At 45.7% G+C, this 115,343-nt stretch carries 100 protein-coding genes and 2 pseudogenes (2 of these 102 cut by a window edge); 63 read left to right on the forward strand and 39 right to left on the reverse strand.

Annotation, left to right across the window (positions count from 1 at the left end; all coding sequences use genetic code 11):
• On the reverse strand, nt 1-389 hold the beginning of the coding sequence (locus AC2204_RS02960; protein ID WP_318924000.1) for an alkaline phosphatase. 1,180 nt of this gene lie to the left of the window's left edge; only the first 389 of its 1,569 coding nucleotides appear in the window; the start codon lies at nt 387-389; its stop codon lies beyond the left edge, outside the window.
• A gap of 451 nt (nt 390-840) precedes the next feature.
• Between AC2204_RS02960 and AC2204_RS02965 the strand changes: the two genes are divergently transcribed.
• Nucleotides 841-1,014 (forward strand): hypothetical protein, encoded by a 174-nt coding sequence (locus tag AC2204_RS02965; protein ID WP_170107701.1) that lies wholly within the window; start codon nt 841-843, stop codon nt 1,012-1,014.
• A gap of 232 nt (nt 1,015-1,246) precedes the next feature.
• On the opposite strand, the gene AC2204_RS02970 is transcribed toward AC2204_RS02965, so the two are convergent.
• The 3 genes from AC2204_RS02970 to AC2204_RS02980 all read right to left on the reverse strand — a co-directional run bounded on the left by AC2204_RS02970 (nt 1,247) and on the right by AC2204_RS02980 (nt 4,708).
• Nucleotides 1,247-3,229 (reverse strand): flavohemoglobin expression-modulating QEGLA motif protein, encoded by a 1,983-nt coding sequence (locus tag AC2204_RS02970; protein ID WP_318924001.1) that lies wholly within the window; start codon nt 3,227-3,229, stop codon nt 1,247-1,249.
• Nucleotides 3,213-4,247, reverse strand: a complete 1,035-nt coding sequence (gene gshB / locus AC2204_RS02975; RefSeq protein WP_318924002.1) for a glutathione synthase — start codon at nt 4,245-4,247, stop codon at nt 3,213-3,215. Before gshB ends, AC2204_RS02970 begins: the two co-directional genes overlap by 17 nt.
• 125 nt (nt 4,248-4,372) lie before the next feature.
• Nucleotides 4,373-4,708 (reverse strand): MaoP family protein, encoded by a 336-nt coding sequence (locus AC2204_RS02980; RefSeq protein WP_318924003.1) that lies wholly within the window; start codon nt 4,706-4,708, stop codon nt 4,373-4,375.
• A 162-nt stretch (nt 4,709-4,870) separates the two neighbouring features.
• Here AC2204_RS02980 and hdfR point away from each other — a divergent pair, with 162 nt between their 5' ends.
• Nucleotides 4,871-5,731 (forward strand): HTH-type transcriptional regulator HdfR, encoded by an 861-nt coding sequence (gene hdfR, locus AC2204_RS02985; protein WP_318924004.1) that lies wholly within the window; start codon nt 4,871-4,873, stop codon nt 5,729-5,731.
• 10 nt (nt 5,732-5,741) lie between these two features.
• Here hdfR and AC2204_RS02990 read toward each other — a convergent pair whose 3' ends face one another.
• The gene (locus tag AC2204_RS02990; protein WP_318924005.1) at nt 5,742-6,695 is read right to left on the reverse strand and encodes a TDT family transporter; all 954 of its coding nucleotides are present in this window, start codon (nt 6,693-6,695) and stop codon (nt 5,742-5,744) included.
• A gap of 1,535 nt (nt 6,696-8,230) precedes the next feature.
• Between AC2204_RS02990 and AC2204_RS02995 the strand changes: the two genes are divergently transcribed.
• Nucleotides 8,231-8,890: a hypothetical protein gene (locus tag AC2204_RS02995; RefSeq protein WP_318924006.1), complete on the forward strand. Its 660-nt coding sequence runs from the start codon at nt 8,231-8,233 to the stop codon at nt 8,888-8,890.
• A gap of 16 nt (nt 8,891-8,906) precedes the next feature.
• Here AC2204_RS02995 and AC2204_RS03000 read toward each other — a convergent pair whose 3' ends face one another.
• A complete protein-coding gene (locus AC2204_RS03000; RefSeq protein ID WP_318924007.1) occupies nt 8,907-9,395 on the reverse strand; it encodes an ion channel in 489 nt (162 codons plus the stop codon).
• 442 nt (nt 9,396-9,837) lie between these two features.
• Here AC2204_RS03000 and AC2204_RS03005 point away from each other — a divergent pair, with 442 nt between their 5' ends.
• Genes AC2204_RS03005 through AC2204_RS03015 form a run of 3 tightly spaced genes read left to right on the forward strand, consistent with a single transcriptional unit; the run spans nt 9,838 to nt 12,403 of the window.
• Nucleotides 9,838-9,990 (forward strand): hypothetical protein, encoded by a 153-nt coding sequence (locus AC2204_RS03005; protein WP_318924008.1) that lies wholly within the window; start codon nt 9,838-9,840, stop codon nt 9,988-9,990.
• Nucleotides 9,987-10,928 (forward strand): DMT family transporter, encoded by a 942-nt coding sequence (locus AC2204_RS03010; protein WP_318924009.1) that lies wholly within the window; start codon nt 9,987-9,989, stop codon nt 10,926-10,928. The genes AC2204_RS03005 and AC2204_RS03010 overlap by 4 nt, the downstream gene beginning before the upstream one ends.
• Nucleotides 10,929-10,942: 14 nt before the next feature.
• Nucleotides 10,943-12,403: a sodium:solute symporter family protein gene (locus tag AC2204_RS03015; protein ID WP_318924010.1), complete on the forward strand. Its 1,461-nt coding sequence runs from the start codon at nt 10,943-10,945 to the stop codon at nt 12,401-12,403.
• 90 nt (nt 12,404-12,493) lie between these two features.
• On the opposite strand, the gene AC2204_RS03020 is transcribed toward AC2204_RS03015, so the two are convergent.
• The gene (locus tag AC2204_RS03020; protein WP_318924011.1) at nt 12,494-13,426 is read right to left on the reverse strand and encodes a helix-turn-helix transcriptional regulator; all 933 of its coding nucleotides are present in this window, start codon (nt 13,424-13,426) and stop codon (nt 12,494-12,496) included.
• A 483-nt stretch (nt 13,427-13,909) separates the two neighbouring features.
• On the opposite strand from AC2204_RS03020, the gene AC2204_RS03025 reads away from it, so the two are divergent.
• On the forward strand, nt 13,910-15,142 hold the full coding sequence (locus tag AC2204_RS03025; protein WP_318924012.1) for a serine/threonine protein kinase: 1,233 nt from the start codon (nt 13,910-13,912) through the stop codon (nt 15,140-15,142).
• A gap of 358 nt (nt 15,143-15,500) precedes the next feature.
• Here AC2204_RS03025 and AC2204_RS03030 read toward each other — a convergent pair whose 3' ends face one another.
• The 3 genes from AC2204_RS03030 to AC2204_RS03040 are packed head-to-tail and all read right to left on the reverse strand — an operon-like array spanning nt 15,501 to nt 18,798.
• A complete protein-coding gene (locus AC2204_RS03030; protein WP_318924013.1) occupies nt 15,501-17,657 on the reverse strand; it encodes an FUSC family protein in 2,157 nt (718 codons plus the stop codon).
• A gap of 13 nt (nt 17,658-17,670) precedes the next feature.
• Nucleotides 17,671-18,552, reverse strand: coding sequence for an HlyD family secretion protein (locus AC2204_RS03035; RefSeq protein WP_318924014.1), 882 nt, complete (start codon nt 18,550-18,552; stop codon nt 17,671-17,673).
• 21 nt (nt 18,553-18,573) lie between these two features.
• On the reverse strand, nt 18,574-18,798 hold the full coding sequence (locus tag AC2204_RS03040) for a DUF1656 domain-containing protein (protein WP_318924015.1): 225 nt from the start codon (nt 18,796-18,798) through the stop codon (nt 18,574-18,576).
• Nucleotides 18,799-18,998: 200 nt separating this feature from the next.
• On the opposite strand from AC2204_RS03040, the gene AC2204_RS03045 reads away from it, so the two are divergent.
• Nucleotides 18,999-19,874, forward strand: a complete 876-nt coding sequence (locus AC2204_RS03045; protein ID WP_318924016.1) for a LysR family transcriptional regulator — start codon at nt 18,999-19,001, stop codon at nt 19,872-19,874.
• 244 nt (nt 19,875-20,118) lie between these two features.
• Here AC2204_RS03045 and AC2204_RS03050 read toward each other — a convergent pair whose 3' ends face one another.
• Entirely contained in the window at nt 20,119-21,354 is a 1,236-nt protein-coding gene (locus tag AC2204_RS03050; RefSeq protein WP_318924017.1) for an HD-GYP domain-containing protein, read from the reverse strand.
• Nucleotides 21,355-22,165: 811 nt separating this feature from the next.
• On the opposite strand from AC2204_RS03050, the gene nhaA reads away from it, so the two are divergent.
• Nucleotides 22,166-23,530: a Na+/H+ antiporter NhaA gene (nhaA, locus tag AC2204_RS03055; protein WP_318924018.1), complete on the forward strand. Its 1,365-nt coding sequence runs from the start codon at nt 22,166-22,168 to the stop codon at nt 23,528-23,530.
• Here the strand turns inward: nhaA and AC2204_RS03060 are convergent.
• Entirely contained in the window at nt 23,494-25,455 is a 1,962-nt protein-coding gene (locus tag AC2204_RS03060; RefSeq protein WP_318924019.1) for a BCCT family transporter, read from the reverse strand. The two genes, nhaA and AC2204_RS03060, sit on opposite strands and share 37 nt — an antisense overlap.
• Nucleotides 25,456-25,612: 157 nt before the next feature.
• On the opposite strand from AC2204_RS03060, the gene AC2204_RS03065 reads away from it, so the two are divergent.
• The 5 genes from AC2204_RS03065 (at nt 25,613) to AC2204_RS03085 (ending at nt 29,686) form a co-directional block, all read left to right on the forward strand.
• Entirely contained in the window at nt 25,613-25,894 is a 282-nt protein-coding gene (locus AC2204_RS03065; RefSeq protein ID WP_318924020.1) for a hypothetical protein, read from the forward strand.
• 74 nt (nt 25,895-25,968) lie between these two features.
• Nucleotides 25,969-26,511, forward strand: coding sequence for a diaminobutyrate acetyltransferase (gene ectA / locus AC2204_RS03070; protein WP_318924021.1), 543 nt, complete (start codon nt 25,969-25,971; stop codon nt 26,509-26,511).
• 23 nt (nt 26,512-26,534) lie between these two features.
• On the forward strand, nt 26,535-27,800 hold the full coding sequence (ectB, locus tag AC2204_RS03075; protein ID WP_318924022.1) for a diaminobutyrate--2-oxoglutarate transaminase: 1,266 nt from the start codon (nt 26,535-26,537) through the stop codon (nt 27,798-27,800).
• An 11-nt stretch (nt 27,801-27,811) separates the two neighbouring features.
• Nucleotides 27,812-28,198: an ectoine synthase gene (locus AC2204_RS03080; protein ID WP_318924023.1), complete on the forward strand. Its 387-nt coding sequence runs from the start codon at nt 27,812-27,814 to the stop codon at nt 28,196-28,198.
• 69 nt (nt 28,199-28,267) lie between these two features.
• Complete coding sequence (locus AC2204_RS03085) at nt 28,268-29,686, forward strand: aspartate kinase (protein WP_318924024.1); 1,419 nt, start codon at nt 28,268-28,270, stop codon at nt 29,684-29,686.
• Between the two features lie 105 nt (nt 29,687-29,791).
• Here AC2204_RS03085 and fabV read toward each other — a convergent pair whose 3' ends face one another.
• From fabV to AC2204_RS03175, 18 genes are all read right to left on the reverse strand, one after another.
• On the reverse strand, nt 29,792-30,994 hold the full coding sequence (gene fabV / locus AC2204_RS03090; RefSeq protein ID WP_318924025.1) for an enoyl-ACP reductase FabV: 1,203 nt from the start codon (nt 30,992-30,994) through the stop codon (nt 29,792-29,794).
• Nucleotides 30,995-31,164: 170 nt separating this feature from the next.
• Nucleotides 31,165-32,397, reverse strand: a complete 1,233-nt coding sequence (locus AC2204_RS03095) for a beta-ketoacyl-ACP synthase (RefSeq protein WP_318924026.1) — start codon at nt 32,395-32,397, stop codon at nt 31,165-31,167.
• Nucleotides 32,394-33,119, reverse strand: coding sequence for a 3-ketoacyl-ACP reductase FabG2 (locus tag AC2204_RS03100; RefSeq protein WP_318924027.1), 726 nt, complete (start codon nt 33,117-33,119; stop codon nt 32,394-32,396). The genes AC2204_RS03095 and AC2204_RS03100 overlap by 4 nt, the downstream gene beginning before the upstream one ends.
• Entirely contained in the window at nt 33,116-33,595 is a 480-nt protein-coding gene (locus AC2204_RS03105; protein WP_318924028.1) for a hotdog family protein, read from the reverse strand. Before AC2204_RS03105 ends, AC2204_RS03100 begins: the two co-directional genes overlap by 4 nt.
• Nucleotides 33,588-34,862, reverse strand: a complete 1,275-nt coding sequence (locus tag AC2204_RS03110; RefSeq protein ID WP_413466660.1) for a beta-ketoacyl-[acyl-carrier-protein] synthase family protein — start codon at nt 34,860-34,862, stop codon at nt 33,588-33,590. The genes AC2204_RS03105 and AC2204_RS03110 overlap by 8 nt, the downstream gene beginning before the upstream one ends.
• A gap of 15 nt (nt 34,863-34,877) precedes the next feature.
• Nucleotides 34,878-35,519 carry a DUF3261 domain-containing protein gene (locus tag AC2204_RS03115; protein ID WP_318924030.1) on the reverse strand — a complete coding sequence of 214 codons (642 nt, stop codon included), beginning with the start codon at nt 35,517-35,519 and terminating at the stop codon, nt 34,878-34,880.
• A gap of 5 nt (nt 35,520-35,524) precedes the next feature.
• Nucleotides 35,525-37,864 (reverse strand): MMPL family transporter, encoded by a 2,340-nt coding sequence (locus AC2204_RS03120; protein WP_318924031.1) that lies wholly within the window; start codon nt 37,862-37,864, stop codon nt 35,525-35,527.
• Nucleotides 37,848-38,516: a LolA family protein gene (locus AC2204_RS03125; protein WP_413466661.1), complete on the reverse strand. Its 669-nt coding sequence runs from the start codon at nt 38,514-38,516 to the stop codon at nt 37,848-37,850. The genes AC2204_RS03120 and AC2204_RS03125 overlap by 17 nt, the downstream gene beginning before the upstream one ends.
• Nucleotides 38,500-38,937 carry an acyl-CoA thioesterase gene (locus AC2204_RS03130; RefSeq protein WP_318924032.1) on the reverse strand — a complete coding sequence of 146 codons (438 nt, stop codon included), beginning with the start codon at nt 38,935-38,937 and terminating at the stop codon, nt 38,500-38,502. Before AC2204_RS03130 ends, AC2204_RS03125 begins: the two co-directional genes overlap by 17 nt.
• Nucleotides 38,934-40,481 (reverse strand): HAL/PAL/TAL family ammonia-lyase, encoded by a 1,548-nt coding sequence (locus AC2204_RS03135; RefSeq protein WP_318924033.1) that lies wholly within the window; start codon nt 40,479-40,481, stop codon nt 38,934-38,936. Before AC2204_RS03135 ends, AC2204_RS03130 begins: the two co-directional genes overlap by 4 nt.
• On the reverse strand, nt 40,471-42,159 hold the full coding sequence (locus AC2204_RS03140; RefSeq protein WP_318924034.1) for a glycosyltransferase family 2 protein: 1,689 nt from the start codon (nt 42,157-42,159) through the stop codon (nt 40,471-40,473). Before AC2204_RS03140 ends, AC2204_RS03135 begins: the two co-directional genes overlap by 11 nt.
• Complete coding sequence (locus AC2204_RS03145) at nt 42,159-42,509, reverse strand: ApeI family dehydratase (RefSeq protein WP_318924035.1); 351 nt, start codon at nt 42,507-42,509, stop codon at nt 42,159-42,161. Before AC2204_RS03145 ends, AC2204_RS03140 begins: the two co-directional genes overlap by 1 nt.
• Before the next feature lie 18 nt (nt 42,510-42,527).
• A complete protein-coding gene (locus AC2204_RS03150; RefSeq protein ID WP_318924036.1) occupies nt 42,528-43,925 on the reverse strand; it encodes an AMP-binding protein in 1,398 nt (465 codons plus the stop codon).
• Nucleotides 43,904-44,464, reverse strand: a complete 561-nt coding sequence (locus AC2204_RS03155) for a COG4648 family protein (protein ID WP_413466672.1) — start codon at nt 44,462-44,464, stop codon at nt 43,904-43,906. Before AC2204_RS03155 ends, AC2204_RS03150 begins: the two co-directional genes overlap by 22 nt.
• A complete protein-coding gene (locus tag AC2204_RS03160) occupies nt 44,461-44,718 on the reverse strand; it encodes an acyl carrier protein (protein WP_318924038.1) in 258 nt (85 codons plus the stop codon). The genes AC2204_RS03155 and AC2204_RS03160 overlap by 4 nt, the downstream gene beginning before the upstream one ends.
• Before the next feature lie 22 nt (nt 44,719-44,740).
• The gene (locus AC2204_RS03165) at nt 44,741-44,998 is read right to left on the reverse strand and encodes a phosphopantetheine-binding protein (RefSeq protein WP_318924039.1); all 258 of its coding nucleotides are present in this window, start codon (nt 44,996-44,998) and stop codon (nt 44,741-44,743) included.
• A gap of 6 nt (nt 44,999-45,004) precedes the next feature.
• Complete coding sequence (locus AC2204_RS03170; RefSeq protein ID WP_318924040.1) at nt 45,005-45,820, reverse strand: lysophospholipid acyltransferase family protein; 816 nt, start codon at nt 45,818-45,820, stop codon at nt 45,005-45,007.
• 3 nt (nt 45,821-45,823) lie between these two features.
• A complete protein-coding gene (locus tag AC2204_RS03175; protein WP_318924041.1) occupies nt 45,824-46,612 on the reverse strand; it encodes a beta-ketoacyl synthase chain length factor in 789 nt (262 codons plus the stop codon).
• Between the two features lie 143 nt (nt 46,613-46,755).
• Between AC2204_RS03175 and AC2204_RS03180 the strand changes: the two genes are divergently transcribed.
• The 7 genes from AC2204_RS03180 to AC2204_RS03210 all read left to right on the forward strand — a co-directional run bounded on the left by AC2204_RS03180 (nt 46,756) and on the right by AC2204_RS03210 (nt 53,125).
• Nucleotides 46,756-47,142 carry a hypothetical protein gene (locus tag AC2204_RS03180; protein ID WP_318924042.1) on the forward strand — a complete coding sequence of 129 codons (387 nt, stop codon included), beginning with the start codon at nt 46,756-46,758 and terminating at the stop codon, nt 47,140-47,142.
• A 39-nt stretch (nt 47,143-47,181) separates the two neighbouring features.
• Entirely contained in the window at nt 47,182-48,261 is a 1,080-nt protein-coding gene (locus AC2204_RS03185; protein WP_318924043.1) for a methyltransferase, read from the forward strand.
• A gap of 139 nt (nt 48,262-48,400) precedes the next feature.
• Nucleotides 48,401-49,192, forward strand: coding sequence for a ribonuclease H family protein (locus AC2204_RS03190; RefSeq protein WP_318924044.1), 792 nt, complete (start codon nt 48,401-48,403; stop codon nt 49,190-49,192).
• A 264-nt stretch (nt 49,193-49,456) separates the two neighbouring features.
• The gene (locus AC2204_RS03195) at nt 49,457-51,370 is read left to right on the forward strand and encodes a methyl-accepting chemotaxis protein (protein WP_318924045.1); all 1,914 of its coding nucleotides are present in this window, start codon (nt 49,457-49,459) and stop codon (nt 51,368-51,370) included.
• A 180-nt stretch (nt 51,371-51,550) separates the two neighbouring features.
• Entirely contained in the window at nt 51,551-52,294 is a 744-nt protein-coding gene (locus AC2204_RS03200) for a dienelactone hydrolase family protein (protein ID WP_318924046.1), read from the forward strand.
• A gap of 56 nt (nt 52,295-52,350) precedes the next feature.
• Nucleotides 52,351-52,797, forward strand: a complete 447-nt coding sequence (locus tag AC2204_RS03205; RefSeq protein ID WP_318924047.1) for a GNAT family N-acetyltransferase — start codon at nt 52,351-52,353, stop codon at nt 52,795-52,797.
• Between the two features lie 13 nt (nt 52,798-52,810).
• On the forward strand, nt 52,811-53,125 hold the full coding sequence (locus AC2204_RS03210; protein WP_318924048.1) for a heavy metal-binding domain-containing protein: 315 nt from the start codon (nt 52,811-52,813) through the stop codon (nt 53,123-53,125).
• Nucleotides 53,126-53,350: 225 nt separating this feature from the next.
• Here AC2204_RS03210 and AC2204_RS03215 read toward each other — a convergent pair.
• Nucleotides 53,351-53,788: pseudogene (locus AC2204_RS03215) on the reverse strand (DDE-type integrase/transposase/recombinase); the annotation flags it as partial.
• Nucleotides 53,789-54,241: 453 nt separating this feature from the next.
• On the opposite strand from AC2204_RS03215, the gene agaR reads away from it, so the two are divergent.
• From agaR to AC2204_RS03280, 13 genes are all read left to right on the forward strand, one after another.
• Nucleotides 54,242-55,018 (forward strand): transcriptional repressor AgaR, encoded by a 777-nt coding sequence (gene agaR, locus AC2204_RS03220; RefSeq protein WP_318924049.1) that lies wholly within the window; start codon nt 54,242-54,244, stop codon nt 55,016-55,018.
• Between the two features lie 62 nt (nt 55,019-55,080).
• A complete protein-coding gene (kbaZ, locus tag AC2204_RS03225) occupies nt 55,081-56,367 on the forward strand; it encodes a tagatose-bisphosphate aldolase subunit KbaZ (RefSeq protein WP_318924050.1) in 1,287 nt (428 codons plus the stop codon).
• A gap of 10 nt (nt 56,368-56,377) precedes the next feature.
• The gene (locus tag AC2204_RS03230) at nt 56,378-57,541 is read left to right on the forward strand and encodes an SIS domain-containing protein (protein WP_318924051.1); all 1,164 of its coding nucleotides are present in this window, start codon (nt 56,378-56,380) and stop codon (nt 57,539-57,541) included.
• A gap of 17 nt (nt 57,542-57,558) precedes the next feature.
• Nucleotides 57,559-58,059 carry a PTS sugar transporter subunit IIB gene (locus AC2204_RS03235; RefSeq protein ID WP_318924052.1) on the forward strand — a complete coding sequence of 167 codons (501 nt, stop codon included), beginning with the start codon at nt 57,559-57,561 and terminating at the stop codon, nt 58,057-58,059.
• Nucleotides 58,060-58,105: 46 nt separating this feature from the next.
• Complete coding sequence (agaW, locus tag AC2204_RS03240; protein WP_318924053.1) at nt 58,106-58,873, forward strand: PTS N-acetylgalactosamine transporter subunit IIC; 768 nt, start codon at nt 58,106-58,108, stop codon at nt 58,871-58,873.
• Complete coding sequence (locus AC2204_RS03245) at nt 58,863-59,756, forward strand: PTS system mannose/fructose/sorbose family transporter subunit IID (protein ID WP_318924054.1); 894 nt, start codon at nt 58,863-58,865, stop codon at nt 59,754-59,756. The genes agaW and AC2204_RS03245 overlap by 11 nt, the downstream gene beginning before the upstream one ends.
• A 60-nt stretch (nt 59,757-59,816) precedes the next feature.
• Nucleotides 59,817-60,263 (forward strand): PTS galactosamine/N-acetylgalactosamine transporter subunit IIA, encoded by a 447-nt coding sequence (agaF, locus tag AC2204_RS03250; RefSeq protein WP_318924055.1) that lies wholly within the window; start codon nt 59,817-59,819, stop codon nt 60,261-60,263.
• Nucleotides 60,264-60,265: 2 nt separating this feature from the next.
• Nucleotides 60,266-61,417 (forward strand): N-acetylglucosamine-6-phosphate deacetylase, encoded by a 1,152-nt coding sequence (nagA, locus tag AC2204_RS03255; protein ID WP_318924056.1) that lies wholly within the window; start codon nt 60,266-60,268, stop codon nt 61,415-61,417.
• A gap of 59 nt (nt 61,418-61,476) precedes the next feature.
• Nucleotides 61,477-62,307, forward strand: a complete 831-nt coding sequence (gene kduI / locus AC2204_RS03260; RefSeq protein ID WP_318924057.1) for a 5-dehydro-4-deoxy-D-glucuronate isomerase — start codon at nt 61,477-61,479, stop codon at nt 62,305-62,307.
• Between the two features lie 103 nt (nt 62,308-62,410).
• A complete protein-coding gene (gene kduD, locus AC2204_RS03265) occupies nt 62,411-63,175 on the forward strand; it encodes a 2-dehydro-3-deoxy-D-gluconate 5-dehydrogenase KduD (RefSeq protein ID WP_318924058.1) in 765 nt (254 codons plus the stop codon).
• A gap of 11 nt (nt 63,176-63,186) precedes the next feature.
• The gene (locus tag AC2204_RS03270; protein ID WP_318924059.1) at nt 63,187-64,266 is read left to right on the forward strand and encodes a glycoside hydrolase family 88/105 protein; all 1,080 of its coding nucleotides are present in this window, start codon (nt 63,187-63,189) and stop codon (nt 64,264-64,266) included.
• Nucleotides 64,267-64,377: 111 nt separating this feature from the next.
• The gene (locus tag AC2204_RS03275; protein WP_318924060.1) at nt 64,378-65,103 is read left to right on the forward strand and encodes a CBM9 family sugar-binding protein; all 726 of its coding nucleotides are present in this window, start codon (nt 64,378-64,380) and stop codon (nt 65,101-65,103) included.
• 99 nt (nt 65,104-65,202) lie between these two features.
• Nucleotides 65,203-65,721 carry a YgjV family protein gene (locus AC2204_RS03280; protein ID WP_318924061.1) on the forward strand — a complete coding sequence of 173 codons (519 nt, stop codon included), beginning with the start codon at nt 65,203-65,205 and terminating at the stop codon, nt 65,719-65,721.
• Between the two features lie 68 nt (nt 65,722-65,789).
• Here the strand turns inward: AC2204_RS03280 and AC2204_RS03285 are convergent, their stop codons facing one another.
• The gene (locus AC2204_RS03285; RefSeq protein WP_318924062.1) at nt 65,790-67,394 is read right to left on the reverse strand and encodes a sulfatase family protein; all 1,605 of its coding nucleotides are present in this window, start codon (nt 67,392-67,394) and stop codon (nt 65,790-65,792) included.
• Between the two features lie 399 nt (nt 67,395-67,793).
• Nucleotides 67,794-67,952 (reverse strand): hypothetical protein, encoded by a 159-nt coding sequence (locus AC2204_RS03290; RefSeq protein ID WP_318924063.1) that lies wholly within the window; start codon nt 67,950-67,952, stop codon nt 67,794-67,796.
• 832 nt (nt 67,953-68,784) lie between these two features.
• Between AC2204_RS03290 and AC2204_RS03295 the strand changes: the two genes are divergently transcribed.
• Complete coding sequence (locus AC2204_RS03295; protein WP_318924064.1) at nt 68,785-70,206, forward strand: OprD family outer membrane porin; 1,422 nt, start codon at nt 68,785-68,787, stop codon at nt 70,204-70,206.
• A gap of 730 nt (nt 70,207-70,936) precedes the next feature.
• Here the strand turns inward: AC2204_RS03295 and AC2204_RS03300 are convergent.
• Nucleotides 70,937-72,487, reverse strand: a complete 1,551-nt coding sequence (locus tag AC2204_RS03300) for a sulfatase-like hydrolase/transferase (RefSeq protein WP_318924065.1) — start codon at nt 72,485-72,487, stop codon at nt 70,937-70,939.
• Between the two features lie 933 nt (nt 72,488-73,420).
• Between AC2204_RS03300 and AC2204_RS03305 the strand changes: the two genes are divergently transcribed.
• The 4 genes from AC2204_RS03305 (at nt 73,421) to AC2204_RS03320 (ending at nt 76,643) form a co-directional block, all read left to right on the forward strand.
• A complete protein-coding gene (locus AC2204_RS03305) occupies nt 73,421-73,876 on the forward strand; it encodes a hypothetical protein (RefSeq protein WP_318924066.1) in 456 nt (151 codons plus the stop codon).
• A complete protein-coding gene (locus AC2204_RS03310) occupies nt 73,833-74,282 on the forward strand; it encodes a hypothetical protein (protein ID WP_318924067.1) in 450 nt (149 codons plus the stop codon). Before AC2204_RS03305 ends, AC2204_RS03310 begins: the two co-directional genes overlap by 44 nt.
• A 5-nt stretch (nt 74,283-74,287) precedes the next feature.
• Nucleotides 74,288-74,755: a methyl-accepting chemotaxis protein gene (locus tag AC2204_RS03315; RefSeq protein ID WP_318924068.1), complete on the forward strand. Its 468-nt coding sequence runs from the start codon at nt 74,288-74,290 to the stop codon at nt 74,753-74,755.
• Nucleotides 74,756-75,212: 457 nt separating this feature from the next.
• Nucleotides 75,213-76,643 (forward strand): RAD23 family protein, encoded by a 1,431-nt coding sequence (locus tag AC2204_RS03320; RefSeq protein WP_318924069.1) that lies wholly within the window; start codon nt 75,213-75,215, stop codon nt 76,641-76,643.
• A gap of 226 nt (nt 76,644-76,869) precedes the next feature.
• On the opposite strand, the gene AC2204_RS03325 is transcribed toward AC2204_RS03320, so the two are convergent.
• Entirely contained in the window at nt 76,870-79,995 is a 3,126-nt protein-coding gene (locus AC2204_RS03325) for a chondroitinase family polysaccharide lyase (RefSeq protein ID WP_318924070.1), read from the reverse strand.
• Nucleotides 79,996-80,257: 262 nt separating this feature from the next.
• Here AC2204_RS03325 and AC2204_RS03330 point away from each other — a divergent pair, with 262 nt between their 5' ends.
• From AC2204_RS03330 to trpS, 8 genes are all read left to right on the forward strand, one after another.
• The gene (locus AC2204_RS03330; RefSeq protein ID WP_318924071.1) at nt 80,258-81,496 is read left to right on the forward strand and encodes an anaerobic sulfatase maturase; all 1,239 of its coding nucleotides are present in this window, start codon (nt 80,258-80,260) and stop codon (nt 81,494-81,496) included.
• A 27-nt stretch (nt 81,497-81,523) separates the two neighbouring features.
• Complete coding sequence (locus tag AC2204_RS03335) at nt 81,524-83,131, forward strand: sulfatase family protein (RefSeq protein ID WP_318924072.1); 1,608 nt, start codon at nt 81,524-81,526, stop codon at nt 83,129-83,131.
• 60 nt (nt 83,132-83,191) lie between these two features.
• Nucleotides 83,192-84,685 carry a DUF2264 domain-containing protein gene (locus tag AC2204_RS03340; RefSeq protein WP_318924073.1) on the forward strand — a complete coding sequence of 498 codons (1,494 nt, stop codon included), beginning with the start codon at nt 83,192-83,194 and terminating at the stop codon, nt 84,683-84,685.
• Nucleotides 84,686-84,793: 108 nt separating this feature from the next.
• Nucleotides 84,794-85,648, forward strand: coding sequence for a tagatose bisphosphate family class II aldolase (locus tag AC2204_RS03345; protein ID WP_318924074.1), 855 nt, complete (start codon nt 84,794-84,796; stop codon nt 85,646-85,648).
• 139 nt (nt 85,649-85,787) lie between these two features.
• Entirely contained in the window at nt 85,788-86,753 is a 966-nt protein-coding gene (locus tag AC2204_RS03350) for a sugar kinase (RefSeq protein WP_318924075.1), read from the forward strand.
• A 1-nt stretch (nt 86,754) separates the two neighbouring features.
• Nucleotides 86,755-87,387, forward strand: coding sequence for a bifunctional 4-hydroxy-2-oxoglutarate aldolase/2-dehydro-3-deoxy-phosphogluconate aldolase (locus tag AC2204_RS03355; RefSeq protein ID WP_318924076.1), 633 nt, complete (start codon nt 86,755-86,757; stop codon nt 87,385-87,387).
• A gap of 10 nt (nt 87,388-87,397) precedes the next feature.
• On the forward strand, nt 87,398-87,973 hold the full coding sequence (locus AC2204_RS03360; RefSeq protein WP_318924077.1) for a DJ-1/PfpI family protein: 576 nt from the start codon (nt 87,398-87,400) through the stop codon (nt 87,971-87,973).
• 986 nt (nt 87,974-88,959) lie between these two features.
• Entirely contained in the window at nt 88,960-89,982 is a 1,023-nt protein-coding gene (gene trpS / locus AC2204_RS03365; RefSeq protein ID WP_318924078.1) for a tryptophan--tRNA ligase, read from the forward strand.
• A 226-nt stretch (nt 89,983-90,208) separates the two neighbouring features.
• On the opposite strand, the gene AC2204_RS03370 is transcribed toward trpS, so the two are convergent.
• Nucleotides 90,209-90,385, reverse strand: coding sequence for a hypothetical protein (locus tag AC2204_RS03370; RefSeq protein ID WP_318924079.1), 177 nt, complete (start codon nt 90,383-90,385; stop codon nt 90,209-90,211).
• Nucleotides 90,386-90,656: 271 nt separating this feature from the next.
• The gene (locus AC2204_RS03375) at nt 90,657-90,971 is read right to left on the reverse strand and encodes a hypothetical protein (protein ID WP_318924080.1); all 315 of its coding nucleotides are present in this window, start codon (nt 90,969-90,971) and stop codon (nt 90,657-90,659) included.
• A gap of 519 nt (nt 90,972-91,490) precedes the next feature.
• Here AC2204_RS03375 and AC2204_RS03380 point away from each other — a divergent pair.
• The 4 genes and pseudogenes from AC2204_RS03380 (at nt 91,491) to dbpA (ending at nt 97,290) form a co-directional block, all read left to right on the forward strand.
• A complete protein-coding gene (locus AC2204_RS03380) occupies nt 91,491-92,996 on the forward strand; it encodes a Na+/H+ antiporter NhaC family protein (RefSeq protein ID WP_318924081.1) in 1,506 nt (501 codons plus the stop codon).
• A 274-nt stretch (nt 92,997-93,270) separates the two neighbouring features.
• Nucleotides 93,271-93,433, forward strand: a pseudogene (locus AC2204_RS03385) (tryptophan--tRNA ligase); the annotation flags it as partial.
• Nucleotides 93,434-93,985: 552 nt separating this feature from the next.
• Nucleotides 93,986-95,788: a tetratricopeptide repeat-containing diguanylate cyclase gene (locus AC2204_RS03390; RefSeq protein WP_318924082.1), complete on the forward strand. Its 1,803-nt coding sequence runs from the start codon at nt 93,986-93,988 to the stop codon at nt 95,786-95,788.
• A gap of 113 nt (nt 95,789-95,901) precedes the next feature.
• A complete protein-coding gene (dbpA, locus tag AC2204_RS03395; RefSeq protein ID WP_318924083.1) occupies nt 95,902-97,290 on the forward strand; it encodes an ATP-dependent RNA helicase DbpA in 1,389 nt (462 codons plus the stop codon).
• 116 nt (nt 97,291-97,406) lie between these two features.
• Here the strand turns inward: dbpA and AC2204_RS03400 are convergent, their stop codons facing one another.
• Nucleotides 97,407-97,829 (reverse strand): Hsp20/alpha crystallin family protein, encoded by a 423-nt coding sequence (locus AC2204_RS03400; protein WP_318924084.1) that lies wholly within the window; start codon nt 97,827-97,829, stop codon nt 97,407-97,409.
• 342 nt (nt 97,830-98,171) lie between these two features.
• Between AC2204_RS03400 and AC2204_RS03405 the strand changes: the two genes are divergently transcribed.
• From AC2204_RS03405 to AC2204_RS03435, 7 genes are all read left to right on the forward strand, one after another.
• Nucleotides 98,172-98,855 carry a GntR family transcriptional regulator gene (locus tag AC2204_RS03405; protein ID WP_318924085.1) on the forward strand — a complete coding sequence of 228 codons (684 nt, stop codon included), beginning with the start codon at nt 98,172-98,174 and terminating at the stop codon, nt 98,853-98,855.
• Nucleotides 98,856-98,904: 49 nt separating this feature from the next.
• Nucleotides 98,905-99,774, forward strand: coding sequence for a methylisocitrate lyase (gene prpB / locus AC2204_RS03410; protein WP_318924086.1), 870 nt, complete (start codon nt 98,905-98,907; stop codon nt 99,772-99,774).
• A 256-nt stretch (nt 99,775-100,030) separates the two neighbouring features.
• Nucleotides 100,031-101,200, forward strand: coding sequence for a bifunctional 2-methylcitrate synthase/citrate synthase (gene prpC / locus AC2204_RS03415; RefSeq protein WP_318924087.1), 1,170 nt, complete (start codon nt 100,031-100,033; stop codon nt 101,198-101,200).
• 87 nt (nt 101,201-101,287) lie between these two features.
• The gene (locus AC2204_RS03420; protein ID WP_318924088.1) at nt 101,288-102,739 is read left to right on the forward strand and encodes a bifunctional 2-methylcitrate dehydratase/aconitate hydratase; all 1,452 of its coding nucleotides are present in this window, start codon (nt 101,288-101,290) and stop codon (nt 102,737-102,739) included.
• A gap of 378 nt (nt 102,740-103,117) precedes the next feature.
• Entirely contained in the window at nt 103,118-104,071 is a 954-nt protein-coding gene (locus tag AC2204_RS03425; protein WP_318924089.1) for a phosphate/phosphite/phosphonate ABC transporter substrate-binding protein, read from the forward strand.
• A 15-nt stretch (nt 104,072-104,086) separates the two neighbouring features.
• The gene (locus AC2204_RS03430; protein ID WP_318924090.1) at nt 104,087-106,609 is read left to right on the forward strand and encodes an EAL domain-containing protein; all 2,523 of its coding nucleotides are present in this window, start codon (nt 104,087-104,089) and stop codon (nt 106,607-106,609) included.
• Nucleotides 106,610-106,953: 344 nt separating this feature from the next.
• The gene (locus AC2204_RS03435) at nt 106,954-108,240 is read left to right on the forward strand and encodes an L-cysteine desulfidase family protein (RefSeq protein WP_318924091.1); all 1,287 of its coding nucleotides are present in this window, start codon (nt 106,954-106,956) and stop codon (nt 108,238-108,240) included.
• A gap of 97 nt (nt 108,241-108,337) precedes the next feature.
• Here the strand turns inward: AC2204_RS03435 and AC2204_RS03440 are convergent, their stop codons facing one another.
• Complete coding sequence (locus AC2204_RS03440; protein WP_318924092.1) at nt 108,338-110,170, reverse strand: ABC transporter ATP-binding protein; 1,833 nt, start codon at nt 110,168-110,170, stop codon at nt 108,338-108,340.
• Between the two features lie 369 nt (nt 110,171-110,539).
• Between AC2204_RS03440 and murQ the strand changes: the two genes are divergently transcribed.
• From murQ to torR, 5 genes are all read left to right on the forward strand, one after another.
• Nucleotides 110,540-111,454 (forward strand): N-acetylmuramic acid 6-phosphate etherase, encoded by a 915-nt coding sequence (murQ, locus tag AC2204_RS03445; RefSeq protein ID WP_318924093.1) that lies wholly within the window; start codon nt 110,540-110,542, stop codon nt 111,452-111,454.
• Nucleotides 111,455-111,577: 123 nt separating this feature from the next.
• Nucleotides 111,578-112,735, forward strand: a complete 1,158-nt coding sequence (locus tag AC2204_RS03450; RefSeq protein WP_318924094.1) for a YcbX family protein — start codon at nt 111,578-111,580, stop codon at nt 112,733-112,735.
• A 93-nt stretch (nt 112,736-112,828) separates the two neighbouring features.
• On the forward strand, nt 112,829-113,743 hold the full coding sequence (locus AC2204_RS03455; RefSeq protein WP_318924095.1) for a DUF808 domain-containing protein: 915 nt from the start codon (nt 112,829-112,831) through the stop codon (nt 113,741-113,743).
• 196 nt (nt 113,744-113,939) lie between these two features.
• Nucleotides 113,940-114,863, forward strand: a complete 924-nt coding sequence (locus AC2204_RS03460; protein WP_318924096.1) for an aminoimidazole riboside kinase — start codon at nt 113,940-113,942, stop codon at nt 114,861-114,863.
• Between the two features lie 318 nt (nt 114,864-115,181).
• Nucleotides 115,182-115,343, forward strand: partial view of a two-component system response regulator TorR gene (gene torR, locus AC2204_RS03465; RefSeq protein ID WP_318924097.1) — the beginning only. Its footprint extends 570 nt past the window's final position; the window shows 162 of its 732 coding nt (coding positions 1-162); it begins with the start codon at nt 115,182-115,184; the stop codon falls past the right edge of the window.

The raw sequence follows: 115,343 nt of genomic DNA on the forward strand, positions 1-115,343 counted from the left end.
CCGGTTGCTTTGCCAAGGCGTTTTGCTTTTTCAAGTACCGTTTCAACATGGTCGCCGTTTGGGTTGATGCCAATCACCTCCGAAGCTGTGTAGATCCCTGTAGCCAGCATAGTGGCTGAACATGCAGAATCGACAACAATCGCATCTTCGGGATGGGTTAAAGATGAGCCAATTACCCCTTCTTCAGCGAGTTTATATAATGCAGTGGTTTTACCTTTGTAGATAGAGTGAGGCGCATTATTTGCGTATGTCTCTAACAATCCAACTTGCTGTGGGCCCATACCGTCTCCAATCATTAGGATAACGTTTTTGATTTCTGCCGATACGACAGAGAAGGAAACCGTAGAAGTTACCGCTGCTAAAACGAGAGGTTTGAAGATGTGCTTCATTATATATTCCTGAGTTATAAAGGCGGAGTAAGTTAAGCATTGAGATGTGGTATTTTTGTTACAGTCACAAAAAATTCATATTTTATTGAGTTTATTTATCCTTTGAGATGATTAAATATGAACATGTCTCGCGCTATATGACTGAAATATCACAGAAACGAGCATCTAGAGGTTGCTAGGGTATAATTACTCAGGATAAGGGAGGTGGCTGGGCGGAATCTTTAAAATATTTATCGTTATAATAAATATTTTTTGTTGTACTCATTCCGATCTCTAACTTAATCTCAACTATAGTATTACAGGTAAAAGTAATAGCAATTAGGTGCTCATTGTCCACATCAATCAGATGCGATAATGGGTCTCCTTGAAAAACAATGTTGTTATCTATTTATTTAGAAGCGACGTGTTTTATATGTGTAACAGTTATTCTTGATTTATTCAGGTACTAAAAATGGCTAAATGGGAACAGTGGTTAGGTAACGGCTCTCAATCAAAAGAGAAATTTAAAACCAAAAATCATGATGATTTTTTCGATGTTTCTACCTCAGGCAAAAACAAGAAGCGTAGGAAGAGTCATAAACAGCGTTCTGATTACAATGAAATGGACGACTACATCATGATGTGACAGCTTTTCTCACTCATCCGTCATTTAAACCGTCAACAAATCAATCCAATGAAGGAGGAGAGTGGTTATAAGACCCCTCTTCCTTATTTAGTTTTGATAGCATGACAGCTTTGAGTGCTTGTTTAAGGCCACATAAGTGGCCTTTGCTATAATATCTGTAAAGAATGCCACACGTAGTATTCTTGCTTAATGACCAGATTGTCATCCCGGTTGGTATTATGCAGTTCTGAGGCTATTTAATTGAATGCATCATGTAATCGAGAACCGGGTCATCTTTGCGCTTTATATCTAATGCTTTAGGCAAAAAATCTGGTTTGTGTAAAATCTCGCGGGCAATAAGTTCATCCAGCAGTGGTTTGAATTCAAAGCTAGTCTTGCCGAGAAAAAGTGCGGTTAAATCTTCATTGTGGTGACAATTCAATGCATCGCGCAATCCCTTCAGGTAGAGATAGTCTTTAGTGAATCCACCCCCACGATAAGCACGAGCCGCGACAGTAAAGGCGTTGTCATCACTGAGTTTGTAGTCGTGCTTTAGTGTATGGAACGTTTCACCAAACGTTTCACCCTTCACCATCATATTGACGGCAATGACCCGTAAGGCCAGCGTTTTTAATCGCGACAGCGAGAAGCTCCCTGACAGGTGCTCGCATAATATAGCCAACCCTTCTTGGGTATGGGTATTTCCCGGAAACCCTAATTTTAATATTTGTAGCGGCTGCTTTTCGGCATTGATACTTGTTACCATGTGCACCCCCATCTCATGATGGATCAAGGCATTAAGGTCTTTTCTACCAAACATAACGTTAGTATTAACCTTGAGCGTCTTGCCACTCACCATGGCCCGGGCGATGAGTTTGTTAGAGCCGATCACTTTGCAGCTAAATCCATACTCATCAGCAGCCTGACGGAATTCAGCCATTACCTCTGACGGCGTGAGGTCATACGGTTCCAGTTCCTCATATTCTGCGGCATGCATGATAAACTTGGCATTGGCAATATCTTGGTCATCCGGCTGGCCATAATAACGCAGCGAATTATACAAAAACTCTTCATGGCCAATACTGGTTAATAAATCAATACGTACCGCCAATTGATCGATGACTTTTCGATACAGTTTTTGGATGTCGGCATCGCGGATGTCGTCAACCGGCAAGCGGTAGAGCTTTTCCCTGAACAGGTAAGGATCGATATCCAACTGTCGGTATGTAAAATGCGGCTGGTATGTGTACGGTTTGGTTAAAAAGCGCCGCTTTTCCTGACGTAAGTTAGTCGGGTTGATGTAATTGAGTGTATTGAGGCCTTTGGCTAAGCTGTACAGCTGCCGATCGACTTTACGCACTTCCGAGGGCAGTTTTGAAGACAGAATATGACCGCGGGTAATTTTTTTTGCACCAGATGTATTACGTAAGGTGAACGCAGCGTGTTCGCTGATCACCGTTTTCAGGCCTTCCTTCAGCTTTTCGATCACCAAGGGATAGCTTTCACCTCTGGCTTCATCCATATAGATCTTTTTGATTTCCAAAGGCAGAATCAAAGTCTTGGTGAAATGCTGTTTGATAAATGTGGCCTGATAGCCCATCCCCTGAAATACGTCATTTTCACTGGCGATCACTTCCAGGTTAGGCAACGCTATACCGCCAAGGCGGGAAATGAAGTCGTTAATCGCCTTATGCCAGCGACGGGTATTGACCTGTTTGGTACCAACATTGAAGGTCGGGGCCAGTTTTTCAATACGCTGATAGTTGTAAGAGTGGAGATCGTACAACAGACAAATCCCAAACTCTTTTTCCAGTGTCTCGACCATGCACTTGATAATGCGGTAGTAGCGGGCGTGTTTACGCTCACTATGAACCCGTTCGAGGGTGCTGAGCGGTGAAGTCCAAACCTCTTTGCCCCATGCCTGTTCATAGACGCAATTATTCGGGGCACGATTTAAATCGTACTCATAGCGAGAGTCTTCGCCCTGAAAAACGATCGGCAATGAAGAGATAAAATCGCCCGTGTGGGGATCTTCCTCAAAGTAGCGTTCGCTTTCTGTTAATGCACACTTTGCCGCAAGGTCATCGCGCAAGCGATGACCGTGGTGAATAGCAGTCGCAACATACGGCTGATATTCAGTAATGCGAATAGTAAGGCTGCCATCGTCAAGCTGGGCTTCAAACGGAACCAGGTTCTGGATTTTATCCAGAACCTCCTGCTCAGTAAGCGTCAGCATCTTCGATCACTTTACGGAATTCGTTTTTACGACTGATCACCAACTCTTTGGCGTTGACGACACTTTCTGTAAAATCGATTACTTGGCGCTGCAACTTGGTACGGTTAAGGCGGTTGATACGGGTAATGCCACCTGGGCTTAAGACGTTTACTTCTATCAATTTACCATTGATCACATCCAGGCCGACAAAGTACAGGCCGTCACGCACCAGTTTAGGTCCGATATGCTTACAAAGGCGTTTTTCCTGCTTGGATAAGATGTGTTTAACTTCCTTGCCACCGGCGTGGATGTTAGATCGCACATCACCTTCGGCCGGTACACGACGCATGGCACCAATTGGCTCACCGTTGAGCATCATAATGCGCACATCGCCTTGTTCTGCGCCTTCAACATAGTCCTGAAGAATCACATAGTTCTTTTCGTCGCCGATATAAAAATCAAGGAGCGATTTCACGCTGGACTGGGCGCTTTTTTCTACCAGGATAACACCACTACCACCGTAGCCGTTGAGCGGCTTCATGATCATACGCTCATTCGTATTCTCGGCTAGTACCCGCTCTAGGTAATCACGGTTTTTGGACACGTAGGTGGCCGGAATAAATTCGTTGTGTGGATCGTGCAGCGACGCGGTATAGAGCTTATTGTTGGCAACGCGTAAGCCATCGATATCATTCATGATAAAGACGTCACCACGAACCGAATCAAGGAAGTTCAGCGCCATAGTATCTAACGGTGGATTTGCACGCATAAAAATGACATCAAATCCGGCCAGTGGCAGCTGCGCTTTTCTGAACTCAACATGGCGGTAGAAACTTGGAATGTTATTTGAGATTGGATCTGACGATTTTTTTATGACCTTACAAAAAGCGATTGCCGAGCTGTCACGCATCGTCAGATTGTTAGGCGTTGTAATTGCTACAGTATGTCCACGGCTGACCGCTTCATGGATCATGCGCAGAGTAGAGTCAGATTCTGGCTCTACTCTGTCCCATGGGTACATTACAAAGCAAAATTTCATAGAGGTATTCCAAGCATTAGTTGAGGTGTGGCCCGATGATTAACTCGGTCCTTAAATAAATCAGACATAGTGTGATCATGTCTGTTTATGTGATGTCTTACATTCAGAATGGTTTGTCAGGGTATTTATACCTCGTCAAACTCTATGTCTGATTCGCCGTAGCTTTCGTTGCTATTGCGCTGGGTGTTACATAAAGTATAGGTTATTGACTTATTTTGTGTTTTGTTCAGGTATTTAAGCCAGCATCTTGCATAATGGGAAGTCACTTCCTGTTGACCTGTGATCTCTTTGACGAAATTCACTTCTGATTCTTCAAGCGGTGTGATCTGCCTTTCGTACAGGGCTTTCATGGTCCGGCCAAAATTTTCCAGTATGTCGGCTTCATTGATAGTGAAATCTCCACTTCGGTTGAATCCCCGAGGGAAATTTTTATCGTCGTAAAATTTACCTTCGCTTCTCATTTGTGCCATTCCTATAAATATTTTGCAGATATTTAATCCAAACTGTATTTTGTGTAAAACAAAAACTTTTCGCGTTAACGATAAAAAAAATTTATCAGCCGATTGAAGTGCCGCGCTGTATGATGTCGTTAGCTTTTATCTTCTTAATTTCGAGAGAAAATTTTGGATACTGAACTACTCAAGACCTTTCTGGAAGTGACAAAAACCCGTCATTTTGGCCGTGCAGCAGAGAATTTATACCTGACTCAGTCAGCCGTGAGTTTTCGTATCCGGCAGCTCGAATCACAACTCGGAAACCCCCTGCTCACGCGCCAACGCGGTAATGTTCAGCTAACCGGAGCGGGTGAACGCCTGCTGCCTTATGCGGAAGCCATTTTACAAACTTGGGGCAGGGCTAAGCATGATGTCGCGCTGACGGAAAACTACAACATCCAAATTGCCATCGGAGCATCTTCATTGTTTTGGGAGTTTGACGGAATCTCCGATTGGATAAACCGCATTTACGGTGCGGTACCGGGGCTGGCTTTGCGTTTGGAGTCGGTACCACGGCATGACTTATCAAAGTCGCTGCTGGAAAAAAATATCGATCTTTTTATTACCAGTGAGCCACCAAAAGTTGAGAACTTCAATGTATTGAAAGTTCGTGATTTCCAACTGCAGTTGATCACTCATCGTCCGAATTGCAATATGGATGATCTGCGTGACATGCCTCTTGTGTACCTGGATTGGGGGACCCGTTTCGCGATTGAACACGGTCGAGTGGCCGAATTGCAACGCACTCCGATTTTGCACACCCACTCTTCCCGCATGGCACTGGAGTATATTATTGCCAATGGCGGTGTAGGTTACCTGCCGGCTCCCGTGGTCAGCCAGAGAGTGGAAGATGGCGAGCTGTATCTGGTGCAAGGCGCTCCTCTCATGGAGCAGGCTTTATATCTGGTTTGGCGTGAAGATAATGAAAAGCAAGAGTTGATTAAAGATATACTGGAAGTGCCACTGAAAATGGTTGCGGCAAGTGTGTAAGAGGCATTTACTAACGGCTGAAGCGTTGATATTGCGGCTGATAATACCGGTAATATTGCCATCCGACCCAGAGTACTAAGCCGGTTGCTACGGTGATCTCAAAGATCCCCAGCTTTTCCAGCCAAGCCCATTGCGGGTAGTCGATGACCAGCCAAGTGGTCAGGTGGTCAATTGAGACGGCGCTGATCACTGAAGGAAATGTAACGGCCGCGAGTGATGGCTGAAATTTTTGTTTGAGCAGATCCAAATAGCACAGATAGACCAGAATCGTCATGGTAATACCCACACCCGCCAAGGCGCCGGTCAAAATAGGATCGGGTTGTTCAATATTCAGCAGATAAGCGGTTAATGACAGATTGACCGGGGCAGCCATGATAGCCAGGGTTGGTCTGGCCGGGCGGGGTAAGCGACCGGCAAAACAGAGCCGGTACAACACAACAGGCAGCATAATAAAGTAGATAGTAATGCAGATTTCTGTCATCGCCAGAGCAAAATCGGTGTGCCCTAACTGGGGCCCTGCAAAGGAACCACTGATCGCGCCGACCGGATACAGAAACCAACTCGGATACAAGTGGATTAGCCGAAATTTTTGCAATTGAAAGCCGAAGAACAGTACCAGCATAGCAAAATGTAAAAATAGTGCCGGGTACCAAAGTAGACGTGCGCTTTCAACATGGATGGAAGAAAGGTAATCAGACAGAACCAGCAGAGTCATGGTCATCGGAGCCATCAGACTACCATACAGCGGATGCCGTAAATCCTGAATAAACAGCTGAGGGTTAAAGGTATATTTCAGAACAACAGGAATGAGTAAACAGAGACCAATTAAGGCACAAGCACCGCGAATGGCACTCGCGCTATCCGGTAAGAAAAGTGACCATGCCAATCCCATTCCGGTGACTGCGAGCGCCAATGCCGCTTGTGCTGTGGGAATCGTTCGAAAAGCATTACCTATTGCTGCCATTAACCTTGTGCCTCCTCGTTACCGGTCGAAATTCAACCAGAAGCTTACACTATAAAGGCAATGCAATGCTCTTGGAGAGTTCAAAAAATAATAAGATTGGGCGTTGTAAGGATGGAAAAACATTAATAGGCGTAAGTTAATGAATCTGATAGGCATGTTGATTGAATTTGAATTGCGCTGGTATTTATGTGAACTGGCAACAAGAAAATAATTTGCGAAAATCGAAAAGTAAGACCATATTTAATATGAAGCCTGTGTTGAGTAATTATTAATGCTTTAGATTCTCGGAGGAACAGAGCCGTATTCGTTATGCTCTAGAATGCAGGTTTCGGGTTGCCGCTGATATCGAGTCAACGAGCGACTTGTGACAAGTAAATGTAAAAGCGTCTAAGTGAATACTTAAATGTTAACAATTTGGTTAGTGTCACCATAAATATTGTTTTAAATATTTTTTCTTCGCCAGAACAGAAGAGTTCGATGAATCCTATTGAATGGTATCGAACACGGCAAACTCAACGTAATGAGTGGCGAAGTTCCAATAGACCGTAATAACCTTGTGTGTGCTGAGTAAGTAGACAAAGGTAGGTAAAGATACAAAATCAAGCCGCACTGCAATGGTGCGGCTTTCTTTGTTATAAGTGTTTTATTTAATCTGCAATGATATAGCTTTTTTATTATTCACAATCATGGGTAAAAATGCAGCCTAGTGCTTTTTGTCATACCGGCATTCGCATGGGACATGCTATGTGGAACAAGAATTTTCATGGATTTCATTTCCGTCCTCGGAGATAGTGCAATATTCTTATTTTATATATTGAAAATATTATCTTGTTGTTTTTTAATGTATAAGTTGGTTTATCCACAAAAACAGTGGGTAACTCACTGCAAGCAGATTCACCGTATTGGGCGAAATTTAATCTATCCGGTGTCTCCGTCTGAACTATTCATCTGAAGGCATTGCTGAATAAATCAGAATGGTTAAGCATCTTGAGGTTACTTCGGTATATCTCTTTGTCTCTAATGGTGTTGGTATTTATGATTTCATTTTAGTGGGTCATTTTAAGGTAAAAGAATAAAGAGTGCGTGATTTCAAGGAACAGGTGGTTTGAGGGGAGAAAGCTATAATGTTTAAGTGGCATAGGAAATAGTCATACTTTAAGTATGGTTACCGAGCCTGACGGCTTATGTACGGATATAACGAAAGAAAGTATGTTAAAAATAAACCAGCGGTATTTATGAGTTGAACTGCGGTGTTCATTGTCGAGAAAATGACCATTTCCGTCAATATTTCGACAGTATTTGCGCCAATTCATCATTCGTTGCTCTTATTATTTCCCCGACATTGTTATTGATATTAATTCGAGTGCAGTTCAGTAGTGTGAATAACGATCTTTTTGTTCAGAAGAGCCATTTTTATTAATACCACTCAAACCTGCAACAGGATTTCATCATAATGAGAGCTTACGCACTGATATATTTATGATTTTAGTTAATCATAAATAAATGCTATTTCTGCAATTTTTCAATGAGTGGGCATGACCATCCAACAAGTAATTAATTTTAATGATGCACTACTGTCCAAACTTGAGGCTCATTTTGGTATCACTCGGCACATTAAAGATGGCGGTTATATTTTACCTGATGGCCGTTTATTGAATTTGCAACGATCTGACATGGAGAACCGCCAGTTTCACCGGGCAGTAGCGGCATTAATGCCTCAAGAGATGGTTGGGATTATTGATGAAATCACCATTGTTAATCTCATGGCATCGACCGGGGCAATCCGTTATGAATCGCGAGGGCGGGTGCATGTTGCGGTAAAACCGACTCAGTTACAGCGGCGTAAGTTGTTCGATATAATGAAATACAGTGTACATAGTTACCGTGTGTTAGTGTCTGATCTAAATGGTGCCACGATCGGCGATCAAACTTTTCAGTCGCCTCATGCTCACGAACTGCTGAATTTTTTTAATCGTTGTTTCAGTGGTGAGCAGAAACAATATCGTGATGATGAGTTTTGCCTTCGCGAAGAGCTGGATGATTACACCTTTACGTTCCGTCCGGAACAGCGCCAGATTGGCCGTTATCAATCAAGCACAAAGACATTCATTATTTTGCCCGAATTCGAAGGATCGCTTGCCATGTTCAAACAGCAAGTTGAAAAGCGACAAAGACAAGAAAGTTTTGTTGAATAAGGGATTAAGAGGCCGTTTACTTTCTTGTCTGTTTTTGCTTAATACGTTCGACATGGATGATCAATGTATCAACTGTTTCCTTCAATAAATCAAGCTCGTCAATAGTCAGATCATTCAATTGTTCGAGGTTGTATTCGATGGTATCAATTATCCTTTTATGAGGTCGCTGCATCGGCCTCATGAAATAGGTGGTAACCGTTGCAACGATAGCCCCAAAGAACAACGTTGAACCAATAACAATCCATAATCCACCGATGAACTGAGCCATACTCGATATCGGTGTATCCGCTATTCCTGCAGTGGTAAATGCAGCGACGCACCAATACAGCGCATCTCCATAGGTACGGATAGAGGAGCCTTCACTGTTCAATTCTGAAAAGTACACCGCACCAGAAAAAATGAGCCATAGCACAATCAATAGCACTAACATTTCCGAGAAAGGGGTGTGAACCGAGATATCTGTCATAAACCGTTTTAATCGCGTCGGTGGCTTTGATCTTTTCATCGTTCATCACCTTAAATAGGAAGAGGGATCGTAAGTGCTATCTCTTGAAAGGCTAACCAAGCAGTCTCTGGCGGGGCACTGCGTTCGTCATGATTTATCCCCTAGCTAGATTATTATGGCCCCAATCAGAAAGATCTGCTTTCAATTTTTCAATAACTTAAAGAGTCGGAATACCTCCTCTGTTCACAAACTAAATTCATCAGCAGTAATCAGCAAGTAACCAGCAGTTTTTGGCTAGTTATCTTGCTGTCCGCCATCCAAAATAGACACCAACAAGCGGCTTTTTATTGTTTGTCTGAACGAGATGACGGCGATAGATAAACAATAAAGGTTAAGAGTAATATCAATAAAAATCAGATGGATAAGTTCGACGGATGTTTTTTCTTCGGTCGAAGTCTATCCGTTTTTATCAGTATATTGTGATCTTGTATAAGGGATAAAAATGCTTACTGGATATTGGTCTGTCGATGTGTTTATTATTGCCAATCTGTTGCTATGGGGGATTGTGGCCATCATTTTTGGCTATCAACATACAACGGGCGGTGGAATGCTCAATGACCAATCAAATAATAACGATCGAAGAGGTGAGTCATGAATACCAAAACATTAGGTTATAGCACCATGATTGTATCGGCAGCCCTCATGGGTTGTGTCGGATTGTTTGCCCGTAATATCAACACCAGCGGCGATGTTATCGCCTTTACCCGAATGACTGTCGGTGCGATTTGTGTCTTTGCCCTGATGTTCCATCAGCAAAAAACCATGCAGATCAAGTCAACTAAACTAACGCCGTCAGTTATTGCCAGCGGCGCTTGTTTAGGGCTTTGCTTGGCGGCATATGTTTCATCGACGCAGTATACAACACTGGCCAATGCGGTATTCCTCATTTATACCGGCCCGGTATTCTCAACCATACTGGCGGCTATTTTCCTGAAGGAAAAAATATCGAAACTCACTGCTGGCTTATTAACCGCAGTTTTTATCGGCTGTTTATTCATTATCGGTATCATTAACTATGATTCGACAAATGGTCTGACCGTGTCACTCTCCTTTTCAAAAGAGAATTTTATCGGTGATATGTTAGGTTTGGCATCCGGAGTTGGCTACGGCCTGTATTTGTTCTTCAGCCGCTACCGTACTGATGTCGGCTCTGATTCTCGTTCGTTCTATAACTTCTTATTTGGCGCGATTGCCATTGCACTTTGTTTTACCGTTAACCCGCCGTCACTTGCAAAGATGGATACCAGCTCTTGGGTGTGGTTGATCTCGATGGGTATTTTCATTGGCTTTGGCGCGCTGTCACTTCTTACTATTGCCGCTAAGCACCTTAAAGCCGCTGAACTTGCTTGTGTCTCTTATTTTGAAACCGTTGTGGGGGCGGGTATCGGTATCAGCATGTTTGGCGAATCGCTTACGGCGTTGCAAACGCTGGGAGGAGTGCTTGTCATCGGCGGTGGTATGGGTGAAATTGTGCTATCGATGGCGAAAAAGCACAGCACTGCAAAACAAGCTAAAGCCACCAGCCAACAATAACCACGGAGGTTACGATGGCCATCTTATTAAACTGGGCGCTGCTAATTGCCACTGTGATCATCATGATCGGCTTAGCACTGTACAGTAACAAGATTGTGCATTCGAGTAAGGGTGAAGGTGGTTTTCTATTGGCAGCCAACAGTTTGGGGCCCTTCATTGGAGGGGCCACCATCGTGGCGACAGGCTTTTCCGGCTGGGGATTTATGGGCTCGCCAGGTGTGGCCTATAAATACGGAGCGATCGAGCTGCTTGGAAATTTCTTTTTTGCCCCTGCAATGGTTTTTGCTGTTCTGTTCTGTGCCCGTTTCCTGCATCAAAAAGCGCAGGAGATAGGTAGCTTAACGCTACCGGAATACGTTGCTTACAGCCATGATGGGCCAGACTCGGTTAAGCGGATCACCCAGGCCTTCGTGGCGGTAATTACCATCATACTGTTGTTGGTCTTTCTGGTCGGTCAAATCAAAGCATTAGGGCTTTTGGCGGGTCCCTGGCTTGGTATCGATCACAATACGGCATCACTGTTAATGATTGCAATCATTGTGGTTTATACCTCAATTGGCGGGTTAGCGGCGGTCGCATTTACCGATGCTTTTATGGTTGTCGGGATGTGCATTTCGGCACTGGTCATTGTCTGGGCAATTTTTTCTGATATGCCTGTTTACGAGCTATTAGATAACCTGAATGCGATTGATCCCGATTTGCTGGCTCCAAGCGATTCCGGGCCTTATGGATCGTCGGTCTGGCACGTGTTGATGGTATTGCCCTACGCGTTTATTTACAGTGCGACTTTACCATATATGTCTGTTCGTTTTATGGCCTTATCATCCAAAACCAAATTACACCATATTGCGGCTTACATGACCCCGATGGCTTGCTTACTGAGTTTGGTACCCATAGCAGGGCTTTATACCCGGGTTAAAGTGCCGGGGCTGGAAAATCCAGACCAGGCAATGCCGACATTTTTAACCACGTTTCTGTCGCCAACTGTCTCAGCAGTGGTGACGTTATTTATCCTCTTTGCGATGAAATCAACCACCAACTCGGTATTGCATTCTATCGCCGGCTCGGTTTCTCATGATCTGCGTCAGGCTATCTGGCCCAATTGTAAGCTCTCCGGTAAATCTCTGTTGTATCTGAACCGTTTAGCTGTTTGGGTCTTGGGCGGGGTGGGGTTCGTTATTATGTTATATGCGCCACCGTTTATGCTATCTATGCTGGCTATTTTAGGTTCAGGCACCCTGATGGCGGCGTTGGTTGCTCCGACACTATTGGCTCACTTTATTCCTTCTAATATCTATGCCGCATTATTCTCTATAGTGATTGGTTTCGTGACGGGATGTACGCTTTTCCTTCGTTTTGATCTTGGCTGGGTTGAAGCGCCAATGTACGCATCAATATTGGCGTGTTTTTCATACTGGCTGATTGCCAAAGCATTTCAACTTCATGCTATAGGGCACAATGTTATCTCACGCTAATTTAAATAAAAATGAATGAGTGAAAAATAAAGGCTGGTCATTTTAAATGCCAGCCTTTATTAATAGGAGCGTGATGTGCTCAATAGTTCATCATGAAATATATGGGTAATCGTTATTCGTATTGGTCAGTTGGTTTTGTAATTGTCCTTCAACAGAGCGATGCTGGCCAATATTATGCCGCATATCGATATGACTGGAACGATACTCCTTGGGGGTTAACTTGAGTAGACATTTGAATTTAGAATTAAAGTTAGATAAAGAAGAAAAGCCCACTTCTGCACCAATATGAGCAATACTCCAGTCAGTGACGACCAAATAGCGTGCTGCCTGCCGCACCCGTTGTTCAATAATATATTGGCGGAAAGTGATCCCCATATTGGCATGGAAAAAACGGGAGAAGGTACTTTCGGCCATATGTAATTGTTCGGCAACGATTGAAACAGATAAAGGCTCAGCTAAATTATTAGCAATATACTTCAATGCAATCTGAACCCGATCTTCGATTCTCTGACTATTCTTTATCTCAAAACTGTCGGCGAGAAAACTCATTGTGGGTTGTACATGAGACAACTTATGAAGCAAGCTCAGCAGGTTCAGTACCTGTGAAAATTCAAACGTATTCTCCAGCATTTTCAAAAAGGTATAGATGTTTGAACTTGCAGGTATATCAAACAACATACCGCTACGTGATTGATCTAACATTTTTTTAATGTTGCTAAATTGCACACTGTCGACAAATGTCTGTCCTAGCGCATTCAACCGAAAGTGGAGCTCATCACAGCCATGCTCAGCCCCCTCTTCGAGCGAGCCTAAGACTATACGGAAAGGATTAAACGGCGCGAGTAACACGAGTTGCCCGGGCTTAAGACTATAGTGTGATGTACCTAAGTGCAGCGTACATTCACAATGGCGTGGCCAGACCAGAATGTAATCTGCTGCAAAAATCATATGCTCTGTTTCTTCTACCTCTTGAATATCAAACATAAGAAATTCAGGTGTATTGGCCTTAACGCGCTGATACATATTCTCTCCCTCGATCTACCTCCTTACATCGTCGCTGTAGACCAGGATAAAAACCACATTGAAAATTTAGAAACGTGATATCAAACCACATAAACGCCATCGATAGTATGCTTGTGTGACATATGTGAGTTGTACTTTTTGTCTCGATAGCAGGGCAGAGATCACATTTTATAAGCATCAATAATTATCTATTTATTATGACGATAAACGAAAGCATAAATCAGCCATTTGTCAGCATTAAATGACTATATTTCATCACACTAAGGCGGCATATTATAACCATTGAAGAGCAAAAATATTCCAGGCTCATCAAGCATAAAGATTAAATCCATATTGTATTTATATGTAGGTATCAAACATCTAATTATTAATTAAAAATTAGAAAGAATTAAAAACAGCCATCAGACTGCTTATATTTTATTGGGAGATGGTTATTAATGTACCTATTTAATTATTCATGTTAATTCTCTTGGAGATTATAAAATGAGTGTTTCCAACGATCTATATCCAAATGCTTCAGCGCCTCTTGAAAGAAAAGATAGTGGTGTTCCCTATGTTCGTCCTGGCCTCCATGTTGAATCTTATAATGACTTCGATCCTCTACGTCATGTCATTGTTGGTATTGCCGATAACCAGCATATTCCAGAGGCATGCCCGGCAAGTAATGAAAAAATCCCTGCGGACTCTCCGATGCGTGGAGGGAAAGCTGGGCGCCGGACTCAAGAGTCGATTGATCGTGCTAATGAATGTTTAAACGGCTTTGCCAAGCAACTGGAAGATCGTGGAATTATTGTCGACCGTCCGGGAGCAGTTGATTGGCATCAGCGCATTACGACGCCAGATTTCACCATCAGCTCTGGCTTTGGCGTTATGCCGCCACGAGACTGCTTGTTAACCATGGGTAAAAGCATACTGATGGCGCCGATGAGTTTCCGTAGCCGTTATTTTGAATATCTCGCTTATGTTGATTTACTGCGCGAATATTTCGAATCTGATCCTGAATGCTTAATTGAACAAGCGCCACGTCCTCGTCTTTCTGATGATAGCTTCCGGATGGATTATGTTGCCGCTTATGAACATCTTTCCGATGCAGAAACCATGGCACGTTCGCTGCGTAAAGAATACAGTACCAAAGAGACTGATATTCTTTTTGATGCCGCTGATATCATGCGCTTAGGTAAAGATATCTTTGTTCAGCATGGACTGACAACGAACTTAGCCGGTATTCGCTGGATCAAACGTCGTTATGAACCTCAGGGTTATCGTGTTCACACTTTGAGCTTTGAAGATAACCACCCAATCCATATTGACGCAACATTCTGCCCGCTTCGTCCGGGACTTATGTTGCTTAACCCCAATCGCCCATTATTCAAAGGCCAGCGTGAGATCTTTGAAAAGAATGACTGGGAAATTGTTGAAGCGGTTAACCCTGCGTGGGATAACCCACCGCCGCTATGTTACTCAAGCACATGGCTGTCAATGAATACTCTGATCCTTGACCATAAAACCGTGTGTGTCGAAGCATCGGAAAAAGCCCAGCAAGAGCAGTTTGATAAGCTTGGTTTTGAGGTTGTTCCGGTTGATTTGCGTGACGCTTATGCCTTTGGCGGCGGCTTACATTGTGCAACGGCTGATGTATGGCGTGAGGGTACGTGTGAAGATTACTTCCCGAATCAATTTGCAGGCGCGCACGATATCAGCCACTGGGAATACTAACGAATTATAAAGCGTCTCCTTTAGGGTATTCTATTGGATGGGAATAATCCTAAATATCGACAGAATCCGGGATCACTATTGATCCCGGATTTTTATTTATTTTGTGTCTGCCAGGTGGTGGAGTGACGCTGTCACTTTTTGAGGCTCTGATGCCTGAAACCTGCCAGTTAGAACAGCATACAGATCACAGCCAGATCGGCACGTAAAACGGAACGATGATCAAGGTGTAAGGTCGAATTGTAATTCTGTGTGCATCGCAGCATGTAAGGCGATACGGTGCACCCATTAAACCAGTGCAGAAATAGAGAATTACCTCCCTACTCTTGGATAGGCAACAAACCTATGCCGACTTTTACTATTAAAGCGTAAAGTAATTGTACTTAAGTTCACCGAGATTAGCGGATGATACTTGCGAGGTTAATTGCTTGAAATCGGCAATGATCAGCTTCAGAGCGGCTAAAACCCTATAAAGGTGTAACGCTTGTTCCGCGGTCAAAGAAACCAGTAATACGGAATCTGTATTAATATTCTGCATGCTTTTGTGCAAGTGTAACTGCAACTGCTCTAATTTCTTCTCCAGCGGTTGAAGATGGTCAATATCACCGCTACGTTCCAGTATCTCTGACAAGCCCATAATCGTGTCAGCAAGTAGTTTGGTCATTTGGGGACCTGCGCCCTGTGATAACCACTTCGTATAGCCATCCTGAAGAGAAATCAGTCGTAAAGTAATGGTATAGAGTTTGGGTATGATCGGAGCAACCTGATCTTTATCAAGCGCTGGATACCTTGACCAATCAATCCGCGTTACCGCTTGATCTGCCAGCATCACTGAGCGGAGCGGGCTCTGACCAAGCAAGAGTTGACCACAAACGCGGGTTAATAAGTTCCCTTTTTTTGCACGCAGGCTCAGCCGGCGTAGTTGCCAGGTGAACAGATGGTGTAACAGCTTTATATGGCGGAGAAATACCCGCTCCGGCAAGCTGGAAAACAATCCGTGGTTGAAGAAATAAATCACCAACATGGCCACGCCGATCAAAAACAAGAGCAGCAGAGTGCCTTGAATATCATATACAGGCTGTAATTTGAGCGCCCCCATTGTTATAACGATCAAGAGCTGTGACCCAAGCATCCGGGACAACACCTGCTGAGGCTGATAAAACCAATACCAAATTGCAAAACAATTCAGAAAATAAAAAGCGCCCAGCTGCCACACCTCGGTAAAGTAGGGCATCACGAAGACAAACTGCAGCAAAATAACGCAGGACCAGCCGATGATGCTAAATGTGATAGCTTTAATATCACAAAAGGGCATTGATACCACCACACTCGCTAAGATAACGCCCAGCATGACAATCATCGAACCACCCGTCATCGGGATCAATAACCACAAGCCAATAAAAACCCAGATCATAACCCATGCTTTGAAAGCCTGACACAGACGTTCACAGTCCAGCGAACCACGCCACGAGGACGCCTTCGGCATGACGGCGACATCCAAAGAGTTAAGCGCCAAAGCCGCAGACAAGGTGAGCAACATATCGCGGCTCAATAGCTCTAAATCATTCAGTACCTGCTCCAGTTGCAACACTGCGCCATGCTGTTGGGGATCCTCCACCATTTCCTTTTGCAAAGTGATGATCATGGGATCCGGATTATCATTCTGTCCAGTTCCCCGGAGCGCCGCTTCTGCACTCATAAAGCGTTGTTTAATTCTAGCCAGCAGGGCCTGAATATCCTGCTGGCTAGGGGTGACCACCGACGGATCCAGCAACTCACAGGCCTCGGACAGGTGCCCGCAAAGAAGTGCCCACTCACGGGTTTGTGTCAAGAAACCGTTCCAGGTCTTGGCCTCGCTCGCGATGTGGTAACTGTCGACCATCGCTGCCGGAAGCAGATCCTCAAGCCGGGTCAAAAACTTCAACCCGTCACCAAATCCAAGCCCCTGTAAAAGCATATCTTTTCCAGCTAAAGCTTCAGCCGTTTTAGCTATCTTATTCTGCTGATCAGTAAAGAAATTCAACAATGTTGCATGTAATCCCTGTCGGCTGGATGTCGGCCAAACCAGACTGAAGACCAAGGTAAAACAGATGATCCCCAGAACCGTCTCCTGCAAACGCAGCACTGCTACCGTAAATGTCAGCTCCCCCGACAGTTTTCCCATGACCACTATCAGGGTGCACACAGTCAGAGCCATCGACCAGATATACCCCGTACGGGGGTTAGCCTGCAGATAGACACACAATGCGGCGAAGAAGGTAAAGCTAAGCAGAAACGGTAGTTGCTGCTGGGCAAAGAAACCGACAAACAGAAAAGCAGATATAACCCCGATCAGCGTCCCAACCAATCGATGGCGCCCTTTGCGCAGCGAGTGGCCGGTTGTTTCCGTCACCGACATCACAATAACCGCGATTCCGGCCCAGTATGGCTTATCCCAACCCAGCCACAAGGCACTCACCATCGCCAAGGTTAATGCCAGGGCAACTTTCAGCGGTAGTTTACTGCGGTTGCTAATCATTGTTCCTCCTTGTTTACGGTTGCTCGGTACGAGGATGCTTGATGATCATCACCGAAGCTGAAGTGCCGACCCTAAGCTGCACATTCTCTGGTATCGCATCAAGCTTGATCCGTACCGGGATCCGTTGTGCCAGGCGGATCCATTGAAAGGTCGGACTGACATTTGGCAACAGATCGACGCCGGTACTACCGTCTTTATGTGCAATGCCATACCCAATGCTCTCCACCCGGCCCTTTAGCGGTTGGTCCGGATATGCCATCAAGGTCACCACCGCCAGCTCGCCCGGGCTGACATCATGGATATCGGTCTCTTTAAAAAAGCCTTCGATCCAAAAGCTATCTCGGTCGACCAACGCCAAAGATGGCTGATTGGCTACAACCTGACTGCCGTTACGCAGTGTTAAGTTTGTCACAAATCCATCCGTCGGTGCCTTCACTTCGGTAAACGCCAGATTAAGAGCAACCTGCTCGACGGTGGCACGGGCAACCATCACTCCCGCTTCTGCGGCTTCCACCGCCTTGTTAACATTGATCAAGGTCGATATCGATACCGCTCCAGAACCGCGTTTATGCAGCGCCTGCTGGCGTCGGGCTTCATCCTGTACTTTGGTCAATCCAACCTGGGCCTGCACCAAACTGGCTTTAGCCTGGTTAAGGGCAACCTGATAGGTCCGCGGATCTATTTCGAACAACGTCTCACCTGCTGAAACCGCCGAATTGTCCTTTACTTGCAGCGAAACAATCGGACCCGTCACCCGAGGCGTGATTTGGATAACCTGCGCCCGGACCTGTCCGTCTCGGGTCCAGGGATTTTCGAGGTAATGCTGGTACTTCCAGCCAATAGCAGACAGGGCGGCCAAAACAAGAACCGCCGTCAGGAAAAAGCGTTTTAACACAGGCATACTCACAACAGACAATTATGAAGGAATGAAAAAGATGCTAATTAGCACGGTATAAATCACGGTCAGCGATAACTCGACCAGAGGCGGAATAACAAAAAAACGGTGCCAGCGTAATTTGTTCATCAGGCGGACAGTGAGTGACGTTAAAACCAAGCCGATCAATGCGGCGACCAGCAGCGGTGGAACATAGAGATCGCTCAGGGCAATCTCTCGCGGGGCAGCAGACAAAAAAGTGTTCATATTCACCAAATCAGTTCAACAGCTCATATTCACCACCGGTGATTAATTATTACCCAGCCAGCATAGTGAATATAAAGTGTGATGATACTCACGGATTTACAGGTAATAAATAGGTAGAAACGATACACTATCAAAACTGACAGTTTCGAATAAAGTACGTTATAGGTCTTACACAACGACCAGAGTAAACAGAGGACAGGATGGATCGACTAACCAGTATTGAGGTTTTTGTACGTGCCGTAGAATGCGGCTCGTTTGTCTCTGTCGCTGAAGAGAAAAATCTCAGCGCCCAGATGGTCGGTAAGCATGTCAGGGGACTTGAAACTTTGTTGGGTACCAAGTTACTGAATAAATCTACCCGGCACCAAAGCCTTACCCCGGCTGGCGAACAATATTATCGCCGGTGCAAGAACATTCTGGCGGAACTGCACGCCGCAGAGGAGGACATCCACCGTACCCTGAATGAACCCTGCGGTAAATTAACCGTCGCATCAGGTGTCAATTTTGGTATCAGCAGACTTGCCCCGATAATGGCAAGATTCCACAATGACTACCCCAAAATGAACATCGATGTGTGCCTGAGCAATCATTCCATTGATTTGCTTAAAGATGGCTATGACATTATTTTTCTTGATCATAACCAGGTGAGTGACTCTCTTATCGCGAAAAAGATAAGAAGCTACTCCATGGTTGTCTGCGCTTCTCCTCGTTATCTTGAACGCTTCGGTATACCGCAACACCCCAAAGAATTGGTCGATCACCAGTGCCTGCAAAGCAGTTCGAGCAAACACACCCAGCAATGGCAATTTATTGATGGCGATACATTTTACTCCCCAGCGATTTCATCACGACTAATGATCAACAGCGGACAAGCCATGCTCAATGCTGCCCTGGAGGACGCCGGTATTACTCTGCAACCCATTTTTCAAGTTGCCGACGCTTTAAAAAACGGCCAGTTAGTCCAAATATTGGCGCAGTATCCGCTGCAGAAGATCGACCTATACATGATCTATCCTCCTCATCTACGCAATACCGCCCGATTAAATGCACTACTAAAATATTTTGAAGAAACATGACGGCCTCGTTGTAAAGTTATACTGAAATTCAACCAACGTAAGCGTGAGGATATAACAATGTATAAAATGATGAGGTATGGAACGGTAAGACCAACCGATTTAGAATCTGACTCTGCTTAAAGTGTGAAAACAAAACCTGATACTTAGGATGGCAAAGCCTAATGAATAATTCACGATTAAAGGTTATGTCCACCGAGAGGAGTGCCGGGTCTATTGGGCTGTCCATTAAATGACCGAACAGTGCCTACTCTTTCCCCTTGGCAATTTCAAAACACTCTTCTCCGTGTTTCTTGATCAGGTTCACGATATCTTGATCGAGTTTTCCACTGCTGGTTAACTCATCAAGAATATCAATCACCTTGTTTAATGGCATTCCATCCCGGTATGGCCTGTCTTGTACCAACGCCTGAAAGACATCTGCAACAGCAATAATTCGTGCTTCAACACTTAAATCTTGTTTATTAGGATGAAATGGATAGCCAATACCGTTAAGTCCCTCATGGTGGAATGCAGCCCAACAGGCAATTTCATCAAGTCCCTTGATATGTCGAAGAATTTCATATGTCTCATAGCTGTGCTGGTTCATAATTGAGCGTTCAATATCACTTAAAGGCCCGGGCTTATCAAGTATATGGTCTGGAATATGGAGCTTTCCAAGATCGTGCAATAAGCCTGCGATTTCAATTTTTTCGCATTGTTCGCTAAATAACCCAATCGTTACTGCAAGATAGCGCGCTAAACTGGCAACCCTTCTTGAGTGCTGGGCGGTAAATGGACTTTTCTGGTCGACGATATAAGCCATAATCAATGAAAGTTGTTTAAGCTGAACAATATTTAATGACTGACTGCTCTCAAATTGCCCCATATCCCATGCATACCGTGTGATATGACGATTTTCTAATGCAATCCAAAAAGCCTCGGACTTGCATATCTGACGAAAAGCGCTAACAATTGACCGATCAAAATATGTTCCTTCATGCTGAGTAATGGATCGAACGATATCCTCCCTGGCAAGTAATATATCTGTCTCGTAATGAGTTGCAGCCAGCACATCAATACGATCGGAGAGAAAAATAAGGTTAGCCATGCGAGAATCGTGCGGACTCACATCGAGCTTCTTCAGTTCTTCCCACGGTGTGTGGTGGTAAAGAATCGGTATGGCAAATGTTGAAAGTGGCTCGAAATCCTTCAGCAAAGCGTAGCCAATTTCACAGTGTTTATGCGCACCGCTCCAGTCAAAATGATTGACAAGTTGAGAGTGCATTTGCTCGGTAGATACGCCGCAGTCATGCAGTAAACCAAGATCAAATGAAAACTGTATAGCTTGTTCACTAAAACCAAGCTGTTTTCCCAGTTGACTCGCAATATAACCAACACGCTTTCCGTGATTTGTATCGTTCATTCCCACAAGAGAGACAGCAGTCTCGATCGCCAGAATCATTTGCCGAAGATTGATTTGTAATTTTGAGAATGTACTCATGCATCACCCCTGATTTAATTGCTTTTTAAAAAACATTAAACGTTCCATGCTGATTATTTTACAAGAGAGGATCGAAGGTCATTTTTTAAAGACGTATAAAATCAGTTACTTATTGGGGGGCGTTTCTGGTTACAACCGACCTTCGGTATGCAAAGCCCACAGCTTAAGATCAGACTAGCAACATATGTATGCAGTTTTATTGAAATGGTTCACGTTATGTGAATGCTGTTGCATTTGTTGTGCTGATTAAACCTCTAGCCTGAAGGTGTTATTGAGCGTCGACACGTAGTAATAGTCGTCTACATAATTCGCGATTAATACCAACTAACGAGAAAGTATGAATACTGAGCTGTCTTAATGTTTTTCATAAAAAGACATCAGTAATGATGTGAAAATCTAACGTTGTGCTAGAGTTTTTAAAAAAGAAACAGAATGATGTTTAAATAATAGGTCATCAATACAAGGGCTTATTGGGCATGAAATGTTTCGGCACTGAGCGCTATTCAACGTAATGGTTAGCAAACGCTCTCAATTTAACCTGTTATCCTCTGATACTGTTGACTTAGCTTGTTGCTATGCCTCAGCTAACGCTCCGGTGGTAGACCCAGGCCAAACAGAACGTTCAAGAGCAAGCCCATCAACTGGCAATACCCTGAGCGTTGCACCACTATTGGTTCCGGCTATTAAACAAGTGATTCGAAAAATAGCATCGTCAGATATTTGATCTGAAAAACAGTCTCAAAAATTACTGTCGATCAACGTGACTTGGGCAGTTATTTTTACCAATTCGCCACAAAGTGGATAACAGACAATGGCTTTGACCCAAACGCCCTTAGAAAAAGGCTTTGAAAAACTATACACACCGTTTCAAAAGTTTATTCACGATCAAACTACGTCGAGTATTATTCTTATTTTGTGCTTTATAGCTGCGCTCGTCATTTCTAATTCGCCACTGCTTCAAAGCTATGAATCATTTACTAAAATATCTGCCGGATTTATTTTTGGTGATCGATCTTTTCATATGGATCTGAAGCATTGGGTAAATGAAGGGCTAATGACCTATTTCTTTTTTTTGATTGGAATGGAAATCAAGCGAGAAATATTAGTGGGTGACATTAGAACTACCCAGCAGTTAACCCCAATTTTGGCAGCGGCGATAGGTGGCATGTTGCTACCAGCCAGTATTTACTATTTGTTTAATCTATCAAATGAATTCTCTCATGGATGGGGAGTTCCTATGGCCACAGATACAGCACTCTCCCTTGGTATTTTAGCTTTAATTGGTAAGCGGATACCTGCAGTGACGGCCATATTTTTTACTTTATTTGCCATTATTGATGATTTGGGGGCCATTTTAGTCATCGCTTTCTTTTATTCTGAATCAATTAACACCGGCAACATAATAATAAGCATAATGCTACTTATGACATTGGTTCTTTGTAATTTATTTGGTATCCGGAAGCCGAGTATCTATTTCTTTGGTGGTGTTGTGATTTGGGCCGTTATGCTTGATTCTGGCATACATGCCACCATATCCGGGATACTTGTTGCTGCAACCATTCCGGCACGGTCTAAACACGAGCCAAGTTGGTTTATACATCGTGTTCATCGACTACTTCGCAGATATGAACACATTGAATATGAAAAAGATAATAATACCCCAGTGTTAGGCGAGCCTGAGCAGCATGATGTAGTAGAAAGAGTAAAAGAGGCCGCGGAAAAAGCGACAACGCCCTTAAAGCGATGGGAGAATGTATTAGAGCAGCCTGTAGCGTTATTCATCCTGCCTTTATTTGCGTTTTTTAATGCGGGCGTACCCGTTAGTTCAGACTTATTAGTCGGTGCCGTTACCGAACCCTTTGCGCTTGGCATATTGTTTGGCCTTGTTATTGGTAAAGGTGTCGGTATCCCATTATTTTGTTGGATAGCGGTTCAGTTGAAGTTAGGGCAGCTGCCAGCAGGAATGAATATGCAACACGTTATCGGTGTTGGTTTATTGGGTGGGGTGGGGTTCACTATGTCAATATTCATCAGCGGGCTAGAATTTGAAAATAACCTGCAAGCATTACTGACATCGAAAATGGCAATAATGCTCGCTTCTTGTATTGCAGGGTTAGGTGGCTACTTATGGCTTCGCTTTCAATCCTCCTCCAAAATTTCAGACGTTGCCAAGTAGATAAAGTGAAGGTGGCGCTCATACTGGGTAAGTGCATCGGCAATGATCTGTTCCTTGCTGTAACCGAGAACATCATATTGCTGGCCGCCTTGCAGCAGGTAGACTTCTGCCCGGTAATACTCTTCGTGCTTTTCATCGGCATAAGTTGGAACCGCAAAACGGCGCAACCGAATGCCATAGGAAAAATTTTCGACATCACTTTTATTAATAGTCAGACGAACCCCGTTTTCTTTTACCGCAACCTGGGTCGTTAATCCTTCTTTGTCCATCTGCTGAGCCAATTCTGTCAGAGCAGGAACCGCTACCCGCTGAATAAAGCTATTTGCCTCATTAATACGCGGATAATTGAGTAACGCAAAAAGCCTGGATTGCCAGTTGACACTTGTCTGAGTATATTGCAGCGACGTATTATGGTTTTGTACGCTGTTTTGTAACATCTGGTCATTTTTGATCGCCACAAACAAGCTATAGCAAAATGCCAGCATAATCAGCATAAAAGGAAATGCGGTAGCAATGGTCAATGTCTGCAAAGCGGAAAGGCCGCCAGCGGCCAGTAAGGTAGCAGCAACGATCCCTTCCAGAGAAGCCCAGAACATACGCTGCCATACCGGGGGATGCTCCGAGCCTCCAGAGGTTAGAGTATCGATGACAAATGACCCGGAATCAGAGGAACTGACAAAGAAAGTGATGATCAGCATCACGGCAAGCGCTGAAAGAACTGAAGAGAACGGCATATGTTCAAAAAATACAAATAAGGCCACCGAAACATCATCGTTCACAGCATCCGCTAGATATTGACCGGCATTAGTACTGATTTCATGAATTGCCGTATTGCCAAAAACGGTCATCCACAGAAAAGTAAAGCCGGCCGGTATAAACAAGACTCCTACAATAAACTGACGAATGGTACGGCCTCGTGAAACCCGAGCGATAAACATGCCAACAAAAGGAGACCAGGACATCCACCACCCCCAGTAGAGCAAAGTCCAACCGCCTATCCAGTCTTCTTTCGGATCATAGGCATACAAATTAAAGGTGTTATTAACAATTTCGCTCAAGTAACTCCCTGTATTTTGCACGAAAGTTTGCAAAATAAAGACAGACGGCCCAACCAATAACACGAAAATAAGCAGTGTAACCGCCAGTGTCATGTTGATATTTGAGAGGCGCTTAATACCGCCTTCCAACCCCAGGAGCAAAGAAATCATGGCAAATAGAGTAATAATCGCAATCAGCCCGATTTGGACGCCAACCGTCTGAGGTAAATCAAACAAATAGTGAAAACCAGCATTAACCTGTACTACCCCAAAGCCCAGAGAGGTGGCGACACCAAACAAAGTGCCAAGTACGGCAAAGGTATCGACCGCATGGCCCAGCACACCGTAAATTTTGTCTCCGATGATGGGATAAAGGGCTGAACGAGGCAGCAGTGGCAACCCATGCCGGTACGAAAAATACGAAAGAGCCAAGGCGACAACGGCATAAATTGCCCAGGCATGGAGTCCCCAGTGAAAGAACGTGATCCGCATGGCTTGCCGGGCAGCCTCAATACTTCCCGGCTCTCCAATCGGCGGCGATAAAAAATGCATGACAGGCTCGGCAACCCCGAAGAACATCAGGCCTATCCCCATTCCGGCAGAAAATAACATGGCAAACCACGAGCGATTAGAGTAATCGGGGGTGGAATGATCCGGTCCGAGCTTAATGTCGCCAAGGCGACTAAACATAATGGACACCGAGAAAATGAGGAATATGGCGGCAGATAAGATATAAAACCAGCTAGCTTTGGTAACGAGCCAGTGTTGGATCCCCTTGAAAAACTGCTCAGTGGCCGCCGGGAAGATCGCAGCGGTTATCACAATGATAAGAGACAGCGCCAGCGAAGGGAAAAAGACAGCTTTGTTTAAATCGGATTTAACATCCATAGCTATGTACCTATTCGTTATCTTATCGAAATAGCTGGTCTTAACTGGATTGTTTGTTATTCAAATATAGAAGCTAACCAAGAAATGAGTAGATGATTCGATTTTTTTGCTGGATTTTTCCAAAATGATTTGAACCCAATTGCCCAGGCCGCCGTTCATGGAGAGAGCGACACGGTATCCAAATCAACCATCTGCTCACACTCACTATTCCCCGCAACAACGTTATCTCATCATGTCATTCAGCGTCATTGCAGCGATAGTAGCAGGGCGATTACCAAAGCCATTGCCAATTGAGATCGTCTGGCAATGGCTTACCAGCTTTACTAACCAATCGGCCAGATATTTACAGTACGAAACGTCTGGTGGCGTATTCGACAGCACAATAACAACATTAAAATCAATGGCTTTAGGCGGTTCGACGGAATATTATCAATATTAACTCTTGATATATTCGTCGTAAGACGTAATAATCATACGCTAATTGTTTAGACCACTAAGGAATATGGGCGCAAAATGATTACGACAGCACCTTGGATTGTCAGCTCGGCAACATTGACCAAGGATGAATACAAATGGGTCTTTAGAGCACCAAACATCGGCGATGGTGACCAGGTGCATAAGCTTATCGCTGCATGTTCGCCGTTGGATGTGAACTCGTCTTATTGCAACTTTTTGCAATCTACTCACTTTAGGCAAACCTGCATCATTGCAGAATGCAATGACGAAATAGCCGGTTTTATATCCAGCTACCTAAAGCCTGAAAACAATCGTGAACTGTTTGTTTGGCAGGTTGCCGTAGCCCCTAAATATAGGGGGAAAGGGCTTGCATTTCATATGCTAAAAGAACTTCTAATGCGCGATAGCCTGGAACAAGTGAAGGCGGTCGAAACAACCATCACAAAAGACAATCAAGGCTCATGGAGCCTGTTTAAGAAACTGGACAAGGCCAATGATAGCCAAGGGTCAGTGACAACTTTTCTGGACGAGCATAAACACTTTAAGGGCAAACACGATACCGAATACCTGTATCGCATCCCTCTTAGTAACACTCATTAATTCACTAAAAACATGGTCCCCCAATGGATATCTTCAAAAAGCAAGAATCAAACGTACAATCTTATGCAAATAACTTCCCCGTTGTTTTTTCATCTGCAAAAGGGTGTTGGCTACATACCGAAGATGATAAACGTTACCTCGACTTTCTGGCTGGCGCAGGTTCGTTGAACTACGGTCATAACAATGCAGTACTGAAACAGGATCTACTTGATTACATCGATAGCGATGGGATCACTCACGGGCTGGATATGCACTCACAGGCCAAAGCGGAGTTTTTAACCGCACTCCGTAATCATATATTCGAACCCCGAAAGCTTGATTACAAAGTGCAGTTCACCGGCCCTACCGGCACCAATGCTGTTGAAGCGGCAATGAAGCTTGCTCGTAAAGTAACCGGCCGTACGAACATCGTTACGTTTACCAACGGCTTTCACGGTTGTACCGCCGGTGCTCTGGCGGCAACGGGAAACCAGCACCACCGCAGCGGAGCGGGTATGCCTCTGACAGGCACATCTCGTCTTCCGTACGAAGGCTACGCTGGGGTTGATGGCCTGACTCTGTTTGAAACCATGTTAAACGATAACTCAAGTGGGTTAGACAAGCCTGCAGCCGTATTAGTTGAAACGGTGCAAGGTGAAGGCGGCCTGAATGTCGCATCCAATAACTGGCTGAAACGACTGAGCGCAATTTGTCAGCAGTACGAAATCCTGCTGATAGTTGACGATATTCAAGCTGGGTGCGGCCGTACCGGCACATTTTTTAGTTTTGAACCGGCGGGGATCAAACCAGACATCGTGACCCTGTCCAAGTCTATTAGTGGTTATGGGCTGCCAATGGCATTGGTGCTATTAAAACCAGAACTCGATATATGGCAGCCAGGCGAACATAACGGAACTTTCCGTGGAAATAACCATGCCTTTGTGACAGCCACAAAAGCAATTACGGCTTACTGGGCAAACCATGACTTTGAAGAGCATATTGCGCAGCGCGCAAATCAGGTCCACAAAGCGATTAAACGTGCCATGCACCGTTACCCTTCATTGTTTGTCCGCGGGAAAGGCCGAGGCATGATGCAAGGTGTCGAGTGCAAGAGCGGCGCAATTTCATCTGCCATCGCCAGAATATGTTTCGAAAAAGGGATGGTTATTGAGACCGCAGGCCCAGATAACGAAGTCGTTAAATTCTTCTGTCCACTGACTATTAGTGAGTCCGAGCTTGAGCAAGGATTGCATATTTTCGACCAGGCAGCAGATATCGTCGCCACTAAACTGATGAAGAAAGCGTCTTAAGGATTTTAAGCATGATTGTAAGAACTCTGGAAGAGTGTCAAAACAGTGAACGCCGTGTCGTGTCGGACAGCTGGGAAAGTATCCGCATGCTGTTAAAAGACGACAAGATGGGGTTTTCATTCCACATCACCACTATTTATGAAGATACGGAAACCCATATCCATTACCAGAACCATTTAGAATCGGTTTACTGTATTTCCGGCGAAGGTGAGATCGAAGTGATCGGCGATAAAACCTACCCGATTAAGCCAGGTACATTGTATATCTTAGATAACAACGATGAGCATTACTTACGTGCCTATAAAAATAAAGAGATGGTAATGGCCTGTGTGTTTAATCCGCCGATTACCGGTGCCGAGATCCATGACGAGAATGGAGTGTATCCGTTAGTGGAATAATCCTCTTATCAAGGGCAGTCAATGCCCTTTTCCCCCACGGATTTAATACAACGAGTAAAGGATTCCCTCATGAGTTATACCGTAGAGAAGATCGGCGGTACATCAATGTCAGCATTCGATGCTGTCTTAGATAATATAATGCTGCGCCCCGCCTCTCCCTATAATCGAGTTTTTGTGGTATCGGCTTACAGCGGTATCACCGATGCGCTGCTAGAGTGCAAGCGCACCGGCAAGCCCGGCATTTACCAGTATATCGCCAAGCGTGATGAAACATGGCGAAAAGCTGTCGCCGATTTAGAAATGCGAATGATACTTGTCAACGGAAATATGTTTGCCGACCCTGTTAATCGCCGGCGTGCCGATACGTTTATCCGTTCACGAATCACAGACGCCATCAGCTGTATCACTAACATTATGGAAACCTGCCAGTATGGCCAGTTCTCTTTGCGCCATTACTTGCCGCAAATCAGAGAATTTTTATCATCGCTCGGTGAGGCACACAGCGCCTATAACACGGCCCTGAAATTAAAAACCCTGGGCATTAATGCCAAGTTTGTTGATTTGTCCGGTTGGGATGACAAGAGCTATGGCAGCCTGGATGACGTCATCAAACATGCATTTGCCGATATTGATGTGACTCAAGAACTGCCTATCGTGACTGGCTACGCCTATTGTGATGAAGGGCTGATGAAAACCTACGATCGCGGTTACAGCGAAATCACCTTTAGTCGTATCGCATGTTTAACTCACGCAGATCAGGCCATCATCCATAAGGAATATCACCTAAGCAGTGCCGATCCGCGCATTGTCGGTCCTGAAAAGGTCTTCCCGATGGGGCACACCAACTTTGACGTTGCCGATCAATTGGCCAACTTGGGCATGGAGGCGATCCACCCTAATGCAGCATCTGGGCTACGTCAAAATAACATTGAAATACGGATCAAAAACACTTTTGAACCTGAACACCCGGGCACACTTATTTCACAAGACTACCAGCCTGAAGCTGAAATGGTGGAAATCATTGCCGGTAAAAGCAAGGTCTTCGCTCTGCACATTTTTGATCAGGCGATGGTTGGTAAGGCCGATAATGTCAGCTATGAAATGATGGAAATTATTTCTGACGCCAGGGTGAAATTAATTGGTAAAGAAATGAACGCCAACTCCATTACTTACTATTTAAGTGGTGGGACAGAAAGCTTGAACAAATTGCTCTATAGGGCAGAAAAACGCTATCCAAATTCAACCATTACCGGCTGTATGGTTGCACTGATTTCAATTGTTGGTGCCTTTATCAATACCAACACCGCGTTAAGCAAGGGCATACTCGCCTTAACAGAGAAGCAGATTTCACCAATAGCGGCACACTCTTCCATGCGTAATGTGAATGTCCAGTTTGTGGTAGAAGACAAACACTACAAGGCGGCGATATGTGCACTTCACTCCGAGTTTATCAGCCGGGCTGAAACGCTGACAAAAAAGGCCGGTTAGAGTCAGTGCATCATGCTCCTTTTCTGAAAGCGAGCGGCTAAAATCGACCGGAAAATTCCCTCAAGTCTTATGCTCCGCTCGTAAATGGGCGTTTTCTGGTTCACTTTACGGCATTAACCTTTGTAAGCTATCGAGGCAGATCTCAGATTGATAATCAACGCCCTTAAGATCAAAGCCGTTCAGTTGCATAAAGTCTGATTTATAGCCCTGATAATCGCCGAGCTGGGCAAAATTATCATGGTTTATTTGTGCCATCAGTGCATCAACCTCGCGCTGCACATCGTCACTGAGCTCCCGGTCATCGATACGGATCAGGCGCTGACAATCAACCGGCACGGTATGTTCTGTGCCGTATAACCGTTCAGCAAACAGCCGCTGCATCTGTTCGATACAGCCTTCATGCAAGCCTTTTTCTTTCATCACTTTAAACAGTGCCAGAATGTAAGGCGAAAATGCAGGAATAAAGACGCTGGCTTTGGTAACCAGCGCTTTACATACCGAGACGTGGGCACTGCCGCCAATGGCTGCCAGCTTGTCATTCAGGGTATTGCTGGTGGCATGTAAGTGCATTTTTGCCCGTCCCAGTGTTCCCTGATGGTAGATAGGGTAGGTACTTTTTGCCCCGATATAGGAATACGCCACGGTCTTACACCCTTCGGCAAGCACACCCGCCTCAGACAACATGTCAATCCAGCTGGCCCAGTCTTCACCGCCCATCACTTTTTCTGTGGCTTCAATTTCCTGCTCAAGCGCTGATTCGATGGTCATTTGTTCCATCTTATCGGTTTCAAGATTGATCGTCGGCCCGGTAACGGGCTCGCCGATAGCTTTAATGGAAGACCGCCACATTTCGCCGGTTTCAGGGTTGGGGCGCACGCCTGTTGCCAGGCTGTAGACCACTAAATCGAGCTGGCCGCCGAATTCGGTTTTGATGTAATCAATCACTTGCTGTCGGGTTTGCGGAGAAAATGCATCGCCGATAACGTTTTTACCGATCAGGCCCGCTTTTTCCGCTTCTTGGCGGAAGAAGATATTGTTGTACCAGCCGGCACTGCCTATGCCTTTGTCGCTGGGACCCCGCTCGAATGAAACACCGATGGTATCTGCGTGCGCCCCACCAAAGGCAAGGGCGATACGCGAGGCTAACCCATAGCCGGATGATGCACCTAAGATCAGGACTTTCTTCGGCCCGTTATCAATGGGCGCGACCGATTTTACGTAGTCGATTTGATTGCGAACGGCTTGCTGACAGCCTACTGGATGGGCTGAACGGGCAACGACCCCTTTAATAACGGGTTTAATGATCAATGGGATCTCCTCAGATGCGACCAGCGGTAATGGTCTGGCTAAATATTCACCACGACATTAAACCAATATTCGTGAAGATTTGTTTTGATGCCAGATAAAGAAAGCCCCGTTTCGGGGCTTCTGGTTTTTGTTCCGGTAAAACGCTTTAGCAGATAAGCGCTAAGTTAACGTCAGCCCTGCCAGCGCTTGAATATCAGTGAGGTGTTGATCCCACCAAAGGCAAAGTTATTGCTCATAATGTACTGGCAATCTAACTCGCGGCCTAGTCCTGAAATGTAGTCGAGGTTGCCACAGCGTTCATCAATGTGCTCCAGATTCAGGGTCGGGTTAAACCAGCCGCTGTTCATCATTTCCAAACTTAACCACGCTTCAATCGCACCGCAGGCACCTAACGTATGGCCGAAGTAGCTTTTTAGCGAGCTGATCGGCGCTTTATTGCCGAAGATGTTGGCCGTGGCATTGCTTTCAGCAATATCGCCTTTTTCCGTTGCGGTACCATGGGCTGAGATGTAGTCGATGGCATCAGCTGAAAGCTTGGCATCTTTCAGTGCCATTTCCATACAGATCTGCATTGTATCCATTTGAGGCTGGGTGACATGGGCTGCATCGCAGTTGGTAGCAAAGCCGACAAGCTCTGCATAAATCTTCGCCCCGCGGGCAACAGCATGTTCGTACTCTTCCAGTACTAATGTACCTGCACCTTCACCAATCACCAGGCCATCACGTTCAGCATCGTATGGGCGGGGAGTGGACTTCGGCACATCGTTTTTCAAGCTGGTTGCAAATAGCGTATCAAAGACCGCGGATTCAGTCGGGCATAGCTCTTCTGCCCCGCCAGCAACCATGACGGTCTGGTAGCCATGCTTAATGGCTTCATAAGCATAGCCAATGGCCTGGCTGCCAGATGTACAGGCACTGCTGGTCGGGATCACCCGGCCGCGCAAACCGAAGAACAAACCGACATTCACCGCGGTGGTGTGTGGCATCATCTGGACATAAGTGGTCGCGGTGATCGCTTTGGTGGTCTTTTCATTTAGCATCACCCCGAAGGCACCGATTGCCGCGGTACTGCCCGTTGATGAACCGTAGGCAATACCGGTCTGGCCGTTGGTCAGCACGTCGTTATCGATCAAGCCGCTTTGGATCAGGGCATTTTCAGTTGCAAGAGTGGAAAGCTTGGAAACCCGGCCCATTGAGCGGATCTTTTTACGGGTATAGTGCTTGGGCAACGTGAAGTCTGCGATGGGGGCGGCCAGCTTGGTATTTAAACCGTCATACTGCTCATAGTCCGTCATGTACACGGTGGCATTCTCACATGCACGGAGTTTAGGCTCAACGCTTGTCCAGTCATTACCGAAAGCGGTAACACCAGACATACCTGTAACAACAACGCGGCGGGTCATACAAGACCTCCGTTTACAGAAATAACTTGGCGGGTGACATAAGCGGCGATATCAGACATCAGATAACTGACCAGCCCTGCGACTTCTTCTGGTTCCCCCATACGTCGAAGTGGCACCAGAGGTAACGCTTGTTCTTTTACGTGCTCTTCGACCATGCCGGTATCAATCAGCCCCGGTGCGACACAGTTAACGGTGATTTTGCGTTTTGCCAGTTCGAGAGCCAGTGATTTGGTTGCACCTATCACGCCGGCTTTGGCGGCACTATAATTGGTTTGACCGCGGTTCCCCATAATGCCAGACGCTGAAGCGATGGTGATAATACGGCCACCTTTGCGTTTTTGTACCATCGGCATGACACACGGGTGAAGCACGTTATAGAAGCTGTCGAGGTTAGTGCTGATCACGCCATCCCACTCTTCTTCTGTCATGGCTGGGAAGGCGGTATCCCGGGTTATTCCCGCATTGTTGATCACGCCATAATAGGCGCCATGTTCGGCTATATCGGCTTCCAGACGTTCTCGGCACTGGTTGCGATCACAGATATCAAACTGAATTAGATGACCGGAACCACCCGCTTGTTCAATTTCGGCCAATGTGGCCTCTGCGCCTGATTTATCACTCATATAATGGACGGCAATACTAAAGCCATCTTTAGCCAGCTGAGTTGCAATGGCACGTCCGATGCCTTTGCTCGCACCTGTAACTAACACGTGTCGGATCATGAGTGGTTCCTATTGTTCTGAAAACTGCCTAACATTTTATCTAATTTCTCTTGAGGTGGTACGAAGGCATTCAGCTGGCTGGATGCCAGTTCTTGGCCCTGACATTCAATACGGCAGCTAAATACCGCCATGCCATTGCTTTCCATTAAGCGCTCGGCATAAATGTCGAGTATATCGCCTTCCTTAAACGCGCTGCAGCTAGTTTGATAGCGACGGCTGCCAAGTAAAAAACCGATGGGCGAGGCTTCGCCTTGTCGCCAGGCATGATAGCCTGACCAGCCGGCAACAGACTGTGCCATAAACTCAATGCCGACATAACCCGGAATGGTTCGGCTATCTGGATTGAAGAAAATACAGTGTTCACTGATGGTGACCTGGCAATGGACATGTTCTTCGCCGACGTCGATAAGCTCGTCAACCAACACCATCGGCGTATCGTGTGGAAGCAGTTGATGGAGGTGGGGAATACTAGTCATGGACATACCCAAAGATCAGGCTGATGTTATTGCCGCCAAAGGCAAAAGAATTGCTTAAAACTGCCTGTTTCGTCAGTTTTGTCTTGGGTTGAACCAGATTCACCGGCGCTAAGGTATCGGCAATCTGAGCGTCATTGATCTGCGCGGGCAGATCGAGATTGTAGCGCAGAATATGCCAGCAAATGGCGGCTTCTACTGCACTGGCTGCCCCCAGCGTGTGGCCTGTGAAAGGTTTGGTTGAACTGACAGGCGTATGCGGGCCGAATACCCGGTGAATGGCTTTGGCCTCCATTTCATCGTTAAGCGGCGTTGCGGTGCCATGGGCATTAACATAGCCGATATCTTGCGGCGTTAACCCCGCATCTGCTAATGCTTTTCGCATCGCTTCTTCTGCCCCGTTGCCTTCCGGGTGAGGGGCTGAAATATGGTGCGCATCGGAACTGTCGCCGGCACCTAATAACGCAAGCGGGGTGTCACTATTGCCGGTTTGTTGTGGCTTATCAGCATCAAGAGGTTGCAGTTCGGCGGAAAGAGACAGCAGCATGAAGGCAGCTGCCTCGCCAATATTGATGCCATCGCGGTTTTTGCTAAAAGGGTTGCACAAGGTGCTGGAAAGCGCCTCTAAACCATGAAATCCGTTGAGTGTCAGACGGCATAACGAATCAGCACCGCCGACGATCACGGCATCGACAATACCGGCTTGAAGCAGCCGTTTGGCTGACAAAAATACCCGGCCGCTGGACGAGCAAGCGGTAGAAAGGGTGTAGACCGGCCCCGTGAGGGCAAAGTAATCGGCAATAAATTCGCTCGTATTGCCAACTTCCTGTTGGTAGTAATGAAAATCTTCAGGAAAGCTACCGTCTTTAATATTGGCTGTGAGCGCTTGTTCGCCGTCAGCAATGCCAGAAGTGCTGGTACCGACAATAACGGCAATACGATCATGGCCATATTGGGCAATGGCTTGTTCAATGGGCTCGGCAATTTGCAGCAGTGCCGATAATGCCAGGCGGTTATTAAACGTATCCTGCTGTTTGCAGCGTGACGGAATAGCGGGTAGTTCACTGGCCACTTTCCCCACCACCGTCTCTGTTCCGTCATTGAGCCACCCTGAGACAGGGATCATGTCAGGTGAACGCCCCTGTTGCAGACGAGCATGTACCTCCTTGGCATTGAGGCCTAATGCAGAATTAAAACCACACCCGTGGATATAAACCGGGCAGGGGCCGTGTTTCAAGAGTCTGTTGATTTTCGATATTTTTATGGTCATCGCGAATAATCGAACTTATTTTAATGGGCTGTAATGTAATGTTTTAATCGTAATGGTGTATCCCAACGGGTAATGGGTAAACACGATGTCACCAGCGAGATGCGGGGTTGCTTTATAGTCAACATCAGCGACCACATTACCTCTATCATCAATCAGCTGACGATGCTGTGATATTTCTATCAATTGCCAGCCGATGGTTTGCAATGGGTTGTGCCAGGCGTCAGCCGGCCACAGGGTGAGCATCAGATTGAACAGTACCTGCTCCGGTTGCGGCAGCGTGTCGCCAAGCCCCGGTAGTACGCTGGCTTCGATGGTCTGATTTTCATAAGTCAGGCTGAGAATACGTGAGCCCCAGGATGAAAAACCGGCAAGCGCAATTTTTTGATGATCGACTTGCAGCTGCACGGGAAGCTGGTGGCTCTGTCCGGCCCATTGCGCAGTAATGAGCTGGCTGGCTGTTAATGTTTGGCCAAGGGCTGCGGGGGCAGGCAGGGTGACATAAGTATCAGGGGCGATATTGACCTGATTGGCCAGGGGCTCAGGCTTGCTGGCACAACCACTGAGCACCGTCATCAAAAAAAACAGAATGCAGGCTTTTATTAACGGTACTGGCTTTATTAACCGAACCGACGTTAATAACCGTATGCTCCGGGGCATGAGCCTCATCCATCTACCTCATCTGTGTGGCTAACCAGCTGTGGCATGGAAAGCGGGGCAAGTAACCAGGCGACCATGATACCTGTTAGTACGGTGATCCCAAAACTGTGGATTGCCTGAGTCGCGCTCAATGCCAGCAAGCCGAAAGAGAGCAGGGTGGTTGCTGCCGACAGGCTGATGGCCAATAGCGTACTTTTGGGCTGGGTCTGTTCAGCAAAGAACACGGTATAGTCGATACCGATACCTAAGATCAGGATCAACGCAAGCAGATTGAACAGGTTTAGCGGTACCCCTGTTATGGCGGTCACCGCAATGCCGACACAGCCGGCGACAACCGGCGGAATAATCAGCAAGATTGCTTGTTTTAGCCCATAGCGCCATGCGAGCAAGGCCAGAATAGCCCCGGTGGCGGCCACTAACAGTTCAGTGACCCGTATCCGGTATTCACCAAACAATGAAGAGACTTCGTCGGCTTTATCGAGATAACTGAGCGCCGGATCCTGAGCTGAAAATTGTTGTATCGCTTGCGGATCTCTGACGCCGCTTAACAGAATAATGGCTGCCTGCTGACCGCTGAGTTTACCCAGCCACATAAAGCGCAGTGGCGCTGATACCGGTGATGCCAGAAATTCATTAACCGTCAATGGACTGAAGTCATGATCAAGTTTTATATTCGTGTTGAGTTTAAGTTGCTGAGTCAGCGCCGCCCCCTGTTGCTGGTAGAGCTGGCGGATCAGCCGGAAATTATCTTGTTGTGCCTGTTCCGAGGGTAAGTACTGACTAATGCTCTGATAGCCTGCTAAAGCGGCCTGTTTGAGAGATGTGCTTGTTCCGATCATAGTATCGAGCTGATCGGTTACCAGGTTTAGCTGCGCTAATAACGCCTGCTCGTCGGTTGCTTTGACCAGCAGCATCTGCTGGCTATGACTGATGCCGGTGATGGTCTTAATGGTTTCTTCCTGCTGCTTAAGTGCGGCAGGAAGGGCCTGTAGCTGGCGAATATCATCGTTATAGCTGGTATGGTAAATACCGACTAACGAGGCGAGTAGCAAGACCGATGGCAGAGCAATACGGACCGCGGGCTTTTGCCACATTGCCAGCCATGCCGTCATCAATGGCGTCATTGGCAAGATCCGAGGCTGACTCGGATTACGAGCGAGGATCGGGTACCAACATACCACTGTGGCATAAGCGGCGGCTAAGCCGAATGCCGAAAATAATGACAGTTGCTGCAAGCCGGGAAACGGTGCAATCAACATGCCTAAATAGCCAATCAAACTGGTGATCAGGCCCAGAGTGATGGCAACAAAAATATGCTTCAGCCCTCGCCGCGCATCCCAGTGACTGCCTTCGGCTAACCGATCGGTCAGGAAGTGGAACGCATAATCAATCGAGACCCCGATCAGGCTGGCACCAAACACTAAGCTGAACAGATGTACCTTGCCGAAAATCGCTACGGTAAGCACAAAAGCCGCTAACAGCCCGCAGGAAATTGAAAGCAGGGCCAGTACCAGTGGCAGCGGGCTGCGATAGACCACCAATAGCAATACGACAATGCCGAGCAGTGAACCAATACCGATGGTGCTGATTTCACTCTTGGCACTTTCTGTACCGTGTGCGGCATAGAAAATCACCCCGGTATGGAGGATATCAACAGCAAACTGCTGGCGGATTTGATCTTCGAGTGCGGCTAATTCGGGGAGTTGCTGTTGTAATCCCAGATTATAGGCCGAGCCTGCCAGATCGGCGGTGATCAGGGCATAGTCCCGGTCTTGGTCGCTTGATGTTAAGAACCCGTCAGTCAGCTTGAAGCTGCCAGACTGGGCGGTCAGTTGGGCTAAAAAATCCCGGAACAACAGGAAGGGGTCGCTTTTCAGCTCGTTGCCGGTGACACCCGAAAAAGGATTGTAAAGCGCGTGGATCACGCGTTGGACTTGTTGTTCGGGTACTTCTCGTAAGCGTGTTTTTTGCTCTGATGTTAATAACTGAAAGCGCTTCGGAAAGTAAAGCTGGCCCCAGGCTTGTTGCAGATTCTGACTCAGTTTGCCCGTGACGTCACTGAACATGCCGAGGGTTGAGAGCTGGGTTGAGAATTGCTCGGCGGCAGAGATCAGCTGTGTTTTATCTTTACTGCCGATCAGAAAGATGACTTTGTTGCTCATGCTATCGGCAACCTGATCGAAAGCTTGCTGTGCTATCGGATCTTTCCGGTTCTCAGGCAGCAACGCCAGAATATTGGTTTCAATCGGCGTATGGCGGCTGGCTGTTAGCTGGTATCCCAAGGCACCAGCCAGTAACAGTACAATCAACAGCCAAACGGCGGCAAGTTTAGAATTGGAAGGCACGTTGTTCTTCTGCGGTTAGTTCAGCGGGTACAGCACGTTGGTTAGAAAACGTAATGTCGGTGATATCACCACGAATTTCAGTCAGTGTCAGGTTATTGATATAATCTTGCCCATTAATGGTGATCGTTTTAAAAACGGCATTCAATGGGGCAGATTTGGGAGTAAGCACTAACTGCCACTGATTTGCTTTGGTGGAGGTTTTGGCATTATCGGTTAACACCATGTCGAACTGATCTGTCAGCTGGCTGGTATCACCTTTGAACAGCGAGAGAAATACGTGGCTGAAATAGAATACCATCGGGTTTTCACTGGCTGAAATAACCTGGGCTGGCTGATCTGCGACCTGCTGGCTTAATTTATCTTGGGTCAGGATCAGCGATACCGGAAAAGGCACAGTCTGTTGCCACAATAACCCCTGCTTTTCAGCCAGCAGAAACTGGCCTTGTGAAGTCAGCGGCTGATTGAACATTTCCATTTTGCGGGTTTGTTCAAAGTCACCGCGCACAATGGGCTGGTGAGAGAGCTGTTGCTGCAGCTCAGGCAATGAAATTGCCTGAGCTGAAACACTTGCCATGACGGTGAGACTAAAGCAGAGAGTCGCACCGAGAAATCGCCCCCACTGTTTGATTATCGGCTTAGTTATTAACAGCATGCCATGTCTCTATTTTGTCAGTGAATACTGTCGGTGACACAAAGCACATCTCACCATTGTCGATATTGACAGCGACCTGCATGGTGTGTGCTTTGGTCATACGCTGCCCGGTATCGGCATCATAGATCACGTAATCGACTCGGAGCCGGTTTTCCCACTCGGTCAGAGAAGCAGAAATACGGATCCGGTGATTGTACGGAATTGGCTTGACGTACTTTACCCGGGTATCAATGATTGGCCACATATAGCCGGAGTCCATCATCTCCCGGTAACTGTAATCAATCTTTTCCATCAATATTCGACGTGCTTCTTCAAAGAAGCGGAAGTAATTGCCGTGATAGACCACGCCCATAGGGTCAGCATCCTGAAAGGACGTGACCATAGTGACTTCAGCGCTTAAGTGAGTCACATTTTTTGTCATTTATACAGTTCCCAGTGTTGCTGCTGAATTTTTGCGATGAAGCGCCGCAAATCACTTTCCAGCGGGCGGTCTTCTATAACAGGGTCAAAGTCTTGCAATACCGCGTCTGTTATTGCCTTCAGCGCCGGGCTGAAGTGGTTTTCATCCAGTTCATTATGGCGCTTGCGGAGCTCTAACGCCTGCGATGCTGCCAGTAGCGACGCGGCGGTTACCTGCTCTGTCAGCTGCAACACGCGCAGACAGTCGCGGGAGGCAATGGTCCCCATGCTGACTTTGTCCTGGTTGTGGCATTCGGTCGAGCGTGAGAATACGCTGGCAGGCATGGTGTGTTTCAGCGCTTCTGCCGTCCACGCCGAGACACCAATCTGGACCGCTTTAAAGCCGTGATTAATAGGCTTTCGTTCACCTTCTGCACCGGTGAGATTGAACGGCAGGCCGTTATTAAATTTATAATCCATGAGCTGAGCCATCTGGCGATCCAGCAGATCGGCGATGTTCGCCACGGCTGTTTTCAGGGTATCCATCGCCATTGCGATATGGCCGCCGTAGAAATGACCGCCATGCAGTACGCGTTCGTTGTCGCCGTCGATAATGGGGTTATCGTTAGCACTGTTGAGTTCATTTTCGATCATCTGACGCAGCCATGGCAGAGTGTCTTGCAGCACGCCGATAACATGCGGCGCGCAGCGCAATGAGTAACGGTCTTGCAGGCGGTCACTGTTTCGTGGCGGACGATCAGCCTGGAGATCAGAGCGTAACCAGCTGGCAATTTGCTGCTGGCCCGGATGGGGTTTCACTGCAAACAGTGCTTCATCAAAATGAAAGTCGTTGCCGTGCATGCCGACAGAGACCATTGCCGTGATTTTGGTTGCTAGCTGTGCCAGATATTCTGCCCGTTTATAGGCAATACAAGCTAACGCAGTCATCACGGCAGTCCCGTTCATCAAGGCCAGACCTTCTTTGGGTTTCAGCTTGATGGGCTTGATCCCAAGTTCGGCGAAGACGTCAGCGGTCGGGCGGATCTCACCCTGATAGATAACTTCACGTTCACCAATTAACACTGCCGCCAAATAAGACAGAGGGGTCAAATCACCGCTGGCCCCGACAGAGCCTTCCTGAGGAATGCGCGGTGAGATGTCATGGTTGATCAGGGTAACAATCTGATTAAGCAGATCATGGCTGACGCCGGAAACGCCCTGTGCCAGAGAACATAACCGGGTTGCCAGTACGGCACGGGCTTGCTGGTGGTCAAGATTTTCGCCCAGTCCGCAGCCGTGGAAACGGGTCAGGTGAAGTGGCAGTTCATCAACCAGATTCGGCGGAATGGCGACGGTACAAGAATCACCGTAGCCTGTTGTTACACCGTATATAACGCCCTCTTCCTTGAGCAGGCGCTCAAGAAAGGCGACGCCACGATCAATTTTTGCTGTAAATTCAACCGAGCTGTTCATTTCAGCCAGGCTGCCATTGGCAACGGAAAGTACATCTTCAATGGTCAGGCGCTCTGCGCCGAATTGGATCTTTTCTTGGGGCTTATTTGTCATTATTTTTTTCACTTAACTGCCAGAAATTAAAGAAGTTATACCACTGTAGTGGCGCCATCATCGTATAGTGTTCGAGACGGCGGGCATACTGGCTAACGACCGTTTTTAGAGCCTCTTCACGTTGCCCTCTTGGCAGTTTGACTTGTTCGCAAAAGGGTTCGAAATAGATATCAAAATGCGGTGTTTTCTTATTCTCATCGCGCAGACCAAATAAGAGGTAAACCGGTGATTTCAAAACCGCAGCCAGAATGAATGGCCCTTGCGGAAACGGGGCTGGCTGGCCAAGAAAATCGGCCCAGACGACGCGTTGCTCTTTAGTGGCAGAGGTGCGATCGCCAACAATGACAATCCATTCTCCTTGCGCTAACTTTTGTTCCAGCAAAATGGCGGTATCCGGACCCAACTGGCTAACCTGGATCAGGTTGATCTCAGATTTTGGATTGACCGCTTTCATGACCGCGTTAAAGCGCTCGGCATGTTCGGTGAAAACCAGCGCGTTAATTTTCAGGCTCTCATGACGGCGACTCAGTGCCCGGCACAGTTCCAGATTGCCAAGATGAGAGCCGATGATCACGCTCCCCCTATCTTGATGAACAAGATCCTCAAAATGTTCAAAGCCATGCAGGGTCAGGTTTTTTTCGGAAAAATCTCCCCGCCATGCCGCTAATTTGTCCAGCACGGTATGGCCAAAAGAGAGCAGATGCTGGTAGCTGCTAAGCTTTCCTGGCAATGCGCTTCCTTGTCGTCTGGCGTGGGTGGTTAATTTGTCCAGGTATAATTCGGATGTCTTACGTGCGGATTTTCCGGTCAGGTAGTAGTAGGCGATGACCGGTTTCAGCAATAAGTTAAATGCGGATCGTCCCAGCAGTGAATAGACCGCCAGCAGGGTTTGAATGCCGATAATGGTGCCTCGCTCGGCATGCGAAGACCAATGTTGCTGCTGGCTTGACCGACGTTTTAATAGCTTAGGGATACGCGGTAACATGCCAAAGAACAATCGGGTGTGCATGGCACTGATTTTCACGTTGTCCCATAACGCATCGAAGTGGGAAATCCCTCCTTCGGGATAAATGACTTTCGTGTCAATAAAGCGAATGTCGCACTCATCCCAGTACATACGAACCATGATTTCAGTATCAAAATCCATCCTTTTACCGGTCTGATTGCGATCCAATATTTTTATCGTGCGACCGATAGGGTAAGCACGAAAGCCACACATACTGTCTTTGATCGTAAAAGAGAGCGTTTCAATCCAGACCCAGATGTGGGTTGCATAGCGGCCATATAAGCGGGACTTTGGAACTGATTCGTCATATACGGGCTGACCCGAAATTAACGCCGTTGGATGGGCTTGCGCCTCTGCAATCAGCTTGGGCAGTGCGTCTAAGTTGTGTTGGCCATCCGCATCAATCTGAATGGCATGGCTGAAGCTTTGCTTAAATGCCTGATAAATACCCGCAATGACCGCACCGCCTTTGCCCTGGTTTTCTGGCAGGGTGATGACACTGACATGCTCGCGCTGTTGTTGTTCGGCAAGAATCGCTTTGGTTTGTTCATTACTGCCATCATCAACAATAATCACCGGCAAGTTGTAACTTGCCAGTGAATCTAATACTGCCGGCACGGTTTTGCCGTGGTTATAACAGGGGATCAGAAAGCAGGGGTGGAACGTCGTCATCACTCTGTATCCAATTTGATTCGTCCTGACGAGTGGGAGCCGCTTGCGGACGAGTAAGTAAACTGCAGTTTCTGTTTTTCTTCAGACCAGCTCAGGCTCAGTTCGACAATACTGTCGGGTAAAATGGGGTTCTGAAATTTAATCACTTCCATCCCGGCAAAATTGGGGTGGGCATTTAAGAGGGTCTGGCCGTAAAATAACGCCCAGTCAATTTGAGTGACGCCCGGCAGTAATGGGTGTGACGGGAAATGGCCCTGAAAATCTAAAATATCGGCATCGACTTTCAATGTCAGTACAGCACGGTCATCCGTGATGTGCTGAGCGATAATAGTGGGTTTACGTTTGGTCATTATAGTACCGGCTTTCTCTTAAATGTCTTTGGATTGTTGTTTGAACAGCAGTTCCAAGTCCCTGATCAGTCGTTTACCCTGGGTGTTAAGCGGGATTTCATCAACGACTCGATAGCGACGGGGGATACCGACAGGTTCCAGCCATAGCCTTAATTCCTGTCTCAGCGTCAACCAGAACTTGCCTTTACCCATCTCTGATAGGGTTGCGTGACCTTGCTCGCTCAGGGTGATGACGGCTGCCAGAATCAGGCGATTGGTTTCTTGCAGCGGAAAAACGGCTGCTTCTTCAATCCATTCCAGCTGGCACAAGCGACGTTCGACTTCTGTTAACGAGATCCGCTTTTCTTCAATTTTAACCACCCTGTCAGCGCGGCCTTTTAGTATAAACTGATCATCCGCTAGCAGCTCGCATTGATCGCTGGTTTGATACCAGCTTTGTGGATCAACAAACGGTGAGCGCAAACGCAAACATCCCTCGGCATTTAATGCCATCTCGATAGAGGAGAATCGTTGCCATGGGGTTGCTGGTTCCCGCTGCTGTCGATAGCCGATACCGCCGGTTTCGGTACTGCCAAATACTTCAAACGGCAGTTGCTCAAATAATTGCAAACTCTGCTGGGCAGCACTTGGTGGTAATGGGCCCCCGGATGAAAAAATGGCGCGATAGGCGGTGGTTGCCTGATCATCCGTCAGTCGTTTCAACAGGGCTGGACTACTGATTAAGGTACTGTTCTGACTGGCATGTGCCATGACTTGCTCTGGATAGATCAGGTCAAATCGTTCAAATCGCCGACCGGCACAGAGCGGCCATAATACCCGGAACAGCAAGCCGTAAATATGTTGGTGCGAAACGGTACTGGCAACGATTGAGTCTGACAGTAGCTCGCCCCAGGTTGTCTCCAGCTGGGCGATTTCAGCATCGAGCAAATCGAGGGTTTTCTCAATCGCTTTCGGGGTACCGCTAGAGCCTGAGGTAAACAGAGTTAACCGAATGTCACTCAAAGGTAATGGCGAAAAACGGGTGGAATTGGTTATCTCTGCAGCAGATGACGCCGGTAGCTTAAACGCGGCTTTATCGAAGTTATGCTGAAATACGCCATCATGCAAAACTGCATCGAAGTGGGTTGATAGTTCAGCTAATGCGGCAGGTTGATGGTTGCCGGGCAAAATAAGATGGCGCCTGGCGTGCGCTGCCGCCATAAAGGCAACGGCAAAATAGTAGCTGTCATCAAAGCAGATAGCCCAACGCTGGTGCTTGCTGGATGTCAGTTGTTGAGTCAGTTGGCTGACATCATGATAAAACCGTGACCAGGAGACGATATCAGCCTGTGCAATTGCCACTGGCTGAGAGTCGGGCCGGGGAGAGGCCATCAGGTTTGCTAATGATTTGGAGGTCATGACTTTTTTTGCATCCATTGGCGAATAAACCATTCCGAGATAAACAGACAGCCTGCCAGAATATAACTGATCAAGCCGTTATACAGAGTCCATGTCGCTAATGGCATAAAGCAGGTGGCTAACGCTACCGAACCATTGAATAAAAAAAATCCGCACCAAACCTTGGTGACCGTTCGGGTGTAACGTACGCCACTTTCAGGTAAGTCCGGTTCTTGTAACCGTGCCAGACGTTCAATCAGGGTTTCTTGCTGCCATAAGCTGGATGCGAACAAACCGAGCATCAGCGTATTGACTATCACCGGGTAAAAGGTGAACCAGCCTTCTTGTCGAAACAGGCCGCCAAGTAACGTCAAAACAATCCCGGCCCCACCACTGAGCCAGGCGATATATTTGAATTCGCGCAGACGAGTTTGGTTTCCCGCGATGATCCGCAGCAAAAACAACACCGCCAGCAGTCCGGCTACCGTTCCCAGCCCCCATTGGCTAAGCCCGTAATAAACTGCTAGCGGGTAAGCAAGTAATGCAGTCGCTGACAGCACCGTCAGCAGACGCATTATTCAGCCTTCAGAAGATTAACAACCGCATCGACAATATCGTCGACGGTACGGACAGATTTAAACTCTTCTGGTTTGATTTTTTTTCCGGTCTGATTTTGCAGATGAACGACAAGATCCACAGCGTCAATGCTGTCTAGATCAAGCTCTTGATAAAGCTGTGCTTCAGGTTTGATGGCGTCAGCATCAAGTTCGAATAACTCCACTAATGCATCACGTACGAGTTCAAAAATTTGGTTACGATTTACTTCTGTCATAATGGTTACGCTTTGTTTGCCGTTAGGCTTTGTTCTGTGAGATGTATTTTGCCAGATTTGCCACGGAAGCAAAGTGTTGACGCGTATTCGTGTCATCGGCATCGATCACAACGTGATAGGTTTTCTTAATTGCGAGCCCTAATTCTAACGCATCGATTGAGTCCAGGCCTAAACCGTCACCGAATAGTGGTGCATTGGTTTCGATATCATCAACCGTGATATCTTCGAGGTTCAGTGCTTCAATGATGAGCATTTTTAGTTCAGTTTGTAATTGGTCCACAGTGGCCTACCTGTCTTTAATCGTATTTATGCCTTCATCAGAAGGCGGAAAAATAACATCCGCAAGGTGGCGATTTAATTGCCTGGCCGCTGATGTTGATGAACTGGTTTCGCGGAGAATAGAAGCAATGTCTATTTTCTCCTTCACGTCTATGCGAAAAAAGGGTTTGGTATCCGGTACCTGATACCATTTTTTCTCTTTGGTTAAAAAGCTGGGCTTAACGGTAATATGGACCACGCGTACATCTGTTTGGGTTCTGACCGCTATTTGTGCCGCCCCTCGCTGAAGTTTCGAGGCCTGGCCCGGCGTTGTACGCGTACCTTCCGGAAAAACTAATAAGACATTGCCACTTTTAAGCCTTACGCTGCAGTCTTCCAGTAAGCTCTCAGGATCGCGATTTGGAATATAACCTGCTGCTTTTACAATCCCTTTCATAAATGGATTGTGCCATATAGCCGCTTTAACTAAACAGTCGCATTGCGGTAAACGCGACGCAATTAACACGTAGTCAATCAAACTCGGGTGATTGGCGACAATTAAGCAGTTGCGATCTTGTTGCAGTACTTCCTCGCCGATAAATTTGTAGTCAATGGCTCCCCAGAACCGCATCGTCTGGCAAAAGAACGCGAAAGAGTGACGAATGATTGATTGCACTTTCAATTCTCGCTGTGCCTGATTTTTTGTTGATATTGTTATCAGAGGAAAGATGATAAACGTCAGGCAAAGAGCCCCAAGGCCGAACAATGAAAAACAGAGACCGGTTGCAAATACGCGCCAGATTTTATTGATGCGTTGAGACAGAGATAAAGATTGGTCCGCCACGAATTAACGCTTCCAATGCCAATGCGTTCGCCGCGCAGCTATCGACCATGTGTTGTTATTGCTCAGTAAATTAGCAATGACACCAAGAGATTGCGGCATCTGTTCTTCCGGTGACGGCGCTTCTGATAACGGCTTTTCAGAAAAGGGGGCTTGTGGTGAACCAGTGACAGTCTGACTTGATACTGGCTCCCAGGATAGTTGGTAATCACCACCACCGGTTAACACCATCCCCAGTGCGTACCTCTGGTAGTGGCCCACGTCAAATTGCTGATACGGGCTTGGGAGTGGCTCATCAAAATCGACAACCAGCACGCGATGATTCGGGTATTCGGCTAAATAGGCGGCAGCGTCAATCAATGCGGAATGTAAGGTGTTTTCGCCAGCACCAATTGAGGCGACCGGAATCGCCTTTCGGGTTGCAATGGTAAATAAACCTGCAGCCGTATTATGGACGGATTGCGAAAATGCGGTGGGAGAGGCATCTTCTCCATTAAGGATATCCTGCAGCAGTTTGACCGTTCTGGTCAGTTCACCATGTCGGCTCGAAAAAACAATGTAATCAATGTCCTGATCAGGTATTTGTTGGATCAGGGAGATCGCTGTTTGCATAGCAAGCTTGCTCAATGAGCTCATACGACGGCGCATCATCGCCGGGATCAGGGTGCTGGGAACCGGCACGGGAGTTTCTGGCCAGATCTGATGATTGTCTGCCCAGGTCGCCCATGCTGCCGGATCGATTAAGCCTGGAGAAAGTGCCTGCCAGTTAATGATGTTAAAATGTACACTGTTCATTGGGGGGATTGTATACTTCCTGCTTTCTCGGTTCCATCATTAAAAGTAAAGTTTGCCGTCAGATGGTTACGAGAAGAGTATATGATTGTTTATTGTTCAGGCAACGACTCTTTCGCGGCCTACTCATCGAATAAGGAAACCCCATGAAACTCATAAAAGGGCTGGTGGTCGCAGCTATGTTTGTTACGCTAGTGGGTTGTAGTCGAGTGCAACCGCTCCTTAATGTAGAGAATACCCCAGTTGTATTTAACCTTCAAAGCTCTCACGTAAAACAAGCTATTATAGAGGCTGGCATTGGCCGAGGATGGGTCATGCGGGAAACAACGCCGGGGAAAATCCGAGGTGAATATCAGGCGAGATCACATCGAGCGATCATTGATATTACCTATAATGCGAAAACTTACTCAATCGAATACGCTGATTCGGACAACCTCAAGTATGAGGACGGGAAAATTCACCGTAATTACAACCGGTGGATAAATAATCTTGATGTGGATATTAAGAAGAAGCTGGCGATGCTGGCTCAGTAAAATCCATTTTTTAACAACAATATTAGTTAGGCTTATTTTGTGACTTTATATCAACGCGACCCATTTAATGCACTTGATGCAAAAACGGAAGCTCAAAAACTGGCGTTTGCGCCAATTGTGTTTCATACCGCAAGAACATTGCGTGATTTAGGCATTTTGGCTGCTATTGATGAGGCGGGTCAAGACGGCCTAAATGCTCAGCAAATTGCCGCGCAAACAGAGGTTTCCGAATACGGTGTTAAAGTGCTGCTGGATATGGCCCTGAGTGCACATATTGTCACCTGGAATAAACCTAACTATGTTTTAGCAAAGCTGGGGCATTACTTGCAACATGATGGCATGACTCAGGCGAATATGGACTTCACTGCAGATGTTTGTTACGCCGCGATGATGCACCTGACCGAAGCGATTAAAGAAGGCACGCCAGCAGGTCTCAAAGAGCTGGGCGACTGGGCAACGATTTATGAAGGCTTATCGCAGTTACCTGAAAAAGCCAAAGAGAGCTGGTTCAATTTTGATCATTTCTATTCAGATCGTTCCTTTCCTGTTTTGCTAAATCGTGTCTTTGCCCGTAAACCAAAACGTCTTTTTGATATTGGCGGCAATACCGGTAAATGGGCACTGCAGTGTTGTAATTATGACCCCGACGTTGAAGTGACTATCATTGATCTGCCGCAGCAAATTGAAATGGCACTGGAAAATGCCAAACAACAGGGTTTTTCCGATCGTATCAAAGGTCACCCAACCAATATGCTGGATCCATCTCAACCTTTGCCGAATGGCGCAGATGTGTGGTGGATGAGCCAGTTTCTTGATTGCTTCTCGCCAATGGAAATTCTCAGTATTTTACGCCGAGTTCGCCAGGCAATGTCACCCGATGCCACGGTGTATATTCTGGAACTGTTTTGGGATGCCCAGCGTTACGACGCTGCTGCCTACAGCCTGAATGCGACATCACTGTATTTTACCTGTTTAGCTAACGGCAACAGCCGTTTCTATCGCAGTGACGATTTCCTTGAAATTGTCGCTGAAGCGGGTTTTGACGTCGCGACCCGGACCGATGATATTGGCTTGGGCCACACGTTACTCGAGCTGAAACCTTCTCTTCCATCGAAGTAGCGGGCAAATGATGAGTCAATGAGCACGCCATCGATATGTACTGGATGGCAAAGCGATTGTGCAATTGACGAGATTGAGTGACTATTAGCGCTGCCACTAAAAGGTGTGGCAGTACGAAAGAAAGATGTAAGGTAAAGGCATGTCGAAAAAGTTCTACGTTGTATGGGTGGGTCGGGAAACAGGTGTATTCACGAGCTGGCCGTATACCAAAAAGCAGGTTGATAAGTATCCTCAGGCAAAATACAAATCCTTTCCCTCTCAGCAGGAAGCTGAAGCGGCTTATGCTGCAGGATGGAGTTCTGCGGGTAAAAGCGTGGTGAAAAAGCCGGCCAGTGCAGCAGGTAAGGCTCCTGCGACATTGAAAACCACCGGTGTGAAATCGGCAGAGCAGGATAATGCATCATCCCAACATTTTGACGTCAAAATATACTGCGATGGTGGCTGCGATCCGAATCCAGGCAAAGCAGGGTCGGGCGTGGCGGTGTATCGCGACGGAAGTTTAGCCGAGCTGTGGTACGGGCTGTATAACCCTCAGGGAACCAATAACTCAGCAGAGCTGAACGCGTTATATCAATCATTGCAGATAGCGAAAAAAGCGATTGATAATGGCAAAACGGTTCAAATTCTCTGTGATTCACAATACTCCATAAACTGTATTACTAACTGGGCATTTAGTTGGCAGAAAAAGGGGTGGAAGAGGAGAACGGAAGGAGATATAAAAAATCTTGAAATTATTCAGCAGGCTCATGAGCTCTATAAAGAAATAAGCGATGACGTGGTTGTCTCTCATGTCAAGGCGCACATCGGGATCGAAGGTAACGAGTTGGCAGACCGCATGTCAATCTTTGGCATCGACCAGCAAGAAGTCCGTTTCAGCCAGTATTCAGGCCCCCTGGATATACAGAACATTCTTGCGCTGAGAGCGGGCTAACGGCTGCAATAAGACCTAATACCAATCGGTACCAAGGTGCTGATTGGTCTATTCAAAATACGAGGTTCAGGGCTCCCTCTGGCCATTTTTAGTCCGCCAGAAAATAGATGTTTATGCCATAATCGCTTATTGGGCGGTTTTTGATTTAGTCATCCAATCGTTTTGTGATAGACATACGTTTCCTAACTGTAACCTTATGTAATAATTATGAATAATAATTAACTAAAAACGTACCAGAACGTATTTGAAGAGTATGGACATCACGTGAATATATTATCGAGTTTTAAGGGCCGTATTATCGCGGTCGTTGTCTTATTATTAACCGCTTCATTAGCTATTTCGACTTCCCTTTCCTATCGCCAGCTTTCAGCGTCAATTCTGAGTAATGTTGATGAATATTCAATGCTCAAAATTGAGAGCTCATCTGATAAAATTACCGACTGGTTTCATACCATTAAAGAAGGCCTTATCGCAACAGCACCGGACTTCGCGACTGATCGCGGTGATTTGCAACTTACCCTGATGGTTAAGCAAATCGCGAACGCGACAAAAGCATCAGATATTGTTGTGGGATTTGAAGATGGCCGCTCTTATGGTGCCAAAAGTGGTATGCGCAGCGTATTTATCTACGATCCGCGTACTCGTGGTTGGTATAAGTCTGCCAAGCAGAAGCGCAGCACGGTAATCACCGGTATTTATACCGGGGCATCATCGGGCAACCTGATGGTCAGCATCGCTGAACCTTTCTTCGATGGAGGCAAGTTCCGCGGTGTTTTACTTGCCGATATCGAGTTGAGCCTGCTTACCGATGTGGTTAATCAGTCCCCTTTCCCCGGTGCTATGACTGGTTTATATGACAGCCAGGGTACAACGATTGCGGCAACCAACGAAGTCTATGAGCCCGGTAAAACCAAACTTTCTGACTTTCCCGAACTTGCTGAACTCGAGCGCAAGGTGCTTGCCTCGGATAGCGGAATTTTCAATTACCGCTTCGGTGGTGTTGACAAGATAGCTTACTTCCAGACCATTGAGCTTGATAAAGAGGCTCGTTGGCACCTGCTTGTGGGTATCGACAAGTCAGTGGCTTACGCTAAAGTCGATGAAGCCTTGAAGACCGCCTTATTCACTGCCGGGTTACTGATCCTCTTTGCTTCGGCGATTATTTTGGTAGTACTGAATCGGTTGTATCGTCCAATTCTTGCGTTGAAAAGCACGGTGGTTGATTTATCGCAGGGCAATGGCGATCTCACCCGGCGCCTTGATGTGAATACCAAAGATGATCTGGGCCAAATCGCCGAGGCGGTAAATACTTTTATCGGCAATTTGCAAGCGATGATGCTGGAAGTATCCCAATCATCCCGGCATATTTCAGAAGGTATCGAGCAACTTAAGACACAGACCGAGCTGAACGATACCGTTTTGGCTTCTCACGCTTTAGAAACAGATCAGGTCGTCACCGCTGTAAATGAAATGAGCTCAACGGCAGACAGTGTCGCGCAAAGTGCTTCACAATCGGCGGCATTTACGCAAGATACCAGTGATGAAGCCGAGGAATCTAAACGAGTGGTTGACGGTGCCGTAAGCAGCGTGGCGGCCTTGGTTGATGAAGTTGACGCCATGGCACTCAATATTCAGACCATGAGTGAAGATGCTCAAAAAATCGGTTCTGTCCTTAGCGTTATTGGCGAAATTGCCGATCAGACCAACTTACTGGCTTTGAATGCTGCTATCGAAGCAGCGCGTGCCGGAGAGCAGGGGCGGGGGTTTGCGGTTGTTGCTGACGAGGTACGAGCACTGGCTGCCAGAACGCAGCAGAGTACATCTGAAATCAACGAAATGCTCACTAAGTTACATAAGGGCACAAGTTCAGTCGTCACCGCGATGGATGATACTAAGCGGCGTTGCCAACAAACGGCTGATACGACCTCCAACGTTAACGATAGCCTGGACACGATGGCGACATCTGTGGTCAAAATTAATGATCTCGGGATTCAGATTGCCACGGCTGCAGAGGAGCAGAGTACGGTTACAGAAGAGATCAACCGCAACATGATGACAATCCAGGACATGGTTGGTCAGCTGACCGAAAATGGAGCCCAAACCATGGACAGCACACGCAACCTCGCGAGCAGTAACGAACAGCTGGCGGCGATTGTCAGTCAATTTAAGCTTAAGTAAGTCATTTAATTCCTTAGCTTAAACATGTATTCAAGGCCAGCGTTGGAACGCTGGCTTTTTTTCGCCGGTAGAAAACCGAAATAATCGAAAACCTAACAAGAGTGGTCATTGAATGAGCAGTGTGTGGACTACACTAATACGATTGGTTTAATGACAACAGGCACTTAAAAGGATAATAAGATGACCAGCAGAATAAAAATGATATTGGCAGGATTACTGTTTGTCTCCGGTTCAGTTCTGGCGCTGCAGGGTGAGTCAGTGAGTTACCAGGTAAACGGGCAAAATTATGAGGGATACTATATATCACCGGCTAAAGATGCTCCGTTGATATTGATGGTTCATGACTGGGACGGATTAACTGACTACGAAATAAAGCGTGCCGAGATGCTGGTTGAAGAAGGATACGCTGTATTTGCCGTTGATTTGTTTGGTGCCGGGATCAGGCCGACAAAAGTTGAAGACAAGCGCCAGCATACCGGCGAACTCTATAAAGACAGGCAGAAAATGCGCGACTTGCTTAATGGCGGACTAAAAGCAGCAGAAGCCAAGGGAGCGCAAACCGATGACGTTGTTGCCATGGGATATTGCTTTGGTGGTGCCGCCGTTTTAGAACTTGCCCGTTCCGGTGCAGATATGAAAGGTTTTGTCACTTTTCATGGTGGGCTGAAAACCCCGCAAGATCAGGATTATGCCAAAACGAAAGGAAGTGTGCTGGTCATGCACGGCGCGGCAGATCAGGCTATTTCAATGGAAGACTTTGCCGCTCTGTCGAAAGCGTTAGAAGCGAGTCAGGTTAGTCACGAAATGATTGTTTACAGCGGCGCACCTCACGCCTTTACGGTGTTCGATTCTCCCAATTATCGTGAAGAGGCAGATCATAAATCATGGCATCGTTTTCTGGCGTATTTGAATGAATTGAAGTAGTTAATCAGGTTTTTAAACGTTATGGTATAGGCAAAGCCAACAGCGAAAGATATTGCATGATTGAAGAAGTAACCGATAGCGATATTCCTGAGATAATTGTGCTAATCGATAACGCTATCAAGACTTGTATCGATGTACCTCATGCCATTGCCGATGATCTGGTCAACCATTGTGCGGATAATGTTTTGTGGTGGAAGGATAATAAGCAAAGTGCCGCACATTTTCTGTATCGTCTCGATGGCAGGATAGTCGGTGTCGTGTTGGTCAAAAATCACTGGAATCTGGCCAACTTGTTTGTCGATCCGGATTATCATGCCAGAGGGATAGGCAGAGACTTGGTTTTAAAAGCGCTGTCTGCCTGTAAGAATCGATCTGCAAAAGGCCGGGTAAAGCTTTCTTCATCAAACCATGCTGCGGGTTTCTATCATCGCGTGGGCTTTGAGCAGATAGGTGACGCCAAACCTTTACCCGGTGGTTGTATTCCATTTGAGTACCGTTTTTAAGGGAGTTTAAGGTATGTTATGTGTCACAACACCCGATATTTCAGCCCGCGAGATCAAAGAAACGCTCGGCGTGGTTACGGGCAATATCGTGCAATCGAAGCATGTCGGACGAGATATTATGGCCGGTTTTAAAACCATCTTTGGTGGTGAGATCAGAGGCTATACCGAAATGCTGACAGAAGCTCGGGAAGAAGCGCTGAACCGAGCGATTGCCGAAGCTGAATCTTTGGGCGCTGACGCGATTGTCAACCTGCGCTTTACTACCAGCGCCATCATGGAAGGCGCATCAGAAATTCTGGCTTATGGTACAGCGGTAAAACTACGCTAACGGTGTAATAAATGTGATACGTGCAAAGTCATATGCTTTCAGCGACAGTGCATCTGAAATGAGACCTGCCGAACAGGCAGTAAGAAATATTCACGCACTGTTACAGCGAAAATAGGTATGAATCAAAGCCTCCGTTAATCGGGGGCTTTGTTTTGAATATCTTCTGCTTGCTTACCCATTAAAGGCTTGGTTCTGTCGCATCTTGGAATTGGAATGTAGAAACACCTATCCCCAGATATAATCAGACCGCCAGTGAGTAAAATGGCTCCCTATCAGACATATCTCCAGCATTTTTGATCTGACCTTTGCGAAGCATCTTCCATAACTCAACAACGGCGATACTCGATAGACTTGAATCCGAGCGCGGTACCGCATCTTCCATTTCACCGCACGGTGGCTTTGCTCCACGATATTGTTGAGGTACTTCACTTGGAGCACCTCAATAAACCCGCCGATTATGCCAGCAAACCAAATCTGCCAATTCAAGCTACCTAACGCGGCGGCGTTATTACCACTCTTGTCGATGACCACCCTCTCTGGTAAGCCATGTCGTCCTATCGCCTTATCAAAGAAGCTTCTGGCGGCGGCTTCATCCCGTTTTTCAGTCAACATGAAATCGATTGTGTCACCGTACTTATCGACAGCCCGATAGAGGTAGTACCAAGATGCGACAGAACCGGAATGAGTATTACTCGTAAAAAAGGCAAAAAACGAAAGCTGAGCCGTTTCTTTTTTTCATGTTTTCATGTTGGTATTTATTTGTGTCATCGTAAGCCTACGAAAGGTTGGCAGCTTGGGATGAGATCAAAAAAGAAGCGATGTTGCATGGCTTTCTTTCAAAATGAAAGCCGATGTATTTTTGATTTGAAGGAAATAATAAGTTAAATTGTGACTTGTATGGCTATTATTTATTAGCTTTAACGTATGATGTTTTTTCGTTTTTTGTATTTCTAATCTTGCGAGTGCAAGATATCGTAAATCAGGATGGCAATACCGAAAGATTGTGAAAGAGATCGCAAGATTTTAATTTTCGGGTTGTTGCTTTGTTTTTTGGGTGTAAGCTTAATTCGAAATCAATCGAAAGTGATGGTTGGTTTCGCGAGGAGACTAAACAAGATGAAAAGTGCTGTCGAAAGACGGATGGAAATCGTCAATGTGGTTAACCAAGATGGTAAAGCACGTGTCGAGGACCTAGCTGATCGATTTAGTGTCTCCAGTGTCACCATTCGCAGTGACCTCAGTTTTTTGGAAAAAAATGGTTATGTTGTTCGTTCTCATGGCGCTGCAATTCCAAACACAGGGGTAATAGCAGAGCTGACTGTTCATGAAAAGCGCCGTCAAAACGCTGGCATTAAATCTTTACTTGGACAAGCTGCTGCTCAACTGATTGAAAGTGGTGACACAGTCATTCTGGATTCAGGTACTACTACTCGCGAAATCGCGTCCAACCTCAAAAATGTTGAGGATGTAGTAGTAATGACCAATGGTCTGGATGTGGCTATGGAGTTGTCGTCGGCTTCTGGAGTAGAAGTATTGATGACAGGTGGTGTACTTCGTAAGAATGCGCTCTCTTTTTCCGGCTCGCAAGCTGAAAACAGTTTAAAGAATTATCGCTTTGACAAAGTTTTCTTAGGTGTAGACGGTTTTGACTTACGATCAGGAATTACAACACACAATGAACAGGAAGCCAGTTTAAACCGGCTGATGTGTGAAATTTCTGAACAAGTTATAGCAGTTGCTGATTCAAGTAAATTTGGTAAACACAGCTGCCACATGATTCGCGAATTCGGTCATATTGATACTTTAGTGACTGATTCTGATATTCCAGAAGAATATGCTCAAGGCCTTCGGGATATGCGAGTCAATCTTGTTATCGTAGATACAAAGAGATAGCTCTTACAATAGTACTACTAACTCCATAGTTACATATCAAATGTTGATTGTGGAGTTAGTACATGAACACCCTTCTAGATATTGTTAAACGTCATAAAGCAGGTGGCTGCAATGGCATTTATTCTGTTTGCTCTGCGCATCCATTAGTAATTGAAGCATCTCTTCTTCAGGCGTTAAGCGATAATTCTTTTCTGCTGATTGAAGCAACTTCCAATCAGGTTGATCAATTTGGAGGTTATACCGGTATGACACCGGTTAATTTCCGAAATTTTGTTTTTGATCTGGCGGAATCACTTTACTTCCCAATAGAAAAATTAATTTTAGGTGGTGATCACCTTGGACCTAATCGTTGGCAAGATCTTCCGGCTGCTGAAGCAATGGCTAAAGCTGATGATCTTATCGCCGCTTATGTTGCAGCTGGGTTTAAGAAAATTCACCTCGACTGCAGTATGTCTTGCGCTGGTGATCCGGTGCCGCTTTCCGATGAAGTTGTAGCAGAGCGTGCAGCTCGATTAGCTAAAGTGTCGGAAAGTACAGCAGTAAATACATTTGGTCGCAGTGATGTTGTCTATGTGATAGGTACTGAAGTACCAGTTCCAGGTGGTGCGGCAGAAGAGTTAGAGGAATTGGACGTTACCTCTCCTGATGCGGCCAGAAAAACTATCCATTGTCATCAGGAAGCGTTTGTTAAAGCAGGTATTTCTACTTGCTGGGAACGGGTTATCGGCTTAGTTGTACAACCTGGCGTTGAATTTGATCACACTGGGGTTATTGATTATTGCTCAGAAAAAGCCGAGACATTAAGTCGTGTTGTTGATGATTACGACCATCTGATATTTGAGGCACACTCAACAGATTATCAAACAGAAAATGCTTATCAGAGTTTAGTTAATGACCATTTCGCGATTTTAAAAGTAGGGCCAGCTCTTACGTTTGCGATGCGAGAAGGTTTATTTAATTTATGTGCGATTGAAGAAGAGAGCATTGCAAAAGCACATTGTTCAAATCTTAAAGATCATATTGAACAGCAGATGTGTGAAGCTCCTGAATATTGGAATAAATATTATCATGGTGATGCGCATCAACAACGTTTCGCCCGTTGTTACAGCTTCAGTGATCGTATTCGTTATTACTGGCCAGATAAAAATATAAATACTGCACAGAGTAAATTGTTTGAAAACTTATCACGATCAGGGATCCCATTACCGTTATTAAGTCAATATTTGCCTGAGCAATTCCATGCCGTACGTAATGGTGAATTAGACGCTACGCCTAAAGCATTCGTTATCGACAAAATTCGTCAGGTTCTTCGTGTTTATGCGAAGGCTTGTAAGTTTGGACAAAATTAAGGAACACATTATGAGCCAGTATTTAGGCCTTGCGAAAAATAAACTTGAACCATTGAGTGCGTTCTGGACTGCAAAAGAGATTGAACAACAACCAGCATGTTGGCGAAAAACACACGCTATTATTCAAGAGTGTCAGCCTGCAATTAATGTATTTATGGAGCTGGTTTTAGCTCAGAAGGATCTGCGTATTGTGATGACAGGTGCTGGAACTTCTGCTTTTGCTGGTTGTGCATTAGCACCTGAACTTTCAAAAATCACTGGCCGTCGCGTAGAAGCTGTTGCAACAACTGATCTTGTTTCAAATCCAGGTCAGTATTTTGCTGAGGATCTTCCAACACTACTTGTATCGTTTGCCCGATCAGGAAACAGTCCAGAAAGTTTAGCCGCAGTCGAATTAGCAAATCAGTGTCTGACTAACTGCTATCACTTGGTAGTAACCTGCAACAGCGAAGGTCACCTTTATAAAGGCAGTGTAAATGATAGCAAGTCATTTGCCTTGTTAATGCCTGAAGAAACAAATGATAAATCTTTTGCGATGACATCAAGCTTTTCTTCGATGATGTTAGCTGTTTTTTCGGTATTTATGCTGGAAAAAGATTTATCGAAAGAAATCGAAAGCATTTGTAAGTGTTCTGAGGCGTTGATCAAAGAAATTAATATAAATATAAGTAATAATGCAAGCCATAACATTGACCGGGTTATTTATTTGGGAAGCGGTGGTTTGCAAGGATTAGCAAAAGAATCGGCATTGAAGTTACTTGAACTAACCGCTGGTGAAGTAGTGGCTTGCTTTGATTCACCGTTGGGCTTTCGTCATGGTCCAAAATCTATTGTTAATAATAAAACCATGATTGTGGTTTTCATTTCCAATAACGCATACACCCGTAAATATGACCTCGATCTGTTGAACGAACTGCGTCGCGATAATATCGCTAGCAAGGTGATAGCAATTACAGCTCAGCTTGACGATCAGGTGACAAACGGTGATTTCTGGCATGTTCCAGGAATGGAAACCGCCGCTGATGTTGAACTGTTATTTCCTTATGTTCTTTTTGCTCAAATCTATGCGTTCCATCGTTCTTTAGCTTTGGGCTATACCCCTGACAACCCTTGTCCAACAGGCGAAGTAAATCGCGTTGTCCAAGGTGTCACTATCCATAACTTTAATAATTAAGAAGAGGTAGAACTCTGATGACTGCACCAAATATTGTCTGGACGCGTATTGATGAGCGTCTTTTACATGGCCAAATTCGCATTACCTGGGGTAAGCACACTGAAGCAAATCTTATTTTAGTTGCAAATGATGATGCGGCTGAAGGCCCAAATGCAGCCTTTATGCAGGCAGGAATGAAAGCCTCTGCCGGTGGTGAATATGCGGTACGTTTCTTTTCAATCCAAAAGACGATTGATGTGATTGGTAAAGCATCGCCAAAGCAAAAAATCTTCATCCTGTGTAATAACCCGAATGACGTAGCCCGTTTAGTTGAAGGTGGTGTGCCAATTACCCACTGTAATGTTGGCAACATGCACTTCCATGACGGTAAACGCCAGATTGCTAAAACCGTTTCTGTTGATGAAATAGATATTAACGCATTTGAACGTATGGTCGAACGCGGTGTGATTTGCACAGTGCAAAACACACCGGATCAAAATCCAGTAAATGTACTTGAACTTGCCGCGGCGGTTGCGTAAGCACCGCCAAACAAACCATAAACAGAGATTTAAAAAGGAATGAATCATGTTTTTTGAAGCTACGCTTGTCGCAATATGGGCGTTCTTCTGTGGTATCGATAAATTCGATGTCGCGTTGAACATCCACCGCCCACTTATTACAGGCCCTGTCGTTGGTCTGATCATGGGTGATATGCAAATTGGCCTGATTGCCGGTGCAACACTGGAATTGGCCTGGTTAGGTCTGGTACCTAATGCCGGTGCTCAGCCGCCAGATGTCACCATGGGTACTATCGCCGCTGTTGCATTTGCAGTAATGACCGGTCAGTCAGCTGAAGTTGCAATGGGTGTGGGTATGCCTATCGCAGTGCTGATGCAAATGCTGGTTATTGGTTTCTTCGCAATGACATCTTTCACGATGGGCAAAGCGGATAAATTCGCAGAAACTGGTGATTCAGCGGGTATCGACCGACTTCTTATAACTACCATTGGTTTGCGAAGCCTGATGTACGCTCTTGTTGCATTTATTACCGTTTATTTTGGCGAGCATGCTGCAAGCTGGATTGATGAAAATGCTCCGAAAGTCCTGTTAGAAGGTCTGGGTATTGGTGCGAAGATGGTTCCGGCTATCGGTTTCGCTATGCTATTAAAAATCATGTGGTCGAAAGAAGTGTCTGGTGTGTTCTTCATTGGTTTCGTGATGACGACTTACCTGAAACTGCCCATTATGGCGGTAGCAATCTTAGGTGCATCAGCAGCAGCACTGTATTACTTCTTCAGCGGTAACAATGGAAATTCAAATAATCAAGTAGAGGAATTCGAAGATGGCATCTGATATCACTGCAGGCAAACTAGCCGATAGAAACTCCAAGGTTCATGAAAGTCTGGTTGATGATATTGATGCATACGAAGACACCACTCCGCGTAAAGTGATTAGCAAGAAAGATCTTTGGCTCTGTGCTTTTCGCGGACTGTTCATGGAAGGTAACTTTAACTTCGAACGTATGCAGGCGGGTGGCTTTGCATATTCGATTATTCCGGCACTGAAGAAAATTCACGGTAATAACAAGCGTGACTTTGCAAAATCATTAAAGAACCACCTGCAGTTTTTTAATGCGAGCCCGAAATTGTTCACTTTCTTGCTTGGCACATCGATTGCGATGGAAGAGAACAAAGAAAAACCTTCGACGGTGAACGTACTGAAGGTTGCGGGCATGGGTCCAACAGGTGGTATCGGTGATGCTATCGACCATATGACTCTAATGCCCCTGACATTGGCACTAGGTGCATCAATAGCGATGGAAGGCTCGATTGCAGGTCCTTTCGTATTCTTCTTCTTGTACCAGATTGTTCATTTTTTCGTGTATTTTGGCCTGATGTTTATGGGTTATAAGGCCGGTACGGCTGCCATGGTGAACCTGAGCGACGCCACTGAAAAGGTGGCAAAAGCCGCCAATATCATGGGTATCTTTGTGATTGGTGCGCTGTCAGCCACCTTTATACGGGTGCAGACGACAGCATCACTCGAGTTGGGGGGTAAGGTTGTTGAGCTGCAAAGTGCTCTGTTCGACAAAGTTATGCCGAATATACTGCCACTGGCGTTGGTGTTCTTCATGCTTAAGTTGGTGAAAGGCACCGGATTCTGGGCGAAACCTCCTGTTTTGATTTTCTCGACCTTAGCTGCGGGTGTCGTCGGTCACTATTTAGGCATTCTTTAAGTTATTAGAATTAAGAGCTCATAAGGGGGGAGTTATCCCCCCATTATCAAGGATTAACCCATGATTGGTATTGTTGTATCAGGTCATATCAACTTTGCTTCAGGTATGCAATCGGCAGTAAAAGCAATTGCTGGTGAACAAGAGCAAATGATGTTTATTGATTTTGTTGAATCTATGTCAACTGACGAATTAGAAGTGCAACTTCGTCAAGCAGCCAAAGAGGTTGATTCAGGGGAAGGTGTTCTGTTTTTAGCAGACATTCCAGGTGGTTCACCATCAAACCGTGCCTTAAGCATCATGATGGATACTGACAATGTTGAACTGATTGGTGGTGCGAACCTGCCAATGATTGCCAATGCAGCGTTTGAACGTGAAGACGTTAGCGTAAAAGAGTTGGTTGACATCCTGTTAGAGATTGGTGGTTCTTGCATACAAGACATGCGCAAGCAGCTGGAAGCTGTTATGGCTGAACCTGAACCAGATCTTGAATGTGAAGACGGACTATAAGCATGCGTTACGCCTTACTCGCAGATCGCGTATTTACCCCAGCTAGTATTGAAACCGATACTGTTGTGATCATTGCTGACGGTAAGATCGAAGCAGTGACAGCAACGATACCGACAGACTGTGATGTGATCCATCTTGAAGGTCAGTCATTGTTACCGGGTTTTGTTGATATCCATATTCATGGTCGTCAAGGGGCTGATGTGATGGATGCAACGGATGAAGCGTTGCAGAACATTGCTAATGCCTTGCCGCAAACCGGTGTGGTCGGCTGGGTAGGTACCACAGTAACAGCACCTTGGGACGATATTTTAAACGCGTTATCTGGTGTGCGTACTTTCATTGAGCAGAAACAAACCCATGGCGCAGAGCTGTTGGGCAGTTTTTTAGAGGGACCGTATTTTACTGAACCACATCGTGGCTCTCATCCCCCTGCTTATTTGAAATCTCCATCAATTGGAGAACTGGAACAGTTAAAAGAAGCGGCTTCGGCTTCATTACTTCGTGCTGCAGTTGCACCGGAAGCTGAAGGTGCGATGGAAGCCATTAGCTGGCTAACAGAACACGGTATTAAAACATCAGTAGCACATACTGATGCAACGTTTGACCAAGTGACTGAAGCGCATAACCGTGGTGCTGATTGTGGTGTGCATTTGTTTAATGGTATGCGTGGACTTCATCATCGTGAACCAGGTTGTTGTGGCGCTGTTTTATACCACGACATGCTAGCTGAACTGATTGCTGATGGCATTCATGTTAACCCTGTCATGATGCAATTAGCGTATCGGATGAAAGGTTATCAGGGCATTGCATTAATCACGGATTGCATGCGAGCTGGTGGGTTAAGTGATGGTGAGTATCAGCTTGGTGCTCAGACGATCACGGTTACTCAGGGTGAAGCGCGTAGTCCATGCGGTTCTTTAGCGGGCAGTACTTGTAGTTTAGATCAAGCATTACGAAACATGGTCTTTGAAAGCCATGTACCAGAGTGGGATGCGGTGCAAATGGCATCGTCAGTACCTGCGAAATATCTCGGGGTCGCGCATCGCCTAGGCAGCATTGCTGAAGGTATGGATGCGAGCCTCACAATAATGAATAACGATTTACAAGTGCAAGGCACTTTAATCAACGGTGAATGGGCATATAAAGCAGTGTAATGACATCTACGTCAGTCATTCTAGCCCTTTTACCAATCTGATAGTTACGAGGTTTTATAATGGAAATTCGCCAACCAATTCATAGCGAACATGCAAAGCAGTTAGATACTGCAGGTTTACGTGAGCAATTCCTGATTGAGGATATGTTTCAGGAAGGTCAAATTAATCTTACCTATAGCCACATTGACCGTATTATCGTTGGTGGTGCAGTACCAACGACAGAAGCACTAACACTTGAAGGCGGAAAAGAAATTGGTGTTGATTTCTTCCTTGAGCGCCGTGAATTAGGTGCTATTAACATCGGTGAACCTGGTTTGGTTATCGTTGATGGTGAAACATTTGAAATTGGCACGCGTGAAGCAATTTACGTGGGTAAGGGTACCAAAGAAGTTAAGTTTGAAAGTGTATCAGCAGAAAAGCCAGCACGTTTCTATGTAAACAGTGCACCTGCTCATATGACATACCCGACACGTAAAATTACACGTGAAGACGCTTCTCCTGAAACACTAGGTAGCCAGGAAAACTGCAACGTACGTACTATCAATAAGTACCTGCATCCAGCAGTATTGCCAACGTGTCAGCTGTTAATGGGCTTGACTGAACTGGCTCCTGGCAGCCTGTGGAACACAATGCCGTGTCATACGCATGAGCGCCGTATGGAAGTGTACCTGTACTTCAACATGAAAGATGACAATATTGTGTTCCACTACATGGGTGAACCACAAGAAACCCGCCACATTGTTCTTCGTAATGGACAAGCCGTGATTAGTCCAAGCTGGTCAATTCATTCTGGTGTCGGTACAGCGGCATATACCTTTATCTGGAGCATGGTTGGTGAAAATCAGACGTTCCACGATATGGACCATGTTGCGATGAGCGACCTGAAATAATCCCCACCTCTTATTTATTACTTAGCGGTATGGCATACCTTGCCTATTAATATTGCATTGTCGAACGTGCCGTACCGTATTTAAAAGTTATCAGGAATTCAAAATGAATATATTTGATCTATCAGGCAAAGTTGCCATTGTAACGGGTTGTGATACGGGCCTTGGTCAAGGCATGGCAGTTGGCTTGGCACAGGCTGGTGCTGACATTCTGGGTATCGGTTATGTCCCAGCTGAAGAAACGCGCGAGAAAGTTGAAGCGCTGGGCCGCAAGTTTCACTACATCACTGCCAACCTTATCGCCGACTCGAACAAAGAAGCTCTGACTGCACTGGTTGACCAGGCTGTGACTGAAATGGGTCGTGTTGATATTTTGGTAAACAATGCCGGTATTATTCGCCGTGAAGACCTGCTGGATTTTTCAGAAGAGAACTGGGACGATGTTATCGCCATTAATCAAAAAGCGGTTGTCTTCCTGTCTCAGGCTGTTGCTAAACACTTCATTGCGCAAGGCAATGGCGGCAAGATTATCAATATTGCTTCTATGTTGTCTTTCCAAGGCGGTATCCGTGTTATTTCCTACACAGCATCCAAGTCTGCGGTCATGGGTATTACCCGTGCACTGGCGACTGAACTGTCCCCACACAAAATCACTGTGAACGCTATCGCCCCGGGTTATATGGCAACCAATAACACTCAGGCGCTGCGTGAAGACCAAGAGCGCAACAAGGCCATCCTGGAGCGTATTCCTGCTAGTCGTTGGGGACTGCCATCTGATATGGCCGGTCCTGTTATCTTCCTGGCCTCTCCGGCGTCAGATTACGTAACGGGGTACACCCTTGCTGTTGACGGCGGCTGGTTGGCTCGCTAATAGGTGATGACATGACATTGATGAAAGAACATGTACTAAAGCAGCTAAAACATGTCTACCGCTACCAAGCCGCGAACCAGACTCGTTCTGTGATTCGCCGCAGTGGCGCGACTCGTTTTATCAAGGATACGGACTGGGAACGTGGAGTATTCTGGTCTTGTGTCTCTGCTGCATGGATGGCAACTGACGATCAGGAATACCTGAACGGTGTAATGAACTACACATTACACACAGGTTTTCGGACCGGTGTATTTCCGCGTTTTGCTGATGACCATGTTTGTGCCCAAGCTTATCTGGATGTCTACCCAATAATAAACATCCCTCAAGCGTTGGAACCGACCATTAAAGCGTTCGATATTATGCTTGATGAGCCGAAACCAGGCCATCGCGACTGGTGGTGGTTGGACTCACTGTTCATGGCACCTCCTGCCTTTGCGGCTTTGTCGAAAGTGACCGGCGAGCGCAAGTATGTTGATTACATGCATACGGCGTTCTGGGATTCGATTGATCACCTTTACGATCGTGAAACGGGCCTGTTTTACCGTGACTACCGTTACATGCCAACTGAGCTAGGCCAGAAGTACCGTGATGAATTCGGTCACGGTGGGGCAGAGCTACGCGAAGCTAACGGTGAGAAGGTGTTCTGGTCGCGCGGTATCGGCTGGATGTTGGCAGCATGCCCGCGAATTTTGGCGCGTCTGCCAGAGGATTTCGAGCAGCGCCAGCCTTATATCGACCTGTTTACAGCATTGGCAGCAGAAGTTATCAAGTATCAACAAGCAGATGGTTTCTGGCGGACAAGTTTGCTAGATCCTGAAAGCTTCCCTGCCCCAGAGAGTAGTGCAACAGCATTATTCTGTTACGGCTTAGCATGGGGAATTAATAACGGTATTTTAGACCGTGAAACATATTTACCTGTCGTTGAAACATCCTGGGCGGCACTACAAACGGCAATTCATGACAACGGTATGATGGGGTGGGTTCAGCTTCCGGCTTTCAATCCGCGTGATGTGAAGTTTGAACACAATATCGATTATGGTGCCGGTGCATTTATTCTGGCTGCAACAGAAGTTATGCATTTAGCTGAATAATCGAGAATCTGTCAAATTTGATCTTTAAAAATTCAAGCTGATTTTATGAAAATAAAATCAGTTTTTTTAATCAATGGAAAATAAGCAAGATAAAAATAACAGGAATTTATTATGAAAAAGAAACTTACTTTCTCTTCCCTATTATTAGCGAGTATTGTTGCAACACATGTAAACGCATCTGATGCGGAAAATACTTATGAAATTAACTTTACCCAAGAAGCACCGGTCATTGATGGAAAAGGAGTGGATAAAGCCTGGGAAAAAGCGGTTCCATTAACCCAATTTACCTTTCCGTGGCGTGGCGATGTTGCACCTGATACCGAGTTTCGCGCAGTATGGGATAAGCAGGCCGTTTACTTTCGCTATGTGGTAGAAGATCAGCACCTGGCCATTGGTACAGATCCTGAGCGTGCGATCCTTGACTCAGATCGGGTGGAAATCTTTCTGGCGAAAGATCCGCAGTTATCTGCTTATTATACAATGGAAGTGGATCCCAAAGCGCGAGTTTTCAGTGCTGAAGCATCTTACGATATGGTGAAGAAAAAGCGTGCCTCTCTGGATAGCAACTGGAACTGGCCTGGTCTTGAGACCAAGACTAGCATCATGAATAACGGTTATATTATTGAAGGTAAACTACCGCTAACGACAATTTCTGAGATGGGCCTTTGGCAGGATGACAAGCAATCACTACTGCTGTGTGCTTTGATGCGTGCTGAATTTACCCCACAGAAAGACGGTAGTATTGATATGGGCTGGATGACTTGGGTTGATCCTCAAACAGCAAAACCAAACTTTCATAATCCTGACACCTTCGGTTTTTGCAAGCTGGTTAAGTAACAATAAGCAACATCTGAGTTAATCTGCCTCTTTTTTTAATTCTGTCAAATTGAATGAGAGAGAGGCTTTTTATTTCGTGCACAAGAGAACACTATATTCATGTCAGATCAAAATACCTATCTGATTGCACAATTATTTGGTTTTTTTAGTTTTGCTATCGGATTATTTGCGTTTTATCAGAAAAAAGATGCAAAGCTGAAATTGTGGATGGCAGTATTATGTTTGATGAATGTGTTCCACTTTATTTTACTTAGTTCCTTTTCATCTGCATTCTGTGCTGCAGTTTCGATGGTTAGGAATTTAATTACGATAAAAATCCGTTCAAGGCTCGTGATGGTGGGGTTTCTTCTCTTTAGCTGTGTTGGATTTCTCACTATTCAGCGCCCGAGTGAAGTGCTTGGTGTGCTGGGAATCTGTGTAGGAACCTACTCACTTTTTATGCTGGATGGGATCAGGCTACGCTTAGGCTTGCTGACTGGTTCATTATTGTGGTTAGGCAATAATATAGCTTTGGGTTCTATTGGTGGATCCTTGCTAGAAGCCTGTAGCGCAACAATGAATATCGTGACTTTATATCGGTTATATTGTGATAGAAAAATGGCTTCATTCGGTATTTGATGTTGAGCAAAGGCAAATTCGTACCTGGACGCGAACACCTATCATGTTCGCGTCAATGACAACAGATATTATGCTTTACAATAAGATCCGCGAGCAGCAGTAACTACTGCTTGTTTTGCAGCCTCAATCGCTTTTATATCATTCTTTTTTTCTAGTGGACGAATTTCACGGAGATAAATATCTATTGATGAGTCACCTTCATGATTGTGATAACCAAGCTCATGACTACGCCAACGTTTATCAACCACTACCTCTTGGGTGAAGAACGGATCAACAGTATTAGCAACATAAATTTTAAATCGACTACGCATATCCTCAAGTACACTGGCGAACGCAGGATCTTTACTTAGATTCTTCATTTCTCCTTGATCATTAATCATGTCATAAAGTTCTTCATCACTATCTTCACGATAAACAATGTACTTGTATTTCTCAGTGCGCATCATGCGAGCTGGTTGAATTGTCATTTCACGGTTTGTGTGCCAGTGTGAAACAACCTCTTCATGCCAGTCATCTAGCTTGTTACCTTGCAACAATGGTAAGACAGACTTTCCATAAATATGTTCAGGTATTGGTAAGCCTACATAGTCACATAAAGTCGGAAGCAAATCACAAAGAGATACAAGCTGGTTTAACTGATTTCCTTGCTTAATATCTGGTCCAGAGAATACAAAAGGAACGTTAGTCGTTTCATCATAGAACCAGTTCATTTTAGTTACTAATCGGTGCGCGCCCATTGAATCACCATGATCAGCAAAAAATACAACGAGAGTATCTTTATCGTGACCAGTCTCTTTTAAGGTGTTCAAAACCTGCCCAATACAATCATCGGCTAGCTCAGTGTAATGGTAGTAAGCTTTTAGATACTGACGAAAGTTAAGTTCATTCCAGTGAGATGCCTGACGAGTACGGTTATGAGTACAACAAGCATATTGTACCGACTTAGAACGACTCATTAGATCATCATTGGCTTCAAAGTTTTCAGGTAGTTCAGGTAACTCACCAATTCCGTTAATATCACCGTGTTCTCCCTGAAATTTACCAACCCAACCACAAATGTTATGTGGGTTGTTGAATTCAACCGCCATTAGGAAAGGTTTTTTGTTTGTCTTGCCCTTCAGGAACTTAACACTTTCTTCTAAGCAATAAACATCCTCACGTGAATCATAGTTAACAGGAAAAGCAGAAGTTGTTGCAACATCTTTCTGTACTTGATCCGCTCGAATAAATCTTTTCAATGAACCGTAGTCATGCTGTTTGCCAAAATGGACACACTCATAACCCGCTTGGTAGAAAATATTACCCAACGTTTCCATGGAGTTTGGAATGTTTGGGCTACTGTTCGCAATAATACCCGTCTGGTGTGGCAAGCGGCCAGTCCAGAAACTTGCGCGTGATGGTGCACAAAGAGGGAATGAACAGTAAGCATTTTCAAAGCGTGTACCTTTGTTAATGATAGAGTCCATTGCAGGAGTCTTAACAAAATCATTGCCATAACCGGCGACCGCTTTTTTTGCTAATTGATCTGCGGTGATAATCAGAATGTTTTTAGGGTTAGTGGGTTTATTAATAACAACAGAGTTTGTTTTATTTGCGAAAGCTGTTGGTGAAAATGCACTGGCAGTACCAGCGATAGTCGCACCTTTTATAAAGTTTCGACGAGAGATTGACATAACATGACCTTAATACAATTGAGATATTTAATTTAGAACGGATAAATTAAACCAAGATTAGACTAGGTGAGATTAAAGCTCATCGCCTTATCTTTTCTTTTATCTAACGCAATTAATTGTACTCATCAAGCCTAAAACAAACATATCGAAACCCTGTAAGTGAGATCGAAATCAAAAACGAAAGGTTCGGAAGTGGTAAGTGAAAGGATTCCTTCATTTGAATAATGTGTTCTTTTATTGTCATCTCAAAACCACCACCTATAGTGGTGTGTATTATTGAAAAATTAACAGTATCATGCTCCCGCACAGCCATCGAAGAGCCCTATTAAAAACCGCCTTAAGAGGCGGTTTTTTATTTTTTACAAAGGCTACATTGGAGCCTTTATAATAATAACCTTCTTATTCGTTACGATTCTCGTCATCATGTAACAGGGCGTCATAACGCTCTTCCATATCATTTACATCATCATATGGTTGATATGATGATGTCGATAGATTTGGTGAAGTGGTACATCCCGCGAGGATTAACCCAAAAAATAAGATAGCAGTTATTTTCATTTTATTATCCTTTTTTGACTATTTACATTCTAATGCTAGTCAAAAGATGAAATTTTTCCACATTAAATCACACCCATAGGTATCTATACAAAATTATTAAAGTTTGACCTTGATCATTAATCAAAAAATAGTAAGCGATAAACCACGTATAGAAAACTGGATCAAATTTACTTAGGAGTTGAGCTATTACTTATTATTCTCACATCATCGGTTCGAAGATATTGCTTGTCATACCGAAATATGTTTTCGGAATCATTTATTGAAAATATGAAGGTTATTGTAAATATCACTCGTAAGTCATCTGAAAAAGACCTGAAACTAGCCAAAACAACGAAACAGCTTTCGATATGCAAGATGATATTAATTTTCACTTGAAAAAATCATGGTCCATTAGATTTAATCCCAGCTTGCGCTGGGATTTTTATAAAACGCTACTTTTGTTTGGTGATTCGAAAATCATCAAGCTTTCGTGATAATTAAATGATATCCCACGACCTTCATATCCTTCCGGCTGTATCTTTGTTTTCTTTTGATGGGCCCATTGTTTCTTTTGAATTCCTTTGTTTTGTTTTTGTTTGTTTTCGTTTTGTGATCTTGAACGTTTCTTTTGACCCTGTAGTTAGCGTATATTCTTTACGTCTTTTATTTTTTGTTTTGTCTTTATTAGTTACAGCCTCAGAGGTGAGCGATGGTTTGTTAAGGCGTTATGTCCATGATTACAGTTGTTCACAAGGGGCTGATGTTGTTGATTTTTCCTGAGGGAAGGATCGATATCAAATACTGATGGATTCAGCAAAAAGCTAAGTATCATTGAGTAATTTAAGGTCATTTAATGAAAATTAGAAATCAAAGTTTATCCTTGCTAACAATATCGGTAATAGCGGGATTAGCAGCATTTAATGCAAATGCTAACACTGAACTTGCTCAGAGCGATGTTCGTAATGCAAGCGCAGCAGCAGAAGATTTATCATATCTAGCGAAAAAAGCGTTCTATGAAGATTCTTCTGCGAAACTACACTCTTTCTTATACATTCGTGATCGCGAACAAAAAAATGCTGAGGGTGATTACAAACCACAAATTGAAAACCAAACGCTTCAACTAGCACTTGATTACCGTTCTGGTTATTTCAAAGATGTAATTGGTTTTGATCTTTGGGCAAGTACCAACTTAAAGCTTGGCGATACAGTCGGTCAATCAGAAATCCTTCTGTATGATTACGACTGTAACGATGATGGTGTCACCGATGACCCTTGTGAGAAAACGAACACTTCCCTTAACGTTGCAGCAGTTAAAGCTAAATTTGGTAACGAAGATATGGGCTTGGCAGTACGTGGTGGTTACACTCGTATTAACATCGGTACCATCCGTTCAAGCTGGGGTCTGAACCCACATGCTTACCGTGGTGCTGAAGCAAAAGCTTCATTCGGTAAATTCATCGTTGGTTATGCATGGGCTGATCAGTTTAAAAACGATTGGTCAAGCAAGTTTAAAGACTTGACGAATAAGTGGCATCAGGGCGAAGAAGGTATGTCAGCCGCTGAGAATATCGATTTTATTCATACGGTTGGTGCTATCTATAAGTTAGATAACGGTGTGATCGATTTGGGTTACGGCGAAGGCAAGGAATACCGTAAAAACTGGCAAGCACTGGTTAAGTATAACTTCGATCTAGGCTCAGATTTGAAACTGAATACTGCTGCCTTCTATCACGGTGGTAAATACATTGAAGGTGATGTATCTCAAGTTCAAGATGCGTCAAATGAAAGCTATATTGGTTTAGGCGCTGACCTTAAACATGGTGGCTTCAGCTGGCGTTTAGCATATAGCCAAACAGATGCGCCTGATACCAAAGCGTACAACTTCCGCTTAACGCCTTGGGCGAACTCAGATAATCGTAAATTCCTGCAAGCTAAAGCACAGCTTGATGATTACGCTGCCGATGGTACAAATGCGGTTAAGTTCGGGGTTGACTATAACTTTGCTGATTGGGGTATTCCAGAGCTAAGTGCTGGTGTAAGTGCGAACTACGGTTGGAACGTTGTTACTGATGTGAAAGCAAAAGCTGATGCTCGTACTTATGATGGTACAATGAAATCTCTTGATTACAACATTCGCTATAAGTTCATGGACGGTGGTCTAGAAGGTCTGAATGTTAAGTTCTATCCTGCGTATTTCCGTTCAGAGGATACGAACTATAAAGCTGATCGTAACGATATGAAACTACTGTTCTCTTATACTTATACAGCAAAATAATCAGCTTAGAACAGATATAAAACGTCAGTTTTCAACTTCTAAAGTTAAAGCTAATGATGTTAACACCATGCTATTCGTTTAAGCATTATTAGGCTTATATCGTAAAGGATAGCGGCTAGGCAAGTAGAGCACTGAACGTGAAAACGTTCGGTGCTTTCTTTTTCTGGTTATGAATTCAAATTGTTGATCAGCAACCTTGTGAAAATAGATGAAAATGATCAGCTTTAACAAGCGGCTTAAATATTTCCAGACGACAATTACCTTGAGAAAATATGTAGCAGAAATGTTCTTATATTAGTTTTACTTTGGTTAAGTCGAGGCATTATAGATATTTTCAAGTAATCTAAAAACCCTACAGGTAAATAATGAAACAAGCGACATAGCCAGGTACACTTAGTAAAAGGTCCGTTTTGAAATGACCATTATCTATATGGTAAGCCGTCTGAAGCTGATATTATTAAATCCATTGAAACGTAGAAGAGCCGCATTAAGCCACCAGCATCTGAGCTAGTTGTTTATGCTAAAGCAACTGATAAATTAAAAAAATTCTGATACCAAAAGATCTAGACAACTTAGTATCAATCAATGATTGATGTGAAATTGGAAGCGGCACGAGACATAAAAGAACATTATATTTATGGAAACGCTGAATATTAGTGGGCTGATATGAAGTGACACTGAACAACCTCACCCCAAATGAATTAGGATGAGGTCTGCGAGCTATGTGTGTTTAGGTAAACGCTTTTGTAACACTGACAGGAACTTCGGTAGGTCGCCAAGGATCACCGGTTTTTTCTAGCCAAGGAATTAATTCTTCAATAATGATTTTTTCAATTAGTACTTCGTTTCCATTAGCAATGTTTTCCATTTGGTAAGGATCATTCTTATTGTCATGAAGAACGTAAGTTAAAGGCTTACCAATTCTGCGAGTGATGGACAGAGTATAGCGATTAGTACGTATACCTCTACGGCCATAAGATTGACCACCATAAGGCATAAAGGTGTATAGCTGAGAGGTAGGTTTATCATCACCAGGAAGACCAGCAACTGTATTCGCAAAGTTACGACCTTCAACGGTATCTGGAATTAAATCAGATAGGCCCATAACACCAAACATAGTTGGGTAAATATCTGGTGCTGAAAATAGGATGTCATCATTGCGAGGGGAAAGTTTACCTGGCCAACGGAACATCATAGGAATACGCATTGATTCTTCATAATGATTATTCTTGGTTGGTTTACCATGAGACCCCATACAGCAGCCGTGGTCAGAGAAAAACACAACCAAAGTATCTTCAGCAAGATTTAAACGTTCCAATTCATTGATGATGCGGCCAAACTGCTCATCAACACCATTAATCATAGCCATGTATTCTTTAAAGAAGTCAGGACCATAGCCTTTAAGATACTCTTTATCCCACACTACGTTTGGTCGGCTATTCAATTCTTTAGAGGTCTTGCCTTCAAAACGATCTAGATATTTTTGAGGTACCTGATCATAAGGTGAGTGAGGCGGATTCATAGAAACCACTAAAGTAAATGGTTTTTCGCTGTCACGATATTTACCATCTTCATTACGAAGATATTTGATCGCAACATCCGCTTCATGTTCTGGACTCCACTGATTAATGCGCAATGGTTGATCGCGTGGGGTTTCATTAGTCCAATACATAGGCGTCATGTGCTTATCATAAGTGCCATAGCTGTACCAGAAGTCAAAGCCATGACGTTTTTCTGGTTCCGTCCAGTCGTTCCAGTAACGACCTTCCATTGGGTTGTTATAACTAGGAATAAATGGCGGCTTAGGTGTGTCAAGGTGCCATTTACCGATATAACCCATGCTATAACCTTCTCCTTTAAGAATGTCAGACCATGTACGTTGCTGTTGCTTTAGTTCGATACCAAAATCCTGACCACCGAATTTACCTGGCATAGGAGTATGGCTATTACCCTGGATACCATTGCGGTAAGGATACTGGCCTGTCATTAACATACCACGAAAAGGGGTACATAAAGGGAAGTTTGAAACCGCTTGCTTCAGTACAACACTTTCATTCGAAAATTTATTCAGGTTCGGTGTAAGTGAAGGATCTTGGTTCATAAACCCAAGTGATTGTGTACGCATTTCATCTGGAAAAATGATTAATAGATTTGGATTTTTAGTATTCAGTGGTACTTGAGTTGAGCGTTTTGATGGTGCACATCCAGTTGTAACAGCACCTGCTGCAACAACACTTGTAGCAGCCATGCTTTTAAGCAAACTGCGACGGGTTATAGACATAATCTACTCCTGATAAGTAAAGGTATTACAGTTTTTTAAGTATGAATTGAGTAATAAAGATTATTCTTTTCATTTAACAATACGTGATTCTATCGCTTTCGTACTGTTGTGAATCGTAAGGCATCAAAATGTTTTTCACTGTGTGATTGATCACATCAATGAAAGATTTCGAAAGCTATCGAAGGTTTATCCCGGTTGGTGAAGGCTAATGAAGGCATGTGAATGTGGTGGGTCACTCATCGCTATATGAAGGTTTATTTGGTTTGGATTTCACCCATCAGAGTACTGGGTGCATAGTTTTGATTATCAGAAGTAATAATGGCTTCTGGCACACCGTATTCAAAGAAGTACCTATATCCGGCAGGCTTGAGATTCTGCCTTTTTCTGAGATACTCCCGAACTTTCGGGGTCTTGAAGACTCTTTGGCTTTTGTAATTACAATCGGATAATACGATGAAAATACTAAAAGCCAGCAGTGATATGTTTTTTATTTCCATTTTCTTCTTTATTTGTGTAGTTAAGTAAGTCTCGGAAGGCCAGTGAAAATGGGTTGTCTTTTTCTTGATCGGTTTCAAGAAAGTCAACCATTAACTTGTTTACGTTTTTTGTTGTGCTTTGTATCTACGCATTACAATCACAACCCTTCGTTTTATTTCGTTTGTTTGTTTTTGTGTTTTTTGTCGTCTTGGTGTTTCGTTTTGTTGTGTATACTGTGGGCAGTTATTTGCGCTATTTCAGATATTGAAATGTCGATCCTGTAGAGGTGGGGTTGGTCTTTTTCAGTATTAAAGTCATAAGTTTTAGAACGCATCCTGCCTACGATGGATATAAAAATGATGATCATAGGTATATTGGGGAGAAGAAATGTTCAGATTAGATCAGTATAGTTTTGGTTAACGGTTAGGTGCTGGCTTTGCCATCATCATTTTTCTGTTGCTATTGGTATATGGCGAAGGGTTAAGAGCGCGCAGGCTCATTGATGATGGTATTGATCAGTTAAATGCTGCGAATGTCGGTGTCAGGGAAGTCTTTGGATTGCAGGTGCTGGAGAATAATTACCTTAATACCCGAGATCCATTGTACGCACAGCGATTTAAAAAATGGCATAAAGTCAATCTCGATAACTTCATGGCCAGTAAGCACCTTTTTAATTCGAGTCATGATCGCCCGTTGGCGGAGCGGTTTGAAACTGCCAGTATCAAATACGGTAAAGAATTTGAACAATTTTACCAGCAAGTGACAACAATCCAGAATATCACCTTGCAGATGGTCGAGGCAGAGAGGCGTTGGTCAGAGCAATATTTGGCTGATTCGGCCCAGCTAACACTGGCTCGGCTTGAACAAGGTGCGAACCCAAACCGAATTGTCACTAGATCCAGCATTGATTAGTCAGTGGGAAGCCAATATTAGTCAATGGGCAAGCTATGTAGAGCCATCGGAGATTGCGGTTTATCAAAACAAGCTCAATCAGATCGGTAGTTTGGTTCATGCTTCTGTCGAAATGCGTGAGCTCATGCTTCAAGCCGCTACAGATGTCCGTGACAGCGCTAAGTCGTTGGTCGCTAATGTCGAGCAGAAAATGGCGCAGGATAAGCAGTTGAGTACCTGGATGGGCGTCATCGTGTGCTTATCGGCAGTGATGGTCAGTTTTGTTAGTGGCCTAGTGATCACCCGTTCGGTGATTAATCCGATCAAGTCCACGATTGGCATTGTCGAGAAACTGGCTGATGGAGAGCTATATCACCAGCTCTCTTCTGATGCTCGGATGAGCTGGCAAGTTTGTCACAGGCAATAAATCATATGACAAATTCGCTTCGCCATATGGTCGGGGATATTAGCCAGAACCTGGATCTTCTAAATACGGTGACATCGGAAATGAGCACGATTGCCAAAGATAATAACAGTGGTGTGCAGAAGCAGTTGGCGGAATCCGAACTGGTGGCAACGGCCATGACCCAGCTGACAACCACAATGACTGAAATTAGCAGCAGTGTGGCCGAGGTGGCCGAGAGTGCCAGTCAGAGCCTGCAGCTGATTGAACACTGTAATCAGATTACAGATATTGCTATTGCCGATATTTGCCAGCTAGATGCCAGTATTACAGATGCTGCCGGAGTCGTCGGACATCTGGCACAGGGGACTGAGAATATAAGCTCGGTACTTGAGGTGATCAGCAGTATTTCCGAACAGACTAACCTGCTGGCGCTTAATGCGGCAATTGAGGCGGCACGGGCAGGTGATCGTCAGTATTACTCGGCAGTCGTCTGATACTGCCGGGCAATTGGATAAAACATATCGCCAGCTTTCACAGTGCAAGGACGAGATTAATTTTCATATGGCTAAATTCAATTTGTCTTAGCTGTAAGCACAACTCGTTGTGAATATGAGGCTTTTGTCCTTAGAACCTTAGTGAGATAACGAATGTTAAGTTAGCTCATCTTCTCTCCAGAAAAGTGATTGGCTGGTTAATTAATCGTCTTAATGAATGTTTCGATAAAAAAATCTTATTGATTCGATGATAGTTATCGTTTGAAGGCATTAAATGGACACTGTATTATTCGCCGAGGTATTACGTGTTTACTCTAAAACAGAACCTGGATAAGCGATAAAGCGCATTTTGACTAATGAGACCATAGCTTTTGTTTGCTACGGCAGATCCGTATACCCGAAATTTATTGCCTTCGTGGTTTTTTCTTTTCTTTTTATTATTGAATGCATGATGAAAATGAAACATTTTTTTGTTGTACTCACTTCGACCATGTTATTTGCGTGTGGTGGTGGGTCGGGTAGCGGCTCTTCGGATAATACGAAATCTCCTGTAACGGGGGGAGCTTCTCCAACTCAATCGGTTCCGCAACCTGAAACTAATGATGAGGTTCAAACTGCAGAAGGTCCCATTGCTCCTGCTGTTCAATCGGCTCCACAATCAGAACCGAAACCAAATGAGGCGGTGCAGTCAGTACAGGCTCCTGAGAACACACACTCTTCTGCAGTACAGTCAACTCCGCAGCAGACTAGGGAAGTACAGTTACCTGAGCCGACTTTTACCTTGAATGAGGCTGGCCCGGTCCCCCTGAGAGGGCAAATTGTCTCTGGCAACCTAGTCACCCAGCCTGATTATCAAGTCGGGTTAGAGTGGCAAATTGACCAGCGTGGTGTCAGTCAGTGCACGGTGACACCGACAGAGCCTACCTGTTCATATACGATTACTAGCCAGGATGAAGGGCATTTCCTACGTCTGTGTAGCGTTGCGGGAGAACAGAGCAATTGTACTGAGGAGCAGCAGTTGCCGCAGATTAGTTTCACCGGATTGCTCAATTACAAAGGCGAGGTAAGTGCGCAACTGCCCGGTTTTTCCGAGCAGTTGGAAATAGGCTGGTACCTGTCTGATACTGAAGTGTTTGATATCGATACCGATGGTCCGGGCCGCCTCGCGCCAGGGATGAATGAAGAACTCACTTATCAGTTACAGGTGGCGTCCCACAACGCCAGAGATTACGTCCATCATTTCTTGACCTTTTGTGTGAACGACCGTGCGCGTCTTTGGGAAACCACTTGTCGTGTTGTCGGCACGATAGATTCTATCTATCCATCAAGACAAGGGATAGACACGCTGTTCCCAATATTCGCTGATGAATATAAAAAACAGCAACTTGTGGGTGGGGAGCTATTGGAGCGAGGTGATACCCATCGTCGCATTGCGCCCGTTTTGGCAATTAAACATGAATTCCGTTCTTATACTTCTTATATCAATCGGCCAATCACATCGGCTGAGCTGGATTATTTCCAGTTCACTTTGGCTCCAATGTATTCAACAAAATATAGAAAAGAAAAACAGGGCGACTATCCATCCCTGATGTATAAGTATGAGGATGATGAAGATACAAGAGAAAACCCATACGATAACATCATCACAACTGCCGACGATTTGTGCAGCAGTATTGGCCGACGATTACCTGAAGCTATTCAGTTTGAGCGTAGTGACTTTACAGACTCAGGCTGGCCAATGAAAGGCTATCCGTTTGGTTTGTACTGGACGGCGTCCAGGGAAATTGGCGCGTATTACCCGAACCTGGCGACAGATATTGTGACAGGGGAAAGCTATACAGAGTCAGATAAGCTGCTTTTCAATGTCGCTTGCGGGCACAACGGCTGATTTATAATTACACAAGAGATGTATGTAGAATACGTGCTGTGGCTGTTCATGAACCTCGCTTTTTTAGCGGGGTTCTTTTTTTCGTCTGTTAGTAGCAGATTAAATGGAACCACATTGAGCCAATAAGCAACGCATGTTGGTCTGCATTTTCTTTATGATATTACTGAAAAATATAAAGGAGCCGTATTTTTGAACAGCCCCTTTATTTAGCTGGTTACAAGCTAGCTCACTGCTTAATCAGGTTAAATGCCTGCGGTATGGCATCTACAGTTATGACTGTCACCAAGGTGTTGCCGTTTTCAATTTTGGTTGTCACTTGCGCATTGTCGATCCCTACTTTCCATTCGCCCTTGACGGTGAATTGACTGACCACAGGCTTCGACAGGTCAAAGCGCCAAGGTCGGCTGTAGATACTGGCTTCTATCTGCTCGCCGTTGGTGTCGACTTGCTCCGGATCCTGGTCATCGTAGAGCGCCAGATCTGGATTGACTACGCTGAGCGAGAGCTGATCAGCAGTCGTGTTGGCCTTGAGCATGATCTGCGAGGCCGTTTCGGATGCCAGTACCCAGTTAGATGCGGCAAGGGTAGCTGGCTCAAAGAAGGCGTAGGCCTCGACACCGTCTTCGCTGCGAACTGCATGCACGTTACTGTTTTTCTGAAGTACGGTGTAGACAGGTTTGGCTTCATCCTGCGCTTCAATCTTGATGGAATATTCGTAGCAACCGTCGGTCGGCGCTTTGCCGTGATCAATCACCGCGGTGGCAAACTGGCCCGATGTTGGCGTACCATCATCCTCGTCGTTGGAATCTTGGATTTGGTAGCTGAAGCGAACCTGTTCTTTTTCGGTATCTGTTACAAAGTAACGGTTACCGGCCGGGTCGAGTAGTGTTGTTTCGCCCGGAAGAGTCATTTCAGTACTCAGAGTATCGACGGAATAGCCGTTAATCTCGACTGACTCAAGCTTTGGCACGCTGTATTGGAACAAGGTGGTCTCGGTTTCATGCTGTGTATCGTTATTCTGGATTCCCGAACCGAGGGCTACCACGCTATTGCCGAATATGAAATACGATTTATTGGCGCGCAGGCTTTGCTGTTCATATTTTTTGTGTCCGTGCAACTTCATGGCAAACATAGCGCTATCGCTTCCCAAGCTGTTGGCACCCGAGTAGCTACCTGTTGACAGCAGCATCTCTTCGATACCCGCACCTGGCAGTTGATTGAGTACCGTTCGCAGTTCGTTGTTTGGCAGGTGAATGGTCGTTGTGCCCGGGTAGCGGTTCCAGTCCCAACCATCATGGCTGAAAGCCTGCTTAGAAAAGTTCGAAGGGGTAATTTCAAGCTGACCATATTGCAGATAGCGGCCATACAGGTTATTGGCCTGATAGGTTTCATTTCCGACCAGATAACGGCTAAAGCCCCGGGCGATAGCCAGCCAGGAATGACTTGGTTCAGCCGGGCTTTGCCCTCTGGCTACTGCCATGGATGCATAGTTCATGGCCCATACACCGGTAGGTTCGGCTTCGGCTGCCACGTCTTTATATGATGGAAGATGACGCAGGTTTGCATAGGCGGCAGCCAGTTCGGTATCGATCGGCTCGGCGCCATCCGGCGAGCCAGCAAGCGCCAGCCACTGAAACGGTGTCGGTGAAATCTTCTGTTTGCCATCGGGGTGACGACCACTCAACACAATGGGTGTGTGGGTTTCCTTGGTGTAAATACGCATCTTGAGCAAGACGTCTTTGATTCGCTCATGGGCTGCCTGTGAAATTTGATAAGGGCTGTTACTTAAGCCGAATACGGCGCCGGAAAGTCCGTTAAAGGCATCTTTGCCATAGGCGGGATAATGTTGCGAGTGGTGGAAGACGCTGCCATCAGGTTTAAAACCACCGCTTAATCCGTCTGAAGCAAGCAGGGTTTTGCTGAGCCAAGATTGCAGCTGGCGCAGCATGGCGTCGCGTTCTGTTTGAGCCGGTAACAGCAGGAAGCTCTTGATCATCCATTGCAGCTGGGTATTTAAGATATCGACATTGGATGAGTTGATTTGATCGTCGGTTTCATAGACTCGGCCGGTGGCGTTGAACCACATCATAGATTGCTGTATCGGTTCGAGTAGTTGGTTGTCTGCAAGCAGTTGGCGGGCGATGAACATGGCATTGAAAAATTCACGGGTCTGATAGCCGACATGAGTGATGATCTGGAAACCTGACCCGCCTTCCCAACCTTGATCAAGGGCGTATCGGGTGGCATCGATAAAGGCTTTTTCCAGTGCTACGCGGTTGGCATCAGAAAGTGATTGGCTCCGCAGGAATTTGGCTGTTTCGAGCATGGCCTTGCCTAGCGTACGAATTGTCATGGTATCTGTCAGCACGGCAAGTGTCTCATCACTGACAATACCTGCTTTCAGGAAGTTATGACGCTTTGGGTGGTCAAGTGGACTCCCGGTTGGCGAGCCATCGGCATTATAAGAGATGCTAAACGGGGCGTATTTCGCCAGGTTGGCATCGATTTTTTCCTGTGTGATGGTTGTCTGCGTATTGACTGCAAGGTGCTGATCGAACTGACGGTACAGGGGGGCGGTATCTCCCTGGCTATCATCGAAGACAGTGTCGAAATTAAAGCTCGGATTGTCTTCTCGCAGCATCTGATCGTACATCAACAATGCCGTCCAGTTTTTGCTTGCCATATCGACGACACCCGGGTTGACGAAAGGTTGCTGGTAATCCGGTGTCGGCCAGCGGTTGTCAACAGGGACAGCCATCATAACCTGGTCGAAAAGCAGCGTGCCTGCCAAGTCAGGCGCAGTAACGGTCAGCCGATTCATGTCCGCTGTCGGGGTACCATCCATATCCCTGAAGGGGACAGAAATCCCCCGCCAGCCCTCGAAGTTCAGGGAATAGGTAAACTGGGTTTGAGGACTGTCATCTTTGCCAAACTGGAAGGTAAGGGTGTTATCCGATGCTTGCTCGTTATAGACCCAGGCCATAAAGGTATAAGGTGTTATCTCACTGTCATCATCGGCGTAATTGATTTGCTGGTGGAAGCTCAGCTGGCTGTTGGGGCTATAGGTCCATTTCAGGGAGTTCGAGCCATCTTTGAAATGTTCATCGCTGATTGTTAGCGGTGTGGTTGATGAGGAAGTGATAGCCTGTGGTAATCCTTTTTCGAAAAAGTACATATAACCACCGGGCTCAAGTTGTGCCCCTTTTCCTTCAATATCTTGGTTGCCTTCCGTGTTTGGTTGAGTTCCTGGATTGGTGAGGCCACCAGTGTTTTGAATACTTTCGTTTCCGCACCCACCAAGGGCGATAATAATACATAGGGTGAGGTATTTAGGTTTTTTCCATGCTTTCACTTTTTATTTCCTCTCATGTTGTGATTTTGTGCGAAAGGTTAGCGAAAGTTTCCTGGTTGATTTTTGATCGCCCTCACATTTTTTTACATACCAACGCTTTCGAATGCTTTTACTTTTGTTTGCTGAACATGTATCACAATAAATTTACTTACGAAGTCTTTCATGTGTTTTTGTTGGTGTGATCCTTATCGCTTTATTGTTTCGTTTGTTTGCGTATATTGCGTTTCAGTTGTTTTGAACTGCGGAACGAAAGGAAAGTCCCATGGCGATATCACACCAAAAGCAAGCTCGTTTTCACATGATGGCAAAACCAGCAAGCTATCGCTGTAACCTGAAATGTGATTATTGTTTCTATCTTGAAAAAGAAGAGATGATGGAACAGCCATCAATGAACAAAGATGTCGGACAGATGCCAGATGCGATGCTCAAGCGCTATGTGCGTGACTATATTCGCTCCCAGAACGCAGACGAGATTGATTTTGCTTGGCAGGGGGGGGAGCCGACGTTAGCTGGATTAGACTTTTACAAGAATGTCGTGAAATACCAAAAGTTATATGCAGATGATAAAACCATTACGAACAGTTTTCAGACTAATGCAGTTGCTATTAACCGCCAATGGGCGCAATTCTTCGCAGATAATAACTTTCTTATTGGTGTTTCGGTTGATGGTGCTGCCGAAGTGCATGATAAATATCGTATTTCAATCAATGGTAAGCCGACGTTTGAAAGGGTTAAACATGCAATTGAACTATTGAAAGAATATAAGGTGAACTTTAATACCTTAACGGTGATTAACGATCTAAATTGGAATAAAGGCAAAGAAACCTATCAGGTATTAAAAGCGCTGGGTTCAGAACACTTTCAATTTATTCCGATTGTGGAAGTTGAGCAAAACTGTCAGCAAACCAATACAGGTCATTATTCCCCAGCCGCTGATGCCACATTGACCCACTTCTCCGTGCCCGCCCACGGCTATGGCCAGTTTATGGCGGCGATCTTTGACGAGTGGATCAAAGAGGATGTCGGTCGCATTTTTGTCCGTATGTTTGACAGTATGCTGGCGACGTGGATGGGCTATCCCGCTTCTGTGTGCGTTCAGTCGCAAGAGTGTGGTCAGGCAATGGTGATTGAGGCCAATGGCGATCTTTATTCGTGCGATCACTACGTTTATCCGGCCAATCGCCTCGGTAATATTGCCCTCACTAATATCGGAAGACTCGCGACCAGCAAGCAGCAACAGCGGTTTGGCGGCGCCAAATCGACTAAGCTCACCAGTCAGTGTCAGCAGTGCGACCTCAGGGCGCTGTGCCATGGCGGCTGTCCCAAGCACCGTATCACCCCGATTGCAGGGGAAAAGCACAAACAAAATTACCTGTGTGCTTCCTATCAACAGATTTTCAGGCATACCGCTCCGGCAATGCACCTCATGGTGCAGGAAATACAGCGCGGGGGAGTGGCTGCTAATGTGATGCCGTTACTGGCAAATATGGATGCACATTAATACGTTTTAATTAAAAAGGAGTGAACAATGAAACTGTCCTCAAACAAGAAGACGGTACTGGCAGGCCTTGTGGCTGCTGCCTGTGCAATATCACCGGCAATGACGCTGGCAGCAGAGAAGGCTGAACAACCAAATGTCCTATTAATCGTGATGGATGATTTAGGCTCGGCACAATTAGACTTTGCGATGGATAATATCGACAAGGATACGCTAGCCAAGCGACCTGTACCTATGCGTTACGATGGTGATTTCGACAAGCTATATGACGCAGCCAAGCGTTCGATGCCGAATATTACCTTGCTGGCTAACGAAGGGGTCAGGATGACCAATGCCTATGTGGCAACCCCTGTTTGTGGTCCGTCTCGTGCCGGTATGATGACCGGACGTTTCCCGCATAGTTTCGGCACTTACAGTAATGATGATGCCAAGCTGGGGATCCCGCTGGATATCAAGTTGCTGCCAGCGCTGATGAATGAAAATGGCTATGCCACGGCAAACATTGGCAAATACCATAATGCCAAGGTGCGTAAGGAATTTAAGCCGAAAGATGAGCAGAGCCGAGATTATCACGACAACCAGATTTCGATTGCTGAGCCGGGTTATGGGCCGGAAGAGCGCGGCTTTGACTACTCCTATAGCTATTATGTGTCGGGAGCGGCGCTGTATAACTCTCCGACTGTGTTCAGAAACGGCGAGAATGTTGCGTCACCGGGTTACATGACCTATAACCTCACCAACGAAGCGATAAATTTTATCGAAAAAGCCAACGATAACGATCAGCCGTTCTTTATCAACCTGGCCTACAGTGTGCCTCATATTCCGCTAGAGCAGGCGGCTCCGGCTAAATTCATGGAGCGCTTTAATACCGGCAACGTCGAGGTGGATAAATACTACGCCCACGTCAATGCTTCCGATGAAGGGATCGGTAAGGTCATTGATAAGCTAAAAGAGATGGGTGAGTACGAAAATACCCTGATTTTCTTCCTGTCGGACAATGGTGCCGTGCATGAGTCTCCGATGCCGATGAACGGCATGAACCGTGCCTTCAAGGGCCAGCGCTACCGTGGTGGTGTCCATGTACCTTTCGTTGCACACTGGAAAGGCGTCCTTCCAGAAGGCAATGTTGATAACACCATGATTTCAGCAATGGATATTTTACCGACGGCACTTGCGGCGGCAGGTATTGATACCCCTGCAGAAATGAAGATAGACGGCAAAAACATCATGCCGCTTCTAAGCGGCGAACAGCAGACACCGCATCCATATCTATACTGGGCCGGCCCGAGAGCCCTTCACTATGATTCGAGTAATGTGGACTTCTGGAGTAACTACTGGAAGTGGATCACTTTCGAAACCAATGAGTTTATTCCGAGCAAGCACATTGAAAAGCGCTCGAAAGGGGAATGGGCAATCAAAGATCAGAGCTGGTCGCTGCATTATTACGATGATGGCAATAAGGGTTATGAACTTTATAACTATGCCGAAGATCCGGCGGAGTCGATTAACCTAGCGAAGAAATACCCTGAGAAGGTCAAGGAGCTTAAATCAGCATTCTATGACTGGATCAAAGACAAGCCAGCCCCAATCGCATGGGGACAGGACCGCTACGAAATCTTAACTGAGTCGGCCAAATAACCATGATGAAGGGCCTCGCAAGAGGCCCTTTTCTTGTGTGAGCTAATGAGAGAAATCATCATGCAAAAAAAAATTAGTGCCCAGCCACGCCCGATGATCCCCTACGAGCACCCTGATGCTGCCATGTATTATAAATTGTGCAAGGAGCACCTGATCCGGCTACGATATAAAAAGCCAGCCTACAATAAACATGACGAAACTATTCGGCAAGTGTTTGATTCGAGTTTAGGTAGTTTTCAGGTGAGCTTGAAAGAGGAGTGCGAGCAGTTGGTTCGCTACATCACCGAAGCCTTTGAGCATTATGCTGTTTGGGACTATACGCATGCCTATTACCCCGGTCGGCCGAGCCAGCAGACTGCCAGAACCGATGCAATGGAAGGGGTCAGTAGGGTGATACCGACCTTGGCCGTGTGGTTACATGCCAATGGCCAGTCAACAACGGTGATCTACGGGCTGAACAATAAAGTGATAGACGTGGCCCAGTTGCTGCGAACGGCATTTCTTGCCGGCACCAACCCTGAGCACAAAGGTTACTGGGGACAGTTACACGACTACGATCAGCGAATTTGCGAAAGTGCCGACCTAGCGCTTGCGCTTTGGCTGAGCAAAGCTTGGGTCTGGGAGCGCTTCAGTCAGGGTGAACAGCAGCAGGTGGAGGCTTGGTTCAAGCAGGTAAATACCTGCCAGACAGTTGATAATAACTGGCATCTCTTTCCGTTAACCGTGCAGTTGGTGATCAAGGCACTTACCGGGGAAGATACGATTTCCCATGAAAAATACCAGCGTGTGAAAGAGTTTTATGTCGGGGATGGCTGGTTCCGTGATGGCGCGCGAGGAAACTATGATTATTACAATGCCTGGGGGTTTTTCTACTCGCTCTATTGGATGGATCAAATCGATCCGGAATTTGATCCTGAATTTATCCATCGGTCTTTATCTGATTTTGTGACGAAGTACCGCTATTTCTTTACCCCAGAGGGGGTGCCGTTCTTTGGTCGCAGTGTCTGTTATCGGCTTGCTGCATCTGCACCACTTCTCGCTGCGGTCGATCAGGGGGCTACGACATTATCGTCAGGTGAAGCAAAGCGCGCGTTTCATACTAGTTTGAAATACTTCATCAGTCATGGAGCGTTGCAAAATGGTGCGCCAACCCAAGGTGTGTTTGCTGATGATACGCGCTTGGTGGATAACTACAGTGGACCAGCGAGCAGCTTCTGGTCGCTGCGTGCGTTAAATATTGCATTGTTTTGCGGAGAGAGAACAGGGTTATGGGATGCGGAAGAATCACCGCTTGAAATTGAAAAAGGGGATTTTTCCTTTGAGATCCCAGCCATAGAAGCCAAAGTCATTGGTACTTTCAAAACGAAAGAAGTTGTTGTCATCTTTCAAAATGAATATACCGACCAGCAAACTCCACTGACTCGCCGTTTAGCGCGACAATCATGGAGCGAAAAGCTCTCTGAAATGGTTGTAGGGCGTGCTGAACGACCGAAGAACAACCTCCTGCGTAAGGGCGTAACCTGTTACACATCGAAAATGTATCATTTCTTTTGATTTCACAGGTTTTCGCTTTGAAAGTGTTTATGTGATCAAGATCGATTTCTTTCCTTTTGTTTTCGATTATCATCGAACCGAAAGATAACGAAGGTTTTGAGGTTTTATATGTTTCTGGTTTCTTCTCGCGAAATGCTCCATAAAGCGCAGATTGGCGGTTATGCTGTTCCTGCGTTCAATATTCACAACCTAGAAACCGTTCAGGTTGTGGTTGAAACGGCAGCCGAAATGGCATCGCCAGTTATTCTGGCCGGTACTCCTGGTACCTTCTCGTATGCTGGTACGGACTATTTGGTGGGTATTTGCAAAGAGGCGGCTAAACGCTACCAGATGCCAATCGCCCTTCATCTCGATCACCATGAGTCGTTTGGTGATATCCGTAACAAGGTAGAGGCAGGGATCAAGTCTGCAATGATTGATGGTTCCCATCTTAATTTCGAGGGCAACATTGATCTAGTTCAACAGGTGGTTTCCTTCTGTCATCGTTGGGACTGCTCTGTTGAAGCTGAACTGGGTCGTCTTGGCGGGCAGGAAGATGATCTGATTGTCGATGCTAAGGATGCGTTGTATACCGATCCGGAAGCAGCGTTGGAGTTTGTCAACCGTACCGGAATCGACTCGCTGGCCATCGCGATTGGTACTGCACACGGTATGTACAAAGAAGAGCCACGACTGGACTTTGATCGCCTAGGAATTATTCGCAGCAAAACTGACGTTCCTCTTGTTCTGCACGGCGCTTCAGGGGTACCAGATGCAGATGTCCGCCGCTGTATCGAGCTGGGGATCACCAAGGTTAATGTAGCCACTGAGCTGAAAATTGCCTTCTCTGATGCAGTGAAGCAGTACTTCATTGAAAACCCTAATGCCAACGATCCTCGTCACTACATTGTTCCAGGCAAAGAAGCTATGAAGAAAGTGGTGATGGAGAAAATTACTGTGTGCGGTAGCGCTGGTAAGTTGTAATCGTTTTTCGGAAAAAGAAATTGCAAGCACGCCCCCTGTGTTATTGCTCCGGGCTACATTAACAGTGCTCCCTCAACATCTATGGTGTAGCCATTTTTCTTTTTCATCCTAGAAAATATAAGAAATGGATAGCAAACTGATGGCTTCATCTGTGAAGTTTAAGCAAAAGAAAATCGCCATCATTGGCGAGTGCATGATTGAGCTGAGTGGTCAGCCATTTTCTACTCAGGATCAGCGTTTTGGTGGCGATACGCTCAACACTGCGGTTTACCTGTCTCGTTTGGTGCCGGGGTTAGCTCCCAGTTACGTGACTGGGCTGGGTCAAGATAGCTATAGTCGCCAAATGGTATCGGCATGGCAAAGTGAAGGCATTGATACTTCAATGGTGCTAGAAGTTGCTGACAAGCTACCTGGTATGTATGCGATTGAAATTGATCCGCAGGGTGAGCGCAGTTTTCACTATTGGCGCAATGATTCTGCCGCCCGTCAGCTTTGCCAGCATCGCGATTTCCCTGCCATTGTCGAATCATTAAAAACGTTTGATCTTGTTTACCTTTCAGGTATTTCGTTGGCCATCTTATCCGATCAGGACAAGCGTACTTTGTTAGTAGCGCTGGAGCAGCTTAAGCAAAGCGGTGTACGCATTGCCGTTGACTCTAATTACCGGCCTCGGCTGTGGCACAGTGCGTCTGACGCCTGTGAATGGCTGGGTAAGCTCTATCAGTTAAGTGATATTGCCTTGGTTACTGCAGAAGATGAAGATTTACTGCTTGGTATGAAGGATTCTCCGGCCAGTATTATTGCTAAGCGATTGCATTCCATGGGTATCAAGCAGGTGGTCGTCAAGCTTGGTAGCGAGGGGGCAATGTGGTCTGAATATGGCCACAGTGGCATTGCAGCCGGTAACAAGGTAGATAACGTTGTCGATACGACGGCGGCTGGAGACTCGTTCAACGCGGGCTTCCTTGCAGCCTGGAGCATAGGCATGGAAATTGACGAGTGCAGCCATTGGGGCAATAAGTTAGCGGCTCGGGTCATCCAGCACAAGGGGGCCATTATCCCGCTGGATCAGACGCGGTATATTACAGAATTGATGAGTATTTGATATGAACAAAGAGTGGATTGAAACATTACGAGCATTACGAGTGATGCCAGTCATCCAGATTGAAGATGCCAAAGATGCCGTAAAACTGGCACAGGTACTGAGTGACAATGGCTTGCCAGCCGCAGAAATTACGTTTCGCAGTGAAGCGGCGGCAGAGTCTATACGCCTTATTCGCGAGGCGCTTCCTGATCTTATTCTGTGTGCTGGTACAGTACTGACTCCTGCACAGGTGGATTTGGCAGTTGAGGCGGGGGCGGACTTTATTGTTAGCCCTGGCTTTAACCCGACGACGGTTAAGTATTGCCTTGAAAGGGGGGTAAAAATCATCCCGGGCGTGAATAGTCCAAGCCAGGTTGAACAGGCTCTGGAGCTAGGGGTTACTGCCTTAAAGTTTTTCCCGGCAGAAGCATCCGGCGGGATCAATATGCTCAAGTCGCTGACAGGCCCATACGGCAATATCCAGTTGATGCCAACTGGGGGTGTGAAACCGACGAACCTGATGGAGTATCTTGCGATCCCTCAGGTTATCGCCTGTGGAGGTACCTGGATTGCACCAACAGCGGCCATTCGTGACAACGACTGGGAAACCATCGCTCACAATGCTCGTGAGACTTGTAAGTTAGTGAATGCCTAGGAGCTCTGTGATGACAGAAAAGCATGTCGCCGTGTTACTGGCAGATGGATTTGAAGAAGGTGAAGCAGTTGTCTTTATCGATATCATGCGCCGGTTGGATATTAAAGTTACAGTATTGTCGTGCATGCAAACGACAGCACTGAATACCTATTTCGAAACCCGCATAACTGCCGACGATGTCCTGAAAAACTGTTACGACAATAACTATGACGCAGTCATGATGCCTGGCGGCCCGAAAGGGACGGACAACCTGTCGGCCAACCCAATGGTGATTAATTTCCTCAAGCGGCATATCACTGAAGACAAATATATCTGTGCCTTGTGCTCATCCGGTGCCAAGGTACTGGCGGCAAATAACTTGTTAGAAGGCCGCAACTATACGACTGGTGGTGGTCTTGAGAAGAAATTCGAAGACGGTAACTTCCTTGATCAAAAAGTGGTGATAGACGGCAATTTCATTAGTGGTAAAGGGCTTGGCGTTAGTTTTGAGTTTGCGTTTACTGTGGCAAAAATGCTGCTTACTGACGATCAGGGAAAAGTGGACTGGCAAGCAAGCCATATCTATTTTGATCATTGGCCACTGTAAGCGAGTAAAGTCGCTGTGATCTATCGGTGATTGACTTAGAGCTGAAAGTTCAACGCGATTTTGTCCCAAGCTGTTCGGATACCGACTTTCGTAATGCTCGGTTTCAGGCAAATCGAGCGTCATCACCGTGATCGATTTGACCTCGAACAAAAATACCCACGCTCGTTAATTCCCGCATAGTGAGCGTTACAGATACAATTTAAGGTGAGGTGTCGCAGATAGTTTGCGATATTTCTCCTTATCCGAACACAGTCAATCTGAGTAAATACCCTAACGCGTTTATGTCCGTGCGACCTGAAGTCGTATGAAGCGTTGTTCTGTCAGAAGTTGCTTGAGTATGGGTAACTTTTGTGCACGGGTAACTTGAAAATTCCCCACAACGGCTTAGGGTGATCGTTCTAAGCCAGAATTACTTCAAATTGAGAGGTGAGGAATCTTGAGGGAAATTATCACTGCTTCTGGAATGAATTCTAAAAGTAGTAAATTTACAACAAAGCTATTTCCAGAATGAACATTTTTCTAACTATTACTGCATTTTTAGACATAAATTATTGATAGTTGAATTGAATTATGATGATGTTTTATTGCACATATCAAATGAAATTGTCGCTGAAAGCATAAAGCGCCCTAAACTGATTTTAGTTGTTTATTTACAACAATTAGTTAAACGGTATTAGGGCAGTATCGCTTTTATTGGGACATTCAACGTTAGACAACACTATTTGTTATCTAGGCGTTAACTAGAAAAGTTGAGGCACAGGCTTGTGTTTACCTTTGGAAAACATGTGTACCAATCGTTGATTTCCAAAATGAATGCTGATACTTTGCCTGCATGAAAATTTACACAATTCCCACATCATTCTTCTTTTGGTGGCGCTCTAATTAGAGCGGCACGGAATTATCACATTCTTAAGCTGCTGGAAGGTAGCTAAGACTGTGGTCTCTTTTTATCTCCAGTAGCGATCTTTTTACTAGGAGATAACCTTATGATAGATAAACAACCCGCGGATCAACCAGAAATTATTCTAACGGGTGATAGAGCTACTGGCCCCCTTCATTTAGGTCACTATGTTGGTTCTTTGAGACAACGAGTGGACTTACAAAATATTCATGATCAGACGATCCTCGTTGCGGATATGCAAGGTCTTACCGACAATGCTCATAATCCGACAAAGGTATCATCCAACATTCTAAATGTTGTCGCTGATTACCTGGCGGTTGGCATCGATCCCTCTAAAACGACAATTTGCCTTCAATCACAACTACCTGCTCTTGCAGAGTTGACTATGTATTACAGCAATCTTGTCACCATCGCTCGGTTAGAAAGAAATCCAACGGTCAAAAGCGAGATACAGAGCAAAGGTTTTGAGCGCTCTATTCCTGCCGGTTTTTTAACATATCCGATATCTCAAGCGGCTGATATCACGGGCTTCAATGCAACACTAGTTCCTGTTGGAGACGATCAATTGCCAATGCTAGAACAAACCAATGAAATTGTACGTAAAGTCAATTCATTAGCAGGCAAAATTATATTGAATGAATGCAGACCACTATTAAGCAATGCGTCACGATTGCCAAGTACAGATGGCAAAAACAAAATGTCGAAGACGATGGGTAATACCATAAATCTTGGTTCTTCTGAAAAGGAGATCAGCGCGGCGGTTAAATCCATGTATACCGATCCTACTCATTTACGGGTTGAAGACCCAGGGAATATCGAGGGAAATGTTGTATTTACTTATCTAGATGCATTTCATCCTGACACATCCTATGTAAATGAGCTTAAAGAGCACTACCAACGTGGCGGTCTTGGCGACGGAACAACTAAAAAGATATTGGAAGAGTGCTTACAAGAGATCCTAAGACCGATCAGGAAAAAGAGGGCTGAGTATCTAGGTGATAAGGCTCAACTCATCGAAATTTTGTCTGGGGGCAGCCAAGTTTCTCGAGAAAAAACACAACGAGTGCTCTTTGATGTTAAGGATACTTTTGGTCTGAACATTCTCTGATCAAACGATTTCAAGAGTTAGCCTCGGAAAGCCGTGTGCTCATCTATTAACGGCTTAGGGTTACTACTCTAAGCCGGGTTTACCTCATTCTTGCTTAGAGTAGATACGTATTCACAGGCTATTAATGCCAGTTGGTAATACATTTTTAAATCGTTTTTACGAAGCGACAGTCCTTCAGTCATTATCCATAGAATGGATGCTATGTTTAACTCTTATCTATAATTATTTATGTTTCTGATAAGCTCATAACGGTTTGTGATACATTTTCGGTCCCGTTATAAATCTCATCCATAACGGTTGACACCTCGATGATCTTGTTCATTCCATCATTTGCTATATTTGCCACTTCATCCATAGCTATCGTGACACTATCTGTCAGGTTTTTGTTATCTAAAACAGCCATTTTGGGGCTTCGGAGAAGATCTTTTAAGACATCTATAATTAATACTGCCAATAATGATCGAAGCGACCATTTCTCGTTATGCCTTTATCTCGTTCTTAGATATCTTACAAACCATCCTTGAAGGTTACCTGTTGTCCAAGTCTCTTGAACACTGAGATGTGATTAAGAGACAGGCCTTGGGCAACTTTTTAGGGGGCGGTTTACGGGCGTTATAATAAATCAAGTCGCTTAATGCGATGCCGAATCGTTACAACCACTTTGTGCCAATGACTCAAGCATTATCCAATGCTTGTTTACGTAACTCAGTGGCATGTTGTGTTGATAACGGCTCGTCACGATCTCGTGGCGTAAATGACGTAACATCATTACGTACAGGCTCATCCAATGCTAGCTTACGGAGCTCAGTGGCATGCAGTGTGGATACAGGCTCGTCACGGTCTACTAACAGCCGTGGATTAACTTTTACCTGATAACTCGTTTCGCCTTCAAAGGTTTTCAGGCGAAGTTCATTTGCATGTCGATCGTTGCCGTTGTCATCATGATGATTGTATTGAGCAGCTGAAGCACCAAAAGATATTAGTCCCAATAGAGTTACTATAAGTACAGGATTTTTCATGTTTATCTCCACTTTTATAATATTAAATGTTTTTGCAGTGTTGAAAACCTGTCATTCCATCTTAGGAGTAATCCCTTTACCTTTACGGTTCAGACTTCGTTTCGATTTACACAAATAGTAGAGTGTGACGGACTTCAAAAATAGTAAGGAAAATAGAACGAGTTAGTCAGAAAATTTGTTGATCTCAAAAATACCGCCGAATCGACCTTAATTTCACTCACACAAGCAGAGACGTTTCACGGATTTTATGGTCAATTCCAGTAACAGCGTTTCATTACGTTTCTTATAAACTCACCTACCCTTTCCATTCACGACGGTTAGAAAGCGCTGCCTTCTGCTTGGATGTAAACACCAGATTTCTTAGCCAAAGCAAAATTATTTACTGCCATAGGCTATACATTCATTCTATCTAAATATATATTCGTAAATAACGAATTAAAAATCACATCTCAATGCGGCAGGTTGGATCGTTTTGAAAAGGGAATATATATGGAACAGACAGATCTAAGCTCGTTAATACCCATCGTAATTACGTTGGCTTTGTCTCTTACTACTCGAAACGTGGTTATTGGGCTTTTTGCGGGTGTGCTTAGTGGGGTGTTTATGCTTAATGGCTGGCACCCTCTTGATACATTCGGAGTCATGGTGAAAGGGCATTTGGTGCCACAACTCACGGACAGTTATAATGCGGGCGTGATCGTTTTATTGGTGTTTATCGGTGGTTTTGTCGCGCTGATGGAGCAGTCTGGTGGTGGGCATGCTTTTGCAAAAAAGGTGACTCATTGGGTTGATTCAAAGTGTAGAGCCCAGGTATCCGCTTGGTTTGGTGGGATTTTCATTTTCTTCTCGGATCTTGGTACGCCATTAATTGTTGGGCCGGTGTTTAGGCCGTTGTTTGACAAACTGAAAGTCTCTCGTCAGAAATTAGCATTTATTATTGACTCCACGTCTTCTCCTGTCGCCATTTTGATTCCTTTCATTGGTTGGGGAGTTTACATTATGGGGTTATTGCAAAAAGAGTTTACTGCTCTTAACGCAAACGTCTCCGATTGGGATGCGTTTATTGGTGCGATTCCTTATCAATTTTATGCGATTTTAGCTATTGCTATCGTGCCTTTAGTGGCACTTAAGGCATTGGACTTCGGGCCAATGGCTCGAGCTGAAATGGATGCAAAGCAAGGGGAGGTAACCGGAAATGACGCGACATCGCTCAATGTATTTGTGCATAAAAATTCAAAAGCGTCGTTTGTGTGGGGGCCTTTGTTAGTGATGGCGGTGGTGTTGGTCACTATGTTAGCTCCTCTTGGTTTCCCTTTTCAGAAAGTATCTGGCTCGGTGTTCCGCGCAGCTTTATCTAGCGCTTATTTCTTTGCCGCCATTACGCTTATTAGTTTGATGGCTTATTACAGAGTTCGTTCACTAGGCGATGGCATTAACGTTTACCTCAAGGGTATGGGTAATATGATGCAAGTGGCGATCATTTTGATATTGGCCTGGACTCTCAGCAGCGTCGGTAAAGAACTGGGTACAGCGGCCTATATTGCCGAGCAAGCTCAGGCAGGTTTTCCTTCTTGGTTAGTCCCTGCGGTTGCATTTTTGTTCTCTGCAATTATCTCTTTTGCGACCGGATCCTCTTGGGGCACGTTCGCTATTATGATGCCATTAGTGATTCCTACCTCATTTGCGATAGATGCGCCTCTATTTGCCTGTATCGGTGCAGTATTATCTGGCGGGTTATTTGGTGATCATTGCTCACCAATATCAGAAACGACCATTCTTTCATCTACAGGTTCAGGCTGTGACCAATTTGAACACTTCCGCACTCAGCTCCCTTATGCCTTGCTTAATGGCGCTATTGCTTTGGGAAGTTTTGTCTTAGCTGGGATTTATGAATCACCAGTTATCTTTATTATTTCAATCGTCGCTCAAATCGTACTGGTGTTTACATTTGCTAAAGTGTATCAACGTAATTATTCGTTGGTATCCTCAAATTAGCCGTTATGTATGTTCTCCTCTAAGCCAATGTTTGGTTAAAGCCTGTAGAGGCAGAGTGTAATGTTGAATATGATCTTTCCCAGCAGCTTCAGACACTGAATTAAGTGAGTAAAATCCTTAATGAGGTGAATTATAGGGGGGCTGTTGCAACACTTGGATCATAGTGATTACAGTGATCAACCACAGAACGGTCGATATTTTGAACCAACGCATGATAAGGACCATCGATGAAAGAGCGAATACCGTATTTCACTGTTTCTGGGATAGACGCTTCTTACAAGAGATCCTAAGACCGATCTGGAAAAAGAGGGCTGAGTATCTAGGTGATAAGGCTTAACTCATCGAAATTTTGTCTGGGGGGCAGCCAAGTTTCTCGAGAAAAAACACAACGAGTGCTCTCTGATGTTAAGGATACTTTTGGTCTGAACATTCTCTGATCAAACGATTTCAAGAGTTAGACTCGGAAAGCTGTGTGCTGATGCTCCCGAGGCTAAGGTGTCCGTCGTTTCTTGATGGAGCACTTGATTTCGTATTGTGATGCTAAGGTGAATCTTACTCGATTAGAGCTAGATGTTCACTCTAACAATATGGCAGCACTAGGATTATGTAAGCCTTTTGGCTTAGAAACCGAGGGCGCAAGGCCGTGTTGGTTGAAGGAAAACGAATCGATGTACATACATCATATATTTCGCCTGCCTTACAGGCAGGCGATGGAAATAATAGTGTACACCGTCCAATTGTCTGTTCTTTAGGGGACAGTTGACTCTCTAGCGATGGATCATGAAGATAGCTTATTAATTATTTGCTTCCTTCACTCTATGCCTAAACCCCATACAATAAAAAAAACACTCTGGAGTGCTGCCCTTGTAGCAATTTCCCTATTCTATTTTTGCCCGGTGTTCGCTCAAACCACCTCGGCATCCTCTTCTGATTTTGAGTTTTTGACCAGTAAGGCCGCACCGCAGGATCGGGATCTACTGGACATTTACATGCAGGCTGACACTCAGCCGGATGAAGCCCAGAAAAAACTGAAATTACTGCCAATGAAACAAATTGAGCATGGTGAAGGTTTCCGCTTGGCACTTTACTACCTTATTTTGTTCAAGTTAGAGAATGCGCTGGGGACACATGAAGTTTCTGCCGAACAATATATCGATGATCTTAAAGTACTGGGTGAACGTCAGGGCCAGGACTGGATGGTTGGTGAAGCCTTGCTTGAGTCTGTTATTATTTTAATAAAACAAAGTAAGTTTGATGAAGGGCTGGAATTTATCGATCAGGTCATTGAAATTGCGGAGACGTCGGACTATTCGCATCTGTTGGCCCGCGCCCTCAAGTGGAGAGCCAACATTTACGTCGAACGGTCTCAATATATCATGGCGATGGATGATTATCGTTCAGCATTGAAAACCTTCAGCGAGCAATCTGATGATATTGAGTCTTCTAAGGTGCTTTCAAATATATCGACGGTCTATTTTCGCCTGCAAGAGTGGAACAGCGCTAAGAAATATAATCAAAGAGCGTTCCGCCTGATTGAGGGGGATGGATGTGATAACCCCAACCTCAAAGCTATGCTGCATGTTAACGCCGGTATTATTGCCCGGCACTTTGATCAACCGGAACAGGAAGCCGAGCATATTAGAGAAGCGGTGAGACTGTTTGAGCAGACGGGTGCCAAGTTTTTGCAACTGGCGGCTCTGAACAATCTCATCACAATGCAGCTTAAGGACAATGAGATTAAAGCGGCATTGGCTAACTCTTTTCGCTGCCTGGAACTGGCAACCGAAATATCGGACAGATCAGGGGTGGCCCATTGCAATGAGTCTCTGGCAAAAGCCTATCTAATGCGGGGAGAGTTACAAAAAGCCGCCGAGATTGCGTTGCAGGCGCTTGAGTTATTTAACCAGCTGCAAGATCAGAAGAACTATATGGAGGTCAGTGAGCTGATCGCTGATATTTATGAAGCGTCTGGCGATTACCAACGTGCTTTGCAGTATTACAGGCAGCATTCGACTGAAGGTAGGGAATATCTGTTTAATGAGCGACGCAAAGAGCTGTTTGCATTGCAAGTAAGCTATGAAGCAGAAGCGAGAGAGCGTGAGATAGCCTTGTTGAAATCAGATAATGAATTAAATACAGCTCGGTTAGCTGAGCAGCAAGCGCGCGAGAAGCTATGGATCCTTGCGGCTGCTTTTTCTGTTCTGTTGCTTTATATTTTTTATCGGCGCTATAGCAATATCAGCAAGGATAACACCCAGCTGCAGCAGTCGAATGCAACTTTAGCGACTCAGTCGCTACAGGATCCACTGACGGGCTTGCACAACCGCCGGTATCTGGAGCAGTGGCTGGAGTCTGCGGGCAATGATGGCCGATCATCGCCCTATCACTATTTGTTAGTGGCGTTGGACTTGGATCATTTTAAGCTTGTCAATGATCGCTGGGGCCATGATTCAGGTGATCAGGTACTTGTCGACGTTGCCCGTCGACTGAAGGCGAGTGCTCGCAGTAATGACCTCGTGATTCGCTGGGGCGGTGAGGAATTTGTCTTGGTGCTGGAACTCAAGCCTGATCTAGACGCTGAACTCATATTAAACCGCCTGCGTGAGTCCATTGCTACAGTGCCTGTTAAGACCAGCGGAGGAGATCTGGAGGTGACGGTTTCGATAGGGGCCGTCGCGATAACCATTGACGTCATGATCAATGAATGGGATGAGTTACTGAATATGGCTGATAAGGCACTCTATGCTGCCAAATCGTCAGGCCGAAATTGCGTGAAGCTAGTCAGCGCATAATCTCGTCGAGGTAAAAACATCACATCCATTGTCTAGCGCAGCATAAACTGGTAGTGTCGCAGCCCTTGTAAACCGTATTTTCGCGTTCAGCAAAGACTAATAGGACAATTACCTTGAGCCAAACTGCTTTTTCAACCCTTAACCTGCATTCTGATTTGCTAAAAAATATCTCTTCCCTTGGTTATGAGGCGATGACTCCGATCCAGGCACAGAGCCTGCCGCACATCCTTGCGGGCAAAGATGTTATCGCCCAGGGTAAAACGGGCTCTGGTAAAACAGCAGCCTTCGGTCTTGGCCTGTTAGAAAAGCTGAATGTTAAGCGTTTCCGTGTTCAGTCTCTGGTACTTTGTCCTACTCGTGAACTGGCTGATCAGGTCGCCAAAGAGATCCGAAAACTGGCACGAACCATCCATAACATTAAAGTACTGACTTTATGTGGCGGCATGCCATTCGGCCCGCAGATTGGTTCGCTTGAACACGGTGCACATATTATTGTCGGTACCCCTGGCCGTATTGAAGAGCACGTCCGTAAAGGAACGCTGAACTTAGACGATCTGGAAATGCTGATATTAGATGAAGCTGATCGCATGCTTGAAATGGGCTTTCAGGACGCATTGGATGCGATCATTGATGCAGCGCCAAAGCAGCGCCAGACTTTACTTTTCAGCGCGACATACCCGGATCAAATTAAGTCGATTGCTGATCGGATTATGTTTAAACCGGTAATGGCGAAAGTTGAAGCGACCCATGACGACAGCAGTATTCAGCAGCATTTCTACAAGGTTGAAGGTAACGAACAACGCTTGACCGCCCTGCGCCTGTTGCTGCTGCAACACCGTCCGGAATCAGCGGTAGTATTTTGTAATACCAAGCGTGAAGCTCAGGAAGTGTCTGATGATTTGGTCGACTACGGTTTTAGCTCCATCGCCTTACATGGTGATTTAGAGCAGCGTGAACGTGACCAGACGTTAGTTCGTTTTGCTAATAAAAGCGCATCAGTGCTTGTTGCCACCGATGTGGCCGCTCGTGGTCTGGATATCGACTCGCTTGACGCTGTTATCAACTACCACCTTGCTCGTGATACTGAAGTGCATGTCCACCGTATTGGCCGTACTGGCCGTGCAGGCAGCAAAGGCGTTGCATGCTCTCTGTTCAGTGAAAAAGAACACTATAAAGTCGCTTTGCTGGAAGATTATTTAGATAAGACCATCGAAGGTGAAGCTCTGCCTCCGATGAGTCTGCTTGAGCAGCCGACATTCCGTCCAGTGATGACGACCCTTCAGATTGACGGCGGTAAAAGACAGAAAGTTCGCCCGGGTGACATTTTAGGTGCGTTAACGGGTGATAATGGTATTGCCGGGGCACAAGTGGGTAAAATCCAGATCTTTGATAACTTCGCCTATGTTGCGGTTAAGAGCGAATCAGTACGCGATGCGCTTAAGAAGCTCGAAAATGGTAAATTGAAGGGACGTTCGTTCCGAGTTCGCCAGATCCGCGGTTAATTCCACTGCTATACCCAAGAAAAGCCCGCATAGTTTTAGCGGGCTTTGTGCTTTCAAAAAAAGGCTGATGGAAATATCAGCCATTGTCCCCATGTTTTTATTAACTCAATTTATACTTATTTCACTTCGATTTTGGTTGCTTGAGATTGGCTTGGTTGAACTTTGGGTACCAGAACTTTTAGTAAACCATTTTGAAATTCAGCATGAATATGATCTTGCTGAATATTCTGGCCAAGATAGAAACTGCGCATAAATTTACCGGTGCAGCGTTCTTGCCGGATAACTTTCCCATGTTTCTTCTCTTCACTTTCTTTTTGCGTGGTGGCTTCTATGATCAGAGAGCCTTCATTTACCTGCAAAGAGACATCTTTTTTATTCACCCCAGGTAGTTCTGCTGTTATTTCGTAGGCTTTTTCTTTCTCAACAATATCAACTCGTGGTGTCATCATCTCGGTATCAAATTTTGGCCTTAGCATTGGGAATGCATTGTCAAAAATCTGAGGGAAATCAAACCAGGAGTCACGAGGAACTAAGCTCATACTTGCCTCCAATCCGATGTAGTAGTTAACGCATCTAAAGTCTAGTATATGATTGTTAATCAAAGACGAAAAACAACCATAAATTGATTAAGGTCAAAATTCTTTAAGGAACAGATTTTAAACACAAAATATAATAAACGGATTGATTTACTTTTCTTTTTGACTCTCGCTAAAACCTCACGTCGCCAACAAAAAAACATCACCATAGATACAGATTGTTAACAATTAGCTTGAATAAGTTCAGTTTTAGCGCTATTTTTGTTCATTAATCGAGCAGTTGTTGACAGTCTGAATGAGTATACACGATGTAACCTTGATGGCTTTCGACACGTTGGGCGGCATATGACACCTAAAAATGTTAATGGGGTCACCAAAGAACTGACAAAATCAGAGGATCTGACCGATCGCCTGATTGAATCTATCGTTAGCGGTGAATATCCGGCGGGCAGTAAAATTTCCGAGCCCGAATTGGCGCGCTGTTTTGGTGTCAGCCGTGGGCCGTTGCGCGAAGCCATGATGCGGGTGGAATCACTGGGTCTGGTTGAGCGGGTTCCCCACGTTGGTGCCACAGTGGTCGAGTTGAGTCAGCACAAGTTAATTGAAATTTATGCGGTGCGCGAAGCGCTGGAAGGTATGGCTGCACGCTTAGCCTGTATCAATATCACTGAGGATGAAATTGATGCATTGCAGGAACTGTTAGAACAGCATCAGCGTCATATCGAACAAGTTGACGGTGCCTCTTATTTCTACCAGCAAGGTGATTTTGATTTCCATTACCGAATTATCAAAGCGAGTCGAAACACCAAACTGATTGGTCTGTTGTGTGACGAGCTCTATCACCTGCTTCGCATGTACCGGTTCCAGTCACCGCGACAGCATTCTCGTCCGGCAAAAGCGCTGGGCGAACATCGCCATATTCTTGCGGCAATACGCGAACGCGACGGCGAGCTGGCAGAAATGCTGATGCGCCGCCATATCATGCGCAGCCGCCAACTGATTGAGCGGCAATTAACACAGGCTGGTTAATTGACGATGACTGTAATCATGACAATTATGATGATAAGGAGAGAGTATCATGAGCCCAGGGAAACGCTTCCGGAATGCGGTTGCACAGAACCATCCATTACAAGTTGTAGGCACTGTTAACCCTTATTGCGCGATGATGGCTGAGCAGGTCGGGCACCAGGCAATTTACCTATCGGGCGGCGGTATTGCCAATGCCTCCTATGGCCTGCCTGATCTCGGTATCACGACCCTGAATGATGTACTAGAAGATGTCCGCCGTATCACTGCCGCGACCCACTTACCGCTCCTGGTGGATATCGACACCGGTTTTGGCGGCGCGTTTAATATCGCGCGTACCATCAAGGAAATGGAACGTGCCGGTGCTGCCGCAATCCACATCGAAGATCAGGTGGCGCAGAAGCGCTGTGGCCACCGTCCGAATAAAGCCATCGTCAGTCAGGAAGAAATGGTCGACCGTATCAAAGCCGCGGTTGATGCCCGCAGCAATGATGACTTCGTGATTATGGCGCGTACCGATGCGCTGGCAGTGGAAGGTATGGAGGCCGCGATTGAGCGTGCTATTGCCTGTGTCGAAGCGGGTGCCGACATGATTTTCCCGGAGGCAATTAATAGCCTCGAACAGTATCAGCAGTTTTCTGATGCGGTGAAGGTGCCGATTCTGGCGAATATTACCGAATTTGGTCAGACGCCGTTGTTCACTGGCGACGAACTGGCTGAATGTGGCGTTGACATGGTGTTGTATCCGTTATCGGCGTTCCGTGCTATGAATCAGGCGGCACTGAATGTGTACCAACATTTAATTAAAGATGGTCATCAACGTAATGTGGTTGATCAGATGCAAACCCGTGAACAACTTTATTATTATCTTGGTTATCACGATTATGAACAGAAGCTTGATAAGTTATTTAGCGGGAAATAATTAAATCCAACAATTTATTTAAATAGAGCTAGAGTCATAGAATAAGAGCTTATTTAACTCGAAATAACCTGAACAATAAAATAGTAAAAATATCTGCGAATGCGGAAAGACTAAAAATTTAATTTAATCCAATTAATTTGTAGCTATTCATTACGAAGCTATTACAGCTCTTTATACCTGCGATTTAGAGATAAACGAGATAGTAGCGAGATGAAGGCTGTGATCCAATAATGTGAAACTATGAAAGGAGCCTGCTATGCCTGCAATAGCCGTAGTTGATAGCCATAAGGACAAAGCAATCACCAATAGTGCCGGATTACGCGGTCAAAGCGCGGGGTCAACAGCGCTATGTACCGTCGGTAAAACGGGCTCGGGGTTAACCTACCGCGGTTATGATATTACGGATTTAGCGCACCATGCTGAATTCGAAGAAATCGCGTATTTACTGTTAAAAGGCAAACTGCCGACGCAAAGTGAATTAGATCATTATAAGCGGGCACTGAAAAGAATTCGTGGCTTGCCGTCGGCCTTGTGTCAGGTATTAGAGGTCATTCCGGCGGATGCTCATCCAATGGATGTCATGCGAACCGGTTGCTCTATGCTGGGTAATCTCGATCAGGAAATGGACTTCTCCGAGCAGGGCGAAAAGGCCGATACCCTGCTGGCAATGCTACCGGCAATCATCTGTTACTGGTACCGATATAGCCATCATGGGGTACGCATCGATACCGCAAGCAGTGTGCAGGACACCATTGGCGGGTATTTTCTCGAAATGCTGACGGACAAAGCACCCTCTGAGCTGCATAAGCAAGCCATGCACTGTTCACTCGTGCTATATGCCGAGCATGAGTTTAATGCCTCGACGTTTACAGCAAGGGTATGTGCCTCGACGTTATCGGACATACACTCCTGTATTACCGCTGCCATCGGGAGCTTACGTGGCCCGTTACATGGCGGTGCGAACGAAGCTGCGATGGCAATGATTGAACAGTGGCAAAGTGCAGACGAGGCTGAAGCAGGGATCATGCAGATGCTGGCCAACAAAGCCAAGATCATGGGCTTTGGCCATGCCATCTATCGTCAATCCGATCCGCGTAATGCGCTGATTAAAGAGTGGTCTCGCAAGTTGGCGCAAGATGTGGGTGATACGCATCTGTTCGCGGTCTCTGAACGTGTCGAACAGGTGATGAAGCGAGAGAAAGACTTGTTTGCGAATGCGGACTTTTTCCATGCCTCGGCTTATCACTTTATGGGGATCCCAACCAAATTATTTACCCCCATGTTTGTCATGAGTCGCGTAACCGGCTGGGCTGCCCATGTGTTTGAGCAACGAGCAAATAATCGCATTATTCGACCGAGTGCCGATTACCAAGGGCCAGATCACCAGGACTGGCTACCGATAGAGCAGCGAACCTCTGCCGAGTAATGCCTTTTCTGAACAATGATCATCGCCAGACTATATCCGGCCACCGATCAGATAAGCCAATGGGAATAATGAATAGGGAAGTAAACCATGAACATGAATGTCGAAATGAATGAACGTCCGGCACCTGATGAACTGTTAGTGCAAATTGCCGATTATGTTGCCAATACAGAAATCAATTCACCAGACGTATACGATACCGCCCGTAACTGCTTGATCGATACTTTAGGCTGCGGCTTGTTAGCGCTGCGTTTTCCTGAGTGTACCAAGCACCTCGGACCGATTGTGCCGGGAACGACGGTACGTCACGGGGCGCGCGTTCCGGGAACCTCCCATGAACTCGATCCGGTCATGGCGGCTTTCAACATCGGCTGCATTATTCGCTGGCTTGACTTCAACGATACCTGGCTGGCAGCTGAGTGGGGCCACCCCTCTGACAACCTCGGCGGTATTCTGGCAACCGCCGATTACCTGAGCCGGGTCGCCGTATCTCAAGGCAAAGCGGCGCTCACTATGCGTGATGTACTGACGGCAATGATCAAGGCTCATGAAATTCAGGGCGTGCTGGCACTGGAAAACAGCTATAACCGCGTAGGACTCGACCATGTGTTGCTGGTGCGCGTTGCCTCAACGGCAGTGGTGACGAAAATGCTGGGTGGCAGCAAAGAGCAGATCATCGACGCGGTGTCTCAGGCATGGGTCGATGGGTGCTCATTGCGGACCTATCGCCATGCTCCGAATGCCGGTTCCCGTAAATCGTGGGCGGCAGGCGATGCCACCTCCCGTGCCGTTCGCCTGGCAATGATCACCATGAAAGGGGAGATGGGGCTGCCATCAGTACTGACTGCACCTCAATGGGGGTATTACGATGTGCTGTTCAAAGGCGATCAGTTTAAAGTCAACCAGTCATTTGGCAGCTATGTTATGGACAATGTCTTGTTCAAGATTTCATTCCCGGCGGAGTTTCATGCGCAGACCGCGGTGGAGTGTGCGGTTCAGCTGCATGAACAAGTCAAAGATCGTATTGATGAGATCGACCGCATTGAAGTGACGACACATGAATCGGCCATTCGGATCATTTCAAAATCGGGGGATCTGGCCAACCCCGCCGATCGCGATCACTGCCTGCAGTACATGATTGCGGTTCCGCTGCTGCACGGCGATTTAATTGCTGAGCATTATGAAGATGATTTCCACCGTAGTGATGCCCGCATTGATGTGCTGCGCAACAAGATGGACATAAAAGAAGATCCCCGTTACAGCGCGGAATACCTGGAATCGGATAAGCGATCCATTGCCAATGCCATTCAGGTGTTTTTCAGTGATGGCACCGCTACTGAAAAAGTTGCGGTGGAGTATCCGATAGGTCACCGTCGCCGCCGTGAAGAAGGGATCCCGGTGCTGGAACGCAAATTCAAGCGTAACCTGCAGACCCGATTCCCGGCGCAAACCTGCCAGAAAATAGTCGATTTGTGTTGCGATCAGGCCAAGCTTGAAGCTACGTCGGTTAATGAGTTTATGGATCTGTTTGTCATCAACTAAGCAAGGCACGCTTGCCTGTGCCTAATGGGTATAACCTCGTTTGATCGGGGTTATTTGAAATACTTTTTATTGTTGCAACGTTGTATTTTAGGGTGTCAATATTGTTGGGCATAATGACAGAAGTCTCATTAATGGTTCTATTGATGAATATGAAGTTATAGTGATTATTTTCAATTTATATTGGTCAAAATCAAAATGTTGGAACTAGTATATAAATGAGGTTTGGTAATCTTAATCGTAAACAGCACACGATTAAACTGTCTAGTTATTTTATCTCTTGCCGTCGTATAACTTGTAACTCGGGGCTTTAATTGAAATGGGGCCACGAGCACTTAGACTTTTTCGATGATTGATCAACCTTAATAAAAGGAGACTGGAATGGAAATCGGTTCGCTTCGTTGTATCTTTCGTACTCTGCCTATTGTGATCACGATGTGCTTGATTGGCATGCCTGTACAGGCTGATACTGAGACTAACCAAGCAGGTTTTGTTGCCCCTGCAAAGGGCTATGTCCTGAAACTGGGGCGCATCTCGGTCAATCCGCGGAAAGACTACCCCAAATACAAGACCCTCGGAGACTTTTTAGTTAAACGTCTTAATCAGGCTGGCGTATCTGACTGGGAGGTGGTTTTTGCAACAAGTCAGCAGCAGATGAGTGAGTATGTGCGTGATGGCAAGGTCGATATTGTACCTGCCGCTGTGTACACCGCCCTTGTGCTTAAAGAGCAAGCGGGTGCCGAGTTGTTGTTTAAGGAGTGGCGTAATGGCATGAAAAATTACCAGACACTCTTTGTAACCAGTAAGTCGAGTGATATTAACGAGCTTTCTGATCTGCTTGGAAAAAGAATCGCTTTCGAAACTCTGCACTCAACCCCCTCGTATTTTATTCCCCGGATGGTACTCGAATCCCAGGGCTTGCCTTTGGTTGAGATAGACAGCAGAGAAGTCTCTCCGGAACAAACCCATATTGGCTACCTCTTTGCGAAAAAAGAAGTCAATATTGCTCAGTGGGTGTCCTCTGAATGGGTGCAGGCTGGAACCATCAGCAGTCGCGACTGGAATGATCCTAAATATATCCCTGAGGGACTCAAGCAAAAACTCCGTATATTCTACCGTACGGAACCATTCCCACGGGCGGTTTGGGCCGTCCGAAGTGATTTGTCAGAGCCGCTCAAACGTGCAATTAAAAATGTATTACTCGCGGTAGCCAATGATCCCGAAGACGTTAAAGAATTAAAACGCTACCGAGGTGTTACCGGGTATGAATTATTAGAAGAGGGCGAATTAGCATTATTTGATGAGCAACTGAAAAAGCATGACTTACCACTATAGTTAAAGAGAGCTATTATGCGTATTCGCTATCAGTACTTTATTGTTATTAGTCTGCTGCTCTTGTTTATGTTCAGTATGATATCAGTGATTCTTAGTCACCAGGTAGATAAGGGCATTGACAATATGAGGCTGGAAAGCGAGCGTGTATTACGTCTGGCTATTATCGATCAGTATGAACAACGTGGCCATCAGCTTGCAGCAATGAGTGCCAGTGCTCTTACCAACCCGCTAATATTGCAAGATGTCGACGCGATTGGTGAGTTCATCCATGCGCTCTCTGCCGAGTATGCTCTTGCGCAAATTTATGTTTATGATCAAACCGGTTCAGTTTTGCACGATGGTACGTCAGAGGTGAAACTGAGCAGCAGTAATATTCTGGCGTTGCATTCTGACCTAAAGGCCATACCTGATAAGCTTATTTCTCATTATGATGTTAATTCTATCCATTTTTTTGCCCCTGTGCGGATGTATGACGAGGCCGTTGGCGGTATTTATTTCTCATTGCCCCTCACATCACTGGCCACTCAGCTCGATAACCTTAAAGCGGTACTTCTTACTAACGGGCAATCGATTACGCGTGAAAGTCAGCAGTCACTGTTAATAATGGGTACTGTCTTTATCGTGTTGTCTTTGTTCGCTTCTCTGTTTTTATCCCGGCGCCTGAGTGCCCCGATTGTTAACTTGACTAAGCAGCTGCTTCGTGTCGGTCGTGGTGACTATGAAGCGAAGATTGACGTTAATCGTAATGACGAAATTGGCGATTTGGCGACGGCTTATCGCACCATGGTCGATGATCTGAAAAGGACGATTATTACCCGGGATCAGTTGGATCAAGTCCTGCAAAGTATGCAAGATGCCGTTATGGTGACGAACGCATCAGGAAAAGTCCGGATGGTTAATCCGGCGGTTACCGCTTTGCTGGATGTGACGGAATCGGAATTGTCGGAACTGAAGCCATTGGAATTTCTCGATTTAAATGAAAGTGAAAGAGATATTCTGACTCAGACGATAGAGCGCGATGGTGCAATTATGAGTCAATTAGGTTTGATTCTGAGGGGGAATAACGGCCATAAACAGGTCTTATTTTCGGTAACCCAATTAGGTTCTTTGAATGGATTTCGCGGTGAAACGCTCTATGTTTTTCATGATATTACAAAACTAAAGCAGGCTGAGGCTGAGATCCGCCGACTGGCAGAAACCGATGGCCTCACCGGGTTATCAAACCGCTACCACTTCAAGATCCTGGCAGAGCAAGCACTGCTAAAAGCCCAGAACGATCAGTCTTTAGCTGCGGTACTTTTTCTTGATCTGGATAACTTTAAGCGCATCAATGACACATTGGGGCACGCCGTCGGCGATATGTTGCTAAAAGCGGTAGGTCAGCGCCTGAGCGGGACTTTGCGCTTGTCCAATATCGGTGGCAGATCCTCTCTGGATGAAGATTTGATCACGGCTCGGCTGGGCGGAGATGAATTTACCATTCTTCTTCCCCATCTGTGTCACTCTGAAATTCCATCGCTTATTGCCAAGCGACTGCTAAAGGCGCTGGCAGAGCCTTTCCAGCTTACGGGTTACAGCATTTCTATTAGCTGTAGTATCGGTATTGCGCTTTTTCCCAATGATGGTACTGATATAGAAAACCTGTTTAAGTTTGCCGATACAGCTTTGCACAAAGCCAAACACAATGGTAAAGGGTGTTATCAATTTTATAATGCTGCAATGGGTATAGGTGATCTCAATCACCTGGCCATAGAGCAGTCATTACACAGTGCATTGGCTAATAATGAATTCCAGTTGGTTTATCAACCACAGGTTAGTCCGAGCACGAATACAATCGTCGGATCCGAAGCTCTGCTGCGTTGGAATCACCCCATTATGGGAAGCATACCGCCTGAGACTTTTATTCCCATCGCTGAGCAGGCCGGGTTGATTATTCCCATCGGTGAATGGGTGCTTAGAACGGCCTGCAAGCAGGCTAAAAAGTGGCAGCAATTGGGGTATCCAGCCATGCGCATAGCCGTCAACCTCTCAGCCCGGCAATTTGAGCAAGCTAATTTAGCCAGGATGATCGCGGATATTTTGCAGGAAACAGGCCTGGCTCCTCATTATCTGGAATTGGAAATCACCGAAAGTATGTTGTTTCGTAATGTTGAACATGCGATTGAATGTATGCGAAAAATCAAATATATGGGAGTCGATTTAGCCATTGATGATTTTGGTACGGGCTATTCCAATCTGAGTTATCTCAAACGTTTTCCTATCGATCGACTTAAAATTGACCGAGCATTCGTCAGTGATATTCCCCAGAATGGTGATGACTGTGCCATTGTCTTAGCCATTATTGCCATGGCTCACAGCTTAGGACTTAAGGTCATCGCAGAAGGTGTTGAGACTAAACTGCAGATGGCGTATTTAGTCGATAAATATTGCGATGAGTTACAAGGTTATTATTTTAGCCATCCTTTACTACCTGAAGAGTTTACTGAGCTGCTGAATAAGCAAAACCTTGTTTTGCCATCGATTGACCAGACAGACTAATACTTCATCAAAGTAGTTTTAAAGCGTTCAGTTATTTGGTTTTTTCAGTGGGGCGTTCTTTCCTTATTAGCGCTTGCCCTGTATCGATAGTGGGTAAAAAGTGAGCGAGGTGAAATGCATAAACTGTGATCCCTGTAACAATCCACCTATCAAGTATCTATATTGGAGAAAATTTTTCTATAACTCGCTTTATTTATAGCAAATAAAGCGAAAATCTTCCTCTGAAGACACCGTATATTAATGCCATAGAAAGCTAAGGGCTGCCCTTTGCAAAAATATAGGTTAAGCAACCGTTGAGGGCGGTCAGTGAATCACCTCAGCTTTGTGCGCATTAAGGTGAAAAAATGAAAACGCATCTTTGGAATAGTTTCATTAGTGTGGTTAAGCGAGAAGTTGTTCCGGCTTTGGGCTGTACCGAGCCTGTTTCGGTTGCATTAGCTGCGGCAATTGCGAGGGAAAGGCTCAATGGCAAGCCCGAAAAAATCACGGCGTTAGTTTCGCCAAACCTGATGAAAAACGGTATGGGTGTCGGCGTTCCCGGTACCGGAATGGTGGGATTGCCTATTGCTGCGGCGGTTGGTGCATTGGCTGGTGATGCAAAAGCGAATCTGGAAGTGCTTAAACATATTACGCCTCAAGATGTGTCTGAGGCGAAGGCACTGATTGATGCTGATTGTGTCTCGGTTGGCGTTGCTGGTGTCAGCAATATTTTGTATGCAAAAGTGACCGTCAAGAGCGGTGCTGAATTTGTCTCGGTCACTATTGCTGACAGCCATACCCGTGTTGTGGCTATTGAAGAAAATGGCATTACAACGTATATCGCGGAAGCTGTTACAACAGATGCAAACAATAAGTCTGTTAACCCGTTTACAGAAGCACTGGCGGAAGATATTTACGATTTTGCACTGCATGCGCCACTAGAGGATCTTCGTTTTATTGAGCAAGCTTATGAACTCAATGACGCATTATCTGTTGAGGGATTAGCGGGTAAATATGGCCTACAAATTGGTGCCACGTTCCAGCGCAATGTTGACCGGGGGTTATTATCTGGTGGCTTGCTTACCGATGTGCTTCGCCGTACGTCGGCCGCATCCGATGCTCGCATGGATGGTGCCATGAAACCGGCGATGAGCAATTCAGGTTCGGGTAACCAGGGCATTGCGGCAACAATGCCTGTGGTTGTGGTCGCTGATTTCCTGAACGCCGATCAAGAGAAAACGATCCGCGCATTAATGTTATCCCATTTAATGGCTATTTATATTAAAAGCCATCAAAACAAACTTTCAGCACTATGCGGTGCGACCACCGCATCGATGGGAGCGGTGGCTGGGATGACCTGGTTGCTTGGCGGTGATTTTGACAAAGTCAGTAATGCTATCTGCAGTATGATTGGTGATATTGCTGGTATTATCTGTGATGGAGCCAAAGCCAGTTGTGCCATGAAGGTCTCGTCATCGGCCGGTGCTGCTGTAAAAGCCGCATTGATGGCGCTCGATGGTATCCGGGTAACAGGGAATGAAGGGATAGTGGCAGACGATGTTGATACCTCGATTCGTAATCTTTCCGCGTTAGCCAACGGCTCAATGACTCAAACCGACGTACAGATCTTAGATATCATGGTACATAAATAAAAGTGTCTTTACCTTGTATCTGTGGCCAATTTAAAAGGCTCCGGTATGTCGGAGCCTTTTGATTCAGTTGATTGTTGTTGAGTTAATTAGTTACTAATCAGACATCACTACCAATGAAACCGCCTGTCTGATGCGCCCAGAGCTGAGCGTAGATGCCATTCTTGTTGATTAATTCCTGATGCGTTCCCTGTTCGACAATCTCTCCTTTATCGAGAACAATCAGGCGATCCATGGCGGCAATGGTTGATAACCGGTGAGCAATCGCAATAACCGTTTTTCCCACCATTAATTCGTACAGGCTCTCCTGAATAGCGGCTTCCACTTCTGAATCCAGTGCTGAGGTTGCCTCATCCAATAGCAAAATAGGGGCATTCTTCAGCAATACCCGCGAAATAGCGATACGCTGGCGCTGACCACCGGAGAGTTTGACGCCGCGCTCGCCAACCTGGGCATCGTAGCCAGTGTTGCCATAAGGGTCGGACAACGTAGTGATAAACTCATGAGCATGCGCTTGTCGGGTAGCGGCCAGTAATTGTTCTTCGCTGGCATCAGGATTGCCATACAAGATGTTTTCACGGATTGAACGGTGCAGCAGTGAGGTGTCTTGGGTCACCATTCCAATCTGCCCGCGCAGCGAATCCTGAGTCACATCAGCGATGTTTTGATCATCAATACTGATAGTCCCCGATTCCACATCGTGGAAACGCATTAACAGGTTAACCATTGTTGATTTACCTGCCCCCGATCGACCTACCAGTCCTACCTTTTCACCTGGCTTGATATTCAGGTTCAGCTTTTCGATAACGCCGCTCTTTTCGCCATAGTGGAAGCTGACGTTATCAAACTGTATTCCGCCAGATTGTACTGTCAGTGCCGGAGCATTGGGTTTGTCGACGATATCGACAGGTTTTGACAGGGTACGCATACCGTCAATGACCGTACCGATATTCTCAAACAGGCCGCCGATTTCCCACATGATCCATTTTGACATTCCGTTGATACGTAAGGCCAGGCTGACAGCGACCGCAATCGCACCGATGGTGATAGCGGAACCGGTCCATAGCCAGATAGAAAGGGCAGCAATAGCAAAGACCAATGCATAGTTGATAATTTCTACACTGATGTTAATCCCCGTTACCAGGCGCATTTGGCGGTGAACCGTATCAAGGAAGCCGTTCATCCCTTGCTCGGCATATTCAGTTTCCCGGTCAGTGTGAGAGAACAGCTTGACGGTCGCGATATTGGTATAACTGTCGACAATACGGCCCGTCATCAATGAACGGGCATCGGCCTGCTCGGTCGAAACGGCTTTCAGCTTGGGAACGAATAGCAACTGAATGCCAATATAAGCCGCTAACCAGATCAGCATTGGCAACATTAAGCGGTAATCAGCTTGCGCAATCATGACAAGCATCGAGGTGAAGTAGACTGTAATGTAGACCAGTACATCCAGCAGTTTCATTACCGTTTCGCGGACAGATAACGACGTCTGCATCACTTTGGTGGCAATGCGGCCGGCAAAGTCGTTCTGGTAAAAAGAGACACTCTGTTTAAGCAGGTAGCGGTGTGCCAGCCAGCGGATTGACATCGGATAGTTACCCAGCAAGGTCTGGTGCATCAGTAATGAATGCAGCAACACCAGTAATGGGACAACAATGAGGACGATAAGCCCCATGCCCATCAATTTGCCGCCTTCTTCGGCAAGGAATGTGTCGGGGTTATGGTTGCTCAGCCAGTCGACAAGTTGCCCCATGAAACCGAAAAGCGAGACTTCAATTATCGCTATCAGCGCACTGAGTAGTGACATCGCAAACAACGGCAGCTCAAATCCGCGGGTATAATGACGGCAGAAATCCAACAGGCCTTCGGGCGGCTGATCGGGCTCTTGAGGGGGGAAAGCTGATGTCAGTCTTTCAAAAAATTTCAACATAAATGGTGTTTCCGAGTAGAGGCGTATTTTTCCAAACTGATTCATTTAGTCGTTTTTGAGCGTCAGTCTGGTACAACAGATAGTGCTGTACTAATTATCTAATGCGCATAACTAAAGGTAAAGGCTTGTGATGAAAGGGGATATCTGACTTTATTATGATTGCTCTTTTTTATATATCCTAAGTAATGAAGCCGTTTATATCGTCTGAATATAGCAAGTAGGTTAATAGCATATGTTCATTCCGGTTTATGCTACCAAGCTCATCGCAATGATGAGAGGAGGGGGGAATGATCCCCTTTGTGGGAACAATTTGAAAACGTTATCTTATTTATGAGATATTGCTCAAAATATTTGTTAGTGGGGAAAGTGATGAAAATTGATTTATCCACGATGATCACAGAGAGCCGGAACGAAGCCAGCCAGCACATTGATACGTTATCGACGCTGGATATGCTGAAAGTGATCAACGATGAAGATAAAAAAGTTGCTCTTGCCGTTGAGCAGACATTGCCGCAAGTGGCTAAAGTTGTCGATGCCATTGCTGTTGCCTTTCAGCAAGGTGGCCGTCTAATCTATGCCGGGGCGGGCACTTCCGGCCGTCTTGGTATTCTGGATGCAAGTGAGTGCCCGCCAACGTATGGTACGAAACCTGATCAGGTCGTTGGTTTGATTGCGGGAGGGCACCAAGCGATCTTCAGTGCGGTCGAAAACGCAGAAGATAACCGCGAGTTGGGCGCCGAGGATCTGAAAGCGCTCAACGTTAACCGGAAAGATGTATTGGTGGGGATCGCGGCAAGCGGGCGTACCCCGTATGTGTTAGGTGCAATGGCCTATGCTAAATCGGTTGGTGCAACGGTTGCCTGTATCAGTTGCAACCCGCAAAGCCCGATGACTGAGGCGGCCGAGATCTGTATCACCCCGGTAGTCGGCCCTGAAGTGGTAACGGGATCTTCTCGTATGAAAGCCGGCACAGCACAGAAGTTGGTTCTGAATATGCTGACCACCGGGGCGATGATCCGTACTGGCAAGATCTACGGAAACTTGATGGTTGATGTGGAAGCGACCAATGCCAAATTGGTTGAACGTCAGAAGAATATTGTGGTGGCGGCAACAGAGTGTCCACGTGAAGACGCAGAAGCGGCGCTGCAATCATGTGGTGGTCACTGCAAAACAGCCATCGTGATGATCCTTGCCAGCCTTAATGCAAAAGAAGCACAGCAACTTCTGCAAAATAGCGACGGCTTTACACGTCTGGCTGTTGGTGCGGCAGATAAGCATAAATAAGGTATCACAGAAGCAACCCCGGCAGGTGATACCGGTACCTGTTTCCAATCTGTTTTCATGATTGCAATTTGTTCAGATCGATAGAGTACCTCTAGCTGATCATTGTCAATATAAGGATATAACATGCATGAGCCAGTCTTATCTCAACTCCCAATTCTCTCCAAGATCAGTGTGTTTCCGGTGAAATCCATCGGGGGATTGAGCCTGTCGCAAGCTTGGGTTGAAAAGCAGGGACTCTGCTTTGATCGCCGTTTTATGGTGTCCCGGAAAGACGGCAGTATGATCACTGCCCGCAAATATTCCCAAATGGTCAAGGTAACCGCCACGTTGCAGTCTCATGGTATTACACTCAGCTATCCGGGAATGTCTCCATTGGTGCTGAAGTATGCGAATTTCACCATGGCCGAAACCAATGCTCAGGTCTGGAACGATCAGTTCATCGCCTATACCACTTCATCGAGAGCAGATGCCTGGTTCTCTCATATTATCGGTGTTGATGTCCGGCTGCTTTATACCGGTGAACAGTCGAACCGGGTGCGAGCAAAAATCCAGCAGAATGTCAGTTTTGCCGACGGCTATCCGTTATTGGTGATCAGCGAAGCCTCATTAGAGGCTCTTAACGATCGCAGCAGCCAGCATCATACGATGGATCAGTTCCGTACCAATCTTGTCGTATCAGGTACAGAGGCCTTTGCCGAAGACAGCTGGAAGCGGATCCGTATCGGTGACGTGGAATTTTCCGCAGTCAAACCGTGTGCCCGCTGCATATTGACGACGGTCAATCCGAAAACCGCGGAGTTTGATGCCTTGAAAGAGCCGCTTGCGACCTTATCGAGATTCCGTGCGGATCATTCTGGTAATGTTTATTTCGGTCAGAATCTGGTTGCACTCAATGAAGGGATCATCCGCGAGGGTGATACTGTTGAAGTGCTGGAAACAAAACCGAAAGAGATCTATCCCGAGAATAGCGAACAGAATTTTCAGCTTGCCGCTGATGAATCAGGTGCTGTAAGTAACGAGACAAAAAACGTCACGATCAGTATTGATGGCAACCAGTTTCAGGGGAATAACCAGCAGCCATTATTGGAGCAAGCTGAAAATGTCGGCCTGATGTTAGCCAACAGTTGCCGTGCCGGTTTATGCGGCGCGTGTAAAATCACACTGGAATCCGGCAAAGTCGATCAACCCGATGTGCCCGCTTTACTGCCGGGAGATAAGGATAATGGCATGGTTCTGGCGTGTTGCTGCGTGCCCCAAACGGATGTGGAACTGAGAAGCTGATAATGTAAGCCTTATTCAATCGCTACAATATAAAGAAGACGGTATTTGCTATTTATTAGGAACCGAGTTCCTTCATCTTAAAGGGAGTATCTTGTGGCAGGTGCAAGTTTACTAACACTACTTGATGATATTGCAACAGTGTTAGATGACGTTGCTTTAATGACGAAGGTCGCCGCACGTAAAACCGCGGGTGTATTAGGGGATGATCTGGCTTTAAATGCCCAGCAAGTGTCGGGTGTGCGGGCAGATCGTGAGCTCCCGGTTGTCTGGGCGGTGGCTAAAGGCTCGTTTAAGAATAAGCTGATACTGGTGCCAGCGGCTCTGTTGATCAGTGTCGTTGTACCATGGTTAATAACTCCGATGTTGTTGTTGGGCGGATTGTTTCTCTGTTTTGAAGGATTCGAGAAGATTGCCCATAAATTCTTACACGGCAATGAAACTGAAGCAGAGCATAATCAGCGTGAGCAACTGGCACACGCTGAGATGAATATTGGAGAGTTTGAAAAAGAGAAGGTTAAAGGGGCGGTCCGCACTGACTTTATTCTTTCAGCCGAGATCATTGTAATCGCGTTGGGAACCGTACAAAACCAACCACTGGCGACTCAGGCTCTGGTCGTCAGTTTGATTGCCGTTGTCATGACGGCTGGGGTGTATGGCCTGGTGGCAGGTATCGTGAAACTTGACGATGCAGGTTTGTATCTGGTGCAGAAAAGTGAAGAAAATACCCTGAAACGCAGTGTTGGCAACGGTCTGGTCGGTGTTGCTCCTTATCTGATGAAGTCACTGGCAGTGATCGGCACGATTGCTATGTTCCTGGTCGGCGGGGGTATTGTGGTTCACAGTATTCCGAACTCTCACATTATAATTGATCTCCTGACTGAATCAGTGGCTAATATACCGGGATCCTCTTCCATTATTTCCGGAGTACTTAACGTGATTGTTGGCTTGGTCGCAGGTGCTTTAGTACTCGCCGGGGTGTCGCTGGCAAAGCACGCCCTCCGGTATTAATGCCAGTCAGCAATGCTAACTGGCATTTTTTAGCGACAAACATTCTTGCAAGCCATAATAAATAGCAAATCCTGATAACAGTCCTGCTGTTGTAGTCACACATTATCTCAGGCAATACTAATTTTTTATTGCCCAGCTAAACCGCTTTAGCAATAATGATCAATAATTAATTAAATGATTTTTCTGGAGACATAAAATGGTTCGTGTGTGGGTAACTGGTGATGCAGTGGTAGATCTTATTCCTGATGATGAAACACATTACCAAAAATGTCCTGGCGGGGCGCCAGCGAACGTGGCGGTTGCTATTTCTCGTCTTGGTGGCGACAGTGCTTTCTTTGGTCGTGTTGGTAACGATCCGTTGGGCCGCTTTATGAAGCAAGTGCTGGCTGATGAAGGTGTTGATACCCAATACATGCAGTTAGATGAAACTCAGCGTACATCGACCGTTATTGTGGACTTGGACGATCAGGGAGAACGCAGCTTTACTTTTATGGTGAAGCCGAGTGCGGACCAGTTCCTTCAGCCACAAGATGTACCGAGCTTCAGCAAAGGTGAATGGCTGCATGCGTGTTCAATTGCACTGGCGAATGAGCCATCCCGCTCCACGACGTTAGCTGCTATGGCTGCGATTAAAGCTGCGGGTGGTTTTGTTTCATTTGACCCTAACCTTCGTGAAGAAGTATGGGGGGCTCCTGCAGAGCTCAAGCCTGTTGTACTGGAAGCAGTTGCCATGGCTGATGTCGTGAAATTCTCTGATGATGAGTTGTTATTTTTGAGTGAACAAGACGACTTATCCACAGCTCTTATCTGGCTGAAAGATAATTACGTGTTGCCTTTGGTGATTGTGACTCAGGGTAAAAAAGGGGCGTTAGTTGTTCAGGGGCAGGAACAGCAATTGATCACTGGTAAAGCCGTCAGCCCAGTCGATACAACAGGGGCCGGAGATGCTTTTGTCGGCGGCTTGTTGGCGGGTTTAGTGATGAGTGATGACTGGCAATTACCTGAAAACGTACTGGCTGTGATTCAAAAAGCCAATGGGTGCGGTGCACTGGCAACCACCGCTAAAGGTGCGATGACGGCATTACCGACAGCGGAGCAGTTAGCTGGCTATTTGGCTTAGTTATTTGTAATTATATCGATTGGTATTACCCAGTATATAAAGGCAAGCGAAAAGCTTGCCTTTCTGGTTTGCCCGTGTATTACGAACCAGCCTCTGATAAACAATTATTTTACATGCAATATATTGAAGGTTAGGGATCCACCGAAAATCGTCATAAAATTGTCACAATCTCTCAATTCAGCGTGCAGAAATAGGAATAGTCTGCGAAAGGTTTATTATGTATTGGCATAATAATAAACAGACGCCGACGGCAAGCGAAAGACAACGCATTCTGGGAAGATTATCCAGCAACACAGCATGACTGAATACTGAGAACCTATGACTTACAAAATTTTGATTGTTGAAGACGATCCTATTATTAGGATGAAGATTAAGGGCCACTTCGCCCAAGCGGGTTATACCGTCTTCGAGGCTGATAGTGGGGTTGGGATGAAAGCGATCCTTAACTGCGAGAAAATTGACTTGATCCTGTTGGATATT

Source organism: Photobacterium sp. (assembly GCF_057456235.1).

Excerpts from the sequence above, each read along its gene's own strand:
- AC2204_RS02965 (WP_170107701.1), top strand. The coding sequence starts at position 841 with ATGGCTAAATGGGAACAGTGGTTAGGTAACGGCTCTCAATCAAAAGAG.
- AC2204_RS02970 (WP_318924001.1), bottom strand. The coding sequence starts at position 3,229 with ATGCTGACGCTTACTGAGCAGGAGGTTCTGGATAAAATCCAGAACCTG.
- gshB (WP_318924002.1), bottom strand. The coding sequence starts at position 4,247 with ATGAAATTTTGCTTTGTAATGTACCCATGGGACAGAGTAGAGCCAGAA.
- AC2204_RS02980 (WP_318924003.1), bottom strand. The coding sequence starts at position 4,708 with ATGAGAAGCGAAGGTAAATTTTACGACGATAAAAATTTCCCTCGGGGA.
- AC2204_RS02990 (WP_318924005.1), bottom strand. The coding sequence starts at position 6,695 with ATGGCAGCAATAGGTAATGCTTTTCGAACGATTCCCACAGCACAAGCG.
- AC2204_RS02995 (WP_318924006.1), top strand. The coding sequence starts at position 8,231 with ATGACCATCCAACAAGTAATTAATTTTAATGATGCACTACTGTCCAAA.
- AC2204_RS03000 (WP_318924007.1), bottom strand. The coding sequence starts at position 9,395 with ATGAAAAGATCAAAGCCACCGACGCGATTAAAACGGTTTATGACAGAT.
- AC2204_RS03005 (WP_318924008.1), top strand. The coding sequence starts at position 9,838 with ATGCTTACTGGATATTGGTCTGTCGATGTGTTTATTATTGCCAATCTG.
- AC2204_RS03010 (WP_318924009.1), top strand. The coding sequence starts at position 9,987 with ATGAATACCAAAACATTAGGTTATAGCACCATGATTGTATCGGCAGCC.
- AC2204_RS03015 (WP_318924010.1), top strand. The coding sequence starts at position 10,943 with ATGGCCATCTTATTAAACTGGGCGCTGCTAATTGCCACTGTGATCATC.
- AC2204_RS03020 (WP_318924011.1), bottom strand. The coding sequence starts at position 13,426 with ATGTATCAGCGCGTTAAGGCCAATACACCTGAATTTCTTATGTTTGAT.
- AC2204_RS03025 (WP_318924012.1), top strand. The coding sequence starts at position 13,910 with ATGAGTGTTTCCAACGATCTATATCCAAATGCTTCAGCGCCTCTTGAA.
- AC2204_RS03030 (WP_318924013.1), bottom strand. The coding sequence starts at position 17,657 with ATGATTAGCAACCGCAGTAAACTACCGCTGAAAGTTGCCCTGGCATTA.
- AC2204_RS03040 (WP_318924015.1), bottom strand. The coding sequence starts at position 18,798 with ATGAACACTTTTTTGTCTGCTGCCCCGCGAGAGATTGCCCTGAGCGAT.
- AC2204_RS03045 (WP_318924016.1), top strand. The coding sequence starts at position 18,999 with ATGGATCGACTAACCAGTATTGAGGTTTTTGTACGTGCCGTAGAATGC.
- AC2204_RS03050 (WP_318924017.1), bottom strand. The coding sequence starts at position 21,354 with ATGAGTACATTCTCAAAATTACAAATCAATCTTCGGCAAATGATTCTG.
- nhaA (WP_318924018.1), top strand. The coding sequence starts at position 22,166 with ATGGCTTTGACCCAAACGCCCTTAGAAAAAGGCTTTGAAAAACTATAC.
- AC2204_RS03060 (WP_318924019.1), bottom strand. The coding sequence starts at position 25,455 with ATGGATGTTAAATCCGATTTAAACAAAGCTGTCTTTTTCCCTTCGCTG.
- AC2204_RS03065 (WP_318924020.1), top strand. The coding sequence starts at position 25,613 with ATGGAGAGAGCGACACGGTATCCAAATCAACCATCTGCTCACACTCAC.
- ectA (WP_318924021.1), top strand. The coding sequence starts at position 25,969 with ATGATTACGACAGCACCTTGGATTGTCAGCTCGGCAACATTGACCAAG.
- ectB (WP_318924022.1), top strand. The coding sequence starts at position 26,535 with ATGGATATCTTCAAAAAGCAAGAATCAAACGTACAATCTTATGCAAAT.
- AC2204_RS03080 (WP_318924023.1), top strand. The coding sequence starts at position 27,812 with ATGATTGTAAGAACTCTGGAAGAGTGTCAAAACAGTGAACGCCGTGTC.
- AC2204_RS03085 (WP_318924024.1), top strand. The coding sequence starts at position 28,268 with ATGAGTTATACCGTAGAGAAGATCGGCGGTACATCAATGTCAGCATTC.
- AC2204_RS03095 (WP_318924026.1), bottom strand. The coding sequence starts at position 32,397 with ATGACCCGCCGCGTTGTTGTTACAGGTATGTCTGGTGTTACCGCTTTC.
- AC2204_RS03100 (WP_318924027.1), bottom strand. The coding sequence starts at position 33,119 with ATGATCCGACACGTGTTAGTTACAGGTGCGAGCAAAGGCATCGGACGT.
- AC2204_RS03105 (WP_318924028.1), bottom strand. The coding sequence starts at position 33,595 with ATGACTAGTATTCCCCACCTCCATCAACTGCTTCCACACGATACGCCG.
- AC2204_RS03110 (WP_413466660.1), bottom strand. The coding sequence starts at position 34,862 with ATGACCATAAAAATATCGAAAATCAACAGACTCTTGAAACACGGCCCC.
- AC2204_RS03115 (WP_318924030.1), bottom strand. The coding sequence starts at position 35,519 with ATGCCCCGGAGCATACGGTTATTAACGTCGGTTCGGTTAATAAAGCCA.
- AC2204_RS03125 (WP_413466661.1), bottom strand. The coding sequence starts at position 38,516 with ATGCTGTTAATAACTAAGCCGATAATCAAACAGTGGGGGCGATTTCTC.
- AC2204_RS03130 (WP_318924032.1), bottom strand. The coding sequence starts at position 38,937 with ATGACAAAAAATGTGACTCACTTAAGCGCTGAAGTCACTATGGTCACG.
- AC2204_RS03135 (WP_318924033.1), bottom strand. The coding sequence starts at position 40,481 with ATGACAAATAAGCCCCAAGAAAAGATCCAATTCGGCGCAGAGCGCCTG.
- AC2204_RS03140 (WP_318924034.1), bottom strand. The coding sequence starts at position 42,159 with ATGACGACGTTCCACCCCTGCTTTCTGATCCCCTGTTATAACCACGGC.
- AC2204_RS03145 (WP_318924035.1), bottom strand. The coding sequence starts at position 42,509 with ATGACCAAACGTAAACCCACTATTATCGCTCAGCACATCACGGATGAC.
- AC2204_RS03150 (WP_318924036.1), bottom strand. The coding sequence starts at position 43,925 with ATGGATGCAAAAAAAGTCATGACCTCCAAATCATTAGCAAACCTGATG.
- AC2204_RS03160 (WP_318924038.1), bottom strand. The coding sequence starts at position 44,718 with ATGACAGAAGTAAATCGTAACCAAATTTTTGAACTCGTACGTGATGCA.
- AC2204_RS03175 (WP_318924041.1), bottom strand. The coding sequence starts at position 46,612 with ATGAACAGTGTACATTTTAACATCATTAACTGGCAGGCACTTTCTCCA.
- AC2204_RS03180 (WP_318924042.1), top strand. The coding sequence starts at position 46,756 with ATGAAACTCATAAAAGGGCTGGTGGTCGCAGCTATGTTTGTTACGCTA.
- AC2204_RS03190 (WP_318924044.1), top strand. The coding sequence starts at position 48,401 with ATGTCGAAAAAGTTCTACGTTGTATGGGTGGGTCGGGAAACAGGTGTA.
- AC2204_RS03200 (WP_318924046.1), top strand. The coding sequence starts at position 51,551 with ATGACCAGCAGAATAAAAATGATATTGGCAGGATTACTGTTTGTCTCC.
- AC2204_RS03205 (WP_318924047.1), top strand. The coding sequence starts at position 52,351 with ATGATTGAAGAAGTAACCGATAGCGATATTCCTGAGATAATTGTGCTA.
- AC2204_RS03210 (WP_318924048.1), top strand. The coding sequence starts at position 52,811 with ATGTTATGTGTCACAACACCCGATATTTCAGCCCGCGAGATCAAAGAA.
- agaR (WP_318924049.1), top strand. The coding sequence starts at position 54,242 with ATGAAAAGTGCTGTCGAAAGACGGATGGAAATCGTCAATGTGGTTAAC.
- kbaZ (WP_318924050.1), top strand. The coding sequence starts at position 55,081 with ATGAACACCCTTCTAGATATTGTTAAACGTCATAAAGCAGGTGGCTGC.
- AC2204_RS03230 (WP_318924051.1), top strand. The coding sequence starts at position 56,378 with ATGAGCCAGTATTTAGGCCTTGCGAAAAATAAACTTGAACCATTGAGT.
- AC2204_RS03235 (WP_318924052.1), top strand. The coding sequence starts at position 57,559 with ATGACTGCACCAAATATTGTCTGGACGCGTATTGATGAGCGTCTTTTA.
- agaW (WP_318924053.1), top strand. The coding sequence starts at position 58,106 with ATGTTTTTTGAAGCTACGCTTGTCGCAATATGGGCGTTCTTCTGTGGT.
- AC2204_RS03245 (WP_318924054.1), top strand. The coding sequence starts at position 58,863 with ATGGCATCTGATATCACTGCAGGCAAACTAGCCGATAGAAACTCCAAG.
- agaF (WP_318924055.1), top strand. The coding sequence starts at position 59,817 with ATGATTGGTATTGTTGTATCAGGTCATATCAACTTTGCTTCAGGTATG.
- nagA (WP_318924056.1), top strand. The coding sequence starts at position 60,266 with ATGCGTTACGCCTTACTCGCAGATCGCGTATTTACCCCAGCTAGTATT.
- kduI (WP_318924057.1), top strand. The coding sequence starts at position 61,477 with ATGGAAATTCGCCAACCAATTCATAGCGAACATGCAAAGCAGTTAGAT.
- kduD (WP_318924058.1), top strand. The coding sequence starts at position 62,411 with ATGAATATATTTGATCTATCAGGCAAAGTTGCCATTGTAACGGGTTGT.
- AC2204_RS03270 (WP_318924059.1), top strand. The coding sequence starts at position 63,187 with ATGACATTGATGAAAGAACATGTACTAAAGCAGCTAAAACATGTCTAC.
- AC2204_RS03275 (WP_318924060.1), top strand. The coding sequence starts at position 64,378 with ATGAAAAAGAAACTTACTTTCTCTTCCCTATTATTAGCGAGTATTGTT.
- AC2204_RS03280 (WP_318924061.1), top strand. The coding sequence starts at position 65,203 with ATGTCAGATCAAAATACCTATCTGATTGCACAATTATTTGGTTTTTTT.
- AC2204_RS03285 (WP_318924062.1), bottom strand. The coding sequence starts at position 67,394 with ATGTCAATCTCTCGTCGAAACTTTATAAAAGGTGCGACTATCGCTGGT.
- AC2204_RS03290 (WP_318924063.1), bottom strand. The coding sequence starts at position 67,952 with ATGAAAATAACTGCTATCTTATTTTTTGGGTTAATCCTCGCGGGATGT.
- AC2204_RS03295 (WP_318924064.1), top strand. The coding sequence starts at position 68,785 with ATGAAAATTAGAAATCAAAGTTTATCCTTGCTAACAATATCGGTAATA.
- AC2204_RS03300 (WP_318924065.1), bottom strand. The coding sequence starts at position 72,487 with ATGTCTATAACCCGTCGCAGTTTGCTTAAAAGCATGGCTGCTACAAGT.
- AC2204_RS03315 (WP_318924068.1), top strand. The coding sequence starts at position 74,288 with ATGACAAATTCGCTTCGCCATATGGTCGGGGATATTAGCCAGAACCTG.
- AC2204_RS03320 (WP_318924069.1), top strand. The coding sequence starts at position 75,213 with ATGAAACATTTTTTTGTTGTACTCACTTCGACCATGTTATTTGCGTGT.
- AC2204_RS03330 (WP_318924071.1), top strand. The coding sequence starts at position 80,258 with ATGGCGATATCACACCAAAAGCAAGCTCGTTTTCACATGATGGCAAAA.
- AC2204_RS03335 (WP_318924072.1), top strand. The coding sequence starts at position 81,524 with ATGAAACTGTCCTCAAACAAGAAGACGGTACTGGCAGGCCTTGTGGCT.
- AC2204_RS03340 (WP_318924073.1), top strand. The coding sequence starts at position 83,192 with ATGCAAAAAAAAATTAGTGCCCAGCCACGCCCGATGATCCCCTACGAG.
- AC2204_RS03345 (WP_318924074.1), top strand. The coding sequence starts at position 84,794 with ATGTTTCTGGTTTCTTCTCGCGAAATGCTCCATAAAGCGCAGATTGGC.
- AC2204_RS03350 (WP_318924075.1), top strand. The coding sequence starts at position 85,788 with ATGGCTTCATCTGTGAAGTTTAAGCAAAAGAAAATCGCCATCATTGGC.
- AC2204_RS03355 (WP_318924076.1), top strand. The coding sequence starts at position 86,755 with ATGAACAAAGAGTGGATTGAAACATTACGAGCATTACGAGTGATGCCA.
- AC2204_RS03360 (WP_318924077.1), top strand. The coding sequence starts at position 87,398 with ATGACAGAAAAGCATGTCGCCGTGTTACTGGCAGATGGATTTGAAGAA.
- trpS (WP_318924078.1), top strand. The coding sequence starts at position 88,960 with ATGATAGATAAACAACCCGCGGATCAACCAGAAATTATTCTAACGGGT.
- AC2204_RS03370 (WP_318924079.1), bottom strand. The coding sequence starts at position 90,385 with ATGGCTGTTTTAGATAACAAAAACCTGACAGATAGTGTCACGATAGCT.
- AC2204_RS03380 (WP_318924081.1), top strand. The coding sequence starts at position 91,491 with ATGGAACAGACAGATCTAAGCTCGTTAATACCCATCGTAATTACGTTG.
- AC2204_RS03390 (WP_318924082.1), top strand. The coding sequence starts at position 93,986 with ATGCAGGCTGACACTCAGCCGGATGAAGCCCAGAAAAAACTGAAATTA.
- AC2204_RS03400 (WP_318924084.1), bottom strand. The coding sequence starts at position 97,829 with ATGAGCTTAGTTCCTCGTGACTCCTGGTTTGATTTCCCTCAGATTTTT.
- AC2204_RS03405 (WP_318924085.1), top strand. The coding sequence starts at position 98,172 with ATGACACCTAAAAATGTTAATGGGGTCACCAAAGAACTGACAAAATCA.
- prpB (WP_318924086.1), top strand. The coding sequence starts at position 98,905 with ATGAGCCCAGGGAAACGCTTCCGGAATGCGGTTGCACAGAACCATCCA.
- prpC (WP_318924087.1), top strand. The coding sequence starts at position 100,031 with ATGCCTGCAATAGCCGTAGTTGATAGCCATAAGGACAAAGCAATCACC.
- AC2204_RS03420 (WP_318924088.1), top strand. The coding sequence starts at position 101,288 with ATGAACATGAATGTCGAAATGAATGAACGTCCGGCACCTGATGAACTG.
- AC2204_RS03425 (WP_318924089.1), top strand. The coding sequence starts at position 103,118 with ATGGAAATCGGTTCGCTTCGTTGTATCTTTCGTACTCTGCCTATTGTG.
- AC2204_RS03430 (WP_318924090.1), top strand. The coding sequence starts at position 104,087 with ATGCGTATTCGCTATCAGTACTTTATTGTTATTAGTCTGCTGCTCTTG.
- AC2204_RS03435 (WP_318924091.1), top strand. The coding sequence starts at position 106,954 with ATGAAAACGCATCTTTGGAATAGTTTCATTAGTGTGGTTAAGCGAGAA.
- AC2204_RS03440 (WP_318924092.1), bottom strand. The coding sequence starts at position 110,170 with ATGTTGAAATTTTTTGAAAGACTGACATCAGCTTTCCCCCCTCAAGAG.
- murQ (WP_318924093.1), top strand. The coding sequence starts at position 110,540 with ATGAAAATTGATTTATCCACGATGATCACAGAGAGCCGGAACGAAGCC.
- AC2204_RS03450 (WP_318924094.1), top strand. The coding sequence starts at position 111,578 with ATGCATGAGCCAGTCTTATCTCAACTCCCAATTCTCTCCAAGATCAGT.
- AC2204_RS03460 (WP_318924096.1), top strand. The coding sequence starts at position 113,940 with ATGGTTCGTGTGTGGGTAACTGGTGATGCAGTGGTAGATCTTATTCCT.